114 protein-coding genes, 1 pseudogene and 1 riboswitch (2 of these 116 only partly in view) are annotated in these 115,343 nt (G+C 60.8%); of the genes and pseudogenes, 36 read left to right on the forward strand and 79 right to left on the reverse strand.

The features are described from left to right. The 3 genes in view from Q8M73_09915 to Q8M73_09925 are tightly spaced (each overlapping or abutting the next) and all read left to right on the forward strand, a layout consistent with a single transcriptional unit that may run on beyond the window. Positions 1-703: the 3' portion of a DUF58 domain-containing protein gene (locus Q8M73_09915; GenBank protein ID MDP2288863.1), read on the forward strand. It extends 206 nt beyond the left edge of the window; the window shows 703 of its 909 coding nt (coding positions 207-909); its start codon lies off the left edge, out of view; the stop codon is at positions 701-703. Continuing rightward, positions 703-1,692: a VWA domain-containing protein gene (locus tag Q8M73_09920; protein ID MDP2288864.1), complete on the forward strand. Its 990-nt coding sequence runs from the start codon at positions 703-705 to the stop codon at positions 1,690-1,692. The genes Q8M73_09915 and Q8M73_09920 overlap by 1 nt, the downstream gene beginning before the upstream one ends. Beyond that, positions 1,692-2,798, forward strand: coding sequence for a VWA domain-containing protein (locus Q8M73_09925; GenBank protein MDP2288865.1), 1,107 nt, complete (start codon positions 1,692-1,694; stop codon positions 2,796-2,798). The genes Q8M73_09920 and Q8M73_09925 overlap by 1 nt, the downstream gene beginning before the upstream one ends. A 5-nt stretch (positions 2,799-2,803) precedes the next feature. On the opposite strand, the gene Q8M73_09930 is transcribed toward Q8M73_09925, so the two are convergent. Both Q8M73_09930 and Q8M73_09935 read right to left on the reverse strand, forming a co-directional pair. Next, positions 2,804-4,249: a guanine deaminase gene (locus Q8M73_09930; protein ID MDP2288866.1), complete on the reverse strand. Its 1,446-nt coding sequence runs from the start codon at positions 4,247-4,249 to the stop codon at positions 2,804-2,806. A 13-nt stretch (positions 4,250-4,262) separates the two neighbouring features. Further along, positions 4,263-6,470, reverse strand: a complete 2,208-nt coding sequence (locus Q8M73_09935; protein ID MDP2288867.1) for a pentapeptide repeat-containing protein — start codon at positions 6,468-6,470, stop codon at positions 4,263-4,265. 6 nt (positions 6,471-6,476) lie between these two features. Between Q8M73_09935 and Q8M73_09940 the strand changes: the two genes are divergently transcribed. The 5 genes from Q8M73_09940 to Q8M73_09960 all read left to right on the forward strand — a co-directional run bounded on the left by Q8M73_09940 (position 6,477) and on the right by Q8M73_09960 (position 11,967). Further along, on the forward strand, positions 6,477-8,537 hold the full coding sequence (locus tag Q8M73_09940; protein ID MDP2288868.1) for a hypothetical protein: 2,061 nt from the start codon (positions 6,477-6,479) through the stop codon (positions 8,535-8,537). A gap of 9 nt (positions 8,538-8,546) precedes the next feature. Next, positions 8,547-9,293 (forward strand): RsiV family protein, encoded by a 747-nt coding sequence (locus Q8M73_09945; protein ID MDP2288869.1) that lies wholly within the window; start codon positions 8,547-8,549, stop codon positions 9,291-9,293. A gap of 65 nt (positions 9,294-9,358) precedes the next feature. Further along, entirely contained in the window at positions 9,359-10,789 is a 1,431-nt protein-coding gene (locus Q8M73_09950) for an alpha/beta hydrolase (GenBank protein MDP2288870.1), read from the forward strand. A gap of 43 nt (positions 10,790-10,832) precedes the next feature. After that, positions 10,833-11,435 carry a helix-turn-helix transcriptional regulator gene (locus tag Q8M73_09955; protein ID MDP2288871.1) on the forward strand — a complete coding sequence of 201 codons (603 nt, stop codon included), beginning with the start codon at positions 10,833-10,835 and terminating at the stop codon, positions 11,433-11,435. Position 11,436: 1 nt separating this feature from the next. After that, complete coding sequence (locus tag Q8M73_09960) at positions 11,437-11,967, forward strand: DUF6036 family nucleotidyltransferase (GenBank protein ID MDP2288872.1); 531 nt, start codon at positions 11,437-11,439, stop codon at positions 11,965-11,967. On the opposite strand, the gene Q8M73_09965 is transcribed toward Q8M73_09960, so the two are convergent. Genes Q8M73_09965 through Q8M73_09975 form a run of 3 tightly spaced genes read right to left on the reverse strand, consistent with a single transcriptional unit; the run spans position 11,960 to position 16,909 of the window. Continuing rightward, positions 11,960-13,951, reverse strand: coding sequence for a sulfatase-like hydrolase/transferase (locus Q8M73_09965; GenBank protein MDP2288873.1), 1,992 nt, complete (start codon positions 13,949-13,951; stop codon positions 11,960-11,962). The genes Q8M73_09960 and Q8M73_09965 overlap by 8 nt on opposite strands. Position 13,952: 1 nt before the next feature. Beyond that, the gene (locus Q8M73_09970) at positions 13,953-14,969 is read right to left on the reverse strand and encodes a hypothetical protein (GenBank protein MDP2288874.1); all 1,017 of its coding nucleotides are present in this window, start codon (positions 14,967-14,969) and stop codon (positions 13,953-13,955) included. A 38-nt stretch (positions 14,970-15,007) separates the two neighbouring features. Continuing rightward, positions 15,008-16,909, reverse strand: a complete 1,902-nt coding sequence (locus Q8M73_09975; GenBank protein MDP2288875.1) for a hypothetical protein — start codon at positions 16,907-16,909, stop codon at positions 15,008-15,010. Positions 16,910-16,995: 86 nt separating this feature from the next. Here Q8M73_09975 and Q8M73_09980 point away from each other — a divergent pair, with 86 nt between their 5' ends. Genes Q8M73_09980 through Q8M73_09990 form a run of 3 tightly spaced genes read left to right on the forward strand, consistent with a single transcriptional unit; the run spans position 16,996 to position 18,820 of the window. After that, positions 16,996-17,196, forward strand: a complete 201-nt coding sequence (locus Q8M73_09980; GenBank protein ID MDP2288876.1) for a PLDc N-terminal domain-containing protein — start codon at positions 16,996-16,998, stop codon at positions 17,194-17,196. Beyond that, positions 17,193-18,071 carry an ABC transporter ATP-binding protein gene (locus Q8M73_09985; GenBank protein MDP2288877.1) on the forward strand — a complete coding sequence of 293 codons (879 nt, stop codon included), beginning with the start codon at positions 17,193-17,195 and terminating at the stop codon, positions 18,069-18,071. The genes Q8M73_09980 and Q8M73_09985 overlap by 4 nt, the downstream gene beginning before the upstream one ends. After that, positions 18,068-18,820, forward strand: coding sequence for a hypothetical protein (locus Q8M73_09990; protein MDP2288878.1), 753 nt, complete (start codon positions 18,068-18,070; stop codon positions 18,818-18,820). The genes Q8M73_09985 and Q8M73_09990 overlap by 4 nt, the downstream gene beginning before the upstream one ends. 22 nt (positions 18,821-18,842) lie before the next feature. Here Q8M73_09990 and Q8M73_09995 read toward each other — a convergent pair whose 3' ends face one another. Together Q8M73_09995 and Q8M73_10000 are read right to left on the reverse strand one after the other, a co-directional pair. Then, on the reverse strand, positions 18,843-20,492 hold the full coding sequence (locus Q8M73_09995; protein MDP2288879.1) for a lipocalin-like domain-containing protein: 1,650 nt from the start codon (positions 20,490-20,492) through the stop codon (positions 18,843-18,845). A 173-nt stretch (positions 20,493-20,665) separates the two neighbouring features. Next, positions 20,666-22,450, reverse strand: coding sequence for a DUF2075 domain-containing protein (locus tag Q8M73_10000; protein MDP2288880.1), 1,785 nt, complete (start codon positions 22,448-22,450; stop codon positions 20,666-20,668). Positions 22,451-22,666: 216 nt separating this feature from the next. Between Q8M73_10000 and Q8M73_10005 the strand changes: the two genes are divergently transcribed. Next, positions 22,667-23,014, forward strand: coding sequence for a nucleotide pyrophosphohydrolase (locus tag Q8M73_10005; protein MDP2288881.1), 348 nt, complete (start codon positions 22,667-22,669; stop codon positions 23,012-23,014). 190 nt (positions 23,015-23,204) lie between these two features. Here Q8M73_10005 and Q8M73_10010 read toward each other — a convergent pair whose 3' ends face one another. Then, positions 23,205-26,069, reverse strand: coding sequence for a vitamin B12-dependent ribonucleotide reductase (locus tag Q8M73_10010; protein MDP2288882.1), 2,865 nt, complete (start codon positions 26,067-26,069; stop codon positions 23,205-23,207). A gap of 53 nt (positions 26,070-26,122) precedes the next feature. Further along, positions 26,123-26,611, reverse strand: a complete 489-nt coding sequence (gene nrdR / locus Q8M73_10015) for a transcriptional regulator NrdR (protein MDP2288883.1) — start codon at positions 26,609-26,611, stop codon at positions 26,123-26,125. A gap of 426 nt (positions 26,612-27,037) precedes the next feature. On the opposite strand from nrdR, the gene Q8M73_10020 reads away from it, so the two are divergent. From Q8M73_10020 to Q8M73_10035, 4 genes are all read left to right on the forward strand, one after another. Continuing rightward, complete coding sequence (locus Q8M73_10020) at positions 27,038-27,361, forward strand: hypothetical protein (protein MDP2288884.1); 324 nt, start codon at positions 27,038-27,040, stop codon at positions 27,359-27,361. 17 nt (positions 27,362-27,378) lie between these two features. Further along, positions 27,379-27,690 (forward strand): type II toxin-antitoxin system PemK/MazF family toxin, encoded by a 312-nt coding sequence (locus tag Q8M73_10025; GenBank protein ID MDP2288885.1) that lies wholly within the window; start codon positions 27,379-27,381, stop codon positions 27,688-27,690. 113 nt (positions 27,691-27,803) lie between these two features. Next, positions 27,804-28,013: a type II toxin-antitoxin system HicA family toxin gene (locus tag Q8M73_10030; GenBank protein MDP2288886.1), complete on the forward strand. Its 210-nt coding sequence runs from the start codon at positions 27,804-27,806 to the stop codon at positions 28,011-28,013. Continuing rightward, complete coding sequence (locus Q8M73_10035; GenBank protein MDP2288887.1) at positions 28,010-28,396, forward strand: hypothetical protein; 387 nt, start codon at positions 28,010-28,012, stop codon at positions 28,394-28,396. Before Q8M73_10030 ends, Q8M73_10035 begins: the two co-directional genes overlap by 4 nt. A 65-nt stretch (positions 28,397-28,461) precedes the next feature. Here Q8M73_10035 and Q8M73_10040 read toward each other — a convergent pair whose 3' ends face one another. Beyond that, positions 28,462-28,896, reverse strand: coding sequence for a LysM peptidoglycan-binding domain-containing protein (locus tag Q8M73_10040; GenBank protein MDP2288888.1), 435 nt, complete (start codon positions 28,894-28,896; stop codon positions 28,462-28,464). Positions 28,897-29,112: 216 nt separating this feature from the next. On the opposite strand from Q8M73_10040, the gene lexA reads away from it, so the two are divergent. Further along, on the forward strand, positions 29,113-29,841 hold the full coding sequence (lexA, locus tag Q8M73_10045; protein ID MDP2288889.1) for a transcriptional repressor LexA: 729 nt from the start codon (positions 29,113-29,115) through the stop codon (positions 29,839-29,841). On the opposite strand, the gene Q8M73_10050 is transcribed toward lexA, so the two are convergent. Beyond that, the gene (locus Q8M73_10050) at positions 29,819-30,028 is read right to left on the reverse strand and encodes a hypothetical protein (GenBank protein MDP2288890.1); all 210 of its coding nucleotides are present in this window, start codon (positions 30,026-30,028) and stop codon (positions 29,819-29,821) included. The genes lexA and Q8M73_10050 overlap by 23 nt on opposite strands. Positions 30,029-30,304: 276 nt before the next feature. Between Q8M73_10050 and Q8M73_10055 the strand changes: the two genes are divergently transcribed. The 3 genes from Q8M73_10055 (at position 30,305) to Q8M73_10065 (ending at position 31,033) form a co-directional block, all read left to right on the forward strand. Continuing rightward, positions 30,305-30,454, forward strand: coding sequence for a hypothetical protein (locus Q8M73_10055; GenBank protein MDP2288891.1), 150 nt, complete (start codon positions 30,305-30,307; stop codon positions 30,452-30,454). A gap of 79 nt (positions 30,455-30,533) precedes the next feature. Next, the gene (locus Q8M73_10060) at positions 30,534-30,794 is read left to right on the forward strand and encodes a ribbon-helix-helix domain-containing protein (GenBank protein ID MDP2288892.1); all 261 of its coding nucleotides are present in this window, start codon (positions 30,534-30,536) and stop codon (positions 30,792-30,794) included. Continuing rightward, on the forward strand, positions 30,794-31,033 hold the full coding sequence (locus tag Q8M73_10065) for a toxin (GenBank protein ID MDP2288893.1): 240 nt from the start codon (positions 30,794-30,796) through the stop codon (positions 31,031-31,033). Before Q8M73_10060 ends, Q8M73_10065 begins: the two co-directional genes overlap by 1 nt. Before the next feature lie 46 nt (positions 31,034-31,079). Here Q8M73_10065 and Q8M73_10070 read toward each other — a convergent pair whose 3' ends face one another. The 13 genes from Q8M73_10070 to Q8M73_10130 all read right to left on the reverse strand — a co-directional run bounded on the left by Q8M73_10070 (position 31,080) and on the right by Q8M73_10130 (position 44,183). Then, entirely contained in the window at positions 31,080-31,859 is a 780-nt protein-coding gene (locus tag Q8M73_10070; GenBank protein ID MDP2288894.1) for a thioesterase family protein, read from the reverse strand. Beyond that, positions 31,859-32,656, reverse strand: coding sequence for a thioesterase family protein (locus Q8M73_10075; GenBank protein MDP2288895.1), 798 nt, complete (start codon positions 32,654-32,656; stop codon positions 31,859-31,861). Before Q8M73_10075 ends, Q8M73_10070 begins: the two co-directional genes overlap by 1 nt. Before the next feature lie 20 nt (positions 32,657-32,676). Then, positions 32,677-33,591: an SDR family oxidoreductase gene (locus Q8M73_10080; protein ID MDP2288896.1), complete on the reverse strand. Its 915-nt coding sequence runs from the start codon at positions 33,589-33,591 to the stop codon at positions 32,677-32,679. An 81-nt stretch (positions 33,592-33,672) separates the two neighbouring features. After that, on the reverse strand, positions 33,673-34,911 hold the full coding sequence (locus Q8M73_10085; GenBank protein MDP2288897.1) for an acyl-CoA dehydrogenase family protein: 1,239 nt from the start codon (positions 34,909-34,911) through the stop codon (positions 33,673-33,675). Positions 34,912-34,922: 11 nt separating this feature from the next. Then, the gene (locus Q8M73_10090) at positions 34,923-36,020 is read right to left on the reverse strand and encodes an acyl-CoA dehydrogenase family protein (GenBank protein MDP2288898.1); all 1,098 of its coding nucleotides are present in this window, start codon (positions 36,018-36,020) and stop codon (positions 34,923-34,925) included. A 138-nt stretch (positions 36,021-36,158) separates the two neighbouring features. Then, positions 36,159-36,521 carry a type II toxin-antitoxin system HicB family antitoxin gene (locus Q8M73_10095; protein MDP2288899.1) on the reverse strand — a complete coding sequence of 121 codons (363 nt, stop codon included), beginning with the start codon at positions 36,519-36,521 and terminating at the stop codon, positions 36,159-36,161. Beyond that, positions 36,505-36,765, reverse strand: coding sequence for a toxin HicA (locus Q8M73_10100; protein MDP2288900.1), 261 nt, complete (start codon positions 36,763-36,765; stop codon positions 36,505-36,507). The genes Q8M73_10095 and Q8M73_10100 overlap by 17 nt, the downstream gene beginning before the upstream one ends. A 54-nt stretch (positions 36,766-36,819) precedes the next feature. After that, positions 36,820-37,029, reverse strand: coding sequence for a helix-turn-helix domain-containing protein (locus Q8M73_10105; GenBank protein ID MDP2288901.1), 210 nt, complete (start codon positions 37,027-37,029; stop codon positions 36,820-36,822). Positions 37,030-37,033: 4 nt separating this feature from the next. After that, positions 37,034-38,797, reverse strand: a complete 1,764-nt coding sequence (locus tag Q8M73_10110; GenBank protein MDP2288902.1) for an MFS transporter — start codon at positions 38,795-38,797, stop codon at positions 37,034-37,036. Positions 38,798-38,823: 26 nt separating this feature from the next. Continuing rightward, positions 38,824-40,794 (reverse strand): ATP-dependent DNA helicase, encoded by a 1,971-nt coding sequence (locus tag Q8M73_10115; GenBank protein MDP2288903.1) that lies wholly within the window; start codon positions 40,792-40,794, stop codon positions 38,824-38,826. Beyond that, entirely contained in the window at positions 40,787-42,193 is a 1,407-nt protein-coding gene (gene hflX / locus Q8M73_10120) for a GTPase HflX (protein MDP2288904.1), read from the reverse strand. Before hflX ends, Q8M73_10115 begins: the two co-directional genes overlap by 8 nt. Positions 42,194-42,199: 6 nt before the next feature. Next, the gene (gene dapF, locus Q8M73_10125; GenBank protein MDP2288905.1) at positions 42,200-43,057 is read right to left on the reverse strand and encodes a diaminopimelate epimerase; all 858 of its coding nucleotides are present in this window, start codon (positions 43,055-43,057) and stop codon (positions 42,200-42,202) included. A gap of 4 nt (positions 43,058-43,061) precedes the next feature. Beyond that, positions 43,062-44,183, reverse strand: coding sequence for a glycosyltransferase family 4 protein (locus Q8M73_10130; GenBank protein ID MDP2288906.1), 1,122 nt, complete (start codon positions 44,181-44,183; stop codon positions 43,062-43,064). Between the two features lie 30 nt (positions 44,184-44,213). Between Q8M73_10130 and Q8M73_10135 the strand changes: the two genes are divergently transcribed. Next, complete coding sequence (locus tag Q8M73_10135; GenBank protein ID MDP2288907.1) at positions 44,214-45,023, forward strand: PIG-L family deacetylase; 810 nt, start codon at positions 44,214-44,216, stop codon at positions 45,021-45,023. Here Q8M73_10135 and miaA read toward each other — a convergent pair. The 4 genes from miaA to Q8M73_10155 all read right to left on the reverse strand — a co-directional run bounded on the left by miaA (position 44,960) and on the right by Q8M73_10155 (position 48,646). Continuing rightward, positions 44,960-45,877, reverse strand: a complete 918-nt coding sequence (miaA, locus tag Q8M73_10140) for a tRNA (adenosine(37)-N6)-dimethylallyltransferase MiaA (GenBank protein MDP2288908.1) — start codon at positions 45,875-45,877, stop codon at positions 44,960-44,962. The genes Q8M73_10135 and miaA overlap by 64 nt on opposite strands. 13 nt (positions 45,878-45,890) lie before the next feature. Continuing rightward, on the reverse strand, positions 45,891-46,589 hold the full coding sequence (locus Q8M73_10145) for a hypothetical protein (protein MDP2288909.1): 699 nt from the start codon (positions 46,587-46,589) through the stop codon (positions 45,891-45,893). Then, positions 46,586-48,061, reverse strand: a complete 1,476-nt coding sequence (gene miaB, locus Q8M73_10150) for a tRNA (N6-isopentenyl adenosine(37)-C2)-methylthiotransferase MiaB (GenBank protein MDP2288910.1) — start codon at positions 48,059-48,061, stop codon at positions 46,586-46,588. Before miaB ends, Q8M73_10145 begins: the two co-directional genes overlap by 4 nt. Positions 48,062-48,142: 81 nt before the next feature. Further along, on the reverse strand, positions 48,143-48,646 hold the full coding sequence (locus Q8M73_10155) for a hypothetical protein (GenBank protein MDP2288911.1): 504 nt from the start codon (positions 48,644-48,646) through the stop codon (positions 48,143-48,145). A gap of 111 nt (positions 48,647-48,757) precedes the next feature. Between Q8M73_10155 and Q8M73_10160 the strand changes: the two genes are divergently transcribed. From Q8M73_10160 to Q8M73_10175, 4 genes are read left to right on the forward strand one after another with little or no spacing between them, the layout of a single operon-like run. Then, positions 48,758-49,291 (forward strand): sporulation protein, encoded by a 534-nt coding sequence (locus Q8M73_10160; protein ID MDP2288912.1) that lies wholly within the window; start codon positions 48,758-48,760, stop codon positions 49,289-49,291. 11 nt (positions 49,292-49,302) lie between these two features. Continuing rightward, complete coding sequence (locus Q8M73_10165) at positions 49,303-50,115, forward strand: TIM barrel protein (GenBank protein ID MDP2288913.1); 813 nt, start codon at positions 49,303-49,305, stop codon at positions 50,113-50,115. Beyond that, positions 50,115-50,699 carry a PaaI family thioesterase gene (locus Q8M73_10170; protein MDP2288914.1) on the forward strand — a complete coding sequence of 195 codons (585 nt, stop codon included), beginning with the start codon at positions 50,115-50,117 and terminating at the stop codon, positions 50,697-50,699. Before Q8M73_10165 ends, Q8M73_10170 begins: the two co-directional genes overlap by 1 nt. A 2-nt stretch (positions 50,700-50,701) precedes the next feature. Continuing rightward, on the forward strand, positions 50,702-51,274 hold the full coding sequence (locus Q8M73_10175; GenBank protein ID MDP2288915.1) for a PaaI family thioesterase: 573 nt from the start codon (positions 50,702-50,704) through the stop codon (positions 51,272-51,274). A gap of 47 nt (positions 51,275-51,321) precedes the next feature. Here Q8M73_10175 and Q8M73_10180 read toward each other — a convergent pair whose 3' ends face one another. After that, positions 51,322-52,113, reverse strand: coding sequence for an SDR family oxidoreductase (locus tag Q8M73_10180; protein ID MDP2288916.1), 792 nt, complete (start codon positions 52,111-52,113; stop codon positions 51,322-51,324). A gap of 12 nt (positions 52,114-52,125) precedes the next feature. Beyond that, on the reverse strand, positions 52,126-53,040 hold the full coding sequence (locus Q8M73_10185) for a TIGR03619 family F420-dependent LLM class oxidoreductase (GenBank protein MDP2288917.1): 915 nt from the start codon (positions 53,038-53,040) through the stop codon (positions 52,126-52,128). 155 nt (positions 53,041-53,195) lie between these two features. Here Q8M73_10185 and Q8M73_10190 point away from each other — a divergent pair, with 155 nt between their 5' ends. After that, on the forward strand, positions 53,196-55,640 hold the full coding sequence (locus Q8M73_10190) for an MMPL family transporter (GenBank protein MDP2288918.1): 2,445 nt from the start codon (positions 53,196-53,198) through the stop codon (positions 55,638-55,640). Here the strand turns inward: Q8M73_10190 and Q8M73_10195 are convergent. After that, positions 55,637-55,954, reverse strand: coding sequence for a hypothetical protein (locus Q8M73_10195; protein MDP2288919.1), 318 nt, complete (start codon positions 55,952-55,954; stop codon positions 55,637-55,639). The two genes, Q8M73_10190 and Q8M73_10195, sit on opposite strands and share 4 nt — an antisense overlap. Positions 55,955-56,074: 120 nt before the next feature. Between Q8M73_10195 and Q8M73_10200 the strand changes: the two genes are divergently transcribed. Beyond that, positions 56,075-57,124, forward strand: a complete 1,050-nt coding sequence (locus Q8M73_10200; GenBank protein ID MDP2288920.1) for a DUF3048 domain-containing protein — start codon at positions 56,075-56,077, stop codon at positions 57,122-57,124. A gap of 13 nt (positions 57,125-57,137) precedes the next feature. Here Q8M73_10200 and Q8M73_10205 read toward each other — a convergent pair whose 3' ends face one another. Both Q8M73_10205 and Q8M73_10210 read right to left on the reverse strand, forming a co-directional pair. Further along, positions 57,138-58,709: an MFS transporter gene (locus Q8M73_10205; GenBank protein MDP2288921.1), complete on the reverse strand. Its 1,572-nt coding sequence runs from the start codon at positions 58,707-58,709 to the stop codon at positions 57,138-57,140. Further along, positions 58,706-61,036, reverse strand: a complete 2,331-nt coding sequence (locus Q8M73_10210) for an MMPL family transporter (protein MDP2288922.1) — start codon at positions 61,034-61,036, stop codon at positions 58,706-58,708. Before Q8M73_10210 ends, Q8M73_10205 begins: the two co-directional genes overlap by 4 nt. 172 nt (positions 61,037-61,208) lie before the next feature. After that, positions 61,209-61,310: riboswitch (SAM riboswitch) on the forward strand. 97 nt (positions 61,311-61,407) lie between these two features. Here Q8M73_10210 and Q8M73_10215 point away from each other — a divergent pair. Further along, positions 61,408-62,043 carry a peroxiredoxin gene (locus tag Q8M73_10215; protein MDP2288923.1) on the forward strand — a complete coding sequence of 212 codons (636 nt, stop codon included), beginning with the start codon at positions 61,408-61,410 and terminating at the stop codon, positions 62,041-62,043. 139 nt (positions 62,044-62,182) lie between these two features. Further along, the gene (locus Q8M73_10220) at positions 62,183-63,457 is read left to right on the forward strand and encodes a hypothetical protein (protein ID MDP2288924.1); all 1,275 of its coding nucleotides are present in this window, start codon (positions 62,183-62,185) and stop codon (positions 63,455-63,457) included. A gap of 11 nt (positions 63,458-63,468) precedes the next feature. Here Q8M73_10220 and Q8M73_10225 read toward each other — a convergent pair whose 3' ends face one another. The 4 genes from Q8M73_10225 to Q8M73_10240 form a co-directional block, all read right to left on the reverse strand. Then, a complete protein-coding gene (locus Q8M73_10225; GenBank protein ID MDP2288925.1) occupies positions 63,469-64,026 on the reverse strand; it encodes a regulatory protein RecX in 558 nt (185 codons plus the stop codon). Positions 64,027-64,058: 32 nt separating this feature from the next. Beyond that, positions 64,059-65,102, reverse strand: a complete 1,044-nt coding sequence (gene recA / locus Q8M73_10230) for a recombinase RecA (GenBank protein ID MDP2288926.1) — start codon at positions 65,100-65,102, stop codon at positions 64,059-64,061. A gap of 200 nt (positions 65,103-65,302) precedes the next feature. Further along, positions 65,303-66,235 (reverse strand): hypothetical protein, encoded by a 933-nt coding sequence (locus tag Q8M73_10235; protein MDP2288927.1) that lies wholly within the window; start codon positions 66,233-66,235, stop codon positions 65,303-65,305. Between the two features lie 96 nt (positions 66,236-66,331). After that, the gene (locus tag Q8M73_10240) at positions 66,332-66,556 is read right to left on the reverse strand and encodes a hypothetical protein (GenBank protein ID MDP2288928.1); all 225 of its coding nucleotides are present in this window, start codon (positions 66,554-66,556) and stop codon (positions 66,332-66,334) included. 72 nt (positions 66,557-66,628) lie between these two features. On the opposite strand from Q8M73_10240, the gene argG reads away from it, so the two are divergent. Genes argG through Q8M73_10255 form a run of 3 tightly spaced genes read left to right on the forward strand, consistent with a single transcriptional unit; the run spans position 66,629 to position 69,644 of the window. Then, complete coding sequence (argG, locus tag Q8M73_10245; GenBank protein MDP2288929.1) at positions 66,629-68,062, forward strand: argininosuccinate synthase; 1,434 nt, start codon at positions 66,629-66,631, stop codon at positions 68,060-68,062. 20 nt (positions 68,063-68,082) lie between these two features. Beyond that, positions 68,083-69,129 (forward strand): hypothetical protein, encoded by a 1,047-nt coding sequence (locus tag Q8M73_10250; GenBank protein ID MDP2288930.1) that lies wholly within the window; start codon positions 68,083-68,085, stop codon positions 69,127-69,129. Then, on the forward strand, positions 69,126-69,644 hold the full coding sequence (locus Q8M73_10255; GenBank protein ID MDP2288931.1) for an RDD family protein: 519 nt from the start codon (positions 69,126-69,128) through the stop codon (positions 69,642-69,644). The genes Q8M73_10250 and Q8M73_10255 overlap by 4 nt, the downstream gene beginning before the upstream one ends. A 23-nt stretch (positions 69,645-69,667) precedes the next feature. Here Q8M73_10255 and Q8M73_10260 read toward each other — a convergent pair whose 3' ends face one another. From Q8M73_10260 to Q8M73_10385, 26 genes are all read right to left on the reverse strand, one after another. After that, entirely contained in the window at positions 69,668-70,435 is a 768-nt protein-coding gene (locus Q8M73_10260; protein ID MDP2288932.1) for a DUF4393 domain-containing protein, read from the reverse strand. Positions 70,436-70,485: 50 nt separating this feature from the next. Then, entirely contained in the window at positions 70,486-71,769 is a 1,284-nt protein-coding gene (locus Q8M73_10265; GenBank protein MDP2288933.1) for an MFS transporter, read from the reverse strand. Beyond that, positions 71,766-72,509 (reverse strand): hypothetical protein, encoded by a 744-nt coding sequence (locus Q8M73_10270; protein MDP2288934.1) that lies wholly within the window; start codon positions 72,507-72,509, stop codon positions 71,766-71,768. Before Q8M73_10270 ends, Q8M73_10265 begins: the two co-directional genes overlap by 4 nt. A 43-nt stretch (positions 72,510-72,552) precedes the next feature. After that, positions 72,553-72,744 carry a DUF3046 domain-containing protein gene (locus tag Q8M73_10275; GenBank protein ID MDP2288935.1) on the reverse strand — a complete coding sequence of 64 codons (192 nt, stop codon included), beginning with the start codon at positions 72,742-72,744 and terminating at the stop codon, positions 72,553-72,555. 5 nt (positions 72,745-72,749) lie between these two features. Then, entirely contained in the window at positions 72,750-73,058 is a 309-nt protein-coding gene (locus Q8M73_10280; protein MDP2288936.1) for a helix-turn-helix transcriptional regulator, read from the reverse strand. An 89-nt stretch (positions 73,059-73,147) separates the two neighbouring features. Beyond that, positions 73,148-73,630 carry a CinA family protein gene (locus tag Q8M73_10285; GenBank protein MDP2288937.1) on the reverse strand — a complete coding sequence of 161 codons (483 nt, stop codon included), beginning with the start codon at positions 73,628-73,630 and terminating at the stop codon, positions 73,148-73,150. Further along, the gene (gene pgsA, locus Q8M73_10290; protein ID MDP2288938.1) at positions 73,630-74,271 is read right to left on the reverse strand and encodes a CDP-diacylglycerol--glycerol-3-phosphate 3-phosphatidyltransferase; all 642 of its coding nucleotides are present in this window, start codon (positions 74,269-74,271) and stop codon (positions 73,630-73,632) included. Before pgsA ends, Q8M73_10285 begins: the two co-directional genes overlap by 1 nt. Further along, positions 74,268-75,668, reverse strand: a complete 1,401-nt coding sequence (gene rimO, locus Q8M73_10295) for a 30S ribosomal protein S12 methylthiotransferase RimO (GenBank protein MDP2288939.1) — start codon at positions 75,666-75,668, stop codon at positions 74,268-74,270. Before rimO ends, pgsA begins: the two co-directional genes overlap by 4 nt. A 31-nt stretch (positions 75,669-75,699) precedes the next feature. Further along, a complete protein-coding gene (locus Q8M73_10300; GenBank protein MDP2288940.1) occupies positions 75,700-75,951 on the reverse strand; it encodes a helix-turn-helix transcriptional regulator in 252 nt (83 codons plus the stop codon). A 73-nt stretch (positions 75,952-76,024) separates the two neighbouring features. Further along, the gene (locus Q8M73_10305) at positions 76,025-78,562 is read right to left on the reverse strand and encodes a DNA translocase FtsK 4TM domain-containing protein (GenBank protein ID MDP2288941.1); all 2,538 of its coding nucleotides are present in this window, start codon (positions 78,560-78,562) and stop codon (positions 76,025-76,027) included. A 60-nt stretch (positions 78,563-78,622) separates the two neighbouring features. After that, complete coding sequence (locus Q8M73_10310; GenBank protein MDP2288942.1) at positions 78,623-80,590, reverse strand: primosome assembly protein PriA; 1,968 nt, start codon at positions 80,588-80,590, stop codon at positions 78,623-78,625. A gap of 9 nt (positions 80,591-80,599) precedes the next feature. Then, positions 80,600-81,850 carry a methionine adenosyltransferase gene (gene metK, locus Q8M73_10315; protein MDP2288943.1) on the reverse strand — a complete coding sequence of 417 codons (1,251 nt, stop codon included), beginning with the start codon at positions 81,848-81,850 and terminating at the stop codon, positions 80,600-80,602. 71 nt (positions 81,851-81,921) lie between these two features. Further along, positions 81,922-83,163 (reverse strand): bifunctional phosphopantothenoylcysteine decarboxylase/phosphopantothenate--cysteine ligase CoaBC, encoded by a 1,242-nt coding sequence (coaBC, locus tag Q8M73_10320; protein MDP2288944.1) that lies wholly within the window; start codon positions 83,161-83,163, stop codon positions 81,922-81,924. Then, complete coding sequence (gene rpoZ / locus Q8M73_10325) at positions 83,160-83,423, reverse strand: DNA-directed RNA polymerase subunit omega (protein MDP2288945.1); 264 nt, start codon at positions 83,421-83,423, stop codon at positions 83,160-83,162. Before rpoZ ends, coaBC begins: the two co-directional genes overlap by 4 nt. Beyond that, on the reverse strand, positions 83,410-83,964 hold the full coding sequence (gene gmk / locus Q8M73_10330; GenBank protein ID MDP2288946.1) for a guanylate kinase: 555 nt from the start codon (positions 83,962-83,964) through the stop codon (positions 83,410-83,412). The genes rpoZ and gmk overlap by 14 nt, the downstream gene beginning before the upstream one ends. Continuing rightward, positions 83,961-84,275, reverse strand: coding sequence for an integration host factor, actinobacterial type (mihF, locus tag Q8M73_10335; GenBank protein ID MDP2288947.1), 315 nt, complete (start codon positions 84,273-84,275; stop codon positions 83,961-83,963). The genes gmk and mihF overlap by 4 nt, the downstream gene beginning before the upstream one ends. Beyond that, positions 84,276-85,004, reverse strand: coding sequence for an orotidine-5'-phosphate decarboxylase (pyrF, locus tag Q8M73_10340; GenBank protein MDP2288948.1), 729 nt, complete (start codon positions 85,002-85,004; stop codon positions 84,276-84,278). Continuing rightward, on the reverse strand, positions 85,001-86,011 hold the full coding sequence (locus tag Q8M73_10345) for a dihydroorotate dehydrogenase (GenBank protein ID MDP2288949.1): 1,011 nt from the start codon (positions 86,009-86,011) through the stop codon (positions 85,001-85,003). The genes pyrF and Q8M73_10345 overlap by 4 nt, the downstream gene beginning before the upstream one ends. Then, positions 86,011-86,814 (reverse strand): dihydroorotate dehydrogenase electron transfer subunit, encoded by an 804-nt coding sequence (locus Q8M73_10350; GenBank protein ID MDP2288950.1) that lies wholly within the window; start codon positions 86,812-86,814, stop codon positions 86,011-86,013. Before Q8M73_10350 ends, Q8M73_10345 begins: the two co-directional genes overlap by 1 nt. Positions 86,815-86,867: 53 nt before the next feature. Further along, on the reverse strand, positions 86,868-90,188 hold the full coding sequence (gene carB, locus Q8M73_10355) for a carbamoyl-phosphate synthase large subunit (GenBank protein ID MDP2288951.1): 3,321 nt from the start codon (positions 90,186-90,188) through the stop codon (positions 86,868-86,870). Next, on the reverse strand, positions 90,188-91,339 hold the full coding sequence (carA, locus tag Q8M73_10360) for a glutamine-hydrolyzing carbamoyl-phosphate synthase small subunit (GenBank protein ID MDP2288952.1): 1,152 nt from the start codon (positions 91,337-91,339) through the stop codon (positions 90,188-90,190). Before carA ends, carB begins: the two co-directional genes overlap by 1 nt. Continuing rightward, on the reverse strand, positions 91,336-92,619 hold the full coding sequence (locus tag Q8M73_10365) for a dihydroorotase (GenBank protein MDP2288953.1): 1,284 nt from the start codon (positions 92,617-92,619) through the stop codon (positions 91,336-91,338). The genes carA and Q8M73_10365 overlap by 4 nt, the downstream gene beginning before the upstream one ends. Next, positions 92,616-93,560 carry an aspartate carbamoyltransferase catalytic subunit gene (locus Q8M73_10370; GenBank protein ID MDP2288954.1) on the reverse strand — a complete coding sequence of 315 codons (945 nt, stop codon included), beginning with the start codon at positions 93,558-93,560 and terminating at the stop codon, positions 92,616-92,618. Before Q8M73_10370 ends, Q8M73_10365 begins: the two co-directional genes overlap by 4 nt. Continuing rightward, positions 93,557-94,117 (reverse strand): bifunctional pyr operon transcriptional regulator/uracil phosphoribosyltransferase PyrR, encoded by a 561-nt coding sequence (gene pyrR / locus Q8M73_10375; GenBank protein MDP2288955.1) that lies wholly within the window; start codon positions 94,115-94,117, stop codon positions 93,557-93,559. Before pyrR ends, Q8M73_10370 begins: the two co-directional genes overlap by 4 nt. Positions 94,118-94,175: 58 nt before the next feature. Next, positions 94,176-94,553, reverse strand: a complete 378-nt coding sequence (locus Q8M73_10380) for a type II toxin-antitoxin system death-on-curing family toxin (protein ID MDP2288956.1) — start codon at positions 94,551-94,553, stop codon at positions 94,176-94,178. After that, positions 94,550-94,747 (reverse strand): hypothetical protein, encoded by a 198-nt coding sequence (locus tag Q8M73_10385; protein MDP2288957.1) that lies wholly within the window; start codon positions 94,745-94,747, stop codon positions 94,550-94,552. Before Q8M73_10385 ends, Q8M73_10380 begins: the two co-directional genes overlap by 4 nt. Positions 94,748-94,823: 76 nt before the next feature. Between Q8M73_10385 and Q8M73_10390 the strand changes: the two genes are divergently transcribed. Next, a complete protein-coding gene (locus Q8M73_10390; protein MDP2288958.1) occupies positions 94,824-95,219 on the forward strand; it encodes a cupin domain-containing protein in 396 nt (131 codons plus the stop codon). After that, on the forward strand, positions 95,216-95,554 hold the full coding sequence (locus Q8M73_10395) for a TfoX/Sxy family protein (GenBank protein ID MDP2288959.1): 339 nt from the start codon (positions 95,216-95,218) through the stop codon (positions 95,552-95,554). The genes Q8M73_10390 and Q8M73_10395 overlap by 4 nt, the downstream gene beginning before the upstream one ends. Here the strand turns inward: Q8M73_10395 and pyk are convergent. The 16 genes and pseudogenes from pyk to hisI form a co-directional block, all read right to left on the reverse strand. Further along, positions 95,551-96,984 (reverse strand): pyruvate kinase, encoded by a 1,434-nt coding sequence (gene pyk, locus Q8M73_10400; protein ID MDP2288960.1) that lies wholly within the window; start codon positions 96,982-96,984, stop codon positions 95,551-95,553. The genes Q8M73_10395 and pyk overlap by 4 nt on opposite strands. Before the next feature lie 52 nt (positions 96,985-97,036). Continuing rightward, positions 97,037-98,491: a glutamate synthase subunit beta gene (locus tag Q8M73_10405; GenBank protein MDP2288961.1), complete on the reverse strand. Its 1,455-nt coding sequence runs from the start codon at positions 98,489-98,491 to the stop codon at positions 97,037-97,039. Next, the gene (gene gltB, locus Q8M73_10410) at positions 98,484-103,025 is read right to left on the reverse strand and encodes a glutamate synthase large subunit (GenBank protein ID MDP2288962.1); all 4,542 of its coding nucleotides are present in this window, start codon (positions 103,023-103,025) and stop codon (positions 98,484-98,486) included. Before gltB ends, Q8M73_10405 begins: the two co-directional genes overlap by 8 nt. Positions 103,026-103,112: 87 nt before the next feature. Beyond that, positions 103,113-103,931 (reverse strand): annotated as a pseudogene (lgt, locus tag Q8M73_10415) (prolipoprotein diacylglyceryl transferase). Positions 103,932-103,940: 9 nt separating this feature from the next. Further along, on the reverse strand, positions 103,941-104,744 hold the full coding sequence (locus Q8M73_10420) for a thioredoxin domain-containing protein (protein ID MDP2288963.1): 804 nt from the start codon (positions 104,742-104,744) through the stop codon (positions 103,941-103,943). A 61-nt stretch (positions 104,745-104,805) separates the two neighbouring features. Then, positions 104,806-105,603: a tryptophan synthase subunit alpha gene (gene trpA / locus Q8M73_10425; protein MDP2288964.1), complete on the reverse strand. Its 798-nt coding sequence runs from the start codon at positions 105,601-105,603 to the stop codon at positions 104,806-104,808. Continuing rightward, positions 105,600-106,826 (reverse strand): tryptophan synthase subunit beta, encoded by a 1,227-nt coding sequence (gene trpB / locus Q8M73_10430; protein ID MDP2288965.1) that lies wholly within the window; start codon positions 106,824-106,826, stop codon positions 105,600-105,602. The genes trpA and trpB overlap by 4 nt, the downstream gene beginning before the upstream one ends. Next, entirely contained in the window at positions 106,823-107,623 is an 801-nt protein-coding gene (gene trpC / locus Q8M73_10435) for an indole-3-glycerol phosphate synthase TrpC (GenBank protein ID MDP2288966.1), read from the reverse strand. The genes trpB and trpC overlap by 4 nt, the downstream gene beginning before the upstream one ends. 61 nt (positions 107,624-107,684) lie before the next feature. Then, the gene (locus Q8M73_10440) at positions 107,685-108,158 is read right to left on the reverse strand and encodes a DUF2752 domain-containing protein (GenBank protein MDP2288967.1); all 474 of its coding nucleotides are present in this window, start codon (positions 108,156-108,158) and stop codon (positions 107,685-107,687) included. A 140-nt stretch (positions 108,159-108,298) separates the two neighbouring features. Next, positions 108,299-108,907, reverse strand: coding sequence for a hypothetical protein (locus tag Q8M73_10445; GenBank protein ID MDP2288968.1), 609 nt, complete (start codon positions 108,905-108,907; stop codon positions 108,299-108,301). A gap of 40 nt (positions 108,908-108,947) precedes the next feature. Further along, the gene (locus Q8M73_10450; protein MDP2288969.1) at positions 108,948-110,357 is read right to left on the reverse strand and encodes a HAMP domain-containing sensor histidine kinase; all 1,410 of its coding nucleotides are present in this window, start codon (positions 110,355-110,357) and stop codon (positions 108,948-108,950) included. Next, the gene (locus Q8M73_10455) at positions 110,354-111,049 is read right to left on the reverse strand and encodes a response regulator transcription factor (GenBank protein MDP2288970.1); all 696 of its coding nucleotides are present in this window, start codon (positions 111,047-111,049) and stop codon (positions 110,354-110,356) included. The genes Q8M73_10450 and Q8M73_10455 overlap by 4 nt, the downstream gene beginning before the upstream one ends. Positions 111,050-111,150: 101 nt before the next feature. Further along, complete coding sequence (locus tag Q8M73_10460) at positions 111,151-111,369, reverse strand: HGxxPAAW family protein (GenBank protein ID MDP2288971.1); 219 nt, start codon at positions 111,367-111,369, stop codon at positions 111,151-111,153. An 8-nt stretch (positions 111,370-111,377) separates the two neighbouring features. Further along, positions 111,378-111,932 (reverse strand): Trp biosynthesis-associated membrane protein, encoded by a 555-nt coding sequence (locus Q8M73_10465; GenBank protein MDP2288972.1) that lies wholly within the window; start codon positions 111,930-111,932, stop codon positions 111,378-111,380. Then, positions 111,929-113,485, reverse strand: coding sequence for an anthranilate synthase component I (locus Q8M73_10470; GenBank protein ID MDP2288973.1), 1,557 nt, complete (start codon positions 113,483-113,485; stop codon positions 111,929-111,931). Before Q8M73_10470 ends, Q8M73_10465 begins: the two co-directional genes overlap by 4 nt. Beyond that, positions 113,482-113,847 carry a phosphoribosyl-AMP cyclohydrolase gene (gene hisI / locus Q8M73_10475; GenBank protein MDP2288974.1) on the reverse strand — a complete coding sequence of 122 codons (366 nt, stop codon included), beginning with the start codon at positions 113,845-113,847 and terminating at the stop codon, positions 113,482-113,484. Before hisI ends, Q8M73_10470 begins: the two co-directional genes overlap by 4 nt. 27 nt (positions 113,848-113,874) lie before the next feature. Between hisI and Q8M73_10480 the strand changes: the two genes are divergently transcribed. Together Q8M73_10480 and Q8M73_10485 are read left to right on the forward strand one after the other, a co-directional pair. After that, positions 113,875-114,516 carry a TIGR03085 family metal-binding protein gene (locus tag Q8M73_10480; GenBank protein ID MDP2288975.1) on the forward strand — a complete coding sequence of 214 codons (642 nt, stop codon included), beginning with the start codon at positions 113,875-113,877 and terminating at the stop codon, positions 114,514-114,516. An 18-nt stretch (positions 114,517-114,534) separates the two neighbouring features. Next, positions 114,535-115,343, forward strand: partial view of a sulfurtransferase gene (locus Q8M73_10485; protein MDP2288976.1) — the 5' portion only. 22 nt of this gene lie beyond the right edge of the window; the window shows 809 of its 831 coding nt (coding positions 1-809); it begins with the start codon at positions 114,535-114,537; the stop codon falls past the right edge of the window.

Below are 115,343 nucleotides of genomic sequence, written 5' to 3' on the forward strand. Positions count from 1 at the left end.
GGCACGACTGGACGAACCGCACGTGCGCGAGTATCTGGAAGACCGCGACCTGACAGCTTGGCTTCTCCTGGACCGCTCGTCGTCGATGGCATTTGGACCCGCGGATCGGGGCAAGGACATCGTGCTCATCGAACTGTGCGTCGCGCTTGCACGAATGCTCACGCGTGGCGGCAATCGCATCGGGGCGATCCTCTACGACGCCGGGATCCAGCAGGTCATCCCTGCGGGAGCCAATCGCGCCCACGTGCTGCGCCTGGCCCATCAGCTGCTTCAGCACACCCCAGCTTCGGCACAGGAGACCGACCTGGAGCCCTTGTTGCACCAGTCGGCGTCGATGCTGAAGCGACGCTCCTTGGTCTTCCTCGTCTCCGACTTCATCGTGCGCGACGGATGGCAGCGAGCACTCGGATCCCTGGCGCAACGACATGACGTCGTCGTCATCCGGATTGCTGATCGCCGCGAGGAGGAACTGCCCGACGTCGGCACGATCTGGGTGCAGGACGCCGAGACTGGAGAGCAGTTGCTGCTGGACACCAGCGACCCAGGCTTTCGCGGTCAGTATCGCCAGGCTGCGATGCAGCGCGAAATCGACCTGGGCGCAGACGTTCGACGGACAGGGGCACACCTGCATACCGTCTGGACCGACGACGACCTCGCCGATTCCTTGGTGAGGATGGCTCACACGCGGCGCGGAATGCGCTGATGTCCTTCATCTGGCCGGCGCTGCTCGCGACTGTGCTGCTCGTTCCGCTAGCAGTGCTTGGCTACATCGCTGGGCAGCGCCGACGCAATATCCGGGTGAATGCGCTCGCCAGTTCGGGACTGGTGACCATCGGATCACCCACAGCCCTGGGCCGCCGCCGACACGTGCCATTCCTCATCTTCATGTTCGGCTTCATCTTGCTCGCAGTCTCCGTTGCCCGCCCACAGGTGGCCTTGGCCGTTCCGCAATTGACTGGAACCGTCGTTCTCGCAGTTGATGTGTCCAACAGCATGGCGGCCGACGACATCAAGCCGAGCCGCCTGGCAGCAGCGCAGGCAGCAGCCAAGGAGTTTGTGCAGAAGCAGCCATCAGGCGTGGAGATCGGCTTGGTGGCACTGGGCAGCGGCGCTCAGGTCGTGGCCGAACCGACCGACAATCGCCAGGAGTTGCTGGCCGCCATCGATCGACTCTCCAGCGGTGGCAGCACCCAGATCGGGACCGGCTTGCTCGCTGCTTTGAACACGATCCTGGATCAGCCAGTAGCGCTGACACCGGAGCAACTCGAAGGTGACCTCACCGGGCTGGACATCGGCTACCACCCATCTGCCGCAATCGTGCTCGCGTCCGATGGGGAGGCCACGGGAGGACCTGACCCAGATCTGGTCGCTGACATCGCCGCTGCGGCCGGGGTGAAGATCACGACCGTGGGCATCGGCAGCGCCGATGGCGCTGTCATCGAAGTCGATGGCTATCAAGTGGCCACCTCACTGGACGCGGAGTTCCTTGGCAACATCGCCGAGCTGACTGGCGGCAAGTACTACCAGGCCCAGGATGCAAACGCCCTACTGCAGGTCTATGACGGATTGGACATGCAGTGGGAGGTGAAGGCTGAAGAGGTCGAGGTCACTGCGCTTTTCAGTCTCGCGGCAGTCATGGTCTTCTTCATCGCGGCCATCTTGTCGATGCGCTGGCTCGGGCGGGTGGTGTGATGTCCTTCGCCTGGCCGCTTCTGCTGCTGTTCACTCTTGCCGCGCCGGCCCTTATCGGCTTGCATCTGTGGCAACTGCGACGTCGACGTCGCACCGCAGTGCGAGTTCCCAGCGTCGCACTCATTCGCGCATCGGTGCCGCAGCGCGCGCGATGGAAACGACACGTTCCGGTAGCGCTACTGGCGGCAGCTATGGCGCTGCTGGCCTTCGCTGCGGCGCGCCCTTCGGCTGCGCTTCCCATCCCGGTCAACAGCACTTCGATGATCCTTGCGCTGGACACTTCTGGCTCCATGTGCAATACCGATGTCCCGCCCAACCGACTGACGGTGGCTCAGCAGGCGGCGACTAGGTTCATCGAAGAGCAAACGGAGAACAGTCGGATTGGCTTGGTCACGTTCAACGGTGTGGCGGCTCTCGTCGTGCCGCCGACCTCCAACAAGGACTCATTGCTCGAGGCCATCTCGACACTGACGGTCGGTCGAGGCACCGCGATCGGGCTGGCCATACTGTCAAGTGTCGATGCGATTGCCGAAGTCAATAAGGATGTCGCTCCCACAACCGTGGAACTGGCGAAGTCTGACTCCACGAAAGATGACGATGGGCAGTACCAGCCAGACATCATCGTGGTACTCACCGATGGCGCGAACACTCGTGGAGTCGAGCCACTGATCGCTGGCGAAGTCGCTGCGCAGCGCGACATTCGCGTCTTCACGATCGGATTCGGTACCACCCAGCCCGAAATGATGGTGTGCTCGCCAGACCAGGTCCTTGGCGGATTCCAGTTCCAGGGCTTCGGCCCAAACCCCGGCCAGGGATTTGGCGGGAATCCGAGCCAGGGCTTCGGCGCCGGTGGCGGTGGATTCGGAGGGGGCGGGAACTTCCGTCAGATCGACGAGCCCACCTTGCAGGCCATCGCGAAGATGACTGGCGGGGAGTACTTCAAGGCGCAAGATGCCGAGCAGCTGCTGGAGGTCTTCAGCCAACTGCCAAGCCGCGTGGTGACACAGACCCAGGACGTCGAACTCAGCGTGTTCTTTGCAATCCTCGCAGCGCTGCTGGCCGCTGCGGCCATCGTGCTGTCATTGCGCTGGAGCCGCTTCGGCTGAGGTGACTACCGAGGGTAGGTCGAAGTCTCGAGCTTGCGACCGCGCACGTATGTCTTGGTGAGTGCCTTCTCACGCGCCATCATCAGCAAGGTGAACAGCAGCGCATCACGGTCACTCTCAGGGTCCGTGTGACGCCGGCGGTGACGCAGGGACTGGTCGTACATATCCCAAGCCGATGGATCCAGCACCACAAAATCGGCTTCCTTGCCGGCGTCGAAGTTGCCGATGCGGTCTTCAAGATCCAATGCCCGCGCACCCGCAAGAGTTCCGGCAAAGAGCATCTCGGCTGGATGCAGAGAAACAGACTCGTCCACTGACGGTGCCGGATCGATGCCGACGATGGAACGCTCGGAGATGTGCTGCTTGAAGGCCGCGTTCAGGATCTGCGGCATGAACCACTCGTCACCGCCTCCAATGTCACTACCCATCGAAATGTTCACTCCCGATGCCACCGTGCGCGTCCACGGCATCGTGCCTGAACCCAGGAACAACTGCGAGACGGGACAGTGCGAGATCGAAGTGCGCGTAGCTGCCATCCGCGCAAGCTCAGAGTCAGTGCAGTGCACGGCATGGGCCATCACGCTTCGCGGGCCAAGGAAGCTCTTGCCGCCAACAGCAGATCCGGGCAGCCACTTGCCGTCGTAGGTGTCCAGGTAGTTGTCGACTGCATAGTGAGCCTTGACCGCGTCGATCTCGCCATCACCTGGGCGGGCGTTCTCGCTGAGGTGCGAGGTGAAGTAGACGCCGCGACCGCGGTACTCGTCATACAACTCCCCCAGATTGAGCAGGGTCTCGCGGGTGACCGACAGACTGAAGCGCGGTACGACGGCAACGAACTGCAAGGCGTGCTTGCGTTCTTCGTCATCCAGCGGATGCCACTTCTCGATCTCGGCCCGAGTCAACGCGATCGCATCCGCCTCAGAGACGAGCAGCGCAGCAGCTGACGCTGGCCCCACAGTTTGAATGCCACGGCCCGAGACCAGGCGAAGCCCGCGCTCGCGCGCGACTGAGAACAGCGAATCCTGCGCGTGCGCAAATGCCGAACCGAAGATCAGCCCCATCGTGGTGCCGGCAGTGATCATCCGATCGCACCACTCAACAGCGGCCTGATGGGCAAACTCCGGATCCGCCAGCCGAGACTCGGCTGGGAAGATGCATTCGTTCAACCACTCCAGCAGCTGCCCGCCGCCATAGGAGTCAGCGCTCCATACCTGCGGAAAGTGCATATGCGTGTCGATAAACCCCGGCAGCAGGAAGCAGTCCTTGTGATGCTCAACCGCAACACCAAGGAACTGCGCAGGCAATTCCGAGAATGAGCCGCACCAGGCAATCACTCCGGCGTCATCAACGACGAGTGCCCCATCCTCGAAATGCTCAAGTTGTCGCACAGCGGACGTCACCAAGGCCTGCCCAGCAACATGGAAGATCTGTCCGCGATGCACAGCAGTCATGCCACTCCTCGCCTCAGAATCGACAGTCTCGGTTGCCACTGATCCCAACAAGGGTTGCAGGCAGCTTGGTGCCGCACAGCGTGGCCCATTTCCATGGGGTCTGGTCGGTCTCGTCAGTGATCCACTTGGACTTGCTCATGTCGGCGCCAGTCAGGTCGGCCATGAACAGCGAAGGGTTGAGCTGGGTGGCATCAACGGAGTCCAACTTCGCATTGAGAAAGTCGATAAATGCCATGTCCTGATGAATGAAGGTCGCGTTGCTGAAGATCGCCCCGCGCAATGATGCGGCAGTGAATGGCGTGTCGCTGATCTTGGCATTGCTGAAGTCAGCGCCATCAAGATTGCGCGCCCAGAACTTGCTGCCATTGAGGTAGCCGCCACTCAGCTTCAGCTTGGGCGCCCACGCGTTGAACAGTCCGACATTGGCAAAGTACGCACCAGAAGCATCGAGACTGCCCAGGCGTGCGCCGTCGAGAGTCAGCGCTGCAACTGAGCTCTTGCGCATCGTGGCGCCTGTGAGATCCACCAACTGCATGAACCTGCCGTTCAGCGCAACGGAGTCAAGCATCGCTCCTGACAGGTCGCAGTAGTCGAGGGCGTCGACAGCATCTGCCGTGAGCGCGACGCGAGAGCAGTCGTACTTGCCCACTTGCCCCAACCCTGGACCTTTCTGCAATACATCAACGGTGACGAAGCTGCGTCGAGTCTTCTGCCCGGTCGTAGCCGTCTCATGCTGAGTGGCGGTCAGCACCACGCGATTGCCTTTGTTCATCGCGGCGCGTAGCCCGGAATCTGAGATCGTGACGGCGTACTTCGTCGTCTTGGTGATGCCTTCGTACGTCTGCTTGTCGAGCACCGTGGCGATGCCACTTGTGCCATCCACGGCAATCAGGCGCAGGTCGCCAGTATCCATGCCCGAGACCGCCGCATCACTGTCCCAGGTGATGAGCGCGGAGACCGTAGTGCTCTTGTCACCGACAACGAGGCTGTCCTGATCGATGTTCACATAGGGATCGACCTGACCGGCATCGGGCTTGGGAAAGGGCTGGTGGCCCTTCTCAACTGTGCTGCGGCAGTCACGCGAACGGTCCAGTTGCGAGCCATCGGGCAGTGCCGTGCGGCATAGCAATGTCAAGGTCAGTTGGTCATCGCGCAGCGTGGATCCAGTCAGTGTTGCATCCTGGAAGTCGGCGAAGTCCAGCTTGGACTCCCCGAACTTGATGCCCGTGAGATCAGCCTGTCGGAAGTTCGCTCCGCGCCCGATGGTCTGCCATGTTGCGCCCTGCAATTTGGCGCTATCAAGGCGTGCCCGCTCGATGGAGATGCCAAGGAACACCGATTCGCGGAAGTCCGAGCCAGTGAACTTGGTGCGATAGAAGTTGCCGCCTGAATCCTCGCCCTTGGCATCGCTGGTCGCGCCAACCGCCGTGATCTCCACGGCATCGGCGCCAGCAAGCGAGAGATTGTCGAGCTTGGCCTTGGTGAGGTCTATGCCATTTATCCGTCCACCCGCAAGGCTCACTCCACTGAAGTCAGCGCCCACGCCTGTCGCGCCCGTCAGGTCAGCGCGCATCAGGCAAGTGGCCTCGCCGCCGCCCTTGCAGTCATGGCTGTTCTCGTCGTGGATCGAGACCAGAGCACTGTCAAAGTGGGCGCCAACAAGATCACAATGCGTGAGCATGGCCCCGGGAACGACGGGAATTGCCGAACAGTCGCGCCGGCCGATATTCGGCTGGGGCGACCCGAATGGCTGCACTTCAGCAACTGTCACGTAGGTGCGATCGGAGCGAGCTTGACTGTTGGCTCGAGCGTGCTGACTCGCGGTCAGGACCACGCGATTGCCGCGGTGCATCGCCGCCATCAGGTCCTTGGCGACCTTGATCGTCACCTTGCTGGAGGACTGTTGTGAGATGTCAAAGCTCTGCTTGCCGAGCAGAGTCGGCAGATGGCCCTGCTCGCTCACTGCAACCAGGCGCACATCACCTTTGGCCATCACGAACGTGTCAATAGCCTCGGCATTCCAGCGCACTTGGGCGGTGACCAATGCACCATCGCCAGAGTCGCTGACCTTGACATTGCTGATGCGCACCAGAGACTCCGCGGGCAGCGATGATGCTGCGGGAATGACTGAGACAGCGGAAACTATGAGCGTTGTGAGCGCTATGCTCCCGAGCAACCAACGGCGCAGCAATAACGAGCGTCCTACGCAGGAGCGGGTCACTTAAACATGTTACCTACCCTCAAGCGCAAGAGCAGCCTCCGCGAAATCACGGCGCTCGCAGGCCTTGGCCTACTGATCTCACTGCTGCCGTTCATCACCCCGGCCCAAGCGATCACTGCGCAGCCAGTTGAAGTGCCAAGTGGCTGGTCTTGGGAGGACTACGGACCAGAGCTGAAGGCTGTCTCATGCGCGCAACCTGGCACGTGCGTGGCCGTTGGCCAAGGTGGAGCCGTGCTGCGTTCCCCGAACACTGCACAGGTGCCGTTGGCCTGGACCTTTGTTGCACTGAAGAAGGACCCGGCCCATCCCGCCAACCCCGTTGATCTGACCGGTGTCACCTGCTCAAGCTCGAGCTGCCTTGCCATCTCAAGACCATTGAACCCCAATGCTACATACGGCTCCTGGGTTTACCGGAGCACCGACGCGGGCGTGAACTGGACAGCTGTGGTGCAGCTGCCACAAGTGGGTGCCATCAAGACCAATCTGGCATCGGCCGTTGCCTGCTCGCCAGACAAGACGGCAACTGCGGACAACCGCAATTGCTACGCCGTAGGAACGGCCGGCGGCATCTGGCGCTCGACTGACGACGGCCGCACCTGGGCTGGCGTAGCCGTGCCAACGACAGCATCAACTGCGAGCTTCAGCTCGGTGGCCTGTGCCAGTTCAACTGCGTGCGTGGCCGCCGGTGGCGCGGACCTGCCGTCCAGCGCTCTGATCAGCGGCAGCACGGTGACGATGCTGAGCACTCCTGCAGGTATCAACCAGACCTTCGCAGCTGTGGCTTGCGACAACCCCTCGCGCTGCCTGGCAACTGGCGGTCAGGGCGATTACACGATTTTGAACATCGACGCTTCCCCCGCCTGGAGCCCGGCGCTGAAGTTCCGCAAGGCTCCGCTGCCGCCGGTGGCGAAGATGGTCTCGGTTGCCTGCCCGGTCGCGAACTACTGCGTGGGTATCAATGGCGACGGAAACGTCCTGCAGACAAGTGCACTTGGAGCTGCGGGCAACACCTGGCTGATGCGACCCGTGCAGCCGAGCATCGCCACCCTCACCTGCACAGGCAGTTATTGCGTTGGCGTCGGCAAGATGGCCGCCTGGTACACCAGCATCAACTCCGGTGCCGACTTCGGTCGAGTGAACGAGGTTGCCAAGTTCGACCTCGCTGTCTGCTCTGCTGCCCTCAGCCCAACGTGCATCGCCGGTGGCGAGATGAACATGGGCCGCTCGATCACGGGCGGCACCCTGTGGACTCTGCCGATAGCCGATCGAGGCGCGCTCAACACCAAGGAGATTCGCTGCCAGTCGTCCCTGTCTTGTCAGATCTTCGGACAGACCGAGACTCTGGTGACCGAGGACATGAACGTCTTCCGTCCGCGCTTTGGCCCTGTGCAAGCCGCCGCCGGTGCTGACGCAGTCGACTGCGTCACCGACATCCTGTGCGTCTCGCCCAAGGAGTCCGTGGTCTACACCACCTTCGACGGTGGCCTCACCCAATGGGCCTCCAACCAGATGCCGAAGGTCCGCCCGACCAGCATCACCTGCCTGCCTGGCAAGACCGATCCGGTGACCTGCTTTGAGCCTGACAAGTACAACATCCTGATGGGCACGATGACCCGCGATGCCCAAGGACTTCCGCACTGGCAGTGGCACTACACCAATGCCGACTCCGACCAGATCATCAACGCCATCGCGTGCAGTCCAGACGGTTCGCAGTGCGTCGCAGCCGGTGCCGCCGGGGCGGTGCTTGTATCCACGCCAGGCGATTTGAACAATTGGACCGAGCTGACGCTGCCGGTGAACACGCCAGTCGGCAGTCTTCCGACCTACAACTCGGCCACCTGCCCAGCCAATGGCTTCTGCATGGTCGGTGGGCTGCAAGGCAAGCAGACGATTGTCACCTCGACGACCGACGGCTTCACCACCTACTCCTACGACAAGATCGGCGACCTTCGAACCCAGCCAGGGGTCAAGGGCTTTGGCTGCGAGACAATCAATCGATGCGTGGCCGTGGGCAGCACCGTGCTCGTCGGGGTGCGCAACCCACCCATCACGCCACCAGCGAAGTAGGTCATCACAGTGCGTCGCGCCAGCATTCTCATCTCCGTAGCCACCACTGCAATCCTGATCACTGCTGCTGCAAGCAGCACCAATGCGGCAACCCCAGAACCCAGTCCCACCCCGAGCGCAAGTCAAAGCCAAGGCCAGCCCACCAGCTTCACCATCACCAAGCACAGCAAGAAGGTGAAGGGCTTCACCACATTCACCTACCAGACCGGCACGATCAACCCAATCAGTGGAACCAGCAGCACCGCCATGGCCAAGATGAATGAGCTGCTGTCCTTCGATGTGCTCGACACGATGCGCAGCGTCAAGAACTCCCGGATCTCCAAGTGCACGATGAACCGGAAGAGCTGCGGCTACTTCATCCAGACGATCACCGCCCCCACCTGCAAAGCTGGCAGTGTCTGCATCACTCAGCCAGCATCAATGCTGCGTCCTGGAGCCAACACCGGCGATGCCTGGGTGAACACCGCTGTCTTTGACTCAACAACTGGCGCCCGCCAGCAGATCGACGCCTTCATCTCCCCCAGTCAGGAAGCTGCCTTCCTCAAGGGCGCCAACGCCGGCATCACCGCAGCACTGATCAAGGGCGGCATCAAGGCAACAGATCCCATGTGGAGGCCGTCACTTGAGATGCCCGAGGTCTACGCCTGGATCCCCACCCCAGAAGGCATGCACCTGTACTTCAGCAAGTACAACGTTGCCCCAGGCTCATTCGGTGTCGTCGATTTCACCGTGCCTTGGACGACGATCAACGCCTGAGACATCGATCAACACCTAAGAGAACGATCACGCCCAAACCAAGCAAATTCCACTAGATTCCAGACGTGGAGCTTGATCGCCGCGGCCTGCTGATCGCCACTGCCGCCATCGGAACAGCAGTCGGCACCAACGTGCTGGCCCCAGGAGCCAGCGCCCAATCAATGCCCACCACAGCCGCAGACACATTCGCAGCTCCTTCCCCCACCTTGCTGAACCTCTTCGACTCCCCCGCCTTCAATGACGAAGCGCTGTTCGCCATGGGTGCTGCCAGTTCCCGCGCATCAGAGATCGGCGAAGTGCTCGCCATCTCCAGACGAATCAACCAGGCAACCGGCAATCCATCAGACCCAGATGCCAAGGCATTCGACGCCTACTACGACGTCTTCGGGGAGTACCACCAGCAACTGGCCAAGCAAGCACAACAGGCCAAAGACTCTGGTCACGACATCACCGCCCAGAACCGCTTCCTGCGCGCATCGATGTATGCCGCGCAGCAGCTCTTCTTCGTGCTTGGCACGACCAACGGCAGCAGAGAGCTCGAGATCTTCAAGAACAGCCAGGACCACTGGATCAAGGCAATCGAGAACTTCGACCCAAAGCCCACACGATTCCAAGTGCAGTCCAAGTTCGGAATGATCCCCGGCACCTTCTTCCCCAGTCCAAGAGGAAGCGGACGACGACCGACCGTCATCATCAGCGAAGGCAGCGATGGCCAGAACGTGGAGAGCATGCAGTTCGGCGTCACTGCCGGCCTGGCTCGCGGCTACAACGTCGTGCTCTTCGAAGGCCCTGGCCAGATGTCACTGCTGTTCCAGCGACGCATCCCCTTCACCCCCGACTGGCAGGACGTCGTTGGCCCTGTCTTGGAATGGACGAAGAACAGAAGCGATGTCGGAAAGGTCGCCCTGATCGGGATCTCCTTCGGCGGGATGCTCTGCATCCGACCCGGAGCAAGGCTGAAGGACCTCGACGCCCTCGTGCTCGAGCCTGGCGCCTACGACTTCACCACCTTGTGGACAGACCAGGAGTCAATGGCCACAGTCAAGGAGACCTACAAGGCCCCGGAGAAGGAGAAGGCAGTAGTCAAACAGGAACTCAATGAGGGATTCCTGCAAGCCTGGCCCAGCATGCCAAGAAGCGTGCAGTTCCAGATCTACAAGCGCGGTGAGATCTTCAGCCCCGAGGTGCAACGGGAGGCACGAGCCGGAAAACCCATCTCCGACTACTACCAACTCCTGGAAACAATGCTTCCGTTCAAGTATGGAAAAGACCTACGAGCAATGACGACACCCACCATGGTCCTGGCCAACGAAGGAGACGAGTTCTTCGGCGAGCAGCCAGACAAGGCTTTCGCCATGCTCACCAACCTCGACAAGAACCAGAAGCGACTCGTCCACCTCACCGCGAACCAAGGCGCATCGCTGCACGATCAGCCAGTCGGACCGCAGGTGGCCGAAGAGATCGTCTTCGACTGGCTCGACGACCTACTCGCCTGAACTGCACTATATAACCTCACAGGCCTGATATATATTGGACGTTGTGTCCACCCTTCGCAGGCAACGCGAGCTCCTCGACATGTCGCAAAGCCAGGTTGCATTCCTGCTCGGCACCCGGCAGTCAAACATCAGCGCGTATGAAGCCGGCACCTTGCAACCCGGAGCAGACGTCGGCTCGCGCATCGAAGCGCTGCTGCGCCTCACACTGGCCACCGCGCACCGCAACAGCTGGGCAGGAACTCTGCCCTCGCATTCTGTTGCCCTTCGAACGCTCTTGCGCAACTTCCGAGGTTCAGCACATGAACGCGACCTGCTCATCTTGCGAAGCGTGATCGCAATGAATGATGCGTTCTGCCAATTGTCTGAATCTGCCGACCAGGCACTCTTCTTGGCCAAGCCCAACTCCACCGGCGCTCACGATGTCGATGCCTTGCTGGCCGGGATGTCCGTGCATTGGTGTCAGAAGACAGATGCCCCGCGCACTCCGGCGTGGACTCGTGAACCACACCTCTATCTGGACGAATCGTGGTGGGTGGCCGCCGAGCAACACACGCCGATCCTGCGCGCGCAGGCATTCGCGCACGGCGTTCCAAGCCTTCGAGCTCGCGGAATATTCATGGATCGACGCGCTCTGGCTTCGGTCTGAAATGTTCACCACCAAAGAGCAGATCCTTGCATTGCTGACCGAACTCGGTGCCCGACTGGACGCTCAAGGCCTTGAGGTCGAGCTCTACATCGTGGGTGGATCAGCCATGCTGCTGGGATACGACCGAACGGCAGTCACACGTGACATTGATGCCCTGATCACGCCTGTGGGTGTGATTGAAGACGTTGCTCAGCAGATGGCAAAGGAACGCGGCGATCTGCCGCCACACTGGCTCAACGACCACGTCACTCCACTGCTGCCTCGCGTTGCCGACACTCGCAGTTGGCAGATGTTGGCCGTTCCCGGTCTCAGTGTGCAGGTCGCATCACCCGAGCACCTGCTGGCCATGAAGGCCCGGGCTGGGCGCGGGCCTCGGGATCTGCAGGATGTGGCGGTGCTGTGCGAGATCCTGGGACTGACCAAAGTGCAGCAAGTGTGGGACATCTGCACCAGAGTCTGGGGCGAGGATCTCATCCAGGACGACGTGAAATCAGCCACCACAGAATTCCTCAATACTCGAGGCCTTAGCTAGTCAGAACAGAGCTCGGACCGCTGGGCGTATAGGGGAACTGCTGCGCCGTGCCGTCAGCCCACGGCTGCTGAGTCGGGGTCAACCGCTTCGTGGTGCGCTGCTCCCCCAACAACTTGGAAAGCAGCGCCTGCGTCACCGAGAAGTCAGCATTGCCGTACAAATTCAAAAGTTCTGCCGGATCGCGCTCCAGGTTGTACATCTCGAACTGATCCGCCGGTGGCGCGATCTGACCAGCTGTGGGATTAGCCGACTTCACTACCGTCGTAGCCGTCTTCGCTCCCGAGGAGTTCACCTTCCCGGAAACAATTGTCTGCACGTCCTGCACATTCGGCGTCGTCCAGAACAGCGGGTTGTCCCAGTAGCGGGTGTACTTCCAGCGCTCACGAGCACCACCAGCACCAGTAGGCAGATAGGTGATCACCGTCTCAAGGCAGTTGGGCTGCATGACAGGCGAGTACTGCGTGCCCTGGATCGAGACGTTGTTCAGGCCCTTGAACGGCTGATCGTCGGTCATGAAGTAGACAGCCCCGGCAGCACCAGAAGATGCGGAAGAAGCAGAAGACGCATCATCTTGCCCCAGCAGCACGCCCGAAAGGTCGCGCCCAACCAGTGGACGCACCTGCGTGTGTGTCTCGCGCAGTTTGCGCGCCAGGTTCTCTTCATCCAGCCCGGCCAGACCGAGCAGAGTCGGCAGCAGGTCAGCATGTGAGGTCAGCATGTCGCTGGTCTCATGTCCAGCAAACAGTTCAGGGTTGTGGAAGATGAAGGGGACGCGAATCATCTCGTCATATGCCGAATGCCACTTCTGATACATCCCGCCATGAGCACCGAGCATCTCGCCGTGGTCGGACATGTAGATGATCACGGTGTCGCGGTACTGCGACCGGTCTGAAGCGATGGCTTCAAGCACCTTTCCGATCTGAGCATCGACGTTCTTCTGCAGCTGGTAGTAGAAGCGGTGATAGGGATCATCATTCGGCAAGGGCTGGAAGGCCTGTGGGTATTGCGCGACAAAGCTGCCCTGTGCCGTTGGCTTCTTGGAGAGATCCTCAGTTGAAGACGTCTTGTAGATCGGATCAAACAGATTGCGTGGCACATTCGAACCCGCCAGCTGCTGCTGCAGATAGAACGAACCGGCCTGCCCGGCAGCATCAGCGGCAACCGTCGCTGCTCCCCACAGCGAGATGTCGTGCGGGTTCACAAAGGACGTCACCAGCAGCCAGGGATTGCGGGCACCCCGCAAACGACGCAACTGCTCGACACCCAGCTGCGCATAGACCTCATCGCGCCCACGGCCACCTGGACCAGACGAACCAGAGTTCAGTGGGTTGCTGCCATGCGGCTCTGGCCCAATGAAGCCGGTGAATCCATACTTCTCAAGGCGCTCTGACTCCAGATAGATCTCTTCCAGCCGCGGATCACGACCGCCCAGGTTGTTGTACGACGGTAAAGGGTTGTAGCTGCCCGGCTGGTACAGGTCAGCATCCGAGACGTGCCACTTGCCCTTCCAGTAGGTGTCATATCCGCCTGCGCGAAACCAGTTGCCCAGAGTCGGCACCGTTGTCGGATCAAGCCAGTACATGTCCTGCTCGATAGACGTCTTTGCAGCGCCAGAGGTCTGGGCAACGCCATGCAGCGACGGGTACTGCCCGGTGAAGATCGACGAGCGCGAAGGCTGACACGCAACGGACATCACGTGATGATGCGTGAATTCCAAGCTGTTGCGCCGGATGAAGTTCTGCGCCGGCAAGTTCGCCAAGCGCCAAGCCTGCAACTCTGCTGATTCATAGAACGGCGGATGACGCTGCTCGTCCATCATCACGATCAGAAAGTTCGGACGGCGTCGCAGCCGACCACGCGGAACAAAGGGAACAGCAGGCGCAGCAGAAGCCGAAGAACCAGCAGCCACCGCCAGACCGGCGACGCCCGCAACACCTGCCGCTTGTAGCAACCGGCGCCGACTCAGATCTGACTCTTCAGCCATGTCAGTTTCCCTTCTCAGAAGCACTCAGCGCCAGCTTGCCCAAAGCGATGTCATAGCTGACGGTGTAGTCGAAGTAGAAGGAGTTGCCGGTGTTGATCACAGAACGCCCCGAGCCCAGGACTCGAGCCAAGTTGCGAGAGCCAAGGTGTCCGGCAACGAAGCGATGCGCAACATAGGCACTTGAGCCAGCAGCAAGAGTCACCACCGTGCCGGGCCGAAGCAGGTCACCAGCAACAGAAGGCAACGAGGCGAAGGACTTGCCTTTGATTCTCATGACTGTAAAGCCGGAGTCGAACCAGGTCGGAACACACTGCTCAACCAAGGAGCCGAAGGTCCAGCAGCCGGAAGCAGCATGGTCATCCCACAGCAGCACCCCAGCAGAACTCTGCCCCTGTGGGGAAAGCTGGAAGTTCATGATCGCCGATCCAGGTGCGCGAGCTCCCAGCACCAATGCGCCTGAACGATCGACAACACCGGAACGAGAACGAGCGAAGTGCACGCTCCACCGTGTACCCAGTGAGCCAGGTAGCGCCGTCAAAGGATTGGGAAGAGGTCCACGGGAAACACCGATACCCAAGATGCCGGCAATGCCCTTGCTCTTCCACTGCTTGATGTAATTGCTGTCAGTGCTGATCAGCTGGAAGGGAACAGCAGTACTGGTGCGCACTCCCCCAATCGAAATCGCTGCCTTGGCGTACTGACCAGGCAACGGAGCACCACCGGCAGAGGACGGAGCTGTCACGGATGTCGCAACTGCGCCCGCCGGCTTGCCGTCCCACAGACGCAGTCCAACGGAGCCCGTGTCCAGCATCACTGACATCGGCGAGGATGAGCCGACCCGGATGCTCACGATGCCGTTCTGCCCCGTGCGATCTGGGGTGTCGATCGTGCGGATCGGCACCGAGACGGGAAGCCGATCACCCGAAGCAACGACGGCATCGGCAGCCCAAGCGTTACCCGATGGAACAGATAGCAGTGCAAGCCCAGCACAAACAAGCAATGAAACCGTACGGCGCATGTGCGCCCCCTCTAGATCAGTTAAGCAAGTGCTAACGATCAGGTCTGTGCAATCAGCACGAGCACGTCTCCGTCAGCATAGGACACCACAGCGTCCTTCGAAGGGTTCAGGCGAATCCCATTGCCAACCGCCAGCGGATCGCCCACCGCAGATGCCGCGCGGTAGCCAATGGGCACCACGCCCCACTCGCGCGCAGCCCTGATCACGTCGGCGAATGAGTAGGAGCCAAAGGGCAGGTACCGCTCAAATGGATGCATCGCGACAACTGAACCGTCTGAGTCGAACAGGTCAGCGAACACATCGCGCAGATGCGGGCTCTCCGACAACTGAGCCATCAACAAGCCGATCAAGCGCTGGCTGACAATGAAGTCGTTGTTGTCGCTGTTGCCACCGAGCTCAACGTCATTGGGATCCATCAACTCGGCCACGATGTTCTGCGAATCACCTTCACCGGCGGTGAAGCGACGAACGTGCATCAAGGCCAACAGAGTGCGCGCATCTGCCTCATCGGCGGTGAACGTACCGCGCTCCGACAGCAGCATGATGTGATCAAAGGGCCCTTGAGCCAGCACTCGCTCAACGACCGATCCGGCAATCGGATCCCCATCGTGAATGATCAGCGCCTGCTGTGAAAGGTGAATGGACGAGCGGACCAACTCCGCTGGCACCACGGTCTGATCCACCAGCACATGCAGCTCGGAATGCAGGGCAACATGCGCTTCGATCTCCAGGGCAATGAGTGGAGCCAGATCGCTCCAGCCGATGAGCAGGGTCCGCTCCACGGCCTTCGGCAGTGCCGGCTGCTCCCGCACCTCGGACTGCAGCCATTCGACAGGATCGACATCCAAGGAGAAGACCGAGTCGTCCTCAGCAATACCGATCACAGAATCACCGGCTGCCAACACGGTCACAGGCGAAGGGTTCAACATGACGGGGCCAGCAGCCGAACGCATGCCGATGATCGTGCCGCGTGAAGAGCCAAGCAGCACCTCACCGAAGCGCCGGCCAAGCCACTGCCCAGTCACCGGGATCGAATACAGCTCGTCGCCCTCGAAGTCCAAGAACTCCTGGTAGATCGCGCCCAGACCAGAAGCGCGCGAGACCTGCGCCCCAATGCGAGCGATGATGTCGCGCGGAGTCACCGTGATCAGCGACGGTCCAACGGCAAGAGTCAGCGCCTCAGCCGTATCGGCATCCTCAAGCTCGGCAACAACCGTCAGCGCAGCAAAATCAGGCACGCAGCGCGACAACGCAAGCACAGTCTTGACCACCTGAGCATCAGTGCCGTCTGCAGCGCGCAGCACGATCACAGATTTCGCGCCCGCCGGATTGCCCTGCAGCAAATCCGTGATCCGCGTTGTAACCCCTGACCGAACAACCAAACGGGAAGTCTTCAGATCAGTGACCGAGGCCTTGATGTCTTCAGTGACTTCAACCGTGTCCTCAGTCGTCAGCACCACGATCGCCCGACCGCGCTCCGAAGCATTGGCCTCAACGAGCTCAGACACGATCGGATTCAGCTTGTCCGACAGGCCAATGATCAGCGTGTGACCAGTCTCAACAACCAGGGAACGTCCGCGACGCAGGGTCTCGACCCGATTGTCGATCGCAGAAGAGACCAAGCCGATGATCGTGGCCGCCAGGAAGATGCCGGCGAAGGTGACCACCAGCATGATCAGGCGGAAGCGGATCCCCTCGTCACCTGAGAAGGTGCCAGGGTCCAAGGAACGGGTCAGAGCAAACCAGATGCCTTCAAGGAGTGTGGTGCTCTCGTCACCAGGCCCAAGGCGCAAAACCGTCAGAATCAAGGCGATCACGACGAAGAAGATCGACGCAATCAAGCCCAACCACAGCAGCACCGCCCACATGCCACGCGAGAGCGTGTTGTCGAAGCGGTAGCGGAGACGTTGCTTGAGAGTGAAATGCTGAGAATTGGGCACGGCAGACAGTACCGCGTGCGGTCACAGCCCTAGAGTCACAGACGCAGCGCTACTCAAGGTAGATTCCCGGCCGGAGGGCGATATCCATGAGCGACTTCAACTGGGCAGCTTGGATCCCGGTATTCATCGTGCTCATTGCATTTGTCGTCTTCTGCATTGTCGACATCACTCGCCATGACGTGAAGTACTTGCCCAAATGGCTGTGGATCGTGATCTCGCTGGTATCGATCCCTCTTGGAGGCATCGTCTACCTGCTCATTGGCCGGGATCACAGCGAAAAGCAATGATTCGCTCCCACAGCCTGAGCAAGACCTACAGCTCGCTCACCGCACTCGACAGCGTCAACCTCGACGTGCCAGATGGCTGCGTCTTTGGCCTGGTCGGCCCAAACGGCGCAGGCAAGAGCACCCTGCTCGAGGTGCTAGCCGGCTTGCAGGTGCCAACCAGCGGCTCCTTCGAGATCGAAGTGGAGAAGAACGAGCGATCACTGCTCCCTGACACGCCCCATTTCGAACCCTGGCTGACAGCCAGGGAGGTCGTCGAACTGTCACTCCAACTCTCCACAGGAAGAGGAGACGACAAGCGGATCGACGAAGTGCTCGAGCAAACCGGAATCAGTAAAAGCAAAGACCGTCAGATCGGTGGTTTCTCACGAGGCATGTTGCAGCGCCTGGGGCTTGCAACAGCAGTGGTGGCCAGACCAAGACTCATCATGCTCGACGAGCCGGCCTCAGCACTGGATCCGCAGGGGCGCAGAGAAGTACTCGACCTGGTCGCCGCATTAAGGGGCGATGCAACCGTCGTCTTCTCCAGCCACATCCTCTCCGACGTGCAGGAAGTCTGCGATCGAGTCGCAGTGCTCAACCACGGCAAGGTGCTGTTCCAAGGCCCGCTCAATGAACTGCTGGTAGGCAAGGCCATACCGAGCATCACTGTGCGCCTGGCAACGCCAGAAACAAGAGCAATTGATCTCCTAAGAGGACAGCCATGGGTGCGCCAAGTCATTGAAGTGCAGCCCGGCGTGCTCCTGATCGACACAAGAAGCACCGCCGAAGCGCAAGACCACCTCATCCCGATACTGGCCCGGGCTAATTGCAAAGTCGTATCGATCACCCCGCAGGAAGTCACCCTGGAGGATGCCTTCCTGGAGCTGACGACATGAATCTGTGGCGGCTGGAGATCCTGCGACTCACCCGAACCAGACGTTGGGTCGCATTAGTCGGCGTCTACGTACTCTTCGGACTGATCGGGCCTCTGAGCACCCGCTACATGGAGCAACTGCTCTCGAGCCTCGGCAACTCACTGCAGGGCATGAGCATCACCCTGCCCGCACCAACAGCTGCGGCCGCAATCGATGCCTTCGTCAAGAACGCCACCCAGATCGGCACCATCGTCGTAGTCGTCGTTGCAGCAGGTGCACTGGCCTTTGATTCAGTGCCCGAGATGGGGATCTTCCTGCGAACCCGCGTGCCCAACGTCACCAAACTCCTGCTCCCCCGCTACGTCGTGACCACGATCGCCAGCGCAATTGCCTTCACCCTCGGCGTGCTCACCGCCTGGTATGAGACGTGGGCATTGATCGGACAAGTGGATGCAACGGCGATTGCCACTGGCATTGCCTACGGCGTCCTCTACCTCGCAGTGGTGGTAGCTGTCGTCGCAGCAACATCGCAATGGTTCAAGACAGTCCTGCCCGCAGTCATGGCCGCTCTGGTGATCCTGATACTCATGCCCACCCTCGGACTGTTCAATGCAATCGCGGACTGGGTGCCATCGCGACTGACGTCTGCGCTTCCCGAACTCGCTGCCGGCGCATCAACCACCGACTACCTGCCAGCCGCGCTCACATCCATCGTCCTGATCTTCGGACTGGCAGCTGTTGCGGTATTGGGAGCAAGACGCGTGAAGTGAAGGAGCCAAGCTGCCGGCCGGCCTAGGTAGCTGGCGTATCGACGAAGAACTGCATGCCCGCGGACTCCTCCCCGATCTCTTGCAGCTCCTTCTTATGGGCCAGCACATAGGCGGCATTGATCAGGGCAAGGGCCTTCGGCGTGTGCCGCATCGACATCGACTCGATGTGCTCGGGCGTGTGCGGCAATCCGCCTAAGGCGAACGTCGTATCGCGGGTGTCGGCGTAGGAGACCGACTCCGCGAAGCCGCGGCCGATATCGGTTCCGTCGGGTGCGGTGATGACCACTGCCCCCTCTGCGTACTGGGCACCGTTGGCGAAGAACCCGGACTGCGCCTGGTCCACGATCGGGGTCATGAGGAACTCCCGGATGTCCTCGGGCACGGTCTCGTCCAGCGTGAAGGACCACGAGTTCGGGTACCACGTGTTCGTGATGAAGTAGCGGGCCGGATTGGGCGAGTGATCCGCTCGTACCCAGTCGGCGATTTCAAGAGTGCCGTGCACCAGTGAGGTTGAGCGGTCGGCCGCCATGTACGTCCCCTTGACGGGAACAGTCATCGTGGGCGGCGGCGTGGGACCGGTCTGCTCGTAGAAGGCGCTCATCGCGTTGCGGTGTGGTGAGAAGACTGTCACCTGCCGATCGCCGGAGAGCTGAGCCATGAACCAGTCCCACCCAACCGGCTCGGGATCGGTTGAATACTTCGCCGCGCGCATGACGCTGCTGCGGCCCGCGCCGGACAGTTGGCCCCACTGGTGGTCGAACCAGAACGTCCCGCTCGTGAGCTGAACCGTCCGGCCGTCCAGCGTCAGCGTGCTGCACGACGGGTCAAGCACCAGGTTGGGAATGGAGTAATACAGCGATCCAGTCCCGTCGATCGACGGCATGCACCCGTTCTCCCCCTGCAGAAGCGTTTCCTTGCCAGAAGTAAAGGTGATGTCCAGTCCCAGTTCGACTCCCGGCTCGCTGCCCCGGTCAATGCCCCAGCCCTTGATCGTCACCGGGAACAAGCCCTCGGTGGTGTGGCACCGGATCTCGTTGCGACCCAAGTGATAGACGAAGGGCTCCTGCTCCACCCGCACCAGCCCACTGGTGCCGGCCAGCACGACCGGCTCGGCCTGGTAGTGGCGACCGCCCTTCTCGCTGATGGCCAGCTGCAGCTCAACGATCTGGTTCTCGTCATCGGTAAGTCCAAGGCCAGCCGCAAAGTCTGGCGGGAACAGGGCCGTCTGGAAGAACATGAGTTCGGCGCCGTACTCGTTGCCGTCCGCGTCCCAGCAACTGCCGACGAAGAAGTGCCAGCCAACCTGGCTGCGGACCTTGGGCAGGTGGTCGCGCGGGAACTGCAGATCGGCAACCGCCGGCACCTGGTCGTACCCCACTGTGGCCGGAGGCCCCAGAAGGGACGTCTGCCAGATGTAGGCCTGCTGCGGAGTGAGTGTGTCGCAGAAGTTGAGCAGTCGCTCGTACGTCTTGGTCATGTCAGGGGTGTGCGACAAAGGATGGTCCGACAGGTAACGCAGGAAGGCGCGCATCCGCTGCCCCAGAGCCGCCGGGCTGTTCTTCGGGCTGTCGAGCACCGCCGCGACGTCGGCCGGGATCGCTGCTGGGTCGAACTCGCGCATCCACAGTGCGGTCGCGATGCTGTCCTGCGTGGCTTTGTCCATGTCAGTCATGGACCCATCCTTCTACCAGCGCGCGGCTCTGTCATCAGCTCGGCGATAGAGACATCACAGACCATCGGCACTTACGGATCGACCTCGGCGTCGGCGCCGAGAAGGATGCGTTCGGGAAGTAGATTTGGACGTCTCGACTGACACGGTTCAATCATGAATGTTGGGTGAAGCACTTAGACGAGGCTTCTCAAGAACTCCTGCGTTTCAGCGTCGACAGAGTGAATGAGTGTTCCTTGCATTCCTCTTGTCAGAAGAACCTTGTACACATTGCGGATGAGTTGGTCGAATTCCTCATCGGACAGGGCTTTTTGACTTCGATAGTCGGGGTCTTTGCTTGCCGAGCGCACCGAAACCCATCGATCTGTGCGCCAAACGAGATCTGGTCCGAGTATGACTCCGTTCCAGTCATACTCGAAGCCTTGGGCCGTGTACACGCAGCCAACTTGCCCGAATCCGGCTGGATCGGTAGCCCATAAGGCCGAGGGCGGGGCGCCTCCGACGGCTCTGTCTCCTTTGACGTTCCATGGTCGCGACCAGTTGCCCACAACCACGTCGTCAACAAGGCTTCCATCGGTTCGCGGATCACTCCAATGCCAGCAGTAGCCCGCAGTAATGCGAGCGCCAAAGCCCTGATCTCTCACATGGCCAAGTCGCTGGCTCATGACCTCAGGTGAGGCTACGGACTCGAGAGTGAAATGGTCATCGCCTACCCAGGCGACGGGGCCACCGGCCTCCAGCCCTAACAGTCGGTGAACCCAATGTATGAACGCTTGGCTGCCACCACACCTGAACTGATCGTCAAGTTGGATCATGCGAACCTCGAGCCCGAGGTTCGCGGCCCACTCAGTGATCTCCCGCACCGATCCCATCTCACCTGGCCGCACAACCTGATTCTGGTCAAGCAGGAAGACTGGCACTCGGGCAGCAGCAATCAGCTCATCGATCTGCGGTCTGCCCTGTCTCAGGTGCGCTTTCGTATAGCGATTGACAGAAGTCTCACGGAGGCGGTGGGCCTCGTCGAGAATCAGCACATCCAGTGAATTGGGTTCAGCTTCCATGAACTGATTGAAGTACTTGAACATCGCTTTGACGCGAGTTGAACCTCGTCCCGCAACTGTACGAAGAGTCTGTGTGAAGGATCGAGATCCCGTGGCGTGCAGCACAGAACGACCTTGGCGCGCCAGTTCTCCCATCAAGGACAAAGCAATGACACTTTTGCCGCTCCCAGGCCCACCAGAGACGACCACCACGCACTTGTGGTCCCCACGCCTTGCCTTCTCCACTTCGTGGAGCACCAATTCATAGGCCAGCTTCTGCTCGGCGAGCAGAACGAACTGCTCCCGACTCTGCACTTCGTCGGCTGCGACAGACAACAGCTGACGACTCGGGGCAACCGCCAATGCCATCAACTCGTCAGCTGCCTGAACTCCCGACACTTCCGTGGACAGCACAGAGCGGAGGAAGTCATGCAAGTCGGCGCGACGATCACCTGTGAATAGTCGCAAGCCCGAGCTCTGCGGCAGCGCAAAGAGGTCATCCACGCCCAATTGCGTCGCGTTGTGCAAGTACGCGATCCCTTGGATGGCGTACTCACGATTTTGAAGCGCTGGGAGGAAATCAAGCATGTACTGGCGGTAGCCCGCTACTTGCTCGAGTGGATGCAATACCGGCCGCGTGCCGTAAGCAGCCACATGCACAAGCTTGGGATCGCCTTCGAAGTTCTGGGCATCCGACCATTGCTTCAATTCGACCACTACATACGTTGGATTGCCTGTCCTCGGATGAACGCCTGCCAGCACCACGTCTGCGCGCTTGCTGGTGAGTGGCAACTGATACTCGACAAGAACTTCGATATTCGACAGGCCTGCATCAACAAGGTCACTCGCCAGCACCGGCAGAGAAGCCCGCCATGACCGTTGTTCACTGTCTGACGGCCGTCGTCCGGTAGTTGCGAGCATCTTGGCCATCATCTGCTCGACCGCGCTGTTCGATTCCAGGAGCGAACGCAGCCCAGCCACGGACTGACGCAGCAGTACCAAGGACAGCCCCCAGACAGCACGAATTGATTCGTGCGGGTGGGGGCGTGTCCATCATTGAATCTGATGGAAGCCAGTCGGGCCGCGAGATGCAGTGTATGGGCAGAATCGGACAAATGAACGTGGGATAGTCGTGCCGTGTCGGATCTCCACGAACTCACTTTGCTGATGCGTCAATTCTCCGAAGACAGGGACTGGGCGCAGTTCCATGATCCCAAGTCTTTGATTCTCGCACTTGTCGGCGAAGTGGGAGAACTAGCAGAACTCTTCCAGTGGCTGCCAGCAGATACAGCCCGCGCCGAAGCGTCACACGGTCGAATGCAAGAACGTGCGGGCGAAGAAATGGCTGATGTCCTGCTCTACCTCATCAGACTGGCAGACATCCTGGACGTCGATCTCAGTGCATCGACAAGACGCAAACTCGCGGAGGCTGAGAGTCGTTTTGACGCTGGCACTTTTCAGGGAATTGCGCCCATCAAGGACTGAGACGAAGTCCGATCTGACGCGGCAGACTCGGTAGACATCTACGTCTTGGCACCATATGCAGACAAGGCGATGGTCCGGCGCTCTGCCGAGAGCCGGACCATCGGTAGCCATTGAAGCCCCTTTCGGGACTTCTGCCTCGCCCATTAACCAATGCTGTCTGGCCCGTGAGCAACTGCATTCCTTCTGTTGATCAGCTACAGCCGCTGGTGCTCCCGCATCCTTCACACACGTAGCAGGAACCCGCAGTACGCATCTTGATCCCGCAGGTCATGCACAGTGGTGCATCACTGGCGATGCCGGTGATCTCCTCGAGCAGTTCAGCACTTGAGTGCGCCTTGCTGGTTGCTGGCTTGGTGATCTGGATGGTCTGCGCTGAGTTCGCTGCTGCTTCTGCCGCGATCTCGATGCTGTCGTCTTCGATGATGTCATCGAGGTCAGCTGCAGGCGCAGATGCTCCGTAGTTGGCATTGACAGTTGCGGTGCGCTCATCAGCGGTGAAGATGCTGAGTGCTTCGCGCTGCTCAAGTGGCAGGTAGTCAAGGGCAAGCCTGCGGAAGATGTAGTCCATGATCGATTGGCTGATCCGGATGTCCGGGTCATCGGTCATGCCAGCAGGCTCAAAGCGCATGTTGACGAACTTGCTCACGAAGGCATCCAGCGGCACGCCGTACTGCAGGGCGATGCTGATCGCGATCGAGAAGGCATCCATCACACCGGCCAGGGTTGAACCCTGCTTGCCGAGCTTGAGGAAGACCTCACCGAGATGGCCGTCGTCGTAGCTGCCTGCGGTCATGTAGCCCTCGGCGCCGGCAACGCTGAAGCTGGTGGTGCGGGATGGGCGTGACTTCGGCAGGCGCTTGCGGGTTGGCTTGCTCGTGAGTTCGGCGATTGCCTCTGCGGTCAGCTCGATGATCTCGTCGACCTTCTTGGCCTTGGCATCGCTCAGTGGCTGTCCGACCTTGCAGTTGTCGCGGTAGATCGCCAGCGCCTTGATGCCCAGCTTCCAGCCTTGGAAGTAGATGTCCTCTACTTCTTCGATGCTTGCGCTCTCGGGCATGTTCACCGTCTTGGAGATCGCACCGGAGATGAAGGGCTGCACTGCAGCCATCATGCGCACGTGGCCAAGGGGGGTGATGCTTCGGACTCCCATGGCGGTGTCGAAGATCGCGTAGTCGGCTGTCTTCAAGCCTGGGGCATCGATGACGTGACCGTTCTCGCCGATGTATTCGACGATGGCCTCGATGGTCTCCTCGGCGTAGCCGAGCTTCTTCAGCGCACGCGGGATCGTCTGGTTGACGATCTGCATTGAGCCGCCACCAACGAGCTTCTTGAACTTGACCAGCGAGAAGTCAGGCTCGATGCCAGTGGTGTCGCAGTCCATCATGAAGCCGATGGTGCCGGTCGGGGCGAGCACTGAGGCCTGCGCGTTGCGCCAGCCGTTTTGCTCGCCGATCTTCAGGCAGTCAGCCCAGGCCTGGTTGGCCAGCTTGGCAACATCGCCATCAAGGCTGGTGATGTTGCGAACGGTGTCGTTGGCTGCGGCGTGCTTGCGCATGACCTTCTTGTGACCGTCGACGTTGCGTGCGTAGCCGTCGTATGGGCCAACGATGCCGGCCAGTTCGGCACTGCGCTTGTAGGCGGTGCCGGTCATCAGGCTGGTGATGGCTGCGGCGAATGCGCGGCCACCGTCGGAGTCGTAGGGCAGGCCGGTTGCCATCAGCAGGGCGCCCAGGTTGGCGTAGCCGATGCCCAGCTGGCGGTAGCGCTTGGTGGTGTCAGCGATCGGGTCGGTTGGGAAGTCGGCGAAGCAGATCGAGATGTCCATCGCGGTGATGATGAACTCCACGGCCTTGGCGAACTTCACGCCATCGAAGGTGTCGTCCTCCTTCAAGAAGGTCAGCAGGTTCAGGCTGGCCAGGTTGCAGGAGGAGTTATCCAGGCTCATGTATTCCGAGCAGGGGTTGGACGCATTGATGCGGCCAGTCTCGGGGTTGGTGTGCCAGTCGTTGATGGTGTCGTCGTACTGGATACCCGGATCAGCGCAGGCCCATGCGGCCTCGCTCATCTTGCGGAACAGGTCCTTGGCGTTGACGGTGTCGATGACTTCACCGGAGGTGCGTGAGGTCAGACCGAAGTCCTCGCTGTTCTCAACGGCGCGCATGAACAGGTCGCTGACGCGCACAGAGTTGTTGGCGTTCTGGTACTGGACGCTGACGATGTCCTTGCCGCCAAGGTCCATGTCGTAGCCGGCATCGCGAAGCACGCGGATCTTGTCCTCTTCGCGCACCTTGGTCTCGATGAACTCCTCGATGTCAGGGTGATCAACATCGAGCACGACCATCTTGGCTGCACGTCGGGTTGCGCCACCGGACTTGATGGTGCCGGCGGATGCGTCGGCGCCGCGCATGAAGCTGACCGGGCCAGAGGCGGTGCCACCAGATGACTTCAGGAGCTCCTTGGCGGAGCGGATGCGGCTGAGGTTCAAGCCGGCGCCGGAGCCGCCCTTGAAGATCATGCCCTCTTCGCGGTACCAGTTCAGGATCGAATCCATGGTGTCGTCGACGGACAGGATGAAGCAGGCGCTGACCTGCTGCGGGCTGGTGGTGCCCACGTTGAACCACACTGGTGAGTTGAAGCTGAACACCTGGTGCAGCAGCATGTGGGTGAGCTCGAGCTCGAAGATCTCGGCATCGGCGTCGGTGCGGAAGTAGCCGTTCTCCTTGCCAGCCTTGGTGTAGGTCAGCACGACCCGGTCGATCAGCTGCTTCAGGCTCCACTCGCGCTGCTCGGTGCCCACGGCTCCGCGGAAGTACTTGGTGGTCACGATGGTGGAGGCGTTGACGCTCCACGAGTCAGGGAACTCCACACCGCGCTGCTCGAAGACGCTCTCGCCGGTCTTCCAGTTGGTCTGCACGACATCGCGTCGCTCCCAGGTCACACCGTCATATGGATGCTGACCAGGAGTCGTATAGAGGCGTTCCATCACCAGGCCGGGATTGTTCAAGGTGTTGTGAATGAAGCCTTCTGTTGCTGCGAGGTTCGTGGTGACCGACATGGATGGTGCCTTTCGATAAATGCGAATAAGGACTGGGAAGCCTTTGGTGGGGATTACTGCTTGGTGCTGGTGGTGCTGGGCTCCTTGCCGACTGGTTCGCCCTCTGCACGCAGCAGAGCGATCTCGGCTTCAAAGTCCTCAAGGGTGTCGAAGGATCGGTAGACGGAGGCAAAGCGCAGGTAGGCCACTTCGTCGAGTTCACGAAGCGGGCCGAGGATGGCCAGGCCAACCTCTTGGGCGGGGACTTCGGCTGCGCCAGCTGCACGCAGGGTGTCCTCGACCCGATGGGCCAAACGGGCTAGATCGTCGTCGCTGACCGGTCGGCCCTGGCAGGCCTTGCGGACTCCGTTGACCACTTTTTCGCGGCTGAAGGATTCAAGGGCTCCCGAGCGCTTGGCGATCAGGAGGAGTGCAGTCTCGGCAGTGGTGAACCGGCGACCGCAGTTGGCGCATTCGCGGCGGCGGCGGATGGCCAGGCCATCTTCAGCTGCGCGGGAGTCCACGACCCGTGAGTCGTCTTCCTTGCAGAAAGGACACCGCATTTGGTTCACCCCCGTTCTCGTCTTGCACTTCCGTTTACTTCCTGCACTTGCATTTACTTTCGTCACATCTGTAACGCTATTTCGGCCATCTTGGGGATTTCCTTGGGAAACCTTGTAGATAACCTGTTGATGAAGGGCCACAACCTGTGGAGGAATCACACTGCTGTGACCACTACATCTAGGGGTGCGACGTTAGACCCATCCGTGGGCGATTGCAAGCGATGCAGGTACGGCGCGCCGGGCATTTCTCGGCGAGTTTCTTGCTGTTCCCAGGGCGCAAGTACCAGGGCCTGCCCCCACAAGTCCTCAACAATTGATTGCTCCCTGGGGCTGATCGCCTCACGATGAGCTGGTGTCCTCCCACTCTTCCCATCGGAATATTCGTCATGTTGTGTATGCATCACTTTCTGCAGCACAATCTGCTTCATGGTCTCCAGAACCCACGGGCGAATAGTGCGCCGGCCTTCACTACCCCTGAATGAACGCGATATCGACGACCTCCAGGCCCTGCAAGCCTCAGAAGAACTTCGCCAAGCCCTAGCGGAACTGAGCCCAGACCATTTTCGATCTGGCCCGGTAAGTGAGTCGGCGCTCCTGCACGCAATCTGGGCCACCGGGATGTCCGCCATTCGAGAACATGCCGAGATCCTGGGGTACCAAGCCTTGGCAGCATCAATGACCGTCACCGAAATTGCAGCCAATCGAGCCGCGGCTAGGCGACGAACTCCGTATTGGGCAGACGAGCCTTGAGCGGCCCATGGCCGTTAGTGCGCGGTCGCATCTATGCCGCTGTCATCCCACCCCTCGAGGCCGAGAAGTACTTTCTGGTCGTCTCCAACAACCAGCGCAATGCAGCGCTGCCGCAGGCCTTGGCTGTGCGCCTGACCACCAGCTCTAAGCCTCAACTTGCATCCATTATTGAGTTGTCGAGTCAAGAACCCTTTACAGGACGGGCTCTTTGCGATGACATCGTTGAGCTATACGAAGATGAAGTTCGACGCGATCTTGGTGCTGTGAGCCCGCAGACAATGCTGTCAATCGGCTTGGGGCTCAGGGCGGCCTTAGGGATTCGCAACTAATCCATCACTCGAACGACCAGAACTTTGTACACGGCCCCTAACTTTGGGGGTGCCCGTCCACAGAAATGCCTAGTGGTCTTTCTTCAAGGTGTCGAGTACCCTAGACATATCATGTGAAACGGCGTCAACTCTTGAAACAGCTCGTTTTGCTGGCCCGCGAGGCTGGAGTGACCTTCGAATTCGCGCGCCATGGAGGTGAGCACGACCTCTATTACCTCCACGAGCGAGCAGTTTGGATCCCCCGACATGCGGAGATCAATGAACTCACCGCTCGCGGAGAACTGAAGAAGTGCGCCGCCTATCTGAAGGAGCTGGATCAATGAGGCAGAGCTTTGATGCCACCGCTGTTCACTTCCAGGGTTGGTGGGCAATCACCGTGCACGGGGTACTCGGTTCGACAATCCATACCCAAGCCAAGCGAATCGATCGCATCGAATACATGGCCCGCGATGCGATTGCCCTGGGTCTTCAAGTGCCAGCAGATTCTTTTGATGTCAACGTCTCATTTGAAATCGATCCTCAACTTCAAGTATTGATCGATGAGGCAAAGGCAGCGAGCCGAACTGCTCAGGATGCGCAGCTTCAGGCAACCAGCAAGACGAAGTCGGCAGTTGAACATCTACATGAACAGGGGTTCAGCACCAGAGATGCCGGCGCCCTGATTGGCCTTTCACCGCAACGTATTTCGCAATTGCTAGCGAAATGAGATCTGAGAAAGAAGACCGATGGTGCAATCTCTATTGAGTTGTGGTTCGACCTACGAAGACTGAATTAGTTGAAGGCCGGAACGATCAGCGACTGACCCTTGACGACCACAGCGGACGTCATGCCGTTGAGGTCGCGGATGCTGCTGATCGTCGCCCGAGGATCCGCGCTTGGCGCAATGGTCTGGGCGATCGACCAGAGTGACTCACCAGGCTGCACTACAACTATTTGCGTTGCCGGGCCCTGGTTGGTCAGTGTTGCGTTGGCAAATGAGCCGAACATCAACATGGCACTGAACAGCGCGATGACTCCCCCAAGAAGCACGACCAGGCGACCACGACGGGTCAGCTGAGCGGCCGGCTTTTGCATCGACACGTGAGCAGAACTCGTAGCGCGCACCTGGGGTGTGGTGCGAACTGGCGTGCGGACCGACCGACGAGCACTTGTGGTGCGGATCGGGCGGCGGGTGCTGGCGGGAGCCAACGGGATTGCGATCGCCATGGTCGTGCCTTTCTCTCGGGGAAGAACACTCTCTCGAACAGGTGTTCGATCGAACGCTTGTGCGATTTGTAGCATGTTTCCCGGCGACACGTCCAGTTCTTTCGAACATGTGTTTGATTTTGGCGTGTCGTCCGGCTAACGTGAACTCTGTCGCGAGGGTCTGACACCCGCGGTGTTGAGCACAGATCGATAGCCAGATCGACAGACGGAGGACGCATGAGCGAGCTTGTGGAACTGCCCGATGGCCCAGCAGACGAAGCTGGCCTTACCCCTCGGCAGCGTCAGATCCTGACGATGATCCGCGATTCGGTCGATGACCGCGGCTATCCCCCAAGCGTGCGCGAGATCGGCGAGGCTGTTGGCCTGACCTCCCCGAGCTCAGTTGCCTATCAGCTGAAGAGCCTTGAGAAGCTGGGCTACCTGCGCCGCGACCCCAATCGCCCCCGCGCCATGGTGGTTGCTGACCCCAATACCGAACTGCCTGCCATTGGCGAGTCCTTCTCTTCCCCCGCTCGCCTGCGCGTGGTGGAGAACACCGAGGAGTTCGACGCTTCAGAGTCGGTGCGCGCCGGTGCAGCACTTGTGCCGCTGGTTGGACGCATTGCGGCTGGTGGCCCGATCCTGGCCGAGCAAGAAGTCGAAGCGGTCTTCCCGCTCCCCCGCGATCTTGTCGGCGAGGGCGAGTTGTTCATGCTGAAGGTGGTCGGCGATTCGATGATCGATGCAGCCATCTGCGATGGCGACTGGGTAGTCGTGCGCACCCAGAACACTGCAGAGAACGGCGAGATCGTTGCCGCACTGCTTGATGACGAAGCGACGGTGAAGACCTTGAAGCGCAGCGACGGTCATGTGTGGCTGATGCCGCACAACCCGGCTTTTGCCCCGATCCTTGGCGACCACGCCACAATCATGGGCAAAGTCGTCACGGTGCTGCGCAAGCTGTAAGCAGGTACTCCACCATTGGATTCTTGAGCTCGAAATCGCGCGCGATTCCATCGGTGACGTCTTGAGAGAAGCCCGGTAGCGCGTAACTCAACTGCTCGTAGCCTGAGCGGGTGGGTGAATCGAGCCATCGACTCCATCCAGACCGCACCAAGCCCCGGCGTCGACGCATACCAACGGCACTCGACATGTCCTCACTGTGGAACCTAGCCACGAGCCTGAGCCCGCGTTGTCTCGCGCACCAGGCAACTGACTCGTTAGCCACGTGGCGGAGAAGCCACTTGTGCACAGCACGACACAGTTCCGATTGACGATTTTCTATGCCCCCAGTTAAGTCATCACATGAAAGTTGGGATCTCTGAACTGCGGACTCATCTTTCGCAATATCTGAAGCGCGCTTCAAAAAGGTGCGGCTTTTCAGGTCACAAGTCGCGGCCAGACTGTGGCGCTACTGAAGGCACCCACCATGGGTGAGGAACTACCCGAGGGCCTAGCCCGCGGAATTCGTAAGGGTCGGGTAACTCCTGCTACGCCACGGGGCTGGCTCGCCGCACACATGCCGACAGCAAAACTCACAGATGGCTTGAAGTCCATTGAGATTATTCAAGCCGATTGAGATGACTGATTTCCCCATGCATGAGCCCACGAGAAGTCAGAAGCGTGACGCCACTTTCTTTTCGTATTACGATTTACAAGTGGCGGACGAAAAGATCGATGGGGTCCCAGTAACTGAGGCGATGATCGAAGCCTGGGCAAAGGAAGCTGAGGCCGGCTATCCAGTGGAGCGACTGCGAAAGCGCGGTCGCAAACCCGCTGGCGACGGGCCTGGTTCTGTGGTGCCGGTGCGGATGGACGCTGCCTTGCTTCAAGCGCTGGACAAGTGTGCCGATCGTGAACACATCAGTCGCTCAGAAGCTATCCGCGCGGCCGTTCGCGCGTGGATTGACTCCGCCTAGTGGAGGTTCACCCCTCCGCGCTTAAGCACGAGATCGACGCCACCAGTGCTGCTCACGCTGCGTCAACAGCCATATACATCGCGGATCTTGATGACGAAAGTCCGGCGCGCCAGTTCCGTCTCGGATTTGATGACTCCGGTCGACTCCTTGAACTCGTAGTACTCCGCTTTGATAGCGGACGTGAACTCGTAATTCACGCAATGAAAGCTCGTGCGCAGTACTTCGATTTGTTGCCGTAGCCGGAGGAACTCACGGCCGACAATGCTTCCGCTGTTCTTTGAGCTATCACTTGGCAGGACGGATCAGCATCTCCTGAGCCATGCTCGCAACCAGCGTTCCATCGTGCCCGTAGAAGCGTCCGCGATACCAACCACGTCCGTCGGCAAGTGACTCACCTTGGTGATCCATCAGGACCCAGTCGTCCAGCTTGGGAGCTCGGTGAATCCAGATGGCGTGGTCCAGGCTGGTGTGGAAGTCCTCGTCCTTCAGATCGATCAGTTGCGGGATACCGCTATGCAGATCTGAGAGGTAGATGAGTGCGCAGGCATTGAGTCGCCTGTCATCACCGAGCGCTGGGGTAGGCCTAGCCCACAGGCGCGGTGCATAGAGATAGTCGGCGTCCTGCTTGGGGATGCGAATCTCGAAACCCGCGATGTGGGCGCCTTCGGGGCGCATGCAGTCTTCTGGCTCTTCTACTTCTGGCTTGCTGGGGATCTGGGTTTGCTTTCCACCCTCGGGTGCGTGGAAGGAGATGCTGACTCGGGCGATCAGTCGGGCGCCTTGGTGCGCGAGCACCTGCCGTGTCGAGAAGGCCCGGCTGTCACGCTCTCTCTGCACGGTGAATTCCACTGGCTTCAGCGGATCACCAGGATTGAGGAAGAACACGTGCATGGCATTGGCGTCCATGTGTTCGCCAACAGTGGTGAAGGCAGAGGCCAATGCTTGCCCAGCCATCTGTCCGCCGTTGAGCGAGCGCACGCTTGGCGCAACGTAGTCAGCGGCGAACTCGTCCTCGCCGGTCTGGTGAACTGCGAGGATCCGCTTGAGATCGGGGACTTCTGCCATCACTCCACCACCTTGTCAGTTCTGCTTGCCGGACGAAGCAGCATCTCTTGGGCCAGGCTTGCCAGGAGTTGTCCCTGGTGGTTGAAGATCCGGCCGCGATACCAGCCGCGGCCATCAGCCAGCGACTCCCCCACCTTGTCCATGAAGACCCAGTCGCTCATGTTCGCCGGTCGGTGAAACCAGATCGAGTGGTCCAGACTCGCGTGGAAGTCCTCAGCTGTGAGCTTGTGGAGCATGGGGATGCCGCTGTGCGCGTCCGAGAGATAGAGCAGAGCGCAGGCATTGAGCCGGGGATCACCGCCAAGTGGATGGAAAGGCCTGGCCCACACACATGGCGAGTAGAAGTGATCGCGCTCCGAGTCGGGGATGCGGGATTCAAAGCCCGGGGCCAGTGATGCGATCGCACGGCACGCTGACGGCTCGGGCACGTCCGGCATGCTCGGGAACTGCATGTCCTGTCCACCCTCAGGTATGTGAAAGGTGAAGCCCGCATGGGCGATCAGGCGATCACCTTGGGTGGCGAGGACCTGCCGGTTGGCGAAGGCCCGACTGTCTCGCTGGCGCTGCACCGTGAATGTCACGGGGGCAAGCGAGTCGCCTCCGGATAGGAAGTTCACATGCGCAGCGCTGACGACGTAGTTGTCGGCAACTGTCGGAAATGCAGCGCTCAAGGCCTGAGCAGCCACCTGGCCGCCGAACAGCGGCAGCCTGCTGGGCGCGACGTATTGCGAGGTGAACTCGTCTTCACCGCTTTGGTGAACAGCAAGGACCTGCTGGAGTTGCGGAGCTTCGGGCATACCTATTCGTGAATTCCTGCCTAGTACGGCAGGTTGAGGTTGAACTCGTAGGTGGCAAACTTCGCGGCCTGCTCGTTGAGTTCGTCGATCGTCCAGAGGCCTTCCTTCTCGATCGAGTCCACGATTGCCCACGGCTGGAAGAGGTAGACCGCGCCGCCCTGCACGAAGTAGGTGCGACCTCTGCTTGGGCAGTCAGCAGTGGACAGCCAAGCCACGAAGGGCGAGATGTTCTCTGGGCCGCGCGGATCCCAGGCATTGGGGTCGACTGTCTTCAGTCGCTCTTCTTCGGCCTCTGCTGCGCCCGGAACGCTGAGGGTGAGGCGGGTTCTGGCCGATGGGGCGATCGCGTTGACAGTCACGCCATAACGCTCGAGTTCCATCTGGGCGATGTGAGTGAAGGAGCCCAGGCCACTCTTGGCAGCGCCGTAGTTGGTCTGGCCGACATTGCCGAACAGCCCCGAGGTCGAACTGGTGTTGACGATGTTGGCCGGCGTGATGCCGCGCTCCTTGCTCTTTGCGCGCCAGTACTGAGCAGCGGCACGCGTCGGCGCGAAGTGACCACGCAGCGTGACGCGCATGATGTCGTCCCAGTCCGCATCGCTCATGTTGACCAGCATGCGGTCACGAAGGATGCCGGCGTTGTTGACCAGGATGTTGAGGTCACCGAAGGCCTCAACAGCCTGATCGATCATGTTCTGCGCGCCCTCAGAACTGGCGACGTCATCGGTGTTGGCCACTGCCTCGCCACCAGCGGCAATGATCTCGTCGACGACCTGCTGCGCCGGGCCAACGTCACTGCCGGAGCCATCGTTGGCTGCGCCGAGGTCATTGACCACAACGAGTGCGCCCTCTTTGGCGAAGAGCAGCGCATGCTCGCGCCCGACTCCCCGACCAGCGCCAGTGATGATGGCAACGCGTCCGTCCAATGCACCCATGCTGAGACTCCTTCGTGGTGGTCGTGCGTGCTCGTGTTCTTCGCGCTGTGCTTGCGCTGAGGTGTGGTGCTTGCTTTGGTGCTAGTTGGTCTTGACTTCCTTGAACGGCTGGTCACGATCAACCTGCGGCTCCTTGGGCAGCCCCAGTGAGCGCTCGCCGAGGATGTTGCGCATGATCTCCGGAGTTCCACCGGCGATCGCGCCACCAGGAGATGCGAGCAGCGTGGTTGCGGCGCGGGCCGCGACCTCGTCATCGTCGGTCCAGGCCTGGCCGGCTTCAGCGAGCAGGCTCATGGCCATATCGGCGCTGCGCTTGCCGAGCTCTGAACCGCTGAGCTTGGCGATCGAACCCTCAGGTCCGGGAGCCTTGCCAGCCTTCATGCCGGCACGCATCCGGTCACCGAGAATCTGGATCAGACGCTCTTCGACGTAGATGCCAGCCAGTTCCTGACGGGTTGCGCTGTCGTCCTGCTTGCCCACCTTGGTGACCAGCTCGGACAGGTTGTCGAACTGCGGGGTGCCCGAGCCACGGCCAAGGCCGCCGCCGCCAGCACCGATCGAGACGCGCTCGTTCATCAGCGTGCCGATGGCTGCCATCCAGCCGTTGTCGATCTCGCCGACCAGGTTCGCTGCTGGAACGCGGACGTTGTCGAAGAAGACCTCGTTGAAGCCGCTGCCACCACTCATCTGGCGCAGTGGTCGCACGGTGACGCCCGGTGAGCTCATGTCCACGATGAACATCGTGATGCCCTTGTGCTTGGGGACATCCACGTTGGTGCGGGTGACGATCAGGCCGAACTTGGAGAAGTGCGCTCCGGAGGTCCACACCTTCTGACCGTTGATGACCCACTCGTCGCCCTCTTTGACCGCCTTGGTGGTCAGGCCGGCAACGTCGGATCCGGCGCCTGGCTCAGAGAACAGCTGGCACCACACTTCGTCGCCGCGCAGCATCTTGGGGATGTGCTCTTCGCGCTGGGCTTCAGTGCCGTACTGCAGCAGCGTTGGCGCACACATGCCCAGGGTCACCATGAATGGCGAGACCGGCATTTCGTAGCCATTGGCCTCTTCGTTGAAGACGCGCTGGTGGTTCATCGTCAGGCCCTGGCCGCCGTACTCCTTTGGCCATGAAAGGCCCGAGAAGCCGGAGTCGTAGATCTTGTTCTGGAAGTCGCGGGCGTAGGTCAGGTAGTCCACGGTCTCGCCATCAGCCTCTGCAGCTGCGGTGTGGTCGTCCAAGCGCTTGCCATTGGCCTGGAACCAGGCCCGCACCTCGGCGCGGAAGGCTTCAAGATCAGTGGTGGTGTCAGTTGAAGTTGTCATGGTCATTCCTCCTAGTAACCCAAGCCGACGAGCAGTGCCTCGCGGTGCTGCGCGGGAGTGCCGAACAGTGCCGAGGTGCTGCGTGAGCGACGGAAGTACAGATGCGCTGGGTGCTCCCAGGTGTAGCCGATGCCACCGTGCACGCGGATGTTGGTGAGCGTGGCGTTGGTGTACGCCTCTGAGCAGGAGACCTTGGCCAGGCTTGCTGCCAGTGCCAGATCGTCTTGGCCTTCAGCTGCCTTGTCGGCTGCATCCTCTGCAGCGCCGCGGGCCTTCTCCACCTCAACCAGGGTGTTCGCGCACATGTGCTTGATGGCCTGGAATGAGCCGATGATGCGACCGAACTGCACGCGGATCTTGGCGTACTCCACGAACATGTTCATGACTGCCGTTGCGCCACCGAGCTGCTCGCTGGCGGTAAGGATCGCTGCGAGTTGCTGCAGCTGCTTCACGGTGTCTTCTGACTCGGCCAGCAATGTTGCCGGGGCGTTGGTGAAGCTGATCGAGCCCTGCGGGCGGGTCAGGTCAATGGCGTTGAGCTCGGTGCGGGTGACGTCTGCCGCATTGACGGCGAAGATGCCGACGCTGCTTGGCGTTGCTGCGGTGACCACATAGAAGGTGGCGCCACCGTTGTCGAGCACGAAGCTCTTGGACCCGGTGACGGTCCAGGCATCACCGGACTTGCTCGCCTTTGTCTCATGTGCCACGACGGGCCATTCGCCTGCGGCTTCGGTCAACGCCAGCGCTGCGGTTGCCTCGCCTGCGGCAAGGGCCTCCAGGTAGGGCTTCTTCACAGCATTGTCGGTGCAGAGCAGGAAAGGCAAGGTGCCAAGGGCTGCGCTGGAGAGCATCGGCAGCGGGGCCAGCGTGCGACCGAACTCCTGCAGCACCGCGCCGAGTTCGGCATAGCCGGCTCCTTGACCACCGAATTCCTCGGGGATTACCAGCCCGGCAAGGCCAAGGCCCTGCGAGAGCTTCAACCAGGCGTCAGCTGGCACTGTCTCTTTGCCATCGGCGATGCGCTGCACCTTGTCGATGGGGTAATTGGCGTCCAGATAATCGGCAACTGCGCTGCGGAGAGCCTCGCGCTCTTCGGACATGCTCGACATGCGGCCTCACTTTCAGGGGATTTCCTGAATCGTGCCAGATCACCGATGAGGCCGTGGGCGAAAGAGGGTAATTGTTTACCGAGATCTCTAGTCACCGTTGGGGGTGAAGCCGGCGCATGCCGCGCGCGTTGGAATCCCTCAGGCCTCGACGAAGCCAAGCTTCTTGACTACGTACGTGTTCATCGATTCCTGTCGTTCAGCGGCCTCAAGCGCGACTCTCTTGTGCAGGTCAGCTCCAAGTCGCAGGTTGAATTTGCCGGAGAAGGTCCGCTCGTCCCAGGGAGCCGGGATCTGTTCATCTTGAGCGAGCATGTCCTGCAGGACTTCTTCAACAACAGACGTCAATCCAGCGAGGGCAGCTTCGCGCGTTTCCGCGATCCACGATAGCGACGGGAACTCCACAACGGTCGCGATGAAGTCATTGTCCTTCACCGACCAACCAAGCCGATAGGTGTAATGGTCAGCCTGTGGGGCAGCCTTCGCCTTACTCTTCGTCGTCATCGTCGGCCTCCTTCTTTGCGATTGCCGCGAGCACCTGTCGGACTTGGTACTCCTTGGCCTTGCCGTGATGGTTCTGGATGTTCACTCGTGGATCGCCTGGCCATGAAGTCTTGAACACCGCATGCGATGTCGCGCTGCTGCGCGGCATTCCGAAGTGGTGCTCGCAGACCTTGAGCAAGTCTTGGTATCGGACGTTCCTTGGGTTGTTCCTCATGTCGGCGACAAGCTTGGCTACCGACGACATGAGGAATAGTACCACTAGCGGTACCACTAGCTGGAGTCCACAACCTCGAAGGTGTCATGCGACTTGTACAGCGTCCTTGAGTTTGAGCGGCACGGTCTCGGGAAATGAGATCACCAGGTGCCGACCCAGCGCGATGGCAACGCGAGCCAAGGTGTCGACGCGATTGCCGCTTCCCCCGCCTTCTTCCAAGCGGGAGATGACCGACTGCGTGGTCCCCATGCGCTGCGCAAGTTCACGCTGACTCAGGCCGGACCCGGTGCGCAACTCGCTAAACGCGAACGCCCGATGTCATGACCACATGACGTGGCGGATGGTTGGCGTCGATGCTGGCGATCTCTTCAACATCGCGCCAGCCCTGGGCGTGCACCACGATCCGGTACTCCCCCGGCTCGGGAAGGGTCGCGGAGTAATTGCCCTTGGCGTCGGTGCGCTCCCAATCGATCTGCTCACCCTGCAAAGTGGAGAAGACCAGTTGGGCGTTGTTGATCCCGATGCCGTCTGTATTGGTGACGCGGCCATGCAGGACGAACTCATGCGGACGCTCAGTCATCAGCTCTGCCTCTTGATGAGCCAGCGCATCTGCCCCAGCAGAGACCGCCACATTTGCCTCGTCGAGATTGCGTGGCAGGAACCAGGCCACGAAGGCGGCAATAAGTGCAGCGATTGCTGCACCGATGTAGACGAGTTGGAATGCCGCCAGCTGGGGCAGCACTGCGCCACCGGCGACTTGGAGCGTGATTCCCGTCAGGATCGCTGCGACCGCTGCACTGGAAACCGAGGTGCCCATCGTGCGCATGACGTTGTTGAGGCCGTTGGCAGCAGAGGTCTCCGAGATCGGCACCACACGCATGATGATGTTGGGCGCCGCTGAGAAGGCGATCATGGTTCCGCCGGAGACGATGATCGCGCCGACTGCGATCTCCCAGACCGACGAGACGAAGTAATAGCGATAGGCGTATCCGGCGGCAAGAATCAGACAGCCGACGAGCATTGCGCGCTTAGGTCCGAACTGCGTGACGATACGCGCGCCTACTGGGGCCATGCCCACCATCGCAGCCGCCGATGGCAACAGGACAAGACCCGATTGGAACACCGTCAGACCAAAGCCATAGCCAGTACTCGTTGGCATCTCAAGCATCTGGGTGCTGGTCAAGATATTGGCGTACATCGAAATGCCGACGACGAAGGTGGCGATGTTGGTGAGCATCACTGGCTTGTGCATCGTGGTGCGCAGATCGATGACCGGCTGACTGACGCGAAGCTCGAGAGGTATCCACAACGCGAACAGCACTGCTGCTATCGCAAACAGGCCAAGGATCGAAGGATTGGTCCAACCCCAGTGCTCGCCCTTGGTGATGGCCAGCAGCAGTGCCGTCAACCAAAGTGAGATGAGACCGGCGCCGGCGTAGTCGAATTTGCCGCCGCTGCGAATGGGCGATTCAGGGACGACGAACAGGATCGCGATCAAACTGAGAGTGCCGGTGATGGCTGAGACGCCGAAGATCGCGTGCCAGCCGAGAGTCTGGTAGATCAAACCGCCCAGCGGCAGCCCGATGCCCGCGCCGATGCCCATCGTGCCGCTCATCAACGCGATCGCGCCGGGCAGCTTCTGCGGCGGAATCTGATCGCGCATGATGCTCATGCCGATCGGGATCAAGGCCATCGCAAAGCCCTGAAGGATTCTTGCCACGAGCATCTGCCCGAATGTGACGCCAAAAGTGCCGATCAGGGAACCGAGGATCAGCACCAGGAGGCTGAGGATCATCATCCGGCGCTTGCCGTACATGTCGGCGAGCTTGGCCACCGAGGGGATTGCGACCGAGCTGGAGATCAAGGTTGCGGTGATCAACCACGAGGCTTGTTCGGGCGTGCAATTGAGCAGCGCCGGGATTTCAGAAAGCAGCGGGATGAAGACCGTCTGCATGATGGACACCACGGCCCCACTGACAGCCAGCACGGCAATGATGGCGTTCGGCGAGTACGTGCGAGTCTTCAAATTAAGTCGCTCCTTGGAAAGTGAACGCTCGTTCACTGCCAAGTATATGCTCCAGCGTTCAACTACTGGACACCCTCAGTCTCCTTGAAGCCCTCATCGAGCCTCTTCAAGGCGCCGATCACGGTTGATCGCTCAGTGGTGAACCAGAACGGGGGCATGCTGGCCCGCAATGCTCGCGAGTAGCCAGCCGTGGCAAGCCTTGAATCCAGCACGGCGACCACGCCCTTGTCGTTGAGGCTGCGAATCAAACGGCCCGCGCCTTGAGCCAGCAGTAGCCCGGCTTTGGGAACAGCAATACTGCGAAAGCCCGAACCACCAGCGTCATCGATGGCCTGCTGCCGTGCCGCTACCAGCGGATCATCAGGTCTGGGGAAGGGAATGCGGTCAATGACCACGCAGATGCAGGACTCCCCTGGCACATCAACTCCTTGCCACAGCGACACTGTGCCGAGCAATGTGGTTCCTGGTCGATCGGCGAAGCTCTTCACCAGCGGTCCAACCGCATCGCCGCGCTTGTGCACCAGTAGTGGGTACTTCTCAGTGTTCAGGCGAACCTGTAGATATTCAGCCGCTCGTTCCACTCCGCGCCAACTGGAGAACAGCGCGAGCGTTCGCCCACCGGCAGCTTCAATCAGTTCGGCCAGGGTGTCCAGGGCTTCCATCGGCACGCCGTCGCGATTGGGTGCTGGCAGTTCACTGGCGACGTAGAGGATGCCCTGCTTGGCGTGATCAAAGGGTGAGCCGACGTCCATCGTGGTGACGGGCTCCTTGGTCAGGCCAAGACTGGCGACAAGTGAGTCGAAGCCGCCGCCAACGGTCAGTGTTGCGCTGGTCAGCACCACTGGCGAGCGACTGAAGAGCGACTCGCGGAGCAAGCCGCCGACGGACAATGGGGCTCTTCGCAGAATAGGCGCGCGGTTCTCGCCCGGGTCAATCCATACGACTTCGCGATCATCGGCGATGAGCATCCCGCCGGACGTGTCATTGAGTTCTTCAACTGCGGCCTTGGCCTGCTGCAGGCGAGCAAGCGCATCTGGATCAGCAGTTTCCTTGTTGCTGTTCAGGACCGTCATCACCTTGTGACTGGCATCGCGCAGCAAGGTCAGCGCAAGAATCAATTCGTCTGGCAGTGGCTGCAGTCGCGTTGGCCCTGGCAGGTCCAGCGCTGCCTCGCGCAGTGCTTCGTCGAGTGCATCCAGCGCATCACGCAACTGCTCGAGGATCGCCTCCTCAACAAAGCGACTTGCTCTGCTGATCGTTCTCTCAGCCAGCGCAATGCTGAGTTCAGCGGTGAGCGCACTTGTCGCGCGATCAACAAGTTCATGGCCTTCGTCGATGATGACTGCGGCGTGCTCTGGCAGAACCGGAATGCCTTCAAGAGCATCAACGGCAAGCATCGCGTGATTGGTGATCACGATGTCGGCTTCATTTGCCTTGGCTCGTCGCTTGGCGGTGAAGCAGTCCTGCCCGTACACGCACTTTGTCTCGCCCACACACTCGCGACGTCCGACTGACAGGCTGCGCCACACACGCGAATCGATCTCGTCGTCGTACTCATCGCGATCGCCGGTCTCGGTCTGCTCTGCCCAGGCGCGCACCGCAACTACCTGTTGACCCAGTGCGCTGCGTGGGGTGTCGAACAGCGCTTCCGTGTCATCCTCAGCAGGCGAGCCGTGCAGCTTCTGCAGGCAGATGTAGTTGTTGCGACCCTTGAGCACGGCGTAGGTGACTGGCCGGTGGAGCTGGCCTTCAAGAGCAGCAGTCAGTCGCGGGAGGTCGTTCTCAATCAACTGGCGCTGCAGTGCAAGTGTTGCCGTGGCAACAATGACTGAGTCGTTGGTGGCTACCGCATGCAGTGCTGCTGGTACGAGATAGCCCAGAGACTTTCCGGTGCCGGTGCCAGCCTGGATGATGGCGTGACCGCCACCCTCAATTGAGTCAGCCACTGCTTGTGCCATTGCGTGCTGACCCTCGCGCCTTTCACCGCCGATCGACTCAACTACGGCGTCGAGGGCATCATCAAGTTCAGACACGCGCTGCCTGGAGCACGTTCGCGAGGTACTTGGGCACACGGGCATGCACATGCGTGCCTTCAGGAAGGTGGTCAAGGTCGATGACATCGCCGAGTTCATGCACGCGCGAGATGAGATCACCGCGCGAGTAGGGCACGACCAGATCCACCTCTTGCATCAACTGCGGAAGGTCTTCTTCAATGGCCAGCAGCAGTTCTTCGATGCCTTGGCCAGTGAGCGCTGAGACCACAACAGCATGAGGTTCGCGGCGCAGCAGAGTGACGAGCTGATCCTGCTCGGCTTGATCGGCCTTGTTGATGACGATCAGTTCAGGGATGGCATTGGCCTCTATGTCGTTGAGCACCTCGCGCACTGCAGCGATCTGCTCTTCAGGTGCTTCATCGCTTCCGTCGACCACGTGGATGATCAAGTCAGCACCTTTGACTTCCTCAAGGCTCGATCGGAAGGCCTCAACGAGTTGGTGCGGAAGGTGACGCACAAAGCCAACAGTGTCCGTGAGGGTGAACTCCTTACCGGCTGGAGTCTTGGTCTTGCGAATGGTCGGATCAAGGGTGGCGAACAGCGCATTCTCAACGAGCACTCCGGCACCTGTGATGCGGTTCAGCAGGCTGGACTTGCCGGCGTTGGTGTAGCCAACGATCGCCACAGCAGGCACGGCAGCACGACGACGCATCGAGCGCTGAGTGGTGCGCGCCTTCTCCATCTCCTTGAGTTCGCGGCGCAGCTTGGTCATCTGGGCGCGAATACGGCGGCGGTCAGTCTCGATCTTGGTTTCACCAGGACCTCGAGTACCCACACCGCCGCTTGCGCCACCGGCACGACCACCGGCCTGACGTGAGAGTGATTCACCCCAACCACGAAGTCGAGGCAGCAGGTACTGCATCTGGGCCAAGCTGACCTGCGCCTTGCCCTCTCGACTGCGCGCATGCTGGGCGAAGATGTCAAGAATCAACCAGGTGCGATCGACAACCTTGACCTTCAGTACCTCTTCAAGCTTGCGCAGCTGGCTGGGGCTGAGTTCTCCGTCGCAGATCACCGTGTCAGCCCCAAGGGCAACGACCAGCGCGCGCAGTTCGATGGCCTTGCCCGAGCCAAGGTAAGTGGCCGGGTCTGGTGAATCGCGACGCTGAATCACGCCTTCGAGCACTTCAGAGCCTGCAGTCTCAGCCAGCAGCGCGAGTTCTTTCATGCTGCGGTCGGCCTGAGCCTGATTGCCTTCAGTCCACACTCCGGCGAGGATCACCCGCTCAAGGCGAACCTGGCGATACTCGACCTCGGAGATGTCCTGGAGTTCAGTGCTGAGCCCAGCAACACGGCGAAGCGCATTGCGCTCCTCAAGTTCAAGGCCGTCGTAGGCGCCCAGACTCAGATCGTCGGGTTCAAAATCTCGCTCAGTCATGTGCTCTCATGATGGCAGCAGAATGCTGCCTCGGGCTACCAGCACTGCCGGGCCGGTGAGCGTGAGATCCCAGTTCTCGAGTTGGTGCACGATCAACGTGCCTCCTGGCACATCCACCATGACGCCCTCGGGTGCCCGCAAATCAACGTTCGGGTAGCGCTGGGCGGCTGCCCAGGCCACTGCGCAGGCCCCGGTGCCACAGCTCATGGTTTCGCCCGATCCACGCTCATGCACCCGCATTGCCAAGTGATTCTCACCGCGACTGACGACATATTCGACATTCACGCCATCAGGAAACAGTCCCGGCGGCAGCACAGCCGGAGGTACTTCCAGAGATCCGATTTCATCCAGATCATCAACGAAGGTCACCGCGTGCGGGTTGGGGACGTGGACTCCGATGGCTGGCCAGAGCTCATCCTTGATCGCCACCAGCGGAATCGTGCTGGACGTCATGCCCACTGCGGGGCCCATATCCACCGTGACCGAGAGATCTGAGTTCATCCTGCATTCGCGCAGACCGGCGCGGGTGGCGATGACGACATCGGGGTCGGTGATCAGCCCGACCGCATCGAGGTAGCGCACAAAGACTCGGATGCCGTTGCCGCACATCTCGGCAATCGAACCGTCGGCATTGCGGTAGTCCATGAAGAACTCCGCGGAGTGAGCCAGATGCGCAAACTCAGGCACGAGATGGGTGCGCACAATGCGCAGCACGCCATCGCCGCCGATGCCTTCGTGGCGGTTGCAGAGGAAGCGAACTTCATCGACAGACAGGTCTCGTCGACCATCAAGATCCGCGAAAATCACGAAATCATTGGCCGTGCCGTGGCCTTTGGTGAAGGCGATCTCGTTTAGCGCAGCCATCCTTCTAGCCTAGTGCGGCGGCGATTGCGTACTCCTGGTCCACGCGAGCCAGCACGCTTGGCCAGGCCTGGTCAGGAGTGTGCGTGCGATTGAACGTGGACAGCTGATCAAGCAAAGGACGATGCGTTGCCAGGGTGGCGATGGCGTTGGCCATCCCAGCATCGGAGTCCACGAGCAGTCCCTCGAGGTAGTCGCGAATGAACTCCGTTGTGCCGGTCTGCGAACGAGCAATAACCGGCAACCCAGCGCAACGGGCTTCAAGTGCAGCGATGCCGAAGGACTCGCGGACAGACGGCTGCACATAGACATCGCTCAAGCCGAAGATCTCGCGAATGCCAGCATGATCAAGGCGTCCAGTGAAGGTGACGAGATCACCGAGATCGTGTTGACCCACATAGGCCTCTGCGCGGGTTCGCTCAGGGCCATCGCCAACGATCCGAAGGTGCAGATGCGCCTGAGCCCCCACCTGCGAGCGCACGCTCTTGAGGATCTTCAGCAGAGGCAGCGTGCGCTTGCGAGGTGCCAAGCGCATGACCGTCACCAGATTCAAGGTGCGCGGTTCGCGTGAACGCAGTGGCAGTGACCACTGCTGAGGGTCGATGCCGTTGGGCAGCACAGTGACCGAACCAAGGGCCGGAACCGCAGCTTCGATGCGTCGCGCAGCAACATTGCTCACTGCGGTGATGCGCGCACCCCAGCGTGACCAATGAGCCAGGGAGTCACTGAGCCGATAGCCAGGTGCGGCCAGCGGGCCCCACACACCGTGCACGGTGACGACGACAGGCAGGCCGAGCTGGTGGGCAGCGCGGACGGCTCCCCAGGCAAAGGGTGAGACCACGCCCACATGCACGTGGACGAGATCAACTGGCGAGTCCTTGAGCGTCTGCAGCACGTTTGCTCGGGTGCGCGGATGGATCGGCAGGCTGAAGGGCATCCGGGCAGTGACGCGATGCACCGGGATGTTGTCGATCTTCTCGGTGCCCGAGCGAACGAGGTGACCAGTGGTGGCCGTGATGATCTCAACCTGCTGCCCACGCATGTCCTGCTGTATTGCCAGCGCCCGAACCTGCGTTTCGATTCCGCCGGTGCGAGGCAGGTAGCAGTCACTGACATGGGCAATTCGCACGTGGCGACCGTACGACAAGATAGGAAGATCATGGCCATCCCCCCGCCCGCGAGGACTCTGGTCTTTGTGCATGCGCATCCCGATGACGAGGCGCTCCTCACGGCCGGCACGATGGCGCGCGCAGTAGCCGAGGGTCAGCGGGTGGTCTTGGTCGTTGCCACCAATGGCGCTGCAGGCCTCACAAGTTCAGACCTTGCCAGCGGATTAGCAGAAGTGCGATCTGCTGAATTGGAGACTGCAGCACAAGCGATCGGCATTCATCGTCTCGTTTCCCTGGACTATGCCGACTCCGGACTTGAAGCGGAGGTCGACAGCGGTTTCGCCCACGTGGACCGCTTCACCGTGGCCAGGCGCATCGCCTCGGTACTCGATGAAGAGCAGGCCGATGTGCTGGTCGGCTACGACCCATCAGGGGGCTATGGCCACCCCGATCACATCCAGGTGCATCGATCAGTACGAGCCGCCAGCGTGCTGGCCAAGAAGGCGCCGACCCTGTTTGAAGCAACCCTCCCCCGCGAGCCGATCGTCAGGGCGGTGCGACTGGCTGCCCGCATGCGCATCACGCCCAAGGATTTTGACCCGAGCACCTTCGACTCGGCGTGGACGCCCAGCGCTGAGATCACTCACCGCATCGATGCTCGCAAGTACTGGCCGATCAAGCGCACGGCATTGCGCGCACATGCTTCTCAAGCCCAGGCGGATTCTCAGATTCGCACCCTCGCAGTGCTCACGCGACTGCCGAGCGCGATCGGCATGCACCTGCTTGGCACCGAGTACTACTGCTTGGTGTCCTCACCCAAGAGTTCGCAGACACGATCGGCAAGCAACGGCTCGTTGTAGTCCAGCCAGGTGATGCGGGTGTCACGCGCAAACCAACGCTGTTGTCGGCGCGCGAACTTCCGGGTGATCGCGATGGTGGTGTCCTGAGCCTCCTCCAGTGAGCACTCCCCCGCCAAGTACTCCAGCACCTGCGTATATCCCAGAGCCCGAGATGCCGTAAGAGATTTCGCGAGTCCCGGAAGTGCGCGCACTTCATCAACAAAGCCATCGTCAAACATCTGATGCACACGCAGAGCGATGCGCTCGTCCATCTCAGCGCGATCGATGCGCAATCCCACTCGCACGCAGGGAAACAGCTCGACCGGATCGGGCAGCTGTGCAACAAACGGCTCACCGGTCAGTTCGACGACTTCCAGAGCACGAACGATGCGACGACCGTTTGTGGGCAAGATTGCGGCAGCAGCCGCCGGATCCACTTCTGCCAGCTGCGCGTGCAGTGCTTCGGGGCCTACTCGTTGCAGTTGCTCCTCGAACTTTGCACGGACGTCAGCGTCGGTAGCGGGAAACTGCAGGTCATCAAGGATCGCGGAGATGTACAGACCCGAACCGCCAACAACGATCGGCACGGCCCCACGGGCGGTCACATCTTCAATCGCTGACCGAGCCGTCTGCTGAAAGTCCACGACGGTCAGCGGATGCTCAACTGGCCAGACATCAAGCAGGTGATGCCTGATGCCGCCACGTTCTGCTTCGCTTGGAGTCGCGGTGCCGATGTCCATGCCGATGTAGGCCTGCATCGAGTCGGCGCTGATGATCTCGGCATTGCGTTGCTCTGCAATCAACTGCTGGGCCACGGCAACAGCCAGCGAGCTCTTGCCCACTGCCGTTGGCCCGACAATGACGAGCAGCGTCATCGACCTGCCGCACTCATGGCTTCTGCCAGGGCCGCCAGGAGGCGACGAGGTAGTTCACCCCAAACGGAGCCGTCTCAAGCGCCAACTCACCCTGCTTCAAGTGCTGACCAGCAAGGGCAGCAACCTGCCAGGCCGGCAAGCCCTGGCACCACAGGCGTTCCGCCTGCTCCTGGGTGATCTCAACGAGGGTCTGGAAGTCTGCTGCCGCCAGTGCCGCGCTGACGACTGCATCGAAGTTGAGCGCATCAGGCTGGATGTAGCCCGGCGCCTTCTCGGTGCGAGTAGCTGAGCCGTCGCCTACAACCAGCAGCACCGTGGGCACATCCGCTGCCCGCGCCTGGACCTCTTGCGCAATGAGCCCGCGCTCAGTGCTCGTCGTCTGCTTGCCGACACTCAGCGCGAGAATCGGCTGGTCGGCGCCGGCGGCTTCCAGTACAAATGCCGCGATGGTCAGCGCAAGTGGCAGGGTGGCGGTACCAGCCCCGATCGAGAAGTCGGCGTGACCGCCAAGGCCCTTGCTCGTGCCAATACCACCCTCGTCGAACCATGCCGTCTCATCCGCTGATCCGATCGCAATGATCTGTCGAGCATCCGGAAGAAATTCAGACAGCAATTCGATCGATGCAGCTCGCACATCATCGAGCAGGCCTTCGACGTCAACATCCGCCAGGAGCAGTGGGGACGACGGGATGAAGACAGCCCCTACGATCACGCGCTGCCCACTCGAAGAGTGGGCATGCCCAGCGAGACTCCAGGAGCTGCGATCGGCTGTTCACCGGCATCACCAGCGGCTGTGCGACGCACGGCGATCATGCGATCAGCAATCAAGTGGTGCGTTGCCGCATGAGTGACGACAGCCGTGACAACGTCGCCCGCGCGCGGAACGGGAAGTTTCGGATCCAAGCCCACATGCACGAGTCGGTTATCAACGGCACGGCCTGAGATGCGCAATGTGTCGGCGTCCTTGCGGCCCTCACCCAAGGCGACGAGCACCTCAACCTCACGGCCCAACTGCTTCTTGTTCTCCTGCCAGGAGATGTCATTCTGCAAGGCCACCAAACGCAGGTATCGCTCCTGCATGACCTCGCGAGAGATCTGGTTGGGCATGGTGGCCGCAGGTGTGCCAGCACGTTGCGAATACAAGAAGGTGAAGGCGTTGGCAAAGCGCGCCTGCTCGACCACATGCAGGGTCTGCTCGAAATCCTCTTCGGTCTCGCCGGGGAAGCCGATGATGATGTCCGTGCTGATGGCTGCATGGGGCATTGCAGCGCGGACCTTCTCGATGATGCCGAGGTACTTCTCCTGACGGTACGAGCGACGCATCGACTTCAGGATCTCATTGGATCCTGACTGCAAGGGCATGTGCAGTTGCGGCATCACGTTTGGCGTGCTTGCCATCGCCTCGATGACATCGTCAGTGAAGTCGCGCGGATGGGGCGAGGTGAAGCGCACTCGCTCAAGGCCTTCAATGGATCCGCAGGAACGCAGCAGCTTGCCGAACGCGAGTTGGTCGCCGAACTCAACGCCATAGGCATTGACGTTCTGACCAAGCAGGGTGATCTCAATGATGCCCTGATCAACAAGGGCTTGGACTTCAGCAAGAATCTCGCCGGGTCGGCGATCCTTCTCAGTGCCGCGCAGCGAGGGCACGATGCAGAACGTGCAGGTGTTGTTGCAGCCGACGCTGACCGACACCCAGGCCGCATATGCCGACTCACGACGAGTGGGCAGGTTCGACGGAAACTCCACGAGCGCCTCGGCGATCTCCACCTGCGACTGCTGCTCAATGCGAGCACGCTCAAGCAAGACCGGCAGCGACCCAAGATTGTGGGTGCCGAAGACCACATCGACCCAAGGCGCCTTGCGGACGATCTCACCTTGGTCCTTCTGAGCCAGGCAGCCGCCCACAGCAATCTGCATGCTCGGGTTCTTCTCTTTCACCGGCACAAGATGCGAGAGGTTGCCGTACAGCTTGTTGTCTGCGTTCTCGCGCACCGCACAGGTATTGAAGACGAGCACATCAGGAGTCGAACCGTCGATTGCCTTCACATAACCGGCTTCCTCGAGCAGGCCCGACAGCCGCTCAGAGTCATGCACGTTCATCTGGCAGCCATGAGTACGCACCTCATAGGTACGCGGACCACTGCCTACGGATTCTGATACCGGGAAATGGCTGTCAAGCAAGGACCCATTTGCCACCACTTGGGCATCCTACCGACAATCGCTGAAGTCCTTCGTGGCCCGAGACGACGCTCCCAAAGGACTTCAGCTGGACGAATAGCAATCGGCGTCAGTGACTTGATACTTCCTGCCGCTGTTGTCGTACGTGATGAACTGCAACTTGGCCTTCTGCATTGCCCGCACTGAACTGATGGAGTCAATTGAGTCGTCCACCACTACCCCGGAGGTCGTCAAGAAGTTGACCGTGACGAAGAATCCGTTGGGACACCCGTACTGCGAAATAACGGTCAGATTCACAAACCTGCAAGCGGAATAGCAAGGGTCTCCCCTGGTATCGGCCTTGTAGGCAAGGGTGTCATCGTTGGAAAACGTCACATAGCCCTTGGGATACCAATTCTTGGGAATCACCGGCTTGGCAGCGGGCGCGGAAGGTGCAGGAGTTGCTCTCGGAGATTCGGAGAGGAAAGGAACAGGCGAGTTGGCAGTGGACTGGGAAGCAGTGGCCGTACCCGTGTATGCCGAGAAGAAAAGAAGAACTCCCATGAGTACGGCGACCTTCTTCACGTATCCCCCGAAACCCTTATCCACCGAAACTACTGTGACAAAACCCTAGAACCGATACGCATCGCAGGCAATGCCTTCGCGCAGCACACTAGGGTCACTTCGGCGGCAATTGACCGCTTGAAATCTGGGGGTTCAATGGGGCTGTTTGGCAAGATCAAGAAGAGCATGGGCATCGGAACGATTTCCTTCGATCTTGCTGTTCCCTCCTCGATTCAAGGAAGCGCCGGGACTCTTGAGGGTGAGGTCATTCTCAAAGCCAAGAGCGAGCAGCAGGTCAAGGACGTTGAAGTCGTATTCGAACGCGTCTATAGCTGGGACGAGCGCGAGTCCACCTACAACTCATCGACCAATCGCCACGAGGACCGTTGGGTGGAGAGGTCCAACACTGTCGAGCTCGGCAAGTTCAAGGACGAGACCGCATTTTCCATGGCTGCCGAAGAATCCAAGACGATCCACTTCACCATTGCCTTTCAGCCAATTTCTGGCAACGAAGTCACTGACTCCAACAACTTGATGTGGGACGTGCTGGACTCAGCACTCTTCAATGGCAATTCGATCTTCGGCTCCTCCATGCGCAATCAGCGAATTGAGTACAAGGTGAGTGGCGATGTTGACCTCGTCGATGTCGCCTTCGACAAGGGTGACTCAAAGCAGATCGTTGTGATCTAGGGGGCTTGCACATGGCCATTCATTCGCGCATTGCCTTGAACACCATGTGCTTGCCCGGCTCACCCTTGGAGAGCGACCTCGCATTCGCAGTGTCCAATGGCTACTCGCGCATCTCTATCGACCCATCGAAGATGGAAACAACCGGCTGGGATCGCGGCACCGAGATCATCGTGAAGTCGGGCCTTGAAGTGGCCACTGTCGTGAACTCAAGCTGGTTCACTCTTGATGATCCATCAACTTGGCTTGCTACCCAGGAGCAGCAGCTGCTCCTGCTTGACCGAGCTGCTGCATTGGGTGCCAAGAGCGTCTATGGCATCACCGGTCCGGCCGGATCACTCGAATGGAGTGAAGCTGCACAGGCCTACGTGGAAGCCATCGCGCCTGTGGCAGCTCGCGCCAGGCAACTCGGCATCGCCCTGGCCGTCGAACCAACGATCCCGCTGCGCATCAACATCAACCTGGCCCTGAGCCTGCGCGACGCAGTTGAGCTGGCTCAGTTGGCTGGAGTATGGGTGTGCAATGACCTCTACGGCTGCATGGGTGAGGCGCACCTGAAGGAGACCATTCACAGCAGCATCCGATCCACCGCGCTCGTGCAGGTCTGCGACTACGTCTTCGGCACGCTCAACACCCCCAATCGAGCAGTACCGGGCGATGGCGACCTGCACTTGAAGACGATTCTCGGCTGGATGGTGGAGGCCGGCTATGACGGAGCGTTTGATCTTGAGCTCAATGGTCCACTCATCGATGAAGAGGGGTACTACCCTGCGGCTCTACGCGGGGCTCACGTATTGACCGCACTACTCCAAGAGATTGGTGCCTGATGGTTGTTGAGGATTCGGCAACTGCAATCAGGCAGACTTCGCTGGCGCAGGCGGGCGCCTCAATGCGAGCTCTGCAAGACGTCATCACGGGTACGAGTGCTCCATCAGCCGAACTGGATCACATGGCTACAGCGATGGATGCCATCACCAAGCGCCTGACTCCCTATCGCCGAGCCATCAAAGGCGTGCACAACTTTGAGAACTACGTCGACGCCGCACCTGCGCACACATTGACTCCCGAGTTCGAGGTGCTTGAACAGGACGCCAACTCACTGCGCGGCAGAGTGCGCTTCGGACTTTTCTATCGCAACGCATTTGGAATCGCGAACGGCGGAGCGATCGCTTTGATGTTCGACACAGCGATGGCTTACTTGGGCTCCACTTCAGACATCCCCGCGTACACAGCAAGTCTCCAAGTCGACTTTCGAAGGGGTGCGCCCATAGATGCCGACCTCACTGTGCTCGTGCGACGCGGGAGTACAGAGGGCCGCAAGCATGAGCTCTCAGCGCAGTTATTTGAGGGTGATGTTCTGCTCTCTGAAGCCAGTTGTTTGATGGTCGAACCTAGAGATACAGGTGCCTGAAGGTGAATACAGACAAAGCCTCATCGGACAACTCCACGGCACTGGCCGACCTGGGAAGCGCGCTGCGCGAACTTCAGAATGTGGCGACAGCAAGTGGCGCGCCAGCCGATATTGCCACCGCAGCAGCCGAGTCCATGAAGTTGATCACCGGTCTGCTTCAGCCATATGCCGCAGAGCTCGGCAGCGAGCATGACTTCGAGCACTACGTCGCCACATCGGGATCCCACACGCTGAATCCGCCGATGGAAATCTTGAATAGGGGCGAAGGCTCTATTGAGATGTCCGTCAACTTCGGCCCCTTCTTTCGTAACGCCTTCGGCTATGTGAATGGCGGCGCAATCGCCAGCATGTTCGATACAGCAATTGCGCATGTGGCCTACGCAGTCGCCGGCCGCTCATTCACTGCGAACCTGAGTGTCGACTATCGCAACCCGGCTCCGATCAACACCGAGCTGCTGGTGAAGATCGGACTGGAGAGTTCTGAGGGACGCAAGTTCATCGTCCTTGCCCAACTCTTCAACGGTGACGTACTGGTGTCGGAGGCGCACTCACTCCTGATCCAGCCGAAAGCCTGAGACTCGGCGGAGGGATCGATGAAGTCGTCGAGAGCTAACCCGGTTCGCTAGAAGTCGGTGCCGCCGTCAATGTTCACCAAGGCACCGGTGAGGTAGCCAGCCCGCGGTGACAGCAGGAAGGCAAGCAGGTCGCCCACCTCTTCAGGCTTGCCGGGTCGGCTCAGGGCCACATGCATGCCCCACTCCTCGACCATCACTCGCTCGATCGCGGTCTCATAGGGCCAGCCACGCTGATCGGCAACCATCTGCCGCATGGCATGAAGGCCATCTGTCTCGATGGCACCCGGGCAGATGCAGTTGGCGCGGACCCCTTGCGCCCCATAGGCCTTGGCGATGCCCTTGGTGAACAAGGCGACCGAGCCTTTGAGCGATGCGTAGGGCAGTCTCGCGAGTTCAGGTGACCGAACTGAATAGGCAGCAGTGGTGACGACCGTGCCACGAGTTTCGATCAGGTGCGGCAATGCGGCTTCCACAGAGCGAGTGACTCCAAGCAGCACGTCCCGAAATGCAGCTGTCCACTCGTCGTCCCCCGACTCGATTGGCATGAAGCCCTTGGTGCCGGTGGTGACGCCCACGCCGTCGAGTCGGCCCAGAAATTCAACGCTGCTCGCCACAGCGCGTGCCGCGTCGCCTTCTTTGGACACGTCGAATGAAAGACCAACAGCCTTGGTCGCTCCAGCTTCAGTCAACTCGGCGGCCGCGCGGTCAGCCCGCGACTGATCGCGACCGACAACAACGATGGAGGCACCGTCTGCGGCAAGCACGCGAGCACCGGCAAGTCCCATGCCGGCTGTGCCACCTACGAGCAGATATCCCTTGTCGCGTACCTGCAGATCCATAGCCCCTACTTCCTAGATTGTCCGTGCGATGACGTGTTCACTGAATTCCTGCAAACGATCAAGGGACTCCGGGATCGAATCGGTCCACGGGTCCACCTGCACCCAGGAGACGCCGAGCTCTGACAGCCGACCGATCTCATCGATCTGCTCTTCGGCAGTCGCGCCAGAACTGAAGCGGATTGTTGGAGTGGACGCCTGGATTGCGATGTCGGCCATCGAACGACCGCGGGCTTCGACTCGGCCTTGCAAGTCATTGAGCACTGCAGCGAGGTCTTCGATGGTGCTGATCGGCTTGGTGCGAGCCGTCGTTGAAAGTTCAGCCGGACCCATCATCACTGACCAGCCCTGGCCCCATTCGGCAATGCGATCAAGCACGCGGCCACTGTTGCCACCGAGCCACAGCGGCGGATGAGGCTTCTGAATGAATCCGGGCTGCACGGTCTGGCTCAGGGCAGTGAAGTGCTTGCCTTCGAAGCTGATCTCCTGGCCGGTGCTCGCCTGTTTGATCACGGCGATGGACTCGTCGAACAACTCATTGCGCTCATCGAAGTCCACTCCGACTGCAGAGAACTCTGAACGCAGGTAGCCGGTCCCGAGCACAAAGATTGCACGCCCCCCGGACAGCACATCGACAGAGGTCATGCCTGAGAGCTGCAGCAATGGATTGCGGTACGGCAGCACCAGCAGGTGCGTCAGCAGTTTCACTTCAGTGGTGACCGCTGCCAGGAAGGAAAGCATGGCGAAGGGGTCAAAGGCCTCGTGCCCTCCGCGCTGCAGCCACTTCAGCGACGGTGCGGGGTGATCGGTGATGCCCAATCCGCTGATGCCCGATGCTTCGATCTGCTTGCAGACTGAAGTGATGGTTGAGGGCTTGATCCACATACCTTCAAGGTCAGACCGGACGGGGTAATCAGTCACGAATTTCATAGGAAGCAGAGTCTAGGGTCGCGCAATCTCCTGAAAGGCGGATCGTCCCCCGTTCGAGTGCGGGCGATTGTCATGCAATGACTTATTCCAAGTTCACAATGCGCTGATATCGTCGCCAAAGATGCCTGCTATCACCTTTTCGAGGAGCTGTACCGATGACCCGTATTTCGCAGTGGGCAGTGCGCCATCCGATCCTGGGACTGGTGTCGTGGTTCGCAATCATCGGCATCCTGCTCGTCCTGCTCTCGCAGTACAAGGGTGACTTCAACGACGACTTCGGCCTTCCCGCTTCGGAGTCGACTACTGCTCAGGATCTGCTGAAGGAGATCTCCGGCGGCGGCGCCGGAACCGGTTCCGGTCTGGATGGACAGGTCGTCTGGCGCGCCGAGTCGGGCAAGGCCACCGAGGGTGCTGCTGCTGCCGATGTTGGCGCCGCGCTGAAGGAGATCTCCACGCTCCCAGGTGTCGCATGCGTGATCTCACCCATCGCTGCTGCCATGGGCCCGGCCTGCCTGCCGCAGCAAGCGCCCGCCGCTCCGACAGCGGAGCAGGCCGCCGCAATAGCCAAACTGCCGCCCGAGGCACTTGGACCGCTGGCGCACTTTGGCCAGGCCGGCGTCAGCCCCGACGGCACCATCGCCTACGCAACCATCCAGTTCAAGGGTGTCGACATGAGCGACCTGCCAACCGAGCAGATCGCCGATGCGCTCAACGTGGTGAAGGAAGTCAACGGCAAGGACGGTCTGACCGTTGGAGCCAATGGGATATTCACTTTTGTCCAAGGCGAGCCGCCGTCATCTGAAGGCATTGGAATCCTGGTCGCCTTGACGATTCTGATGTTCGCCTTCGCATCGATCCTGGGTGCGTTCCTGCCCGTGTGGGTGGCGGCGATCTCCGTGGGCATCAGCACCGCCGTCGTCGTGCCGATCATCGCGAACTTCTTCTCAGTCGCTGCGTTCGCTCCATTCCTGTCGTCAATGATCGGTCTGGGCGTGGGTATCGACTATGCGCTGTTCATCATCAACAGGTACCGAGATGCCTTGATCCACGGACGCGAGCCGCGAGAAGCGGCGCTTGAATCCGTACGGACCTCAGGTCGGGCAGTGTTGTTCGCTGCCCTGACAGTGATCATCGCCCTGCTTGGTCTGTTCATCATGGGCATCTCGTTCTTCAATGGTGTTGCGCTGGCAGCCGCTGGCACAGTTGTCATGGTTGCCCTCGGCGCCCTGCTGTTGCTGCCCGCAATTCTTGCGCTGCTTGGGACTTGGGCCTTTGTTGGACGCATGGCCTGGATCACTGACGGTGAGGCAATCCCACGCCGCAAGGCACCCGGATTCCTGCACGCCATCAGCCTTGTTCTGCGCTGGATCGGCTGGGTCGTCGTGCTGCCGGTGACCATCATCGGATACCTGTGGCGCCTGATCGCTCATCGCGGAAAGGTCCCCGACCCGCAAACCCCGAGCTGGTTTGCCCGATACGGAGAGTGGCTCCAGAAGCACCCTTGGCCATTGGCTATCGGGGCACTTGCGGTGATGATCCTCATCGCCTTGCCAGTCACGCAGCTGCGCCAAGGATTCCCGGATGACTCCGGAGCTCCACAAGGCAGCGTTGCACGGGTTGCCTACGACCTCACCGCAGAGGGCTTTGGCCCGGGCGTGAACGGTCCAATGTTCATCGCCGTCCAGTTGCCTGCCGAAGGCAGCCACGCAGCCATGGGCGCGCTTTCGCAAGCCCTCAACGCTGACCCAGGTGTTGCACTTGCAGTGCCGGCTCCACTTGCTCCCGGCGCGAGCGTCGGTGTGGTCCAGGTCTTCCCGAAGACTGCTCCACAAGACATCGAGTCGACCGATCTGCTCTTCCATCTGCGAGACACCGTGATCCCGCAGGCCCTGGAGGGCACTGGCGCCTCGGCGTATGTGGGCGGCTTCCAAGCCGTGACGGCAGACTTCACCAAGGTTCTCACCGAGGCGCTGCCGCTGTTCCTGTTCATCGTGGTCGCTCTGGGCTTCATCGCCCTGCTGTTCTTGTTCCGGTCGATCATTGTGCCGCTCATGGGCGTGCTGTTCAGCCTGCTGTCTTTGGGAGCAGCCCTGGGCATCACCGTGGCGGTCTTCCAGTGGGGCTGGCTCGCCGGTCCGCTGGGTCTGCAGAACACCGGGCCGATCTTCCCGTTCCTGCCGATCATGGTCTTCGCGATCCTGTTCGGCCTGTCCTGTGACTATCAGGTCTTCCTGGTCAGTCGCATGCATGAAGAGTGGGACCGCGGCAAGGATCACCACCGAGCCATCAGGCGTGGCCTGGCTGGCTCTGGTCGGGTGGTCGCCATCGCGGCGCTGATCATGACCAGCGTGTTCGCAGCCTTCGCGCTCGGCAACGATCCGACCACGAAACTGTTTGCTGTCGCCCTGTCGTCAGCGGTACTGCTCGATGCCTTCGTCGTGCGGCTGGTTCTGGTGCCAGCGCTCATGTCGGTCATCGGACCGAACACTTGGTGGCTGCCGGGGTGGTTGGACAAGATCCTGCCGCGCTTCAGCGTGGAGGCCGAGGATGCCGGCGACGACGAGATTGCCGACATCGAGGAGTCTGCAGTTCGCGTCTAGCCCTTGCTGGCTGAGGTTGTGGCGTGCACCTTCGTGCTGGGCACTGCGTTGGCAGTGGACTGCTGCTTGGTTGACTGCTTGGTTGACTTCCTGGTCACTTGAGATGCAGCGCTGGCCTTGGCTGAGGAAGCGGAAGCTGTGGTCGGGCTCGCGACAGCTGCTCCCGAGGCAACTGTCGATGCTGCCTGCACCGATTTCAATGCGATGAGCCCACCGACGCCAAAGAACATTCCTGCTGCCAGACCGCCAGAGATGAATCTCTGCTTCACCGATGTTGGTCGACGCGTGCCCTGACCTGCTCCTTGAGTGCTCATGCATCACAGACTCCGGCAAGAAGGTCTGCGGCGAATCATCCAAGGGTGAGGTGCGGGTTAAGAGATGTGTCACTGCTGTCGCTCCCGCGTTTGGCCACGTGGGTGAACTACCGTGCGGGAATGCGTGTTTTGCGAATATTGGGCTCAGCTGCTGCCGTCTGTGCGCTGGCTGCCTGCAGTTCCACAACAGGAACGACCGGTTTTGGACTCGACTCTCCCGCGATTGACGCCCCCGCACCCATCCGCACGTCTGCCCTGACTGGTCTGCCCGAGCCCGAACCCAAGCCGGTACTGATCGTCAAACTCGACAACACACACAACGCTCAGCCGCATGCCGGATTGAAGGATGCTGACGTCGTGTACATCGAAGAGGTCGAATACGGCATCACCCGCATTGCGGCCGTGTTCTCCAGCATCGTTCCCGAGCACATCGGTCCGGTCCGCTCCGCTCGCATTACCGACCTCGATCTGACTGCTCAGTACGGAAGCCCGGCCTTCGCCTTCTCTGGCGTGCAGCGAAAGATGTGGCCAGCAATTCAAGGCTCGGCCTTGATTGACGTCTCACCGAACAAGGACGCGTCCATCTACTCGCGTGATCGCAGCCGCTACGCGCCATACAACTACTTTCTCAACGGCGCCGGTGCGCTGAAGTTTGCCAGCGAGGCAACGTTGAGTCGCGATCTGGGCTTCGTGTTCTCCAACGATGTCCCCTTCGGCGGCACAGTGAACACCGGAGCCAAGATGAAGTGGAGCGGGTCGTCAGCCGGATTCACCTACGACCCGGCAACCGGGCTCTACAAGGTCAAGCTGAATGGCTACCCAGCGGAAGCAGAAGAGAACAAGGCGGGCCAGAACGCCGCAACTGTCGTGATTCAAAATGTGAAGCAGATGCCCTCGGCATATTTCGACAGGGGCGGCGGCAACACCCCGCACGCAGCCACCATCGGCAAGGGAACAGCCGTGATCCTGCGCGACGGGATGTCCTACGACGTGAAATGGTCGCGGCCATCGGCTGATGTCGGCACCACGTTCACTATGGCGGACGGTTCACCGATGCCGTTCAAGCCCGGTCAGCAGTGGATCGTGCTGCTGGACAAGGAGCGTCCGGCCACCGTGCTGCCCGTGCCGACTCCTGCACCAAGTGCCAGCAATTCCGCCGTCACCACCTAGAAGCCAAAGCGGCCTACGCCTCCAAGGCAACCTTGGCGTAGTACTCATCTTCAATGCTCTTGTTTGGGAAGCGCAGACGCACAAGGGCAAAGCCAAGAATGGTGAGTACGAGTGCGACAGTGATTGCTGCTGACTTGCCTTCGGTGAATGCGCTTGACGCAGCATTGATGATCTCCTCACTCAACGGTGATGAGTACTGGCTCGCCACGTTTGCTGCGCCAGCGAATGATGAGGTCAACTGATCGGCGATGTCATCGGTGACCTGAGCGGCCTGGTCGGCCGGCAGTGCCTGAATGTCAGCCAGCATCTGCTTGGCGTAGGAAGCAGCAAGAATTCCGCCGAGCACTGCCTGCAGCACAGCCCCGCCAAGATCGCGGGTGAGGTCAAGAAATGCCGAACCCATACCGGCATGACTCTGTGGCACCGATGACATCAGTGCACGCGAGGCAGGAGTTGCCGAGAGCCCAACGCCGGTCCCGACAAAGGCGTAGGCCGCCAGCACCCAGCCGATCGAGGTGCCTTCCGTCCAGGTGAACAGCATGAGGGTGAAGGCGATGGCAATCGAGACCAGGCCAAGGCTCAGTGGCGATCGCGAACCACGTTTGATGATCAGTTGCCCGGCCAACTGGCCAAACAGCGCCGAGCAGACTGCCGACGGCAGCACGACAGCAGCGGCCGAGAGAGTGTCGTAGCCCAGGACATTCTGCGTGAACTGCTGTCCGATGAACATTGCCCCGATGAGCGAGCCGAATGCAATCGAGCCACCGACGAAGGCGACCCAGAAGGTGCGCTGCTTGGCCAGTGGCAACGAGACCAGCGGCCGAGGTGCTCTGCTTTGTCGCAGAAAGAATCCGACGAAGGCCGCGGAAGTGACCGCGAGAATTGTCAGCCATTGCGTGTCGATGCCTTGGTGGAAGGTTTGGATCAGCACCACGAGTCCACCGACCCCAACAACAGAAAGCACTCCACCGAGGTGATCGACCGGACCGGTGTCGCGAGCAATGTGATTGGGGATCACGATCACGCCCACGATGAGTGCGAACACGGCCAGTGGCACGGAGATCAGGAACACCGATCCCCACCAGAAGTACTCCAGCAGCCAGCCGCCGATCAGCGGGCCCACTGCCGCAAAGCCCGCGCCCAGGCCCGACCAAAGGGCAATTGCCCGCACTCGTGCCTTGCTCTTGAACAGCGATGAGATCAGCGAGAGCGTGGTCGGAAACAACAGCGCGGCGGCGAAGCCTGAGCACAGTCGCGCAAACACCAGGAAGTCCGCGCTCGGCGCCCACGCCGACATGAAGGCTGTCGGCACAGTGAGCACTGCACCCAGAACAAAGAGCATCTTGCGTCCATTGCGGTCACCGATGGCACCCAGATACAGCACTGTCGATGCCAGGCCGAGCGCAAAGGCAACGGCGATTGCGTCGAGCTGATCTTGACTCGCGTCCAGAGCAGCGCCGATCGTCGGCAAGGCGACATTGGCAACCGCAAGGTTGATGTTCGCAACGATGGCGCCCGTGACGAGCGCAAGCAGGATGAATGTCCCGCGCGGCGGGCTGTCGGGCCCGTCCGCGGCGGAAGTCATGAGCTGGAGGCTACTAGCGGCTCTTCATCATCGACGATCTGATCGTCGCTTGACTCGATGTGCACCTTCGGCAGCGCCTTGTCCAGCCAGCCCGGCAACCACCAATTCGACTTGCCGATGATGGTCATGAACGACGGGATGAAGATCAATCGAATGAGGAAGGCATCGATGAGCACCGCTGTTGAGAGCGAGACACCGAAGAGCTTGATCATCGAATTGCTATCGAAGATGAAGGATCCGAACACAATCGACATGATCGCAGCCGCAATCACCACGACTCGACCTGAACCGGCCAGTCCACGGCGAATCGCTGCTGCGTTGTCTCTCTTGCTGTTCCACTCTTCCTGCATGCGCGATACCAGGAAGACCTGGTAGTCCATCGAGAGTCCGAACAGAATCGCGAAGACCATGATCGGCAGGAAGGGCATGATCGGACCAGTGCCAGATAGCCCGACAAGATCGGCAAGCCAACCCCACTGGAAGATCGCAACAGTGATGCCCATGGCTGCGGCGAAACTGAGCAGACTGGTGATGGCTGCCGTCAGCGGCACCACGATTGAGTGGAAGAGCAGCATCAAGGCCAGGAAGCCAAGGCCAACGACGAGCAGGAGGAATAGCGGCAGCGCATCGGTGAGCACCGAGGTGAAGTCGCTGGTGATGGCCTGAGTACCGCCGACATAGAGCAGAGCTCCGCTGGCCTCAGTGATCGCTGGATTGACTTCAGTTCGCAGTCGATCAAGCAACTCGGTGGTCGCCTCATCCTGAGGAGCGGTCGTCGGAGTCACCACGATCGTGCCGATGGTGCCATCAGGACCAAAGGCATCTGGTGAAGCCAGAACTGCCGGCAGCATCGCGGTGCTCGGCAAGGTTGCTGCAACGCCTTCTGCGGATTCAAGGCCCTTCACCGCTGCTGCGAAGGCTTCGACATCGTTGGCCTTTGGCAACTTCACGGCAACGATGAATGGGCCATTGGAACCGGGGCCGAAGCCTTCAGCCTTCAGGTCGTAGGCGATGCGCTGGGTTGATGTTGTGGGCTTGCCCGAATCATCGGAGAAGCCAAGACGCAAACTGAGCATCGGAATCGCCAGCACGATCACCAGACCCAAGGACAAGGCGGCAGGGATCAGTGGCTTCTTCTGCAGCAGGCGGCCATACTTGGCCCACATCTTGCCTTCAGGGTGCGTCACGCCAAGTTCAGGCTTCTTACCCCAAGGCAGACGAACACCCAAGGCCTTGTTGCCAAGCAGGCTGAGGAGTGCAGGAAGCATCCACAGCGCCGACAGCATCACCGCCAGCACGGTGACGGCCGAGGCAACCGCGAGTCCGTTGAAGAAGTTGATGCGCAGGACGAATAGGCCAAGCAGCGCGATGACCACCGTGCCCGCAGCGAAGAGCACTGCACGGCCGGCCGTCTCAACGGACTCTTGGGCCGCTTTCTTGGGAGCGTGGCCGGCAAGCAATGCCTGTCGATATCGGTTGATGACAAACAGTGAGTAGTCAATGCCCACGCCAAGACCGATCATCGCTGCCAAAGTCGGAGCGAAGGTGGCGACGTCCAGGAAATTGGCCGCTATGAGCACACCGAGCTGACCCATGGCCAAACCGAAGATGGCAGCAATGATTGGCAGCCCGGCTGCGATCAGGGATCCGAATGCAATCAACAAGATGATGATCGCCGCCAGGATGCCGAAAAGCTCGCTGCTTGGTGGTGCTGCGCCAGCAAACTCAAGGGTCTGACCTGAGGCAGCAACGGTGAGTGCGTCGGAGTTGAGGGCTTTGACCTCGTCCAAGATGATCTTGGCGTCAGCGGCGGTGAGGTCCTGGCCGTTCTCACCAGCGAAGTTGATGCTGGAGTAGGCGACAGTGCCGTCCTTGCTGACTGGGGCTGACGCGCCGGCAAGAGCTGTCAATGCTGCCTTCTGCTCATCGCTGAGCTGGGCCAGCTCGGCTGCGCTTGGCATCGCTTGCACTACAGCGCACTCAGGGCCGTAACTGGCGGCTCCGATCACCGTGACACAGTCAACTGACTTCAGCTCTGAGATCTTCTTCAGCACTGGGTTGATCTTGGCCAGGACCGCAGGGTCAACTGCCGAGCCGGACTGCGGGGACCAGATGATGTTGGCGCCAGCTTCTTGAGCGCCGCGCTTGCCCAGCGCCGACTCCAGCAGGGCTTGGGCAGTGGTGGACTCTGTTTCAGGCAGTGAGAAGGAGTCATTGAGCTTGCCGCCGACGGTGGCACCTAGGCCAACCACACCGATCAGAACGATGAACCACGAAATCAGGGCAATGACAGGACGGCGGACCGCCCACGTGGACAAACCTGGCACAAAAGGCTCCAAACAGAAGGGGTGCCAGCACAGTAACGGGGTTCCTCATAGCACTCAAAACCGGGACAGGTGCACCAAATGACACCATTTTTGGCTCGCGTCACTTCTGCGGAAGTTTTGCAATTGCCGACCCCCGATTTGTTGACCACTTTCCCTACCGACTAGTGTCCTGCCAACATCCAGAGCGACTGAGAGATCTGGCTCGATGAAGTCGCAGCAACCGTCGGTGCATCCGCATCCGTACCTACGGTGCTAAAGCCAGAAACGATGTGGAGGAGACATCTGTCGTAGCTGAATGTGGCTTGGGAATTTCCACTCTCGAGCCGTAGCTGTACTGACCAATAATTCTCATCAAACAAGGAGCACCAAGAATGACACTTCGACTAGGCGATGTCGCCCCCGATTTCACTGCAGAGACCACTGACGGCAACCTGACCTTCCATGACTGGAAGTCCGGCAGCTGGGCAGTGCTGTTCAGCCACCCAGCAGACTTCACCCCGGTCTGCACCACCGAGCTTGGCGCGACCGCTGCGCTCAAGGGCGAGTTCGACAAGCGCAACGTGAAGGCGATCGCCATCTCCGTTGACCCCATCGAGTCGCACAATGGCTGGGCCGGCGACATTGGCGAGGTCAGCGGACACCCGTTGAACTTCCCCATCATTGCCGATCCTGACAAGACGGTCTCGATTGCCTACGACATGATCCACCCAGGTGAGGGCGACACCTCCACAGTGCGCTCGGTCTTCATCATCGACACCAACAACAAGGTGCGACTGACCCTTACCTACCCCAAGTCCGTTGGCCGCAACTTCGATGAGATTGTGCGCGTCATCGACGCCCTGCAGCTCACCGACAAGGCCTCCGTTGCCACCCCAGTCAACTGGGTTCCCGGCGGCAAGGTCATCGTGCCTCCGACGGTCTCCACTGAGGATGCGATCGCCAAGTACGGCGATTCAGTTGAGGTAGTCAAGCCATACCTGCGCTGGATTCCGCAGCCAACAGTCTGAACACCTCAAAAGGCGCTGATCGGAATACTCCGATCAGCGCCTTTTGCGTGTCCGATACGAGGGTGAACGTTGCATGCGAATAGCACAGACGGGACTGAAGCCTCTACTGGCATAAGGCCCCAATTCATAACCTGAAGTTATGAACGCGAACAGGAATTCACATGGTCTCCACCGTTGGACACTTGCAACACTCGCGCTCACCTGCGCGAGCGTGACGCTGACAATTCCGATCTCAGCCCTAGCCGCCGAAGGTCCTCCTCCGGGCGGCGGTGTACCTCCCGCTGGCATCCCGGCAGGGCCCCCTGCGGGGATTCCGGCAGGTACGCCTACGGCCCCACCCGCGGGCACCCCCACCGGACCTATTCCTTCGGGCGTGGTGCCGTCCGGCATCCCCACCGGCGGTCCGCCTGCGGGCGTTCCCAGCGGTGGTCCCACCGGTGGTCCCCCGGCGAGCATCCCCACTGGCGCCATACCCAGCAATCTGGGTTCGCTGACCTCAGATGCACTTGCCGGAATCGATCCCAGCAAGTTCGCTGGACTCAGTGCTTCCCAGCTGGACGCGATGAAGCCTGCTGCGTTTGCCGGTCTTTCGGCCGAGCAGTTGGCCAACTTGAAGCCGGCCAGTTTGAGTTCACTCAGCGCCGCACAGTTCGGCTCGCTGCCCCCGGCATCCATGGCTGGCCTGAAGCCTGCGCAATTGGCAGCGATGGGACCAAGTGAGATCAAGGCCATGACCCCGGACATGCTCGATGCAATTCCAGCCTCCGCCTTGAGTGCCTTGACCTTCGATCAGATGCTGGCGTTGAAGCCCGCAGTCATGCAGCAGATCTCCGCTGACCAGATCGGCGCGCTGTCCTCCCAGGTGATGGGAGCGCTGTCGAAAGATCAGCTCGCACGGATCCCAGCCGAATCGCTCTCGGCGCTCAAGGCTGGTCAGCTCGACAAGCTCAGTGCTGAGTCGTTCCCGGGCTTCACTCCCGATCAGTTCCGTGACCTCCAGCCGGCGATCTTGTCGGTCATTGATCCCAAGCAGTTCGCGGCGCTCAAGCCAGCCGTCATGGGCGTGATGACTGCCGACCAGTTCGCCGCGTTCACCCCGGCGACGGTCAAGTCGATCACGATTCCGCAGATCGACAGTCTGGCGCCCGCAGCACTGGCCGGCATGGCACCTGCGGACATCAAGGCGCTCAGTGACCCCAAGATCGCAAAGCTTGATGCGCAGCAGATCAGCAATCTGCAGCCGGCGACCTTCGCCGCGATGAAGCCCAGTCAGTTGACGGCTATGGCTCCCCCTGATGTGCCCGGAATGACGGCCCAGCAGTTGGAAGCTCTCAGCCCCAGGCAGGCGGACGCTCTCAAGCCGGCGGTGGTCAACGCGATGAGCGCTGAGCAGAAAGCGGCACTTGCTGGGTGAGCAGCAGTGGTTCAGTCGTCGGTGAGCTCGGGCTCGAACTCCGCGTTGAGTTCAGCGCGAATGGCAGCAGCGGCGACTGAACCCGAATAGCCGCGACGCATCAGCAGACTCATCAAGCGCCGCTGCTTGGTGGCCGCGTCGAAGCGTGCCAGAGCCGGATGCTTGGACAGCACCAAGGCGCGGGCTCGTGCGAACTCGTCCTCGTCACTGATCTCTTCAAGGGCTGCGTGGATGTCGTCGTCGCCTACGCCTTTGCGTCGCAACTCCTGCCGCAGGATGGGACGAGCAGTGCCTCGCGAGCGACGACGCGAGGCAACGAACAACTCGGCGTAGTCGCTGTCATTGATGAGTCCCAGCTCAGTGAAACGATCAAGCACTTCATCAGCGATAGCTTCGGGAATCTCACGTTTGATGAGATCGTCATGCAGATCCTTGCGCGTGCGCGGAGTGGAGCTGAGTCGCCTCAGGACAACAGTGCGGGCATAGGAGCGCGGATCGGACTCCGCTTTCGACGCAGCAGAAGCACCCGGAGTGGGCTCAGCTGCTGATCTCCTGGAATTGCGCGCCATGCTTCTCGTCAACCCGTGCCTGCAGACCTGTGCTACAGATCGATGGGTGCTGGTGTGATGTCGGCTGGCTTGTCGACCTGCGCACCGATGCCCAGTTGCTCCTTCAGTCGCTTCTCGATGTCATTGCACAGGTCCGGGTTGTCGCGCAGGAAGGTACGCGCGTTCTCCTTGCCCTGGCCCAGCTGATCGCCCTCGTAGGTGTACCAAGCGCCGGACTTCTTCACGATGCCTTGATCAACACCGAGGTCAATGAGTGAGCCCTCACGTGAGATGCCCTCGCCGTAGAGGATGTCGAACTCGGCCTGCTTGAACGGCGGTGCCACCTTGTTCTTGACGACCTTGACTCGCGTGCGGTTGCCGACGGCCTCGGTGCCGCCCTTGAGGGTTTCGATGCGGCGGATGTCTAGGCGCACGGATGCGTAGAACTTCAGCGCCTTGCCGCCAGTGGTGACCTCGGGCGAACCGAACATCACGCCGATCTTCTCGCGCAGCTGGTTGATGAAGATGATTGTGGTGTTGGTGTTGCTCAGGGCGCCGGCCATCTTGCGCAGGGCCTGGCTCATCAAACGAGCCTGCAAACCCACGTGGCTGTCGCCCATTTCGCCTTCGATCTCAGCGCGCGGAACAAGTGCGGCGACGGAGTCGATGACCACGAGATCAATGGCACCCGAGCGCACGAGGGTGTCGGTGATCTCCAGCGCCTGCTCACCAGTGTCGGGCTGGGAGACATAGAGGCTGTCCAGATCGACACCGAGGTTCTTGGCGTACTCCGGGTCAAGAGCGTGCTCGGCATCAATGAATGCTGCGATGCCACCGGCGGCTTGCACATTGGCGATGGCGTGCAGGGCAACTGTGGTCTTGCCCGAGGACTCCGGCCCGTAGATCTCCACGATGCGACCTCGGGGGTATCCCCCAATGCCCAGCGCAAGATCAAGTGCGATCGAGCCAGTAGGGATCACATCAACGGGAGCGCGGCCCTCATCGCCAAGGCGCATAACTGAGCCCTTGCCGAACTGGCGCTCGATTTGAGCCAGTGCGGTCTCAAGTGACTTCTCGCGGTCATTGGCGCTAGCCATGTCGTACTCCCTTGATCTGGTGTCTGTCGGTTCGGTTGAACCTAGGGCGACCCTCTGACAGTTCCGCCGATGGCAACCAAGGCGACTTCGCCTCGGTGGATGCCATGCCTTGCGGACCCATCGGGAGTAAAGTACTCGAACAAATGTTCGAAACGTGGCGACACGCCCAAGAACTTGTGGCGACCGCCCGTCTTACTTGCTCAGGCCTCGAAAGGATCTCCTGGCAGCACCTCTGTGGTGAAGAACAGCGGTGCATCAAGGGAGTCTTCAGGGTTGGTGGCCAGCAGATTGGCGCGTGGACGCGTGGTGCGCACACCCTTGCTGTTGAGCCACTTCTCGGCCGAGTCGATGTCGCGGATCTTCCAGGTGAGGCTGTAGATGAAGTTGCCGTACTTCTCCACATGCTTGCCCAGATCAGAGTCCGGCTCCAGTGGCTGGGCCAGCTGCAGCAGCGAGTCGCCGATGTGGACGGTCATGTACTTGAAGCCCTGCTCCTGATCAATGCCTTCAGCAACCGGGATCGCCTGCATGATGTCGACGTAGGTGTTGATTGCGGCGTCCAGATCGCGCACACCCAAGGTGATGTAGTTGAAGCGGTCATAGGTCATCGGGTGCTGAGCAAACAGTCGCTCAAGCTCAGTCCAGGTCTCCTTGCTTGAAGGATCCGACATCTCAAAAGCGCAGAGCTCGACCATCAGGCCAGCGGTGTCGCGAGGCGATGGGTAGAAGTACTGGGTGCCCTCTTCGAGCTTCTCGATCTTGCCGCCGCCGGGGGCACCGATGTAGATGCCCTTCTCGATCATGCGGGCTGCGATGCCTGGCAGGTCGTCTACGGCGTAGCCGACGGAGTGCAGGTGCTGCCCGAACTTTGAGTAGAACTTGCCAACTGGGTAGTTGACGTCGACTGGCATCTTGGGAGCCATGGTCTCGATGCAGACGCTGGAAACCATCAGCAGCGAGGCCATCCGGTCTTCGTTGGGCAGGTAGTTGAGCTCATCGATGCCCATGAACGCGAAGCCGCCGAGCACATTGCGGTAGAAGTCATTGAGCTTGTTCACGTCATCGCTCATATGGATGGTGTGAATCATGCTGCCGAGGCCAAAATCGCCGGTCTTCTTGTATTCCTTACGCATGGTGCTCCCCAGTAGTCGGACGGTTCAGGGAATTAAAGCCGCGAATCGACAGATGGGAGGGCAAATGCCGAAATCTCTTGGACCATGCAGGGTGATCTAGTCCTTCTTGGGCATGATCGGCTGCTTGGCGAAAGTGCCCCAGGTCAAGAACAGCAGAAGTCCGCCCATGCCGTACATGGCCCACACCGGCCAGAACTCGCCAGCGCCAGTCAAGTACCAGATGAGGACCAGGAGCGGATACAGGATTGCGCACGCAATACCCGCGCGCCAGAGCCAGGTCTTGAACTGAGCGCGGCGTGCTTGTTCATCTGATTGGGCCATGAAGAGACGCTAACAGTTCCGGACGCTGATCCAATGGCGGCCCAAACAGGTACACCCCCTAAGTTTGGGCACGTGTCCAAGGTCCTGACTTCACTTCCCATCGGCGAGCGCGTCGGCATTGCCTTCTCTGGAGGCCTGGACACCTCTATTGCCGTGGCATGGATGCGCGAGAAGGGGGCAATCCCCTTCACCTACACCGCAGACCTCGGGCAACCAGATGAGCCGGAGATTCAGACTGTGCCGAGCCGGGCGATGGTCTATGGCGCCGAGGGTGCGCGCTTGGTTGACTGCAAGTCAGCACTGGTCGAAGAAGGCCTGACGGCTCTGGCCTGCGGCGCCTTCCATATCCGCTCAGGTGGACGTCAGTACTTCAACACCACTCCCCTTGGCCGCGCTGTCACCGGCACCTTGCTGGTGCGCGCCATGCATGAGGACGGCGTGGACATCTGGGGCGATGGCTCGACCTACAAGGGCAATGACATCGAGCGCTTCTATCGCTACGGGCTGCTGGCCAACCCAGCCCTTCGGATCTACAAGCCGTGGCTGGACGCTGACTTCGTCGAAGAGCTCGGCGGCCGCAAAGAGATGTCCGAGTGGATGCAGTCGCGCCACCTGCCTTACCGCTCCAGCGTGGAGAAGGCCTACTCAACTGACGCAAACATCTGGGGCGCGACGCACGAGGCCAAGGATCTTGAGCACCTGAATGTGTCGATGGAGATCGTCGAGCCGATCATGGGCGTGAAGTTCTGGGACGAGACCCTGCTGATTCAGCCTGAGCTGGTTGACATCGAGTTCGCGCAGGGTCGACCCGTGCGGATCAATGGCAAGTCCTTCGCCAGTGCCGTTGACCTGGTCAATGAAGTCAATGCCATCGGCGGACGTCACGGACTGGGCATGGCTGACCAGATTGAGAACCGCATCATCGAGGCCAAGAGTCGTGGCATCTACGAAGCCCCCGGCATGGCATTGCTGTTCATCGCCTACGAGCGTCTCCTGAGCGCCATTCACAACGAGGACACCGTTGCGAACTATCACGCAGAGGGTCGTCGACTTGGCCGGCTGCTGTATGAGGGCCGTTGGCTTGACCCGCAGTCCCTGATGCTGCGGGAGTCCTTGCAGCGCTGGGTTGCCTCAGCCGTCACCGGCACGGTGAGCATTCGCCTGCGTCGCGGTGACGACTACACCATCGTGGCCACCGAAGGCCCGGCGTTCAGCTATCACCCGGACAAGCTCTCGATGGAACGCACTGAGGACGCTGCCTTTGGCCCGGTGGATCGCATTGGACAGCTGACGATGCGCAATCTGGATATCGCTGACACCAGGAGCAAGCTGGAGATGTATGCCGCGCAGGGGCAGCTCAGCCTCAGCCACATCGACCTTGTTGGCGAGTTGACGCCAGTGCCGCCGCCAGTCGCTGAACTCAGCAGCGCTGCCAACACGACTTCACATGTGGAAGCCGAAGACTCACCAATGGACCGAGCGGCCATGGAAGCCGGCAACGACTAGGACAAGAGATCGGAGGGGTGATGTCTGAAGTTCCACTGCGCGATCCTGACGATGCCCTCCTGCTGTCGATTGAGGGCTCACGGCATGTCATCGAGGCAAGCATCCGCGTCAGTTTTGGCGCAGCAGCACTGACCATTGAAGTCACCCGCCGTGTACTCGCCGAAGCCATCGGTGCCCGACGACTGAGCCCCAATCCCGACAGTCCAGTCGACACTGCACTGGATGCGGTTCTCGGTTTGGCCTTTGCGGGTGCCCAGACCGGACTTCGCGCCGCGGATGCAACTGTTCGACTCACTGCTCCGGTCACATCAACAGCGTTGAACCTGGTGCTCGAGCCGCCATTGATTCCAAAGCAGCTGCGCCTGGGCACTCAGATCAATGCCTTCTCTCGACTCTGGCGCGCGCAGCGCACCGATCTCGTGCGTTCAGCCTTGCGCTCAGGTTCGCTTGCATCGCCGATCCTGGTGGAGTCTGCCGCTCGAGTGCTCAACATCAATCAACTGATCACCTCAGTGATTGATCAGATCGACATGGACGCCCTGGCCCTTGAGCTGCTCGATCGCATCAAGGTCGACCCACTCGTAGAGCAAGTGGTTGCCAGGGTCGACATCGTCGAGGCAGTCGGACGAGTGATGGAAACACTGCCCACGGATCAGCTCGTTGCTGAAGTGCTGTCGAATCTTGATATGGAATCACTGATCGCGACGGCTCTGGAGAAGGTTGACCTCACTGAAATCGTTGTTGAGCGCGTGGATCTCGCGACGATCGTCAACGCAGCACTGGACCGCATCGACATCACCAGCATTGTCTTGAATCGGGTAGATCTGCCGCTGATTGCCAACACGGTGATTGAAGAGATCGACCTGGCCGGGACGATCCGTGAATCAAGTGGATCTGTTGCAACAGAGATGGTGCATGGAGCGCGCATCTCCAGCGTTGATGCCGACCGCGCAGTTGCGCGATTGGTCGATCGATTCACTCTGCGTCGCAAGAACCGAAAGCTCGATGCCCCCGGTGAGCCCGAATCGATGAGCACTGACGGCACTACGGAAGACTCCCAGCCATGAGCAGCCCTGAGCCCGCTCGCCTACCGACCGCCCGCGTGCGCGTGCCCGAAGCTGCCAAGGATTTCCAGGGGTTACGTGCTGGGATTGTCAGCCGTGTCCTTGCCAACATCGCCGATGTGATCATCATCGTCATCACTACTTTCACCCTGTACATGTGTTTCGCATCGGTGAAGTTCATGTTCGACCCTCGAAACTTCACGTGGCCTGCGCTTCACATGGGCTGGTTCGTGATTGTCTGCGGCATCCTGCTGTTCGTCTACTTCACCTTCTCATGGGCAACATCGGGCCGCACGGTTGGCAATCGGCTGATGGGTCTGCGCGTGGTCAATCACCGAGGTCTCATCGTGCGGTGGTCTGGAGCGGTGGTACGCGCGGCCTTCTGCGTGGCCTTCCCCTTCGGCTTGTTCTGGGCGATCATCAGCCGCCAGAATCGTTCTGTGCAGGATGTGGTGCTGCGCACTTCGGTCATCTACGACTGGGCGCCAAATCGAGCCAACCTCGGTCACGAGAGCTAGTCGCCAAAGAGCTTGGAATTGCGTTACGCCAGCACCACAAGCGAGTCGCGTGGTCCGATCGCCCGCGCAAAACTCTTGCCGAAGTCAGTGACCCGCAAGACGCCTTTGTCGAAACTGATACTGGACTCGAACTGCGCCTTCCAGGCCAAGAACTCTGGGCGCCGCTGCACCCATTGATAACTCGTCTCGCCGGTCCACTCCACTGAGTAGTCCACTTCGACCAATCCCAGCTGGATCCAGTTGTCCACCCACAGACTGAAATCGACATCGACACTTGGCTGCCCAGTGCCGCGATCGTTGACATCCAGGAGATGACGTCCAAGGACCGTGGATTGACCGTCGTCGGACTTCCAGGCCACTTCGGCGATCGGCATTTGCAGTTGACCCAGCACCATCGGCAGCAAGCGCGCCTCCTTGGCTGAGAGTCGTGCCACTGCTTCGACAAACGACGGATGAACACCTTGAGCGTCACGGCCATCGGTGGCCGTGGCCATGAGGCTGAGGTACATGTTCTTCAAACTGAGTTCCGCTCGCGAGTATGAAAGGCGGCGAATCAATGGCACCACGATGCCGACGGGGGGACAGACCAAGGATGCTTCGGGCACTTCAACCAGTCGCGGTGAGAGCTCTTCGGGGAATTCGTGGGTGAAGTAGTGCTTGTGCTCGCCGAGCCAGTCCTCTAAAGGCCGATAGAGCTTCCTGATCGACTTCTCGCGTGCAAAGACTCGACGTTGCATGTCCTCAGCATCGGCAGTTGAGTCTTTCCCTGATGCGATCTCACTGCTGGCCACGGCCTGAGATTACCGTGGGGAGTCCGCCGCATCTGCACGGCAAGCACCTGCTACTTCGCGAGGATGGGCGCGCGATACTTCGGCACAGCGACCAGCATCGCAAGCAGCAGCACCGGAATTGCCGCCACTGCGCACAGCACGCCGTAGGTGCTCAGGAGCACCACCAATCCGGCCACTGCGCCACCTACTGCACCCGAGGCGTTCATCGCCAAGTCCGAAAGGCCCTGCACAGCGGGCCGCTTTTCGGCATCCACTTCGTCGGTGACGATCGTTGATCCGGCGATCAAAGTGCACGACCAGCCAAGACCAAGCAGGAGCAGTCCAATACCAAGCATCACGATGCTGTCGCCTGGAGCGACTCCGCACAGCAGGCAGGCGAAAAGCAGGATGATGATGCCCACGACAACGATTTGAGTGCGACCGTAGGTGTCCACTGCCCATCCGACGACTGGGGAGAAGGCGTACATTCCCGCGACGTGCACGCTGATCACCAGCCCGATGAGCTGCAGAGTCACGTCGACGTGGGCCATGTGCACCGGGGTCATCACCATCACCATCACCATGCAGATGTGTCCGGCCGAAATTGCAGCGATCCCCATCATTGCTCGCGGTCGTTGTCGAAGATGAGCAAGCCCTTCGCGCAGACTGGGCCGGCTCACCACTCCAGTGCTCTTCTTCTGAATCGCCATCGCCATCCGATATGGATCCGGACGCAGAAACAGCCACAGGATCGCCGCCGCTATGGCAAGGCAGGCTGCAGAGACGAGATAGGGCCCAGACAACTGGGGCAGACCCAGAGCAAGAGCCAAGTTGCCAGAGGCATTGAGCAGATTCGGCCCGAGCACGGCACCGATGGTGCTGGCCCACACCACCAAGGAGAGCGCGCGAGCGCGATGCTGCTCGGCTGCCAGATCCGTGGCGGCGTACCGCGCTTGAAGCGCGGCAGCTGACGCCACTCCAACCAAGAGGCAGCCCAAATAGACCAGCAGAAGGTTGCGCTCGATGGCTGCGAACACCACTATTGCGGCCCCTACGGCACCAATGGCATAGCCCAGAGACAGCGCCGCGCGTCTGCCGCGGGTCAAGGCAATGCGTGCGAGCGGAAGAGCCAACAGCGCTGCCCCGAGCACGCCTGAGGTTTGGGCGAAGCCCGCAGCGGCATCAGAATCGGCAATCGAGGCTGCCAGCAATGCCCCAGCCGGGATTGCGCCAGCGACAGCGATCCCGCCGAACACTGCCGCCCCCGACAAGGAGCGAACGGTGTTTGACTGCGCCTTCAAGACCTCCGGTGCCAACAGCGGGTCGTTGCCGACTGGAACAGCGGGCGCAGTCACATGGGGCCCCGTGATCCGGGCTCGTCCTCGGGCTGGCTCTCACTGCTGTGCAAACCATGATCAAGCTGCTGAGCGAGAGCCTCAGCAACGCCATGGTCATTGCGAGGCAGACCCAATTCGTCAAAGCGCGTGATCAGAGCTGGCGCCTTGCCTTGCCACTGCTCATACTCAAGAAGCATGGCTCGATCCGCACCCAAGATGCTGGTGAGGTCGCGCTGGGCGGCCACGAGCCAGTCGCGCGTCTGCGTGAGCGCCGCAACTGGATCTCCATGATTGGGCCACCAACCGCTGCGCGCGGCATCCTGCGGGTCGCGCACATTGATGATGTAGCTGATGCCAGGAAGAAGAGTGTTCAAGAAGAGCAGGTAGGAAAGCAGCAGTTCGTAATTGGCGAAGTGGCCCGGCTCGTACCTGACTTCCTTGAAGCCGAGCACCTTGGTGTCCTTCTCGGGTCGCAGCAGATTCTGGATCACATGCCGCCGCAGATCATCCAGCACAGCATTGGGGTCCAATTTCTTGGATCCGTACCAAGGATGGGTCGGCAGGCCATTGTGGTGACGGTCGGCAGTCTCAGCGATCGATTGCGCGTATTGCTGCAGCCCACGAAGAGCCGAGTAGTTCTCGCCTCTCACCAAAACGCCAGGCAGTGAGTTCAGTGCAGCCTGCAAGGCGGTGCTGCCGGTGCGGCCGTAGGTCACAACCGTCAGGAAGGTGAACTCCGGCGGCCTCCTGCTGAACATCAGGCAACTCTATTGAGTCTGCAGTGATGCCACTTGCGACTCCTCAGCGCAGTAGCGCCGGCACTTCAGCACTCACACACACTGCGCGCCAGATGTCCTTGGTGTCCTCGCCTCGAGCAATCGCATCGTTGACGGTGCATCCAAGAGTTGGGAGCACAAAATCATGAGCCCAAGAGTGGGCGTAGGCGAGCCCAAAATGGGCTTCCATCCGTTCCCAGAAGTCAGTGAGTCGCATCGACCCTAGACAGGGATAGGAGCGCGAGCAGAGCCGACATAGGTGAGCGAGGCACCGTCGAAGTCCAGCCGGGTTGGCTTCTCAGCCTCAACAATGTGGTCGGTCACCGAAGTCAGTACCTGAGCCAGCGACACATCAAGGGCCCCGCAGATGGCTGCAAGGAGTTCACTTGATGCTTCTTTTTGTCCGCGCTCTACCTCCGAGAGGTACCCCAGGGATACGGCTGCGGCGGCGGAGACATCACGAAGAGTCCGACCCTGATCTTGTCGGACACGGCGGAGTTCATCACCGATGACTTCCCGTAGAACAATCATGCTGTCTCCTTCCAAGCGCGGTCGGGTACCAGATTGCGTTTAGCACTCAACCTTGCTGATTGCTAATTCTAACGCACGCCTCCGGAGTCCTATTCCCGACCTATCCGAGGCATTTGTGACAAATATTCCAAGGCCAAGGCGATGACCGCCAAGGCTGAGTCCTGGCGGACATCGCCCCTGTCCCCCGACAGGGCCAGCAGGCGGGTCATCGACGTGTTGCTTCGGGCGTCATAGACCGCAATCCACACAGTGCCGGCTGGCTGATCGTCCAACGGCTCGGGTCCGGCCACGCCAGTGGTGGCAAGGCCCAGATCGGCACCAAACAGGGCACAAGCGGCCTTGGCCATCGCGTAGACGACCTGCTCGCTGACCACGTGCTCCAAGAGCGCGGGGTCCAAGCCGAGCACTGAATGCTTGGTGTCGGTGGCATAGGTGACCGCTCCCCCGCGCAGCACAGCAGATGCTCCGGGTGTTTCTGCAAGAGTCGAGCTGACCAGCCCGGCTGTGAGTGATTCGGCTGTGGCGACCGTCAGTCCCAGTGCACGGCAGGTGGCAATCAGCTCGGCTTGCATCAGCGCTCGTTGGGTGTCGGCGTGGGAGCGCTGTCTGGAGACTCAGTGCGCAGTTCAGCAGCTTTGCGCAAGCGGATGGCCTCCAGCACATAGTCCAAGCCGGTAGCCAGAGTCAACGCCACAGCGATGCCCATGGCAGTGGTCTGAGCAGCGCCCCACCACGAGATGTCCGCGGGAGCCAGCAGATACATGCTGATGGCGATCACTTGCGCCAGGGTCTTCAGCTTGCCACCGCGACTTGCCGGGATGACACCATCGCTGAGCACCCACATGCGCAGGACAGTCACGCCGATCTCGCGGATCAAGATGATGACGGTGAACCACCAGGAAAGCTCGCCCAGCAGACTCAGGCCGATGAGCGCAGTGCCGATCAGCGCCTTGTCGGCAATGGGATCGGCAAGCTTGCCGAAGCTGGTGATCTGATTTCGCCTGCGGGCAACTGCGCCATCAATGAGATCGGTGAGCGCTGCGATCAAGAAGACCGCGGTGGCCCAGATGCGCGCCGAATCACCTTCGCTGGCCAGCAACCAGATGAGCACCGGTACCGCAAGGATGCGCAGACCGGTCAGAAAATTGGGCAGGTTGAGAATTGGTCCACTTTCGTGGGCTTCTGCTTTTCCGTGACTTGATGCTGAGCTCATGCGCGCTCGGCTATCAAGTCAACCCCATCTACATCAATGACGATTGCGGTAAGGACATCGCCAATGGCGACTTCGTCCTCGTCGATCGGAATGTATGTCTCAGAATCGTCGGGCCCCTGATGACCGGCATGACCAACGGCAACAAGCCCGCCGTCTTCATCCTCGTCAATGCGCTCAACGATCACGACAACGGTCTCGCCCATACGATCTTCAGCGCGTTGAGCCATGACTTCATCAGCCAAGGCAGTGATGCGTTCGACTCGTTCGCGAATGACGTCGGCGTCGATCTTGTCGGTGAAGGTCACGGCTTCAGTGCCGTCCTCATCGCTGTAGCCAAAGACGCCAATCGCATCCAGTCGTGCTGTCTCAAGGAAGCTCGCCAGTTCGTCGATGTCCGCTTGAGTCTCGCCCGGGAAGCCGACGATGACGTTGCTGCGGATGCCTGCCTGCGGGTCGAGGTCACGAATGCGATTGACCAAGCCCATGAATGCCTCAGTGCCGCCAAATCGGCGCATGCGACGCAGCACTGAGGCGCTGGCATGCTGGAAGGAGAGGTCGAAGTACGGGGCAACCTCTGGGGTGGCGACCATCGCCTCAATCAGACCCGGACGAATCTCAGCTGGTTGCAGGTAGGCGACCCGAAGACGGGTGATGCCACTTTGCCTTGCCAGATCAGGCAGCGTGGTCTCCAGCATGCGCAGATCGCCGAGATCCTTGCCATATGACGTGGAGTTCTCGCTGACCAGCACGACTTCCTTCACGCCCGTGCGGACCAGCTCACTGAGTTCAGCGAGCACATCGGCTGGGTAGCGCGAGATGAAGGAACCGCGGAAGGTCGGGATTGCGCAGAAGGTGCAGCGACGATCGCAGCCCGATGCCAGCTTCACTGACGCAACCGGCCCGGTCTCCAAGCGCACCCGAGGCGCTGGGCCTTCGCCATGTCCTGGAACGTGTGCGTGACTGGCTTCGCGTTCAACTGGTGCCAACGGCAGGAGCAGTCGGCGGTCAGTCGGCTCGTGGGCAATCGGTCGATCACCAGCAACGATGCGTCGCAGCTTTGCGGCGATATCGGGGTAGTCATCAAAGCCAAGCACGGCATCGGCTTCGGGAAGTTCGGCCGCCAGATCACGGCCGTAGCGCTCAGAAAGGCAGCCCACAGCAACCACAGCGCGCGGACCGCCATCGCCCTTCAGATCAGAGGCAGCCAGGATCGCATCGATCGAATCCTTCTTGGCAACGTCAACGAAGCCACAGGTATTGACAAGCACGGCATCGGCTGATTCGGCATCCTGCACCAGATCCCAGCCCTCGGCAGCAAGGCGGCCGGCGAGTTCTTCAGAGTCGACCTCGTTGCGCGCGCAGCCAAGAGTGACGATGGCAACAGAGGGGCGAGACACCCCGAGAGTCTAGTTCGCGTTGGAGCCCGGCTCAGCCGCGCCCGTGCAGGCCTTCGGCAACCTCATCGGTGAAATCATCCACAAGTTGATCCGGATCAAGGTTCAAAATTGGTGCGAGAGCACGTAATTGACCTCGCGCATAGACCAAACCGCCGCAATGACTGAAGTCGCCACCCTCCATCGCCGAAAGGATGGATGCCCGCAACTTGCTGGCATGAGCAAGTTCTTCCAGGGACATTCCATTGGCGATACGAGCTTCGGACAAAGTGGTGCCGACAGACATCAGCACCCCTTTCTCACGCGGTTTGTTCCACCATAGTTCAGCGTCCTTGCCAAAGGAAGTTCTCGTGCGGCTCTTACTCTCCCCGAATCATCGCCAAGGTCCCTGGCAGGTCCTCGGCTTTGATCAGTACATCACGGGCCTTGGAGCCTTCCGTAGGTCCCACGACTCCGCGTGACTCCATCAAGTCCATCAGGCGTCCGGCTTTGGCGAATCCGACCCGCAACTTGCGCTGCAGCATCGAGGTCGAGCCGAACTGCGTGGAGACCACAAGTTCCACAGCCTGCAGCAGAATGTCGAGGTCGTCGCCGATGTCGCCGTCGACCTCACGGGCAGCCACAGCCGCCTGCGTGACCTCGGGCAGATATGAAGCCTCGCCCTGCGCCTTGCAGTGCGCGACCACTGCGCGGATCTCCGCTTCGGACACGAAGGCCCCTTGAATACGCATTGCCTTGTTCGCGCCCATCGGCAAGAACAGACCGTCGCCCTGACCGACCAGTTTCTCAGCACCCGGCTGATCCAGGATCACTCGACTGTCAGTCAGGCTGGATGTTGCAAAGGCCAGCCGGCTTGGCACATTGGCCTTGATCAAGCCGGTGACGACATCAACGCTTGGTCGCTGCGTTGCAAGCACGAGGTGAATGCCAGCTGCGCGGGCAAGTTGAGTGATGCGCACGATCGCATCTTCAACATCGCGCGGTGCGACCATCATGAGGTCGGCCAGTTCGTCAACGACGACAAGCAGATACGGGTAGGGCGAGAGCTCACGCTCACTGCCCGGCGGCAAGGTCAACTTGCCGGTGCGGACAGCCTTGTTGAAGTCATCAATGTGGCGGAAGCCGAAGTGCGAGAGATCGTCGTAGCGGCGATCCATTTCCTTGACAACCCATTGCAGGGCGTCGGCCGCCTTCTTGGGATTGGTGATGATCGGGGTGATCAGGTGTGGAACACCTTCATAGGCCGTGAGTTCCACTCGCTTGGGGTCAACCAGAATCAAGCGCACTTCATCAGGAGTCGCCCGCATCAGGATTGATGTGATGAGTGAGTTGATGCAACTCGATTTGCCTGCACCAGTCGCACCAGCGACGAGGATGTGCGGCATCTTTGCGAGGTTGGCGACGACGTATCCGCCTTCGACATCCTTGCCCAGGGCCGCGACCATGGGGTGCGAGTCAGAAGTCGCGTTCTTGCTGCGCAGGACATCGCCCAGGGCAACGAGCTCGCGGTCAGTGTTGGGGATCTCGATGCCGATCGCCTTCTTGCCCGGGATCGGACTGAGGATGCGCACATCGGCACTGGCCACCGCATAGGCGATGTTCTTGCTGAGCGCAGTGACTCGCTCGACCTTCACGCTGGGGCCAAGTTCAATCTCATAGCGGGTGACTGTTGGGCCACGCATGAAGCCGGAAACGATGGCGTCAATGCCGAACTGCTCAAGCACCTCGGTCAGCGCATGGACCACGTGATCATTGGCCTTGGTCGCGGCCTTGGGCGCCGGGCCGGTCTTGAGCATGTTGACACCTGGCAGCACGAACTTGGCTCGCGGCGGACGACCAGTCTTCATCTTGGCCAGCGTCGGCGCGCCCATTTGCAGGTTGACGGTCTCGTGACGAGCCGGGTGGGCGTCGATGTCCAAGGCCTGAGTCAGAAGTTGATCGGCCTGCGTGCTGGGCTGGTAGGTCGACAGACCCTCCATCAGCAACGCCGCAGGTCGGTGATCGGTATCCATCACCGGCGAGATGAATGGCTGATCGCCAGCGAGACCTTCAGGAAAGACGTCTTCGTCATCATCGAGATAGTCCATCTCGAACTCTTCGTCGATTGCTTCGGCTTCGTTCGTCTCATCACCTGAGCGCGGAGCGGGCGTGAAGAAGCTGCGGATTGACGAAAGGGAGGTTGCCGTCACCACGAGCAGGCCGAAGGCCATCAGCAGCACCAACAGCAAGGCGGTGACGATCGGGCCGAGGGCACCGACGATGGGAGCAGTGAAGAGCCAGCCCAGGACGCCCGCGCCCGCATTCATCGCTTCGGCGCCGTCACTTGGAGTGGGAGTGCCATGGAACAAGTGCCACAAGCCGAGCACGCCGACAGCGACAGCCGAGCTGCCGATCAGGATGCGGCCGGTCATCAGCGGCTCATCTGGGTGACGCATCGTGCGCCAGGCGCCGAGGATCAGAGCAATCGGTACGAGCAGAGCCAGCACACCCAGCAGCGAATGGCAGATCATCGAGAGAGTGGACACGAACCAGGCGTCCACCCCGAACCAAAGCCCGGCGACCAAGGCGATGGTCAGCGCCAGCAGGCCAAGGGCCAGTCCGTCGCGGCGCTCATGCGCCTCCAGATCGCGGGCACCGGAGCCGAAACTGCGGGAAAGTGAGCCGATGGCATTGGCCATGCCCAGCCAGAGCGACTTCAGCAACCGACCACACCAGAGCACCAGACGAACCAGTGGTCCCGGTTGGACCGGACCCCTCGCGCGCTTGGGTGCCGGCTTTCTGGGGGCAGCCTTCTTGGCACGTGCGGGTTTGCGAGCAGCGCTCTTCTTTGCGCTGCCTCGTGGGGAAGATCCGCGACCAGCGCGCGAACGCGAAGGAGCGGACGTACGAGACGCCATGGGCGCACCCTAGCGAGCAAATCCCATGAGTCCCGGTAGTCACACGCGCAACACGCCCGCCTATAACTCCCGGGGGTCCAAGTGGACGTGCACCACGCCTGCCTCGGCCTTGGCTGAGCGTGTGACAGTGATCGCATGCAAGTGAGCTGACAGCTGGGCGCTGTCCTTGCGGTCAGCCAGTGCAATGCCGCGCCCATCACTTGGCCCCAGCACTCGGATCGCCACCCGTTTCTGGAGTTCGGCCAGCACTTCAGAGATGGCCGAGTTCTCACCAGTCAGCACGGCAGCACGCGATTCAGGCGGCAGACCCGTGGCCCTTCGGTCCGCGAGCTCACGCTGAGCGAACCATCCAGAGTCCCAGCGGACAAGTGACTGCACCGCAGTCAGCGCGTGATCCGCAGTGACAATCAGGTGCGCCTTGGGCCGAGCGAGCAGGGCTGCTCCGAACCAGCGGCGCACAGCCTCTTCGCCGGAGCGCAGGCCAGTGCGCTGCAATTGCGCTCGCGCATCGAGCAGCACAACGGCCGCATAGCCACCCTTGGCAAGCGGTTCAGCCCCTGGTGTTGCAACGACGAGCGCCGGCGTGTCGGGAACACCGCGATGCAATTGCTCGCTGGATGACCAGATGATCGATGCCCCCGGGAATGCTCGGCCAAACTCTTCAGCTGTGCGCTCAACGCCAGTGGATGAAGCGCGCAATTGCGTGCCGTGGCAGTTCGGACAACTCCATGAGCCAGTGAGCTTGCCGCACCACAGGCACTGCGGAGTGCTGGTCTTGGAGCGCAGCGACAGTGGACCTCCGCAACTGCACAGAGCTGACTCCCGGCATTGCTGGCATGCCAGTGCCGGCAGATAGCCACGCCGCGGAACTTGAATCAACACCGGACCCGTACGCAAACCCTCTTTGGCAACTGACCATGCGGTATGCGGAATGCGGGCCGACGCTGCTGCCGGATCGCGCGCCTCGTCGGCGCTGTCAATGGCGCGCACGATGGGTGCATGCGCACGAAGCCAACTGCGTTCAGGTTCAAGCGGTCGCGCCCAGCCGGAGTCGCACCAGAGTTGGGTTTCGGTGCTGCGCGAAGGTGCGCCAACCAGCAGTGCGCAGTCGGTGAGCTGCGACCTCAATGCAGCGACATCTCTGACATTCCAATAGGGAGCCTGGGGCTCCCAGCAGGAATCGTCGGCGTCATCCCACACGATGATCAAGCGCAGATCCGCAACTGGCGCGAACACAGCGGTGCGGGTGCCGACAACGAAGCGACTCTCGCCGCGCAGCACTGAGCAGAACTCGCGATAGCGGCGTTCCGGTCCGAGTTCGGCAGACAGCACGGCGCGCGATAGAACCAGCTCTTCAGTCGCATTGCAGAGTTGCTTCACGTCCCAGGCATCGGGAACGACAACCAGCACTCCACCCGCAGCTTGCGAGAGCACGGCGCGAACCAAGGCGGCAACATCAGCAGTCCACGGCTTGGCGGGCGCCGCGCTCCACACTCCGCGGACATCAGCCAGGCGACCCTCAGATGCTCGCGTCAGCAGCGCACGACCATGGGTGTAGCGATCCCAGGTAGCCCAGTCATCGTCCGTGAGTTCAGCGATCATCGGAGTGCGCGTTGACGCCGCTGCTTCGGCTCGCGCATGGCGCGGTGGCACAGCCGAGCGAAAGACATCACTGAAGGTTCCGGCGAATCTCTCGGCGACGGCCGTGACGAGGGCGGTCGTTTCGGCAGTCAGCACTGGCTCACTTGAAAGCACCCGCTCAAGGGCTCGCACATTGGCTGCCTCGCTGCTGGCTATTCGTCCAACGACAACGCCATTGATCAGCCGGCCCGAGAACCGAACCCGAACGCGCACACCGGGCTTGACGTCATCGGCCATTGCTTCAGGGATCGCATAGTCAAAAATGCGATCCAGATGCGGCAATGGTGAATCGATGCGCACCTGCGCGATCGGATCAACCTGCGCCCAGCTTGGCAACTTGCGCGCGCGCGGAGTTCGGCGCGGAACGAGTTCGAGCTGGTCACTCACGAGAGCAGGCTAGAGCCCGGCAACCTCACGCAATTGCTCTGCGCGATCGGTGTTCTCCCAGGTGAAGGTCGGGCCCACCTGTGTGCGCTTGCTTGGATCTGCATGATCCAGCAGTTCATTGGTGCCCTGCGGCCGCCCAAAGTGACCGTAAGCGCTGGTAGTGCGGAAGATCGGACGCAGCAGATCAAGATCGCGAATGATGGCCGCTGGGCGCAGATCAAAGACGCGCAACACTGCCTCTTGGATCGCCTCGTCTGCCATCACGCCGGTGCCGAAGGTCTCAACGAAGACACCCACTGGATGGGCTTTGCCGATTGCGTAGGCAACCTGCACCTCGCAACGGGTTGCCAGGCCAGCTGACACCACGTTCTTGGCAACCCAGCGCATTGCGTAGGCAGCAGAGCGGTCGACCTTTGAGGGGTCCTTGCCCGAGAAGGCGCCGCCACCGTGGCGAGCCATGCCGCCATAGGTGTCCACGATGATCTTGCGACCGGTGAGTCCGGCGTCACCCATTGGCCCACCGATCTCAAACTTGCCGGTGGGATTCACGAGCAGGCGCACATCACGCGAGTCGATATCGATCGAATCGAGGATCGGATCCACCACGTGCTTGCGGATGTCCGGCGTGAGCATGGTGTCCAGGCTGATGTTGGTTGCGTGCTGGGTGGACACCACGATGGTGTCAATGCGCAGCGGACGGTCGTCCTCGTCGTACTCGATGGTGACCTGGGTCTTGCCGTCGGGGCGCAGGTAGGGAACGGTGCCGTCCTTGCGAACGGCGGTGAGCTGCTCGGCGAGGCGATGCGCGAGTGAGATCGGCAGCGGCATCAACTCAAGGGTGTCTGTGCAGGCATAGCCGAACATCAGGCCCTGGTCGCCAGCACCCTGGCGGTCAAGAGGATCGCCGCTGTGGCCTTCGCGCTCTTCGATCGCATCGTCGACGCCCTGAGCGATATCTGGTGACTGCTTGCCGATCGACACCGAGATGCCGCAGGACTCGCCGTCGAAACCCTTGGTCGATGAGTCATAGCCGATGCCGAGCACTGTTTCGCGCACCAGCTGAATGACGTCTGCGAAGCCGGAAGTGGTGACCTCACCTGCAACGTGCACCTGGCCAGTGGTCAGCAGTGTTTCGACTGCGACACGACTGGTGGGGTCCTGCCGAAGGAGGTCATCAAGGATGGCGTCACTGATCTGATCAGCCATCTTGTCTGGATGGCCCTCGGTCACAGACTCTGAGGTAAACAGTCGCTTCGACACTCGGCGTACTCCCCTTGGTTGCAGACATCTCTGTCCTCAATTGCGAACCGCCAGTGTATCGGGGCGGCGGACTAAAGCTGTGTTGCGACGAGGTCCCACAGCGCATCAGCAACAACGGCTTTTGAGGAACGGTCAAAGGACTGGCAATAGCCGTCGGCGCCCAGAATTGTCACTTTGTTCTCAGTTGACCCAAAGACCACTTCTGAACCAACCTCGTTCACCACAAGAAGATCGCAGCCCTTGCGCGCCAGTTTGCTGCGGCCCAATTCGAGCAAGTGCGCTGGGCTTTCAGCGGTCTCAGCGGCAAAGCCAATGATGAGGGGTTTGCCACCGGTGCGCTGCTGGACCAATGAGGCAAGAACGTCGACAGTGGTGGTGAGAGTGAGATGGAGATCACCCGTGAGCGATTCCTTCTTGATCTTTCGCGCGGTCGCCAGATCGGGCTTGAAGTCGGCGACGGCGGCGGCCATCACGATCACATCGGCGCTTTGCGCATGCATGGCCTGATAGAGATCCTCTGCAGACTCCACCCGGACCACACTGACGCCGGCCGGAGGCTCAACGTCCATGTGCGCGGCAACCAAGGTCACATGCGCACCGCGGGACACAGCAGTGCGGGCAAGCTCAACACCTTGGCGACCACTGCTGCGATTGCCGATGAAGCGCACGGGATCCCAGGCCTCCTGGGTGCCACCGGCGCTGATGAGGATCTTCAGACCGGCGAGGTCATTGCTTGGCGTGCGGCGCAGCACATCTTGAACGGCGGAAACAATGGCGGAGGGATCTGGAAGTCGGCCCGGCCCGGTGTCGGTACCGGTCAATCGACCACTGGCTGGCTCCAGCACGATGACCCCGCGCGAGCGCAATTCAGCCACATTGCGTTGCGTTGCCGGATGCGTCCACATCTCGGTGTGCATCGCAGGTGCCATCACCACTGGGCATCGCGCCGTGAGCAGCACATTGGTCAGCAGGTCATTGGCCAGACCATGGGTGGCGCGAGCCAGCAGATCTGCAGTTGCCGGCGCAACAACGACCACGTCTGCCGTTTGTCCCAGGCGCACATGCGGCACCTGATCGCTGGCTGTCCAGACATCGCTGGCAACTGGTCTGCCCGAAAGCGCCGCCCACGTGGGCTCGCCCACAAATTTCAGAGCCGCCTCAGTGGGCACAACAGTGACATCGTGACCGGATTCCGTGAGCCCACGCAGCACTTCGGCTGCCTTGTAGGCGGCAATTCCGCCAGCGACCCCCAGTACGACACGAAGCCGGCGACCCGCAATGGGGGCACCGGCTTCGGAAGAGTTCGGGGTCAGACTGGCTCCTCGATGGGCTCTGAGCTGAGCAGGCCGGCATCGATTTCACGCAAGGCAATGGAGATGGACTTCTCTTGAAGGTGGGTCTCAACCAGAGGTCCGACGTACTCAAGCAGGCCCTCACCGAGCTGGGAGTAGTAGGCGTTGATCTGACGGGCACGCTTTGATGCGTAGATCACCAAGGAGTACTTGGAGTCGGTCTTCTCCAGGAGGGAGTCGATCGAAGGATGGGTAATGCCCTCAGGCCTAGCGGATGTCATGCAGGAATCCTACCAATGATTGGGCTGCCTCCAGCACGTCCGTGTTGACCACGACGTCATCAAACTCCCCCTGAGCAGCCATTTCCACCTGAGCGGCCGCCAACCGGGATGCCACGGACTCATCGGACTCGGTCCCGCGGCCACGCAGGCGTGCTTCGAGCACCTCCCATGAAGGAGGAGCAAGGAATACCAGTCGGGCGTCCTTGGCCGCCGCGCGCATCTGTCGGGCACCGGCGAGCTCAATCTCCAAAATCACCGGAATGCCCGAGTCCCGATGCTGCTGGACTGGCCCTCGTGGAGTGCCGTAGCGATTGCCGGCGAACTGCGCCCACTCCAGCAAAGCCTGGTCAGCGATCATCTGGTCGAACTCCTGATCGCTGACGAAGAAGTAGTGCTCCCCCTCGATCTCACCCTGGCGTGGCTTGCGAGTGGTAGCCGACACGGACAGCCAGACCTCTGGGGCAAGCAGGAGCACCTGTTGCACGACCGTGCTCTTGCCGACCCCTGATGGCCCGGACACCACGACCAGTGGGGCGTTCATTTGGCCAAGGCTTCCACCAGCAGCTGTCGCTGCCTGGTGTTGAGTCCGCCTACTCGACGCGTTTGCGCGATGCCGAGGTCCAGCATCAGCTGCTCTGCTCGGATTGGACCAATGCCCGGAAGTGACTCAAGCAACCAGCGCACACGCAGGCTTGCATATGACGGGTTGATCGTGTCGGCATCAAGGACTGTCAGGGGGTCGGTGACACCGGCCTTCAATGCCACGCGCAGTTCGGCTCGCAGAGTTCGAGTGCGCATTGCCACCTCAAGTGCCGCGGCCCGTTGTTCCGGGGTCCGCACGGGTGCGGGCACTTAAACCTCTACGCCCAGTTGCGAGGCGATGGTCCACGCGGCCTCGGTGAGATCCGCTGCGCCAGTGATCGGACGACCGATGACCAGAAGGTCCGCGCCCGAGGCGATTGCCTCCTGAGGAGTGGCGACCCGCTTCTGGTCGTTGGCGGCCGAGCCCGCCGGACGTACACCTGGAGTGATCAAGACGATGTCATCAGCGACAGCAGCGCGGATTGCCGCGACCTCAAGTGGGGAGCAGACAATTGCGCGCGCGCCTGCGTTCACCGACAGGACAGCCAGTCGAACTGCTGCGTCCATGGATGGTCCCGCCATGCCGATGCTCTCCAGAGTTGCATCGTCCATGGACGTAAGAACCGTGACCGCAACGATGCGGGTGTCGGGCAGGGCAAGTGCTGCGGCCTCGATCATGCTGGCGCCGCCTGATGCATGCACGGTCAGGAATGCGGGTTCCAACTCAGCTACCGCACGCGCTGCGCCAGCGACAGTTGCCGGGATGTCATGCAGCTTCAGGTCAAGGAAGATCTGCACATCTGCCGACCCGACTTCGGATGCGCCAAGGCGTGCGGCATGGACGGCAGCAGCACCATCGCGACAGAAGACTTCAAGGCCGACCTTGAGGGTCGACACCACAGGTGCCACCGCCCGTGACCAGGCGCGCACCACACCGAGATCAGGTGCATCAAGTGCTACGGCGATCGGCGCCCTTGTTCCTTGAGAAGTGTTCGTCACTCTTCTTCCTCAATCACGTCGGGCAGATCTGGACCTCGGTGGCCATAGCCGATGGCCTCACGCAAAGTGGAGAAGCCGCGCTCAGCAAGTGCGATCTCCAATTCCTGCTGCACGCGCAGCGGGGCGGACGGGTCGTGGAAGGTGACCGTCCCAACAGAGACTGCACTTGCCCCCGCGAGGATGAACTGCAGCGCATCCTCGCCATTGCGAATGCCGCCCATGCCCAGGATCGGCAAATGCGGCAAGGCCTGGTGGATTTGCCACACGCAGCGCACGGCGATCGGACGAATAGCTGGGCCAGAAAGTCCACCGGTGATACCACCGAGTGCTGGGCGCAAAGTGTCAAGATCGATCACCATGCCAAGAGTGGTGTTGATCACGGCGAGGGCATCTGCGCCGGCTCGCTCAACGGCATGGGCGATGCTCACGATGTCTGTGACATCGGGCGACAACTTGGCGATGATCGGGGTCTTGATATCCGAGTTGCGTCGCACGGCCTGAATCACATTCGAGGCTGCAGTGGGATCGCAGGCAAAGACATGTCCGCGATCTTCAACATTGGGGCAGGAGATATTGACTTCGATTGCACTGATGTCTTCGACACTTCGCAGCTTGGACGCGAGCTTCGCGTACTCATCAACGCTGCCACCAGCGATCGACACAACAGTGCGGGCACCGCGCTGTCGAAGCCAAGCAAGGTCGTACTCAATGAAGGCGTCGATACCTGGACCTTGCAGACCAATGGAATTGAGCATGCCGCTCGGTGTCTCAGCCATCCGCGGCGTGGCTCGGCCCGAACGCGCAGCCATCATGACGCTCTTGGTGACGATGCCGCCAAGCTCGGTGATGTCGAAGAACTGGTCAAGCTCTTTGCCTGCTGCCGCACATCCTGATGCGGTGAACACAGGGGCTGGCGTTTCGAAACTACCGATGGAAGTTGCCATGTCAACAGCAGGCAACGACGCACTCGGGTCAAGTGGGCCACTGGTGATGAGTGCGCGTGACATCAGTTGCCGCCCTGCGGTGCGCCAACGGCGTCGGAGGGAATCGTGCCGACATCGGCCCAGCGCACTTGGTCGCCCCGGAAGACTGGCCCGTCCACGCACGAACGAACCATGCGGGTGAGCCCGTCTTCGCCGATGACCGGCAGCACGCATGTCATGCACACACCAATGCCACAGGCCATCGACTCTTCAACCGAGGTCTGCACATACACCCCGCGAGCAGCTGCGATTCCAGCGACAGCAGAGAGCATTGCCATCGGTCCGCATGCGTAGATGACGTCTGCGGACGATCGTTGAATGACGTCTTCGAGGACATCGGTCACGCGACCCTGCGTGCCCATGCTTCCGTCATCGGTGGTCACAGTGAGAGTTGAAGCCGCGCGCTTGATTTCAAGAGTGCCGAAGAGCTTCTCCTCGGTTGCTGCTCCCGCGATCACATCGACGCGACAGCCGCGCTCGCGCAGTTGATCGGCGAGCATGAACAATGGCGCCGTTCCGTACCCGCCACCAACCAGGATGCAGTTGGCGGGGTTCTTGGGAAGTGTGAAGGGACGCCCCAGCGGACCAACAATGCTGAGGTTGTCGTGGCGACGACGATCAACCAGCCACTTGGTGCCCTTGCCATGCGGGCCGATCACGATGTCGACCGAGCCGCCGTACACGCCTCTGGATTGCACCTGATAGATCGCAAAGGCCCGACGCAGCAGCAGGGCTGATTCTTCGCCGCCGATGCCGATATTCAGGAAGTGCCCTGGCCGAGTTCGCTCAGCTAATCCGGGAGCAGTCAGCGACAGCACCGTGTACATGCCAGCGCGACGCACATCGAGCACCTGACCGGTGAGCTGCAAAGGGGGCACGGCTACGCATCCTTACGTGAGGCGGCGAGGCTATCGCGATCGCGCTGGCGAAGGCGATTCAGATCGGCTCCGTGCTCCTGCAAGGAGCGCACCGTGGGGACTTCGTGCTGCAGGGAGTCGATGCCCTGCACGACTGCACCCAGTCCCTGCACCGTGGTGATGGAGGGAATCCCCTTGATCACCGCAGCAGTGCGAATCTCGTATCCGTCCAGGCGAGGCCCCACGCCATAGGGCGTATTGATGATCAGCTGAATGTCGCCATTCATGATGGCGTCAACGGTGGTGGGCTCCCCTGCTGGTCCGCGACCCTCATATTGCTTGCGGATCACTTCACAGGGAACGCCATTGCGACGCAGCACATCAGCGGTGCCCGAAGTAGCCAGAATCTTGAAGCCAAGATCGCTCAGCCGCTTCAGCGGAAAGATCGAGGCCCGCTTGTCACGATTGGCCAGCGACACGAACGCCGTCCCTGATGTGGGCAATCCACCCGAAGCCGCATCCTGTGATTTGGCGAAGGCAATGCCGAACGTGTCATCGATGCCCATGACCTCTCCGGTCGAACGCATCTCCGGGCCAAGGATCGTGTCGACTCCGTGGAATCGTCCAAAGGGCAGGACTGCTTCCTTGACGGACACTGCGCAACCCGAAGGCATCGTGCCGCCATCGCCATCGATCGGCAGAATTCCTATCTGACGCAGCGAGGCGATGCTCTCGCCCATCATCACGCGCGCGGCTGCCTTGGCAACGTGGACTGCAGTTGCCTTGGAAACAAACGGAACCGTGCGCGAGGCACGTGGATTGGCCTCGAGTACATACAAGATGTCGGCAACCAGCGCATACTGCACATTCAGCAGCCCGAGCACGCCAACGCCCTTGGCGATGGCCTCTGTAGAGCTGCGAATGCGCGCGATGTCACTTGGGCCCAAAGTGATGGGTGGCAGCGCACATGCCGAGTCGCCGGAGTGAATGCCGGCTTCCTCGATGTGCTCCATGACTCCGGCAAGGAACAGCTCAGTGCCGTCGTACAGGGCATCAACATCGATCTCGATTGCGTCATCAAGGAACCGGTCGACGAGCACGGGATGCTCGGCGTTGATCTCTGTCGAGCGCTCGAGGTAGTCGGCAAGCATGGTGTCGTCGTAGACGATCTCCATGCCGCGGCCACCAAGCACGTAGCTCGGACGAACGAGCACGGGGTAACCGACCTCGTCGGCGATGGCCTTGGCCTGCGGGAAGGAGGAGGCAGTGCCGTGCTTGGGCGCTGGAAGTCCGGCTTCAGCGAGCACCTGCCCGAAGGCGCCGCGGTCTTCAGCAAGGTGAATCGATTCTGGCGAGGTGCCCACGATGGGCACGCCCTCGTTCTTCAAGGCCTGCGCAAGCCCCAGCGGGGTCTGCCCGCCGAGCTGCACGATGACCCCCTTGAGCGTTCCAGCCTGCTGCTCTGCGTGCACGATCTCCAGCACGTCTTCCAGAGTCAAGGGCTCGAAATACAGGCGATCAGAGGTGTCGTAGTCAGTGGACACAGTCTCTGGATTGCAGTTGACCATGATCGTCTCGTAGCCGGCCTCGCGCAGAGTCAAGGCCGCATGGACGCAGGAGTAGTCGAACTCGATGCCTTGGCCGATGCGGTTAGGACCGGAACCCAGGATGATCACCTTCTCGCGATCACTGGGGATCGCCTCGGTCTCCTCGTCATAGGCCGAGTAGTGATACGGAGTCTTCGCCGCAAACTCTGCGGCGCAGGTGTCAACTGTCTTGAAGACCGGGCGGATGCCATAGCTGTGTCGAAGGTGACGGACATCGGTCTCGCTCAGACCGCGCAACTGCGCGATCTGCCGATCCGAGAACCCATGACGCTTGGCCCTGCGCAGAGTTGCAGGATTCAATTCAGCTGCAGCTCGGACCTCGTCGGCGACTTCGTTGATCAGACAGATCTGATCCAGGAACCACGGATCGATCTTGGTGACATCGAAGACCTGCTCTGGTGAGACGCCTGCCCAGAGTGCTTGCTGCACCAAGGAGAGCCGCCCATCGTGCGGACGACCCATAGTTGCCAGCAGCGCATCGACATCGACTTCTTCGCGAGTTGCGGGCCAGGTGAAGATTGCCTCGGCCTTCTCCAATGAGCGCAGTGCCTTCTGCAGGGCCTCGGTAAAGTTGCGACCGATGGACATGGCCTCCCCGACGCTCTTCATCGTCGTGGTCAAGGTGGTGTCAGCCATCGGGAACTTCTCGAAGGCAAAGCGCGGGATCTTCACCACGATGTAGTCAAGGCTCGGCTCGAAAGAGGCTGGGGTCTCCTTGGTGATGTCGTTGGGAATCTCATCAAGGGTGTATCCCACGGCAAGACGAGCAGCGATCTTGGCGATCGGGAAGCCAGTGGCCTTTGATGCCAAGGCGGATGATCGCGAGACTCGCGGATTCATCTCAATGACGATGAGTCGGCCGTCCTGCGGATTCACGGCGAACTGAATATTGCAACCACCGGTGTCCACGCCAACGGCGCGAATGATCTGTATGCCGACATCGCGCATGTGCTGGTACTCGCGGTCAGTCAAGGTCAGTGCCGGAGCCACCGTGATGGAGTCACCGGTGTGCACGCCCATCGGATCCAGATTCTCAATCGAGCAGACCACCACGACGTTGTCGCGGTTGTCGCGCATCAGTTCGAGCTCATATTCCTTCCAGCCCAGGATTGACTCCTCGAGCAGGATCTCTGTGGTGGGGCTTGCCTGCAGACCAGCACCGGCAATGCGGCGCAGATCTGTCTCGTTGTAGGCCATACCCGAACCTGCGCCACCCATGGTGAAGGAAGGGCGCACCACCATCGGATAGCCGAGTTCATCAACCGCGGCCAGGCACTCGTCCAGGGTGTGACAGATCACTGACTGAGCACTCTCCGCACCAATGTCAGCCACGATCTTCTTGAACATCTCACGGTTCTCGCCGCGCTCGATCGCATCGACGTCGGCACCGATGAGCTCGACTCCGTATTTGGCGAGCACCCCGTTCTTGTGCAGAGCAATAGCCGTGTTCAGAGCGGTCTGTCCGCCAAGAGTTGGCAGCAGAGCATCTGGACGCTCCTTGGCGATGATGCGTTCAACGAACTCGGGAGTGATCGGCTCGATGTAGGTAGCGTCGGAGAACTCCGGATCAGTCATGATCGTTGCTGGGTTGGAGTTGACCAGCACCACGCGAATGCCTTCATCGCGAAGCACTCGGCAGGCCTGCGTGCCTGAGTAGTCGAACTCGCAGGCCTGACCGATGACGATTGGTCCGGATCCGATGACCATCACCGATTTGATGTCACTGCGACGTGGCATCAGGCACGCACCTTTCGATTGCTCTGCATTAATTCAATGAACTCGTCGAACAGGTACGCCGAATCATGAGGACCGGCAGCGGCTTCAGGGTGGTACTGAACGCTGAATGCGGGAGTCTCCAGGCAGCGAAGCCCTTCGACCACGTCGTCGTTCAGGCATACATGACTGACGATGGCCTTGCCATACGGCGTGTCGAACTCGCCATCGCGAGGCGCATCAACTGCGAAGCCGTGGTTGTGCGCGGTGACCGCAACCTTGCCAGTGCGCAGATCCTGCACTGGCTGATTGATGCCACGGTGCCCGTATCGAAGCTTGTAGGTGCCAAGCCCCAAGGCACGGCCCAGTACCTGGTTGCCGAAGCAGATCCCGAAGATGGGCGTGCGCTTTGCAAGCACGGCCTGCATGGTTGTGACGGCGTCATCGGCGGTGGCTGGGTCACCGGGACCATTGGAGAAGAACACACCGTCGGGATCAATGGCGTAGATCTCCTGAATCGACGCGGAGGCAGGAAGCACGTGTACTTCGACTCCGCGCTCGGCCAGCCGATGCGGGGTCATCGTCTTGATGCCGAGATCAATCGCGGCAACGGTGAACAGTCGCTCGCCGATAGCTGGCACGACATAGGCCTCATCAGTGCTGACATCGTCAGTCAGGCTCGCGCCGACCATGCCGGGACTGGCCTGCACCTCAGCAAGGAGTTCTTCTGTTGACCTGTTCGCGAATTCGCCGGTGAAAATACCGACCCGCATCGCGCCGCGCTCTCGCAGATGTCGAGTCAATGCGCGAGTGTCGATGCCGCTGATCCCGACAATGCCTTGCGCTGCAAGGGCTTGGGCCAGATCACCGGTGGCGCGCCAGTTGGATGAAAGGCGCGAGGGATCGCGCACGACGTATCCGGCAACCCAGATCTGGCTTGATTCCGCGTCTTCAAGATTGACGCCTGTGTTGCCGATGTGCGGCGCAGTCATGATGACAACTTGACGGTGGTAGGAAGGGTCAGTCAGCGTCTCCTGGTAGCCGGACATGCCCGTGGAGAACACTGCTTCGCCGAAGGTCACACCAGAAGCGCCGTAGCGCTCGCCGTGCATGACGCGCCCGTCTTCAAGTACCAATACTGCTTGTTCGTGAAGCGATGGTTCTACCTGGGTCATGCGATTTTGCCACCTATCACTGTTGGTCGACCTTCAAAGAATGTGTGCACGACGACTCCGGGGAACTCTCGTGCTGCGTAAGGAGTATTCGAGCTCTTGGACGCGAGCTCTTCGGGCACGACTGTCCAGCGGGCATTGGGATCAACCACAACAATGTTGGCAAGCGCGCCGACCTCGATCGAATGCCCCTGCGTGGCAATGCCACCGATGCGAGCTGGACGCACCGACATGCGATCAGCAACTGCGCGCCAGTCCAGAAGTCCAGGCTCGATCATGGTTTCCATGACGACGCTGAATGCGGTCTGCAGACCGAGCATTCCCATTGCGGCCGAGCCCCACTCGCAGTCCTTGTGTTCATGGGGGTGTGGCGCGTGATCGGTGGCAACTGCATCGATGGTGCCATCGGCAAGCGCCTCGCGCAGCGCAAGAACATCTGCTGTGCTGCGAAGCGGTGGGTTGACTTTGTAAACCGGGTCATAACTGGCCACGAGATCTTCAGTGAGCAGCAAGTGATGGGGCGTGACCTCAGCGGTGACGTTGACCCCGCGACTCTTGGCCCAGCGAATGACTTCGACCGAGCCGGCCGTTGAGACATGGCAGGCGTGCAGACGCGAACCGACATGCTCGGCAAGCAGTACGTCGCGAGCGATGATTGCCTCTTCAGCAACCGCTGGCCAGCCGACCATGCCGAGGCGACCAGACAGCTCACCTTCATTCATCTGCGCGTTCTCGGTGAGACGCGGCTCCTGCGCATGCTGGGCAACCACTCCCCCGAATGCCTTCACATATTCCAGCGCTCGTCGCATCAGCAAGGCATCGTGCACGCACTTGCCATCATCACTGAACACGGTGACGCCAGCAGCCGAATTGGCCATGGCGCCGATCTCAGAAAGCTGCGTGCCTTCAAGCCCAACGGTCACTGCACCAACCGGGCGCACATCAACGAGCCCGATCTCACGACCGATACGCCAGACCTGCTCCACGACGCCTGCCGTATCGGCAACCGGATCGGTATTGGCCATTGCGTGCACGCAGGTGAATCCACCAAGTGCGGCAGCCTGCGAGCCGGTTTCGATGGTCTCGGCATCCTCGCGGCCCGGCTCACGCAGATGAGTGTGAAGATCGACAAAGCCGGGAAGCGCAATCAGACCATCAGCTTCGATGATGGTGCCGACTCCGGTACCGGGAGCAAGGATCTCGGTGATCACGCCATCGTTGATGACCAGATCAACGGCATCCTCCCCATAGGGGCGCACCCCCTGGATGACGATCGCGGTCATTCGCTCAACTCCTTTGCCCCACCGAGTAACAGATACAGCACTGCCATCCGAACGCTGACGCCATTGGCGACCTGCTCGACCATCACGGCCTGAGCGCTGTCCGCGACTTCAGCAGAAATCTCCATGCCGCGGTTCATCGGACCGGGATGCATCACGATTGCATGCTCGGGGAGCAGTCGCATTCGGTCACCACCCAGTCCATACAAGCGGCTGTACTCGCGCGCTGTTGGGAAGTAGGCGTCCTTCATACGCTCAGACTGCACGCGCAGCATCATGATCGCGTCGACCTTGGGCAGCACTTCGTCGATGTGATAGCTGACCTCACATGGCCACTTCTCGATGCCGATCGGCAGCAGAGTCGGTGGCGCAACGAGTGTGACTTCGGCTCCAAGAGTCTGCAACAGCAGCACATTAGATCGCGCAACTCGGCTGTGCAGAACATCGCCGACGATGCCCACCCGAACGCCATCAAGATCGCCTTGTCCATCGCGCAGATGCCTGCGCATCGTGTAGGCGTCAAGCAGGGCCTGCGTTGGGTGCTCATGCGTGCCATCACCGGCGTTGATGACTGAGCCGCCAATCCAGTCGGCGTGCGCAAGGCGATAGGGCGCACCGGAATCCCAGTGTCGAATCACCACAGCATCCGCGCCCATGGCCTCAAGGGTCAAAGCCGTGTCCTTCAAGCTCTCACCCTTGGACACTGAAGAGCCTTTGGCCGCGAAGTTGATGACATCGGCCGAAAGGCGCTTGGCAGCCAGTTCAAAGGAGATGCGAGTGCGGGTGGAGTCCTCGAAGAACAGATTCACCACAGTGCGACCACGCAGAGTCGGCAGCTTCTTGACACTGCGATCCGACAAGGCTGACATCTCAGCAGCAGTGTCGAGGATCAGCAATGCCGCATCACGATCCAGGTCGCCGGCGGAGAGCAGATGACGCATCAGGCACCTGCCCCATCGGCGATCTCAACGGCGTCGGTGCCATCGAGTTCGCTCAAGCGCACAAACACCTGCTCAGTTGACGAGGTGGGAATGTTCTTGCCGACGTAGTCGGGCCGAATCGGCAGTTCGCGATGCCCTCGGTCAACGAGCACCGCCAAGCGCACCGCAGCTGGACGACCGACATCGTTGAGCGCGTCAAGCGCAGCGCGGATCGTGCGACCTGAATAGAGGACGTCGTCGACAAGCACCACGGTCTTGCCATCGATGCCACCCGAGGGGATCGATGTGGGCTCAAGGGCGCGCGGAGGCTGTAGACGCAGGTCATCGCGATACAAGGTGATGTCCAGCGCCCCAACCGGAACTTCGACGCCTTCGATATCTGAGATCGCAGCGGCGATGCGCTGCGCGAGATAGACGCCTCGGGTGGGAATGCCAAGGATCACCAGGTCGGATGCGCCTTTGGCCTTTTCAACGATCTCGTGGGCGATGCGGCGGCTGGCTCGGGCGATATCGTCGCCGGAGAGCACGGTCCGAAGATCGTGCGCGCGTGCAGAGTCCATGTGGACCCCCTTCCCCGCCTCACAGGACGGGCTTAAAGGATGTCGAGCAGTGCTGACTCTAGCGCTCTTGAGACCCAGTCCGTAATCGGGCCGCGAGGCTTCCCAGATCGTCGAGTTCACCTGAAGCAACAGCAATCACGAGGTCATAGGCCTCATCGTTGGTGAGCGTCAACTGCCAGCCGTTGACGCCAAGAAAGGCTATGGCTCCTGCAAGCGCTAGACGCTTGTTGCCGTCGACTAAGGCGTGATTTGAACAAATCGATTGAAGAAGCGCCGCAGCTTTGGTGTGAATGTCGGGGTAGGCGTCTTCACCGAAGAGCACGGTCTGTGGTCGCGCCAAGGCAGACTCAAGTAGCCCTGCGTCGCGGATCAGCACCTGCTGCCCGATCGCCCGCTCGGCGACTAGTAGCAGCTCGTCCAGGGTCAGGTAGATCACTGACCGAGCCGCTCCAAGGCTTCTGCATATCGGGGAAGTTGTTCACTGAGCACTTGTTCGAGCAAAGAAGCACGGCTCGTCCGCTCGATGTACTCGCGCACGGCTGTCGTGACGATCTCCTGCTGCGAGCGGTGCTCCAGGGAAGATTGCTCTGCCAAGGCACGGGCGTCCTGCTCATTGAGGCGCAAGGTCATAGCCATGCATCGATGCTACCACTTCTGGTACCAGTCCTTTCAGCCTCGTCGAGCCTGCTGTGGAAGGATCACGTCCGTGACAGAGAAGTTCTACGGGCACTTTCCCGACCGCGTTGCTTGGGACTTGCCCTTGTCAGATACGACCACTGAAGCCTCCGGCGGCTTTCACACCTTCTCGGCCACCGACATCACCGGCAAGGCTGCTGCACTGACGCGCAGTGGCGAACTTGGCCTTTCGGTCAGTCGCTATCGCGCAGAAGGCGGCGAGAACGGATTACACTCCCACCCCGGAGATTCCATTTGGTACGTCATTGATGGCGAAGCCACCTTCTGGGCTGCCGATGACGTGCTGCTCGGTGAGTTGAAGGTCAATGACGGCATCATGGTTCCCGGCGGCGCGCCCTATCGCTTCAAGTGCACCACCGACGCCGTGCTGCTTCGCTTTGCACCAGGACCCCCACCAAAGCGATGAGCACCGACCGCGCATTCGTGGACTACGTGTTGGAGCAACTGTCTGCGCGCGATATGCGTGCGAATCCGATGTTCGGTGAGTACGGGCTCTACTGCAAGGACAAGATCATCGGATTGATCTGCGACAACACCATGTTCATCAAGCCAACTGATGAAGGTGTGGCATTCGCTGGTCGCATCGGCCGCGGTGAGCCCTACCCCGGAGCCAAGCCGCAATTGAAGATCAGCAAGGCCAAGCTTGCAGATACGGACTGGCTGGAACAGCTCGTGGGCATCACCTACGCCGCGCTTCCTGCTCCCAAACCGAAGAAGCCCAAGGCAGCAAGGAAGAACTAAACGCCGGAGCCGCGGCCTGAACTGCCGATGCGATGCACGCGCATGCCGTTGGTGGTGCCTGGCACACCTGGTGGCACGCCAGCAACAATCACCACGCGCTCCCCTGGTGCGACGCGTCCGATGTCCAGCAGCGCCTTGTCGACCTGCATGACCATGTCATCGGTGTGCTCGACCTGAGAGACCAGGAAGGTCTCCACTCCCCAGCACAGCGCCAGTTGGCTGCGGACCCGCGGATCCGGTGTGAAGGCCAGCAGCCTGGTCGCACTGCGCCAACGGGCGATGAGTCGAGCCGAAAGTCCGGTTTCGGTGAAGGCGATCAAGTGAGTGGCATCGACATCGTCGGCGACCATCACGGCTGCGTGCGTCAGTGCGCGATTGGTGGAGCCCGCGCGCGGCTCATCCAGTCCAGGCAGGCGCCCAAGTGCTTCGCCTTCGACGTGCTCGATGATGCGGGCCATCGTCTGCACAACGGTGTTGGGGTGCGCGCCAACACTGGTCTCACCGGAAAGCATCAAGGCGTCGGCACCGTCGAGCACTGCGTTGGCGACGTCGCTAGCTTCGGCTCTTGTTGGGCGCTTGGCGCTGATCATGCTGTCCAGCATCTGGGTTGCAACAATCACCGGCTTGCCTGCTTCACGGCACATATGAATGGCGCGCTTCTGCACCAGCGGTACCTGCTCAAGAGGCAGTTCGACGCCAAGATCTCCACGGGCCACCATCACGCCATCAAAGGCGTTGATGATCTCCTGCAGGTTCTCAACGGCCTGTGGCTTCTCAACCTTGGCCAGCACCGGGATGCGCACGCCCTCCTCGGCCATGATGGCGTGGACGTCTTCAATATCGGTTGCGCTGCGCACAAAGGACAGCGCGATCATGTCGCAGCCGATGCGAAGGGCCCAGCGCAGATCACCGCGGTCCTTTGCCGACATTGCCGGGACGCTCATAGCAGCGCCGGGAAGATTGAAGCCCTTGTGATCTGAGACTCGGCCACCTTCTACGACCCGCGTGATGACTCGTGGGCCTTCAACGCGCACGACCTCAAGTGCGATGCGTCCGTCATCGACCAGCACACTGTCGCCGGGGTGCACATCCTGGGGAAGCCCCAGATAGGAAGTCGAGACGATGAACTTGTCACCGGGCACTTCTTCAGTGGTGACGATGAACTCCTCACCTTCGGTGAGCAGTACCGGGCCTGCAGCAAATCGGCCAAGGCGAATCTTGGGACCCTGCAGATCAGCAAGGACGCCGATGCCGCGGCCAGATTCATCTGCGGCTTGGCGAATCAGGCGATAGACCGACTCATGCTGCTCGTAGCTGCCGTGGGAGAGATTCAGCCGTGCGACATCCATTCCGGCTTCCACAAGTCCACGAATGGCTTCAATGTCGGCGGTAGCCGGGCCCATCGTGGCAACGATCTTTGCCCTGCGCATGCTCATGACCTTATCTGAAGCGCTGTAAGCGATGTCATCGATCGGATGACTCCTAGGCCATGAGCTGGCGAACTGTCGATGCAATCGGCGAAGGCAAGGTGGTCTGGCCAGTCAGATATGCGTCAACAGCGGAAGCGGCTGCGCGACCTTCGGCAATCGCCCACACGATCAGCGATTGGCCTCGTCCAGCGTCGCCAGCAACAAAGACTCCCTCGACCTCTGTGGCATAGGCGGCATCACGATTGATGTTGCCGCGGCCATCGAGGCTGAGATCAAACTGCTCGACCAAGGCGTCGGCTTCAGGGCCGGTGAAGCCCATCGCCAGCATCACGACATCGGCAGGAATCTCTCGCTCTGAACCGGCAACTGGTCGGAAGCCACCTTCAAAGGGCTCGACATCGACAAGTGCCAGTGCCTTGACCTGCCCGGTGCCATCATCGACGAAATGCGTGGTGGAGACCGCGAACAGCCGCTCGCCGCCTTCTTCATGAGCGCTGGAGGTGCGGTAGATCATCGGGTAGGTCGGCCATGGCTGTGTGCCTGGACGAGTCTGCGGCGGAGTAGGAAGAATCTCCAGCTGCGTCACTGAGGCCGCACCTTGACGATGCGAGGTGCCCAGGCAGTCAGCACCAGTGTCTCCGCCACCGATGATGACCACGTGCTTGCCCTTGACATCCAGCGGTGACTCGTCGATATCGCCTTCCTGCACGCGATTGGCCAAGGGCAGGATCTCCATGGCCTGGTAGACCCCGCGCAATTCACGACCCGGCACGTCCAGATCACGCCACTTCGTTGCGCCGATGGCAAGGATCACTGCGTCATATCGACGACGAATGTCCTGGCCCGTGAAGTCGATGCCGATGTCGACACCGGGACGGAATCGAACGCCTTCGGCCTCCATCTGCGCCAGGCGTCTATCAAGAACGCTCTTCTCCATCTTGAACTCAGGGATGCCGTAGCGCAGCAAGCCACCAATGCGATCGGCACGCTCATAGACCGCAACCGTGTGACCCACGCGAGCCAGTTGCTGCGCTGCTGCCAGACCCGCCGGTCCAGAGCCGATGACGGCAACAGTCAGGCCCGAGACCGCGTCAGGCACACGAGGCTGGACCCAGCCTTCGTCCCACGCGCGATCGATGATCGAGACCTCGACCTGCTTGATGGTCACTGGATCCTGATTGATGCCCAGCACGCATGCCGTTTCGCAAGGCGCCGGGCACAAGCGCCCAGTGAACTCAGGGAAGTTGTTTGTGGCGTGCAGCCATTCGATGGCTGCTTCCCAGTCATCGCTATAGACGAGGTCATTCCACTCTGGGATCTGGTTGCCCAGCGGGCAGCCGTTGTGACAGAACGGTATGCCGCAGTCCATGCAACGACTGGCCTGCGTACGCACCTGCGCGGAGTCGAACTCCTCGTAGACCTCGCTCCAGTCCTGCAAGCGAACATCAACTGGCCTGCGCGTGGGCAGTTCGCGTCCGACATTCAGAAAACCTCTTGGATCAGCCATGTCCGCCTCCCATCACAAAGACGAGCGGATCAAGACCCTCGTCGACAGCTTGCTGTGTTAATTGCAGTACGCGCTTGTAGTCCTTGGGCATCACCTTGGTGAAGCGAGCAAGACCTGTGATCCAGTCCTCGAGCAGCAGATATGCCACGGAGGATTCCGTCGCCTCGTAGTGATTCTGCAGGATCTCGTGCAGCTCTTCGGCGTCCGCAGAGGTCATTGGATCAAGATCAATCATCTCAGGGTTGACCTTGTCGGGATCCAGATCAAGGACGTAGGCGATGCCTCCTGACATGCCAGCACCGAGGTTGCGACCAGTTGCGCCAAGGATCGCTACGCGCCCACCAGTCATGTACTCGCACGCGTGATCACCGACGCCTTCAACTACTGCCGTCACACCGGAGTTGCGAACACAGAAGCGCTCGCCCGCGCGTCCGCGTAGGTAGATCTCTCCGCGAGTGCCGCCGTAGGCGATGACGTTGCCAGCAATGATCTGCTCAGATGCAACGAACTGGGCCTCGCGATGCGGACGCACCACGATGCGACCTCCGGAAAGTCCCTTGCCCACGTAGTCATTGGCATCGCCTTCAAGGCGAAGCGTGATGCCACTTGGCAGGAAGGCACCAAAGGACTGACCGGCCGAACCAATGAAGGTCAGGTCAATCGTGCCGTCAGGCAGGCCTTCGCCACCGTGATGACGCGTAACTTCAGCCCCCAGCATGGTGCCCACTGTGCGGTTCACATTGCGCACGCTCAGTTGAGCACGCACCAGTTCACCGTCATTGATTGCCGGCTGGCAGATCGCGATGAGCTCGTTGTCCAGCGCAACATCGAGCCCATGATTCTGCTCGATCATGGCGCGACGAGGTGAGCCCTCAGCAACGCGTGGCATCTCCAGAATTGGCGAGAGATCCAAGCCGGCAGCCTTCCAATGGGTGACTGCCTTCTTGGTGTCCAGCATCTCGACCTGGCCGATGGCCTCATCCAGTGAACGGAAGCCAAGTTCGGCGAGCAGCTCGCGCACTTCAAGGCCAATGAACTCAAAGAAGTTCTCGACGAATTCAGGCTTGCCCGAGAAGCGCTCGCGCAGTACAGGGTTCTGCGTAGCGATACCGACAGGACAGGTGTCCAGGTGGCACACCCGCATCATCACGCAACCCATGACGACCAGCGGAGCAGTGGCGAAGCCGTACTCCTCTGCACCCAGGAGCGCAGCAACGATGACATCGCGACCAGTCTTCAGCTGGCCATCGGCTTGCACGACGATGCGATCACGAAGACCGTTCATCATCAGCGTCTGCTGGGTCTCAGCAAGGCCGAGTTCCCAAGGAGTCCCGGCGTGCTTGAGGCTGGTCAGTGGTGACGCGCCCGTGCCGCCGTCAAAGCCGGAGATGAGCACGACGTCGGCATGGGCCTTGGACACACCAGCCGCGACCGTGCCGACACCAATCTCTGACACCAGCTTCACGTGCACGCGCGCATACCGGTTGGCGTTCTTCAAGTCGTGGATCAACTGTGCGAGATCCTCGATCGAGTAGATGTCGTGGTGGGGCGGTGGGGAGATCAGGCCAACCCCGGGAGTCGCGTATCGCGTTTTCGCGATCCACGGGTACACCTTCTGACCTGGCAGCTGACCGCCCTCGCCCGGCTTTGCGCCCTGCGCCATCTTGATCTGAATGTCATCGGAGTTGACGAGGTACTCGCTGGTCACGCCGAATCGACCCGAGGCCACCTGCTTCACCGCAGAACGCTTCGAATCCCCGTTCGGCATCGGCACGAAACGCTCGGGGTCCTCCCCGCCTTCACCGGTGTTGGACTTTGCACCCAGCCGGTTCATCGCAATGGCGAGAGTCTCGTGGGCTTCAGCGGAGATTGATCCGTAGGACATCGCACCCGTGGAGAAGCGCTTGACGATCTCAGAGACTGGTTCGACTTCTTCAATGTCAATGGGCTCGCGCACGCCGTCGCGGAACTCGAAGAGCCCACGCAAGGTCATCAGTCGCTCGGACTGCTCATTGACCTCATTGGTGTACTGCTTGAAGATGTCATAGCGCTTGTTGCGCGTCGCGTGCTGCAAGCGGAAGACCGTCTCGGGGTTGAACAAGTGCAGTTCGCCTTCGCGACGCCACTTGTACTCGCCACCGACGTTCAAAGTGCGGTGCGCAGGTGAGATCCCACTTGGCGGGTACGCCACGTCATGACGATCGGCAACCTCTTGGGCAAGCACGTCGATGCCAACACCACCGAGCTTGGAACTCGTGCCGGAGAAGTAGGCCTCAATGACCTCAGGCCCAAGGCCAACGGCTTCAAAGATCTGGGCGCCACGATAGGAGGCCACAGTGGAGACGCCCATCTTGGACATCACCTTCAAGATGCCCTTGCCCAGCGCCTTGATCAGGTTGCGGGTTGCCTTCTCTGGCGTGATGTCATCGATGACTCCGCGACGAGCCATGTCTTCAACGGTCTCAAGAGCCAGATAGGGGTTGACCGCCGCAGCTCCGTAACCAACGAGCAGTGCAACGTGATGGACCTCGCGCACATCGCCAGCCTCAACGATGAGCGTGACCATCGTGCGGGCCTTGGTGCGCACCAGGTGGTGGTGGACAGCAGAGGTCAGCAGCAGGGTTGGGATCGGGGCGCGATCGGCATCGCTGTCTCGGTCGGACAGCACGATGAAGCGCTTGCCTTCACGAATGACGGCATCGACCTCATGGAAGATCTCGGTGAGACGGTTCTGCAATGCCTCGCCACCACCGGCAACGTCGTACAGGCCTTCGATCTCAGCTGCAGCAAAGCCGGGCATATTGCCGTCATCGTTGATGTGCAGGATCTTGGCAAGCTCGTCGTTGTCGATCACCGGGAACGGCAGCACCACCTGATGACAGTGACCAGGTGAGGCTTCAAGCAGATTGCCCTCTGAGCCGATAGTGCCGTGCAGCGATGTCACGATCTCTTCGCGGATGGCATCCAGCGGCGGGTTGGTCACCTGCGCGAACAACTGATGGAAGTAATCGAACAGCAGGCGCGGACGAGTAGACAGCACCGCGATTGGGGTATCTGTGCCCATGGAGCCAATGGCCTCTGCGCCAGTGCGCGCCATGGGATCAAGCAGGATCTTCAGTTCTTCCTCGGTGTAGCCAAAGGTCTGCTGACGACGCGCCACTGATCCTGAGGTGTGCATGATGTGCTCACGCTCGGGCAGTTCTTCAAGGTGGACGATGCCCTCATCGAGCCAGGCTTGGTACGGCTCAGCAGCAGCGAGCTCGGCCTTGATCTCGTCATCTTCGATGATGCGACCGGCAACGGTGTCGACCAGGAACATCAGACCTGGCTGCAAGCGGCCCTTGCGCACGATCGTTGCTGGATCAAGATCGAGCACACCGGCTTCGGAGCCGAGCACCACAAGTCCATCTTCGGTGACCCAATAGCGACCAGGGCGCAGACCATTGCGGTCCAGCACTGCGCCGATGATGCTGCCATCGGTGAAGCAGACGTTTGCTGGTCCGTCCCATGGCTCCATAAAAGTGGAGTGGAAGGCGTAGAAGGCACGACGGGCGGGGTCGATGGAAGGGTGGTTCTCCCATGCCTCAGGAATCATCATCAGCACGGCATGCGGCAAGGAGCGCCCGCCGAGGTGAATGAGTTCCAGTACCTCGTCGAAGGAGGCTGAGTCCGAGCCGCCGTTGGTGCAGATCGGGAACAGGCGAGTCAGGTCTCCGGGAATCAGATCGCTCTTGAGCATTGCCTCGCGGGCACGCATCCAGTTGCGGTTGCCCTGCACAGTGTTGATCTCGCCGTTGTGAGAGATGAAGCGGTAGGGATGCGCGAGTGGCCAGGACGGGAAGGTGTTGGTGGAGAAGCGCGAGTGCACCAGCGCCAATGGGGACGCCACCCGCTCGTCGGACAAGTCCGGGTAGAAGGGCTCGAGCTGTCCTGTGGTGAGCATGCCCTTGTAGACGATCGTGCGAGCCGACAGTGAGGGAAAGTAGACGGCGGCATCACGCTCGGCACGTTTGCGCAGCGCGAAGGCTCGGCGATCCAGTTCAATGCCGCTGAGCGAATCGTCATCGGCGGCAACGAACAGCTGCTCGAAGATCGGCATCACACTGCGGGCAGTGAGTCCCACCAGCGAGGGGTCGGTCGGCACGGCACGCCAGCCAAGCACGCGCAGGCCTTCGGTCTGGGCGATGGCAGCAATAGCGGACTTGACCTCGAGCAACTGGGTGGGATCGGTCGGCAGGAAGGCCATGCCAGCTGCGTAGCAGCCGGCCGCCGGGAGTTCGAAGTCAACAACCTCGCGGAAGAAGGCGTCCGGGATGCTGAACAAAATGCCAGCGCCGTCGCCACTGTCCGGTTCGGCGCCAGAGGCGCCGCGATGCTCCAGGTTGACCAAGGCAGTCAGGGCTTTGGCGACGATGTCGTGCGAGGCAATACCAGTAAGGGTCGCTACGAAGGCCACGCCACAGGCATCGTGCTCGAATTTCGGGTCATACAGACCAGATGCTGTGGGAAGGGAGCTGGGGAACATCGTGCTCATCCAATCGTCGTAGCCGTGCAGATCACCCCATGGGTGATCAGACTTATCAGGACGACATTGGCCCAACGAGGCAAAATACTACCGGGTGTCCACCAGTGCTTCTCTCCCTGGTTTGAGGCGGGCTGAGAGCAGGAACCAGACCAATCCTCCAAGGCCCACGATCACCGCAGTCCAGACATTCAGGCGCAGGCCCAGAATGTGATTGGCGGTGTCGATGCGCAGCAGCTCGATCCACGTGCGACCTACGCAGTAAAGGACGACATAGAGGGCAAAGACCCGACCATGTCCCAGGTTGAAGCGCTTATCGGCCCAGATGAGGATCAGTGCGACCCCGACCATCCACAGTGCCTCATAGAGGAAGGTCGGGTGGAAGGTCTCGTACTGCTCAAAGCCAGCAGGTCGATGGACCAGATCAATCTCAAGACCCCACGGCAGGCTGGTGGGTGAGCCAAAGAGCTCCTGATTGAAGTAGTTGCCCAAACGTCCGATCGCCTGCGCCAACGCGATGCCCGGAGCAATGGCATCAGCCACTGGCAGCAGCGCCACCCCTTGGCGGCGCGCACCGATCCAGGCACCCAGCGCGCCAAGGGCCACTGCTCCCCAGATGCCAAGGCCGCCGTCCCAGATCCGAATGGCACCGGAGAAGCCAGATCCACCAGGTCCGAAGTACAGCTGGTGATCACTGATGACGTGATAGATCCGTCCACCGACGATGCCAAAGGGCACCGCCCAGATGGCAATGTCGGTGATCGTGCCGGGCTGTCCGCCGCGCGCCACATACCGCTTGTTGCCCAGCCAGACGGCAACGACAATGCCAAGGATGATGAACATCGCATAGGCACGAAGCGGGATCGGCCCAAGATTCCAGACCCCATGATCTGGGCTTGGGATGAATGCTCGGATCAAGTGCAGCAATCAGCTCTTGGTGGTGCTTGCGACGAGGGCGTCGAGCTTGTCCTTGTCAGCGAGCACATCATTTGGCACGACTGTTCCATTGAGCAGGGCATAGGGGGTGCCCTGAGCACCGGACTGGTAGAAGGCCGCTGTGCTGTTGGCCGCCCAGCCCAGGTACTTGCCATCGTTCAAGCACGTGGTGAAGGTGTCCAGCGCGGGACCCTCAATGCCAGAGTCAGCAGCAAAGCCGATCAGCTGGGTGTTGGTGAAGCCATCGCCCTCAGTAGCGGGCGGGTTGGCGTACACGGTCTTATGGAACTCCTCGGTCTTACCTGCGTCGATTGCACAGCCCCAGGCTGCGGTCGCACGCAAGGAGGAGTCATTGTTGAGGTTGTTGTCCAGGAAGGTCGTTGGACGACGCACGAGTTGAACCTTGCCGCCCGAGGCAAGCGCGCTGATGCCTTCACCGTTGGCCTTTTCAACAGCCTCACACGCTGGGCACTGGAAGTCCTCCCAGAGCTCAAGTACCGGCATTGCCGCCGTGGCGGTACCCACAGGAACGCCGAAGGCGTACTTGCTGTCGGACGCGAATACCGTCTCCGGGAGTGCTGCATTCGGATCGGCCGTGGCTGTGACCGCGGGATCCGGCGTGCTGGAGTCGGAGTTCTTGGCAATCACGGAGATCGCGATGATCCCGATGACAATGACCAGCACTGTGGCCCCACCAGCGAGGCGGATCATCCGCTCGCGACGCTTGCCGCCGACATTTGCTGCCGACTTTGCGGCGGCAGCGCGCTCGCGCCGGTCATTAGAAGAATTGCTCATCGCGTGGAACTCCTTGGCTGGTCCGTTGCTCTACTGCACCACCGTACGTCACAGTGCCGCTCTAGCGATGCACACCATTGGCTAGTTCGGATGCAAGTTCGCTGACGCCCGCAATCGCGGCCGATTCACTGTCGGCATCGAGCACTCGACGAACAAATGCCGAGCCAACGATCACGCCATCGGCGTAGGCAGCAACTTCGGAAGCCTGCGCGGCTGTGGACACGCCTAGGCCAACGGCGATTGGCAGTTCGGTGAACGGCCGGGTGCGTGCGACAAGCCCACTGGCCGCTCCCCCAACGCTGGTGCGCGCACCTGTGACACCCATTGTTGAAGCGGCGTAGATGAAGCCTGAGGCATGCCTGACGATCTCGGCAATGCGTGCATCGGTGGATGACGGGGCGACCATGAAGATGCAATCGATGTCATGGGCGATTGCCGCGCTCGCCCAGTCATCGCCCTCCTCTGGCGAAAGATCAGGGGCGATCAATCCGGAACCACCGGCGGCTTGCAGGCCAGCAGCGAACCTCTGCACGCCATAGCGCTCGATGGGATTCCAGTAGCTCATGACGACTGCAGTGGCGCCAGCATCAGTGATCTGGCGAACGACATCAAGGACGTGGTCGGTTGTCGTACCCGCGGCAAGTGCTTCATTGACTGCTTGCTGAATGACCGGGCCATCCATCAGCGGATCCGAGTACGGCAGGCCGACTTCGATGATGTCCACCCCCGCGCCGACCATGGCATTGATCAAGCGCACGGAGATTTCCGGCGTGGGAAATCCGGCAGGCAGGTACCCGATCAATGCAGCGCGATTCTCAGCTGCAGCCTTGGCGAAGGCGCCTGCGACGTGCGCGGTCATCGACCTTCACGCATCTCTGGGCTGAGTTCGGCAGCAACCATGCCACCCAGATCGATGTTGAACCAGCGAGCCGCGGTCGCGACGTCTTTGTCGCCACGACCTGACAGGTTCACGATGATGACGGCATCAGGGCCGAGTTCTCTTCCAATGCGCATCGCTCCAGCCAGGCCATGCGCACTCTCGATCGCCGGGATGATGCCCTCAGTGCGTGAGAGCAGAGCGAAGGCTTCCATCGCCTCAGCATCGGTGATCGATTCATAACTGGCGCGGCCGGTGTCGTGCAGCCATGCGTGCTCAGGGCCAACACCTGGGTAGTCCAAGCCGGCACTGATGGAGTGTGACGGCAGAGTCTGGCCCCACTCATCTTGCAGGACATAGGTACGAGCGCCGTGCAGCACGCCTGGCGAGCCACCGGAGAAGCGCGAGGCATGGCGACCCGTCTCGACACCGTCGCCACCGGCTTCATAGCCGCGCAGGATTACGTCAGCGTCGTCAATGAAGCCGCTGAACAGGCCCATCGCGTTGGAGCCACCACCGACACAGGCCACCACGGCATCAGGAAGGCGACCCTCGGCCTTCAGGATCTGCTCGCGAGCCTCGGTGCCGATCACTGAATGGAAGTAGCGCACCATCTCTGGGAAAGGCGCCGGACCAGTGACGGTGCCCAAGACGTAATGAGTGGTGTCAACGCTAGCCACCCAGTCACGCATCGCCTCGTTGATGGCGTCCTTCAGGGTCTGGCTGCCTGCCGTCACGGGGATGACCTCCGCGCCCAGCAGCTTCATCCGCGCAACGTTGAGTGCCTGCCGCCTGGTGTCTTCAAGACCCATGTACACCGCACACTCAAGCCCGAACAGCGCAGCTGCTGTCGCCGTCGCGACGCCGTGCTGGCCTGCGCCTGTCTCGGCGATGACACGTGACTTGCCCATCCTTTTGGTGAGCAGGGCCTGCCCGAGAACGTTATTGATCTTGTGCGAACCAGTGTGGTTGAGGTCTTCCCGCTTGAGATACACACGAGCGCCACCGCAATGCTCGCTGAATCGGCGAGCAAAGGTAAGCGGATTGGGACGTCCTGTGTAATTGCGTTCAAGATCGCGTAGTTCGGCCTGGAAAGTTGCGTCATCCTTGGCAACGCGAAAAGCCGCATCCAATTCATCCAGAGCCGCGCTGAGTGCCTCGGGAACAAAGCGGCCACCGTAGGGGCCGTAGTGACCTGTGGTCATGACGAGAGCCCCACAGTCTGACCCGCTTGGATCATCGCTTGGGCAGCGGATCTGGGGTCTGCTCCAGTCACCAATGCCTCGCCCACCAATACGGCGTCCGCACCGGCCAGTCCGTACTCCACGACGTCCAGCGCGGAGCGAACACCTGATTCAGCGATGCGCACGCAGTGGGCAGGAATGAGCGGAGCCACGCGTGCAAAGACCGCGCGATCCACTTCAAGAGTCTTCAGATTTCGCGCATTGATACCGATGACATCAGCACCAGCCGCGATCGCGCGCTCTGCCTCAGCTTCGTCATGCACTTCAACGAGCGGCGTCATCCCCAACTCGCGCGACAGACCAAGGAAGGAAATCAGGGTGGCCTGCTCGAGTGCCGCCACAATCAGCAGCACGATGTCTGCGCCGTAGGCACGCGCCTCCCAGAACTGATACTCGTCAACCATGAAATCCTTGCGCAGGACAGGGATGTCAACCGCGGCCCGCACAGCGGCAAGATCGGCAAGGCTTCCGTTGAAGCGTCGTTGTTCGGTCAGCACTGAGATGGCTGCGGCTCCGCCCTCGGCATAGGACCGGGCAAGCGCAGCAGGATCAGCGATCTGGGCCAAGGCACCTTTGCTCGGACTGGAACGCTTCACTTCTGCGATCAACTGCACCCCGTCGGCAGTGAGCTGCGCTATCACGGGAAGTGCAGGAGCTGCCATGAGCGCCCGATCTTTCACGGCATCCAATGGCGTCTGCGCGACTCTGGTGGCCAAATCCTCGCGTACTCCCACGATGATCTCAGCCAGGACGCTCACGAGGTGGATTCTATGCGGCGGGTGCGCATCGCAGAATCGCGCCCGAAATGAACTGCGTGAATCAGACTCCAGATCCCAAGTACGGAACGAAGTTCCGCACGACGCCAAAGCCAATGAGGGCGATCAGTCCCACAATCAACAGTCGATTGCGCAAGCGGAACTGGCGGTAACTGACCTGCGGATACCGACCGCGAATGGCGCGCGAGAGCCACAGCACCCATAGCCCCACAACAATCGGCACGATTGCGAGCAGCAGCACATTGTGATCCATCGCACCAGCCACGTCTCCGTGCAGCAGGGAGTACATGCCACGCATCCCGCCGCAGCCCGGGCAGTCGATGCCGAGCAGGCTCCGCGACGGACACGACGGATAGTGACCGGCTTCGTTTGGATTGACAACTGAGAGATATCCGCAGGCCGCAATGGCACCTGCGCCAACAGCAACTGGCCCTGCCAGGCGACGCCAGAGCGGACGCGCATCGATGCGGGCCGGCATCACGATGCGGTCGGAGTCCACCTTCTCAGCGGTTTCCATGCGCTCAGGGTATGTCCGAAACGGTCTCAAGTGACACCGGTGGCATGAAAGTTGCCATCTTCGCCTTCACCGTTACCAGCGGCAGCTCGCTGGCTCAGCTCGTCGCCTGAAAGTCGTTCTCGAGCGCGAACGAACACCCCTCACTGGAGAGTGAACTGAATATTCATTCCGTCGTCAGGGTGGTACTTCCAGCTTGCCTTCAGGTCATCCCATTCAGCCGTCTGGATTCCATCATTGGAACTCGTGCGCTGGATGGCATTCAAGTCGGCGGCCGGCACTTTGAGTGCGGCGAGAACACAGACCAATTGCGCGATCGTCGAACCGCTGAAGTCCTCTTCACCCTTGGTATCAACGATGAGCGTTGATCCACCGTCAGCCAAGTCGATCCCATCTGCATTTTGAGCGCTGCATGTGGCTACTGCAGCTTCGAGAACTGAAGTCTTGGGCCGGAACAGAAACACCGCGCCAACGACTACGAGCACGCCGATCACGATGGCTGGGATCCACCAGTATTTGCTCAGCCAACTCGATTGAGTTGCGGACGTGACAGGTGCTGCAGCTGCAAACGAGGGCGGCGGGGGCGCTTGATATTCACTGGCGCCCGCCGCATCTCCGCTCGAAAGTGGCGGTGCTTGGTCTTGGCTGACGTCAGGTGCAACTTCACCCGGTGGGGCAGGCTCCAGCACCCACGCCTGGCCATCCCATTGCCACCAGTGACCGCCTGAGAATTGGCGTTGCGGCTCGACCATGTCATCCCCCGATCAGTGGTGCACAAGGTACCGGAGTCGTTCAGGCTGAGTCGTAGCTTTCGAAGCCTTCAGGCAGAGGATCGTATTGAGGAATGAACACGGTGAAGCAGGCTCCGCCCTCGGGAGCGGTGGTCACTCGAGCTGCTCCGCCCAGTCCTTGCGCGAGTCTGCCGACAAGCGCAAGTCCAAGGCCCGTGCCAACGGGCCGTACGCCGCGATAGCGCTCATACAACGCGCCCGGTTCAAAGGCGATCGACATGTCCTCTTCAGTGAGTCCTGGCCCTGAGTCGCGAACCTCTACTTCGACTCCTTGTGCAACTGAGCGAATTGCAAGCACGACGACAGAACCTGTTGGCGAAACGCGCAATGCGTTCTCAGCCAGATTGTCGATGATCTGCCGCAAGCGCATTGGATCGGTGACGATCAGCTCGGAAAGCGCTGGGATCTCTGATCGAAATACGACGTCCTCGCGCTCGCAGCGCGAACCCCAGACCTCTGCGGCATCGCGTCCGACTTCAGCCATGTCAACGGTAGACGGATGCACGCGGAAATCGACCGCTCCCAAGCGCGCCAGGTCAAGCAAATCGCTCACGAGACGGTCCAGTCGCTGAGCTTCGGCGGCAACGGTGGCGCCCGTGCGTGCCACGTCCTCTGGCTCGACAATGTCGTCGGCAAGCGCTTCGGCATAGCCCTTGACGGCTGTCAGTGGGGTGCGCAGTTCATGTGACACCGACAGCAGGAATTCGCGTTGTCGGCGCTCGGATATGTCCAGCGCCGAACTTAGGGAGTTCAAGGCGATGGCGATTTCAGCGACTTCACTTGGACCCTCGGGTGCCAATCGAACCTCGCGCGAACCACCCTGCATCTCATAGGCGGCATCGCGAGCGGCGCGCAGTGGACGCACCATGCGTCTGGCCGCGAAGAAGCCAATCGGGATCGCGATGAGCAGGCCGATGACCAAGGCCATCAGGAATCGCAGCAGTCCTTCCTGCGCCGATCCGCCAGCGACCGCCAATGGCTGCTGCAGCACCACGGCCCCGCCATTGGCCAGCACTCGCCCTTCAATCAGGAGGTCGCCGCGGCGGGTGTCGCCTTCCATGGAGATGGTGCCCTGCCTCAGAAGCGCACGAAGATCTGCTGTGCTCATGCCAGGCACCTGAGCACCCGGCGAGAACACCACGAATCCGTTGACTTGCTCTGACTGCAAAGAGGCGGCAAGGGCCGGCGGGAGAATCTGGTCATCGGAAGGACTCGATGGTCCACGATCTATCGCGGTGGCGGTCAGATCGGCAAGACGCGCGAGAGTCGCGCGCGACTGCGTGGCTTCTGCAGCGCGCAGCATCGGATAGGAGATCACGCCAGCAACGATCACGACGATGGCGGCAACCAGACTTGTCAGGAGAACGGTTCTTGTGACGAGGCTGGAGCTATGGGACTTGGGATGGTTCACGGACTTGCCTCGGCTGAGTAGCCGACTCCTCGCACCGTACGAATGATGTCGTGAGCCCCAAGCTTGGAGCGCACCTGCGCGACGTGGACGTCAACGGTTCGCGTACCCACAACTGCTGCGTAGCCCCACACTTCACTGAGCAGCTGATCACGGCTGTAGACCCGACCTGGGTTGTCCATCAAATGAGCGAGCAGGTCGAATTCGGTGGCCGTGAGCATCATCGACTCGCCAGCCACCGACACCCGGCGAGTGACAGGGTCCAGTTGCACTTCACCAAGTCTGAGCGGGCCAGGTGCGTCAGCTGCATGCTGGGCTCGACGGACAACAGACTTCACACGCGCGACAACTTCACGAGGGCTGAATGGCTTGGTGATGTAGTCGTCGGCGCCCAGTTCCAGACCAATGATGCGATCGACCTCGTCGTCGCGTGCGGTGCAGAACAGCACAGGGACCCAGTTCCCCTCGGCGCGAAGCTGTCGACAGACCTCCGTGCCATCAATACCGGGAAGTCCGACATCAAGCACGATCGCAATGGGATGCAAGGTGCGCGCGTACGAGAGTCCGTCAGGTCCGGTCGTCGCCACATGGACGCCATAACCCTCACGTGCGAGGTACATGCGCAGGAGATCTGAGATTGCTCGCTCGTCTTCAACGACAAGCACTAGACCTTTGACGCTCTGACTGTCGCTCATGCGCCTAGCGTGTCAGAGACGCGCGTGGAATTGCGCTGCCAAGGGTCGACCGAGGTCAATTCTGGATCAGAGTTTGGTAAACAGACCTGCAGTCGCACCAACTACACGTGCTGTGGTTGACCAAGACCCATCATCTGCATGACCTTGCCAACGATCGCGCCGACAACGACAAGTGCGACTCCGATCCAGAAGACCACCCAGTTGCTCATCATCACGCCGAGGGTTCCCACGACGGAAGCGATCATCATGATGGTGACGGCAGTCCAGGCTGCTGGCGTGTTGCCGTGGCCATGGGCGATCGGGCTAGGGGCATCAGTCATGTGTGTATCTAAGCAGGTGACTGGGTCGCATCGGGATCTGACATCGTGGGATCCTGTCCGGCGTCCAGCGCATCCCATGGCGAGGTCGGCCGTTGACGACGAACCCCCTCGGCCTCGAACCTGGATCCCAGAGCCGGCCAAGGTCGGCTCCACAGCATGCCCATCACCCCTGAAGCCAGGATCAACAGCGCGCACAGGGCGACAAGGACCCACCACGGCCGCACCTGGATATCAACGAGCAATTCTCCCGCGGAATCCACGACCGGGTTCAAGCCAAAGCCAACAGCAAGCACGGCGAGCACCACGCCGGTCACCGCGACGATCAAGCCGACAATCTGCCGGACCCAACTCCGCAGAGCGATGTAGGCCAGGGAGCCGGCAAGGGCCAGGACCGCCCAGGCGGTGGCCTGTGGGAGCAGCTGTGACCCGGTCGCGGTGAAGGACCGAGTTCCGATCCCTGAGAGAATCGAGACGCTGGCTGATACCCACTGCAGTGCGCAACTGCCAAGAACACCGAGTGATCCGACGATCAGCAGGGTCAATGCAAGTCGTCGAGACCTCACGAATCAACCGGGCGCAGGGTGGACGCAATGGCCACAGCCCGAAGTACTGCCGCTGCTTTGGCCCGACACTCAGCTTCTTCTGCCTCGGGCACTGAATCGGCCACTAGACCGGCGCCCGCCTGCACGTAGGCAACGTTGTCCTTCAGCACAGCTGTGCGAATTGCAATGGCGGTGTCGACATTGCCAGCGAAGTCGAAATAGCCGACGACTCCGCCATACAGGCCACGCCGCAGCGGCTCAAGCTCATCAATGATCTCCATTGCCCGCGGCTTGGGGGCACCACTCAATGTGCCTGCCGGAAAGGTTGCTGCCAGAGCGTCGTAGGCCGTCTTGCCTTCGGCTAGATCGCCGGTCACTGTCGACACCATGTGCATGACATGGGAGTACAGCTCAACCTGCATGAACTCCACCACCTGAACAGAGCCCGGAGCACTGACCCGCCCAAGGTCATTGCGCGCCAGGTCGACGAGCATCAAGTGCTCAGCGCGTTCCTTCGCGTCGGCCAGCATGTCTTCGGACAGTGCCGCATCTTCTTCAACGCTCATCCCGCGCGGACGGGTGCCAGCGATCGGGTGCACGACACAGTGACCCTGCTGCACGGTCACCAATGCCTCCGGGGACGAGCCAACAATCTCAAAGGCAGTGCGCTCGCTGAGCTCCGAGCCCAATTCTGGAACACGCAGCAAGTACATGTACGGACTTGGGTTTGTCGTGCGAAGAATCCGGTAGACATCCAAGGCTGGCGCCGGGCAGGGAGTCGAGAAGCGCTGGGACAGCACAATCTGGAAAGCGTCACCAGCGCGGATGTACTCCTTGGCGCGCTCCACATCGGCGATGTACTTGCCGTCCGGTGACCATGACTTCACATCCGGCACCGCATTTGGATCAAATGTCGAGGGCACATGCGCGTGCCCAGTGGAAAGCGCTGCCTGCATGACATCGAGTCGTTCAACGGCATCGGACCAGGCTTCATCTACGCGCTCACCTGACGCGTCGTAGTTGATGGCATTGGCAATCAACAGCACCGAACCCTCTGCGTGATCCAGTACGGCCAGATCTGTCGCTAGCAGGAAGGCCATATCGGGCAGGCCGAGCTCGTCAGGATTCTTGTCTGGGATGCGCTCCCAGTGCCGAACCATGTCGTAGCCGAGATAGCCGACAAGACCGCCCGTGAGCGGAGGAAGCCCCGGCAGAGGCGGCGTCTGAAGCAGTGCGACTGTGTCACGCAGCACGTCAACCGGCGAGCCTGATGTCGGCACACCGTGCGGTATCCGACCGACCCAATGCGCGTGGCCATCAACATCGGTCAGCATCGCTGCTGCACGAACTCCGACGAAGGAGTAGCGCGACCAATGCTTGCCCTGCTCCGCAGACTCAAGCAAGAACGTGCCCGCACGATCACCGCACAGCGCCTGGAACAGACCCACAGCCGTCTGCCCGTCAGCGAGCAGTCGACGAACAACAGGGATCACGCGACGGTCGCGCGCAAGTTCACGGAAGCTCTCGAGATCCGGAGCCGCGACACCTGTGCGCGAGCCGAGGATCGCGGTCACGAAGTCACGCCGATGCTTGTGATGGCAAGTGCAGTGGAGTCAAAGCAGGTGCGGGTACCGGTGTGGCAGGCCGGGCCGGTCTGCTCGACCTCGAGCAGCAAGGTGTCGCCGTCGCAGTCAGCTGCGATCCTCAGCACGACCTGAGTGTTGCCTGACTCCTCGCCCTTGGTCCAAAGACGAGCACGACTACGTGAGTAATAGGTCGCCTTGCCGGTGTTCAGTGTCTGTTCCAGGGACTCGCGGTTCATCCAGGCCATCATCAGGACCTCCCCGGTGCCTTGCTGCTGGGCGATCGCCGGCACCAAGCCGTCGGCGTTGAATCGCACGGCGGCAAGTAGCTCCTCACGTGATGACATTGCCATATTCTGCCCGTGCGTCATGATGCCTGTATGAGCACCTCAACTCTTGTCCATGACGAACGCAATAATCTCGCCGACCTCTTGCTCGCATCAGGGCCTGACGCCCCGACATTGTGCGCCGGATGGACCACTCGTGATCTGGCTGCTCACCTGGTGATTCGTGAGGCTCGCCCCGATGCTGCCGCCGGCATCGTCATCGCGCCATTGGCCAAGTGGACCAGCAAGGTCCAGGCCGAGAACGCCGCTCGTCCATTCGAGGAACTCGTAGCGCAGTTCCGCCAGGGCGCCCCCCGATGGTCACCCTTTTCGATCCCAGCCGTCGACGCGGCAGCGAACATCATCGAGTTTGTCGTGCACGCCGAAGATGTCCGAAGAGCCCAGTCAGACTGGACGCCTCGCCCCATTGATGCCGAGCTGAGTGACGTGCTCTGGACGCGGCTGGCTCAGATGAGCAAGATGCTGCTTCACAAACTGCCGATGGGCATCACCGTGCAGCGCACTGATATCGCCGCTCCGGCGGCGGCCATCAAGACTGGCTCACCTGTGCTGACGCTGACGGGCACGCCATTGGACTTGATCCTGGTGCTGCACGGACGCTCAGCTGTGGACGTGCGCATCGACGGCGAACAGGGCGCTGTCGCGGCATTCAAGTCCGCGAAGCTCGGTGTCTAGTCGATATACCCTCAGAGCATGACCATCCTGATCAATGTTGACGAACTTGCCACGGCCATCGCCAGTGGCAAGTCACCCGTGATCCTTGACGTGCGGTGGGCCCTGAATGGACCGCCCGGTCACAGTGAGTATTTGAAGGGCCATATCCCAGGGGCGGTCTTCGTGGATCTGGACAGTGAACTGTCAAACATCGGGCTGCCACAGCATGGCCGCCATCCCCTGCCAACCGCAGAGCAATTCCAGACTGCAGCCCGTCGCTGGGGCATCAACGCAGGTGATGCAGTGGTGGTCTATGACGGTGAGGGCAATCTGGTTTCTGCCCGCGCTTGGTGGCTGCTGCGGTGGGCTGGCTTCACCGATGTGCGACTGCTGGATGGCGCCTTACCGGCCTGGATCGCGGCAGGTCATGCAGTGACCACTGACGATGTCACCCCGCAGCCAGGCACTATCGAACTCTCATCGGGCCTTGTTCGCACCGTTGACCTTGCTGAGATAGAGGACTTCACCCAGCGCGGACTTCTGCTGGATGCACGTGAGCCAGAACGTTTCCGTGGCGAGGTCGAAGCGATCGACCCCAAGGCCGGCCACATCCCTGGCGCCCGCAACGCGCCGACGAGTGCGAACCTGGATTCAGAGGGTCGCTTTCTCTCAGCGGAGGATCTTCGAGCAAGGTTCGAAGGCCTGGGGATAAATGGAGCCCGACCGGTTGGTGTGTATTGCGGATCAGGGGTATCGGCCGCGCACGAGATTGCTGCGCTCGAGATTGCTGGCGGCTACAAGACCGTGCTCTATGCAGGTTCCTGGTCGGAGTGGAGCAATAACGATCT

This window comes from Actinomycetota bacterium, assembly GCA_030684515.1.
Taxonomy (GTDB): domain Bacteria; phylum Actinomycetota; class Actinomycetes; order S36-B12; family S36-B12; genus UBA11398.

Coding starts and splice junctions, on each gene's coding strand:
- Q8M73_09920 (MDP2288864.1), top strand. CDS start 703: ATGTCCTTCATCTGGCCGGCGCTGCTCGCGACTGTGCTGCTCGTTCCG.
- Q8M73_09925 (MDP2288865.1), top strand. CDS start 1,692: ATGTCCTTCGCCTGGCCGCTTCTGCTGCTGTTCACTCTTGCCGCGCCG.
- Q8M73_09930 (MDP2288866.1), bottom strand. CDS start 4,249: ATGACTGCTGTGCATCGCGGACAGATCTTCCATGTTGCTGGGCAGGCC.
- Q8M73_09940 (MDP2288868.1), top strand. CDS start 6,477: ATGTTACCTACCCTCAAGCGCAAGAGCAGCCTCCGCGAAATCACGGCG.
- Q8M73_09960 (MDP2288872.1), top strand. CDS start 11,437: ATGTTCACCACCAAAGAGCAGATCCTTGCATTGCTGACCGAACTCGGT.
- Q8M73_09965 (MDP2288873.1), bottom strand. CDS start 13,951: ATGGCTGAAGAGTCAGATCTGAGTCGGCGCCGGTTGCTACAAGCGGCA.
- Q8M73_09970 (MDP2288874.1), bottom strand. CDS start 14,969: ATGCGCCGTACGGTTTCATTGCTTGTTTGTGCTGGGCTTGCACTGCTA.
- Q8M73_09980 (MDP2288876.1), top strand. CDS start 16,996: ATGAGCGACTTCAACTGGGCAGCTTGGATCCCGGTATTCATCGTGCTC.
- Q8M73_09985 (MDP2288877.1), top strand. CDS start 17,193: ATGATTCGCTCCCACAGCCTGAGCAAGACCTACAGCTCGCTCACCGCA.
- Q8M73_09990 (MDP2288878.1), top strand. CDS start 18,068: ATGAATCTGTGGCGGCTGGAGATCCTGCGACTCACCCGAACCAGACGT.
- Q8M73_09995 (MDP2288879.1), bottom strand. CDS start 20,492: ATGACTGACATGGACAAAGCCACGCAGGACAGCATCGCGACCGCACTG.
- Q8M73_10000 (MDP2288880.1), bottom strand. CDS start 22,450: ATGCTCGCAACTACCGGACGACGGCCGTCAGACAGTGAACAACGGTCA.
- Q8M73_10010 (MDP2288882.1), bottom strand. CDS start 26,069: ATGTCGGTCACCACGAACCTCGCAGCAACAGAAGGCTTCATTCACAAC.
- nrdR (MDP2288883.1), bottom strand. CDS start 26,611: ATGCGGTGTCCTTTCTGCAAGGAAGACGACTCACGGGTCGTGGACTCC.
- Q8M73_10020 (MDP2288884.1), top strand. CDS start 27,038: ATGGTCTCCAGAACCCACGGGCGAATAGTGCGCCGGCCTTCACTACCC.
- Q8M73_10035 (MDP2288887.1), top strand. CDS start 28,010: ATGAGGCAGAGCTTTGATGCCACCGCTGTTCACTTCCAGGGTTGGTGG.
- Q8M73_10040 (MDP2288888.1), bottom strand. CDS start 28,896: ATGGCGATCGCAATCCCGTTGGCTCCCGCCAGCACCCGCCGCCCGATC.
- lexA (MDP2288889.1), top strand. CDS start 29,113: ATGAGCGAGCTTGTGGAACTGCCCGATGGCCCAGCAGACGAAGCTGGC.
- Q8M73_10050 (MDP2288890.1), bottom strand. CDS start 30,028: ATGTCGAGTGCCGTTGGTATGCGTCGACGCCGGGGCTTGGTGCGGTCT.
- Q8M73_10055 (MDP2288891.1), top strand. CDS start 30,305: ATGGGTGAGGAACTACCCGAGGGCCTAGCCCGCGGAATTCGTAAGGGT.
- Q8M73_10070 (MDP2288894.1), bottom strand. CDS start 31,859: ATGGCAGAAGTCCCCGATCTCAAGCGGATCCTCGCAGTTCACCAGACC.
- Q8M73_10075 (MDP2288895.1), bottom strand. CDS start 32,656: ATGCCCGAAGCTCCGCAACTCCAGCAGGTCCTTGCTGTTCACCAAAGC.
- Q8M73_10080 (MDP2288896.1), bottom strand. CDS start 33,591: ATGGGTGCATTGGACGGACGCGTTGCCATCATCACTGGCGCTGGTCGG.
- Q8M73_10085 (MDP2288897.1), bottom strand. CDS start 34,911: ATGACAACTTCAACTGACACCACCACTGATCTTGAAGCCTTCCGCGCC.
- Q8M73_10090 (MDP2288898.1), bottom strand. CDS start 36,020: ATGTCGAGCATGTCCGAAGAGCGCGAGGCTCTCCGCAGCGCAGTTGCC.
- Q8M73_10095 (MDP2288899.1), bottom strand. CDS start 36,521: ATGACGACGAAGAGTAAGGCGAAGGCTGCCCCACAGGCTGACCATTAC.
- Q8M73_10100 (MDP2288900.1), bottom strand. CDS start 36,765: ATGTCGTCGGTAGCCAAGCTTGTCGCCGACATGAGGAACAACCCAAGG.
- hflX (MDP2288904.1), bottom strand. CDS start 42,193: ATGACTGAGCGAGATTTTGAACCCGACGATCTGAGTCTGGGCGCCTAC.
- dapF (MDP2288905.1), bottom strand. CDS start 43,057: ATGGCTGCGCTAAACGAGATCGCCTTCACCAAAGGCCACGGCACGGCC.
- Q8M73_10135 (MDP2288907.1), top strand. CDS start 44,214: ATGGCCATCCCCCCGCCCGCGAGGACTCTGGTCTTTGTGCATGCGCAT.
- miaA (MDP2288908.1), bottom strand. CDS start 45,877: ATGACGCTGCTCGTCATTGTCGGGCCAACGGCAGTGGGCAAGAGCTCG.
- Q8M73_10160 (MDP2288912.1), top strand. CDS start 48,758: ATGGGGCTGTTTGGCAAGATCAAGAAGAGCATGGGCATCGGAACGATT.
- Q8M73_10165 (MDP2288913.1), top strand. CDS start 49,303: ATGGCCATTCATTCGCGCATTGCCTTGAACACCATGTGCTTGCCCGGC.
- Q8M73_10170 (MDP2288914.1), top strand. CDS start 50,115: ATGGTTGTTGAGGATTCGGCAACTGCAATCAGGCAGACTTCGCTGGCG.
- Q8M73_10180 (MDP2288916.1), bottom strand. CDS start 52,113: ATGGATCTGCAGGTACGCGACAAGGGATATCTGCTCGTAGGTGGCACA.
- Q8M73_10185 (MDP2288917.1), bottom strand. CDS start 53,040: ATGAAATTCGTGACTGATTACCCCGTCCGGTCTGACCTTGAAGGTATG.
- Q8M73_10190 (MDP2288918.1), top strand. CDS start 53,196: ATGACCCGTATTTCGCAGTGGGCAGTGCGCCATCCGATCCTGGGACTG.
- Q8M73_10195 (MDP2288919.1), bottom strand. CDS start 55,954: ATGAGCACTCAAGGAGCAGGTCAGGGCACGCGTCGACCAACATCGGTG.
- Q8M73_10200 (MDP2288920.1), top strand. CDS start 56,075: ATGCGTGTTTTGCGAATATTGGGCTCAGCTGCTGCCGTCTGTGCGCTG.
- Q8M73_10205 (MDP2288921.1), bottom strand. CDS start 58,709: ATGACTTCCGCCGCGGACGGGCCCGACAGCCCGCCGCGCGGGACATTC.
- Q8M73_10215 (MDP2288923.1), top strand. CDS start 61,408: ATGACACTTCGACTAGGCGATGTCGCCCCCGATTTCACTGCAGAGACC.
- Q8M73_10220 (MDP2288924.1), top strand. CDS start 62,183: ATGAACGCGAACAGGAATTCACATGGTCTCCACCGTTGGACACTTGCA.
- Q8M73_10225 (MDP2288925.1), bottom strand. CDS start 64,026: ATGGCGCGCAATTCCAGGAGATCAGCAGCTGAGCCCACTCCGGGTGCT.
- recA (MDP2288926.1), bottom strand. CDS start 65,102: ATGGCTAGCGCCAATGACCGCGAGAAGTCACTTGAGACCGCACTGGCT.
- Q8M73_10235 (MDP2288927.1), bottom strand. CDS start 66,235: ATGCGTAAGGAATACAAGAAGACCGGCGATTTTGGCCTCGGCAGCATG.
- Q8M73_10240 (MDP2288928.1), bottom strand. CDS start 66,556: ATGGCCCAATCAGATGAACAAGCACGCCGCGCTCAGTTCAAGACCTGG.
- Q8M73_10250 (MDP2288930.1), top strand. CDS start 68,083: ATGTCTGAAGTTCCACTGCGCGATCCTGACGATGCCCTCCTGCTGTCG.
- Q8M73_10255 (MDP2288931.1), top strand. CDS start 69,126: ATGAGCAGCCCTGAGCCCGCTCGCCTACCGACCGCCCGCGTGCGCGTG.
- Q8M73_10270 (MDP2288934.1), bottom strand. CDS start 72,509: ATGTTCAGCAGGAGGCCGCCGGAGTTCACCTTCCTGACGGTTGTGACC.
- Q8M73_10275 (MDP2288935.1), bottom strand. CDS start 72,744: ATGCGACTCACTGACTTCTGGGAACGGATGGAAGCCCATTTTGGGCTC.
- Q8M73_10280 (MDP2288936.1), bottom strand. CDS start 73,058: ATGATTGTTCTACGGGAAGTCATCGGTGATGAACTCCGCCGTGTCCGA.
- Q8M73_10285 (MDP2288937.1), bottom strand. CDS start 73,630: ATGCAAGCCGAGCTGATTGCCACCTGCCGTGCACTGGGACTGACGGTC.
- pgsA (MDP2288938.1), bottom strand. CDS start 74,271: ATGAGCTCAGCATCAAGTCACGGAAAAGCAGAAGCCCACGAAAGTGGA.
- Q8M73_10300 (MDP2288940.1), bottom strand. CDS start 75,951: ATGTCTGTCGGCACCACTTTGTCCGAAGCTCGTATCGCCAATGGAATG.
- Q8M73_10305 (MDP2288941.1), bottom strand. CDS start 78,562: ATGGCGTCTCGTACGTCCGCTCCTTCGCGTTCGCGCGCTGGTCGCGGA.
- rpoZ (MDP2288945.1), bottom strand. CDS start 83,423: ATGACATCCGCTAGGCCTGAGGGCATTACCCATCCTTCGATCGACTCC.
- gmk (MDP2288946.1), bottom strand. CDS start 83,964: ATGAACGCCCCACTGGTCGTGGTGTCCGGGCCATCAGGGGTCGGCAAG.
- Q8M73_10345 (MDP2288949.1), bottom strand. CDS start 86,011: ATGTCACGCGCACTCATCACCAGTGGCCCACTTGACCCGAGTGCGTCG.
- Q8M73_10350 (MDP2288950.1), bottom strand. CDS start 86,814: ATGTACACGGTGCTGTCGCTGACTGCTCCCGGATTAGCTGAGCGAACT.
- carB (MDP2288951.1), bottom strand. CDS start 90,188: ATGCCACGTCGCAGTGACATCAAATCGGTGATGGTCATCGGATCCGGA.
- carA (MDP2288952.1), bottom strand. CDS start 91,339: ATGACCCAGGTAGAACCATCGCTTCACGAACAAGCAGTATTGGTACTT.
- Q8M73_10365 (MDP2288953.1), bottom strand. CDS start 92,619: ATGACCGCGATCGTCATCCAGGGGGTGCGCCCCTATGGGGAGGATGCC.
- pyrR (MDP2288955.1), bottom strand. CDS start 94,117: ATGGACTCTGCACGCGCGCACGATCTTCGGACCGTGCTCTCCGGCGAC.
- Q8M73_10385 (MDP2288957.1), bottom strand. CDS start 94,747: ATGACCTTGCGCCTCAATGAGCAGGACGCCCGTGCCTTGGCAGAGCAA.
- Q8M73_10395 (MDP2288959.1), top strand. CDS start 95,216: ATGAGCACCGACCGCGCATTCGTGGACTACGTGTTGGAGCAACTGTCT.
- pyk (MDP2288960.1), bottom strand. CDS start 96,984: ATGCGCAGGGCAAAGATCGTTGCCACGATGGGCCCGGCTACCGCCGAC.
- Q8M73_10405 (MDP2288961.1), bottom strand. CDS start 98,491: ATGGCTGATCCAAGAGGTTTTCTGAATGTCGGACGCGAACTGCCCACG.
- gltB (MDP2288962.1), bottom strand. CDS start 103,025: ATGAGCACGATGTTCCCCAGCTCCCTTCCCACAGCATCTGGTCTGTAT.
- Q8M73_10420 (MDP2288963.1), bottom strand. CDS start 104,744: ATGAGCAATTCTTCTAATGACCGGCGCGAGCGCGCTGCCGCCGCAAAG.
- trpA (MDP2288964.1), bottom strand. CDS start 105,603: ATGACCGCGCACGTCGCAGGCGCCTTCGCCAAGGCTGCAGCTGAGAAT.
- trpB (MDP2288965.1), bottom strand. CDS start 106,826: ATGACCACAGGTCACTACGGCCCCTACGGTGGCCGCTTTGTTCCCGAG.
- Q8M73_10440 (MDP2288967.1), bottom strand. CDS start 108,158: ATGGAAACCGCTGAGAAGGTGGACTCCGACCGCATCGTGATGCCGGCC.
- Q8M73_10445 (MDP2288968.1), bottom strand. CDS start 108,907: ATGGTCGAGCCGCAACGCCAATTCTCAGGCGGTCACTGGTGGCAATGG.
- Q8M73_10455 (MDP2288970.1), bottom strand. CDS start 111,049: ATGAGCGACAGTCAGAGCGTCAAAGGTCTAGTGCTTGTCGTTGAAGAC.
- Q8M73_10460 (MDP2288971.1), bottom strand. CDS start 111,369: ATGACTGATGCCCCTAGCCCGATCGCCCATGGCCACGGCAACACGCCA.
- hisI (MDP2288974.1), bottom strand. CDS start 113,847: ATGGCAATGTCATCACGTGAGGAGCTACTTGCCGCCGTGCGATTCAAC.
- Q8M73_10480 (MDP2288975.1), top strand. CDS start 113,875: ATGAGCACCTCAACTCTTGTCCATGACGAACGCAATAATCTCGCCGAC.